The following is a 115,343-nucleotide window of genomic DNA, read 5'->3' as shown; positions in this document are numbered from 1 at the left end:
GGGGCCGGGGCCCCGGTCGTGCACGGCCACCACGATCCGGTCCGGCGCGCACCACAGGCGCATCCGCACCGGTGGGGTCCCGTGCCGCAGCGCGTTGCACACCACCTCGCTGACGGCCATCACCAGGTCGTCGACGCCGTCGGGCGGGAGCAGGCCGGCATCGGCGGCGCGGACCGCCTCGCGGGCCCGCGCCGGCGTCGGGTCGACCAGCTCGACCGCCGGCGCGGTGTGCTGGAGCGGATCGAGCGGGGCCGGCCGGCACTCGGCCAGATAGCTCGCCGGGTCGGTGTAGACGCCGGTCGGCTCGTGGGAGCCGTCCGGGCGGGCGATCCGGGGATGGGTCCGTGTCACGTCGGTCAGCACGTGCGGCGGCGTGACCCGCCGGTCGTAGGCGCACATGCTCCACAGCGGGAAGTCGTCGTAGGCGTGGTTTATCGCCGACTCGTAGCGGGCCCACCAGTCCCAGGTCGCACCGAACACCACCGGCGGCAGCTCGCCGACGATGCGGATCTGCGTCGCGCCCGCGGCCACGTGGCCGGTCAGCATCTCGCGGTAGGCGCGGATCGCCGCGGTGGGCCGGGAGTAGACGTCGGCGCCGGGCAGGAACGTGACCTCGGCGCCGGTGGGCAGCGCCCGGCGTACCAGCTCGGCGCCGCGCCCGCCGAGGCCCACCACGGTGGGCTCACCGGCCTCGACGCCGCCGAGCAGGAACGGCAGCACCACGGCCAGCAGATGGTCGTCGGAGTCGTACAGGATCGCCTCGTGGAAGTAGCCCACGTGGCCGGCGGCCGCGCCGGTCCTCATCGGACCACCTCCACCCGGATGTCGGTCAGGCCCAGCAGCTCGACCAGCCGGGCCGGGGCCGGGCGGTGGGTACGCAGCACCGCGATCGCGCCGTGGCGACGGGCGTACTCGCGCAGGAGCAGCAGCGAGCGGTGGTCGACGAAACGCAGGTTGGTGGCGTCGAAGACGAGCCGCCCGGCCACCGGGCGCGGCTCGGCCCGGTCCAGCGCGGCGGCGAAGAGGCGCTCGTCGGTCGGATCCAGCTCACCGGCGAGCGCCACCGCCGCGTCGTCGTCGCCTGCGTGCAGCCGGAACAACACGTCGGCGTTGGTCACCGGGTGCAGGCAGGCCAGCTCGGCGACCGCCGCGTCGCCGAGCACCCGGCGGTCGTAGGCGCAGACCGCCGCCATCGGATGGTGCCGGATCCAGTGGTCGACGCGGTGCTCGTAGCGGGCGAACGCGTCGCGCTGCGCGGGGGTGCGGACCAGGTCGGTCGCCTCGGCCAGCACCCGCAGACCGGTGTGACCGGCAGCCAGCGCCTCGGCGGTGGCCCGTACGTAGGCCCGGACCTGCGCGCCCGGGTCGACGACCTCGTCGCGCCGGTAGGCCTCGTCGACCCGGAACAGCCGCACCGCCCCGTGCCGTCGCGCGTCGGCGAACCCGGGCACCGCCGCCAGTCGTCGGGCCACCGCGTCCGGATCCTCCGGGCCGACCAGCCAGACCTGCTCACCCGCCGCGAGGCCGATGCCGACCTGCTCGACCGTCCGAGCGTGCAGCGCGGCCGGGTCGTCGTAGACCAGGCAGACATGGCCGTGGCCCGTCGCGTTCCCGCCGGTCACCGCCTCCGCCTCATCGGGCCATTCTAAGCTCAGCCGATCCGCGGACCGCGTCAGGAGGTGGCGGTGGCCGACCGCCCCCGGCGGGCCGCGCCCCGTCCGGGGGGACGATCACCACGCGGCGTCCGCCCGAAAGGCCGCGTCGAGGACCGACCGCGGCTCAGGGGAGGGGATGGGAGATGTCGCGGGCGTGGTCGGTGACGGCGGCGCCGACCACGGTGGCGGTCAGCGGCAGCACCTCCAGGCAGCGGCGCACCGCGGCGGCCATCAGCGGGTTCGGCACCCGCATGGAGAGCGTGCAGTGCGGCACCCAGCGCCCCGGTCGGTAGTGCTCCACCACGTCGATCCCGGCCCCGGCCAGCCGTTCGTGCACGGCGGCGTGGTGGGCGAGCAGCTCCGCCGTCGGCGCCGGCCCGAGCCAGAGCACCCGCCCGACGAACTGGCCGGCGTGCTGGAACTCCAGTCGCAGCGGCGCGGCCACCACCGTCGTCGCGAGGGCCTCGGCCACCCGCCGCGGGTCGAGGCGGGGCGCGACCGCCAGCGACACGTGCGGGCGGTGCCGCCGGTCCAGCAGCGACCGCAGGCTCGGCACCCCGCCGGACTCCAGCAGGTCCCACAACACCCGGATCCGCCGGGTGGCGTCGGTGTCGAGATACAGCTCCAGCGCCGCGACCACCCGCTCACCCTAGGCGGCAGGTTTGCCGGGCACGCTGGGCGGTACTGCCTCGGGGGACGACACGAGACGGTGGGGGAGTGAGGCGCACGTGGACGTGAACGATCTGCTGACCGAGGCGTACGGGCGGTTGCCGGACCTCGTCGCCGGGGCGCTCGACGGGCTCGACCCGGAGCGGTTGCGGCAGGCCCCGGCGGACGGGGCGAACCCGGTGGGTTGGCTGGTCTGGCACCTGACCCGGATCCAGGACCACCACGTCGCCGACCTGCTCGGCGCCGAGCAGCTCTGGGTGACCGGCGACTGGGCCGGGCGGTGCGGCCTGCGACCCGACCCGGACGACACCGGCTACGGCCACGGCCCCGAGCAGATCGCCGCCGTGCGACCGGAGGACGGCGGCGTGCTGCTCGACTACCACCGGGCGGTGGTCGAGCGGAGCCTGGCGTACCTGCGCGGGCTGGGCCCGGCCGACCTGGACCGGGTGGTGGACGACAGCTGGGACCCGCCGGTCACGCTCGGGGTGCGGCTGGTCAGCGTGCTCGACGACGACCTGCAGCACGTCGGGCAGGCGGCGTACGTGCGCGGGCTCGTCACGCGGGACTGACCGCCGCCCGGGCGCGGCGCAGCGCGGCCTGCCCGAGCAGGTGGCAGGCCTGCGCCTCGGGGGAGGTGCCCGGGCCGGCGAAGTCCGGTGCGCCGCTGACGCCGGTGACCCGCCCGTACCGGTCCACCCGCCGGCTCGCGGCGGCCAGCAGCTCGGCCCCGGTGTCGAGCCACGACGGCGGCAGCCAGCCGTCGGCCACCCCGGTCGATGCCGCGTAGCCGAGCAGTTGGGCGGTGTTGGCCTCGCGGAACGTGCCGGGGTCGTCGAGCACGTCGGGGAAGAGCCCGTCGTCGGTGCGGTGGCGCAGACAGGCGGTCAACACCTCCTCGGCGTGCCGGGCCAGCTCGGCGCGTAGCCCCGCCGGCCACTGCGGCGCCAGGCGTAACGCCCGGGCGATCCCGGCGACCACCCAGCCGTTGCCGGTGCCCCACGGCTGCGGCCGGTCCAGCTCGCCCCGATCCTCGTCCCAGCGTGCCGCGTACAGGCCGGTGCCCGGGTCGTACAGCCGGCGCCGGTGCCCGGCGACCTGGGCGGCGGCCAGCTCCGCCCGGCCGGTGAGCGCGAGCAGCGGCACCACCATGTACACCGTGTCCGCCCACACCTGGCGGCCGTCGAGCAGGTGGAACAGGGTGCCGTCGGCGGCGCGCGGCGCCCGGCGGGTCAGCCAGTCGAGCTGCGCGGCCAACGCGGTGGCGTACCTCGGTTCCCCGGTGGTGGACGCCGCGTGCCGGACCACCTCGCCGCAGGCGGCGCCGTTGACCGCGGCGATCGAGCCGGCCAGCTCGCCGAGCCGGCCGTCGGGCCGTTGCCGGGTCACCGCGGCGTCCGCGACCAGCGTCGCCGCCTCCGGCCGGCCGAGGTCCAGCAACGCCTGGCCGGTGAGGCCCTGCTCCCAGGACTCCCGCTGCATGGTCAGCAGCGCCAGCAGGATCCGGTCGGTGGCGGCGTCCCCGTAGGTCGACATGCCCCTCGGAGTACCCGGCGCCCCCAGCCGTCTCACCCGCATCGGGTGAGTTGGTCTCACCCGTCCGGCGGGAACGCTGCGGCACGGGCGACGGCGCGCGAGCCGGGCCGCCGCCACCTGGGGACAAGGGAGGCACGATGAGCACCTCGGCCGCGGAGCACCTGGCCCGGGCGGCGGCCGGCCGGCACCCGGAGCTGCCGGAGACCACGTCCGGCACGGTCCGCCTGGACATGCTGGAGGGCGGCCGGACCGAGCACTGGTATCTGACCATCGACCGGCAGGACGTCCGGGTGGAGCGCTCGGCCGAGGAGGCGGACCTGGTGGTCCGCGCCGACCGGGAGGTGTTCGACCGGATCGCCGCCGGACGCCTGCACCTGGCCGCGGCGCTGCTGCGCAACGACCTCGCCGGGCAGGGCAACCTGCGGCTGCTGATGACCCTGCGCCGGCTCTTCCCCGGCCCGCCGGACGCGCGGCACCCCCGGGACGTGGCCGGCCTCCCCTACCGGCCGGTGCCGCGATGAAGCAGGAACTCGTCTCCGTCCTGGCCGGCAACGCCTTCGCCATGGGCGACGCGCAGGGCGACATGGAAGCGCACCCGTGCGCCCCGATCGGCCTGTTCTCCTTCGACACCCGGTTCCTGTCCCACTGGGTGCTGACCGTCGACGGTGAGCGGTTGCAGTCGCTGTCGCGGGACGACCTGACCTACTTCGAGACCCGCTTCGTGCTGGTGCCCGGCGCGGCCAGCCACTACGTCGACGCCGACGTGTCGGTGATCCGGCACCGCTGCCTCGACGAGGGATTCCACGAGCAGCTCACGGTGCTGAACCACTCCGCCGAACCGGCCGACTTCACGGTGCGGATGGAGATCGGCAGCGACTTCGCCGACACCGCCGAGATCCGCCACCCCGGCCCGCGCCGCCCGACGGCCACCGCCGACCCGCAGCGCGGCGAGCTGCGGATCCGCCACCGGCGCGGGCGGTTCACCCGGGAGACGTGCGTCTCCAGCACCGCCCCGGTCGACGTCGACCAGCGGGGGATGACCTTCCGGATCCGGATCGAGCCGAACGGCGCCTGGCGCACCGACCTGCACGTCAGCATGGTCATCCAGGGCGCCGGGGAACGGGACCTGCGGGCCGACATCGACTCCCACCGTGAGCAGGTCCGGCGGACCATGCGCGACGACCTGGCCCGCTGGTGCGACCAGGCGCCGGAACTGGTCGCCGACCGTAAGCCCCTGGCGGCCGCGTACGGGCAGGCCCTGACCGACCTGGCCGCGCTGCGCTACACCCCGCTGGCGTACGCCGAGCCGGTGCCGGTCGGAGGCCTGCCGTGGGCCATGACGCTGTACGGCCGCGACGCGCTGTTCACCTGCCTGGAGACGCTGCCGTTCACCCCGGAGCTGACCCCGGCGACGCTGCGGATGCTCGCGCTGGCGCAGGGCGGCCAGCTCGACGACTACCACGACGAGGAGCCCGGAAAGATCCTCGGCGAGCTGCGGTACGGCGAGGCGGCGGCGTTCGACGACGAGCCCACCGCGCTCTACTACGGCGCGGCCGACACCACCCCGCTCTTCGTGGTCCTGCTCGACGAGTACGAACGCTGGACCGGCGACGCCGACCTGGTCCGGGAGCTGCGCCACCCGGCCCGGATGGCGCTGGACTGGATGACCGAGTACGGCGACCCGTACGGCGACGGCTACCTGCGCTACCAGCCGCGCAACACGACCAACGGGGTGGCCAACCAGACCTGGCGCAACTCGCCGGAGGCGATCGTGGACCGGCACGGCGTGGTGCCGGGCTACCCGCGGGCCACCTGCGAACTGCAGGGGTACGCGTACGACGCGCGGATCCGGGGCGCCCGGCTGGCCCGCGAGTTCTGGGACGACCCGGAGTACGCCGAGCGGTTGGAAGCCGACGCGGCGCGCCTGCGGGAACGGTTCAACCACGACTTCTGGCTGCCGCAGCGGGGCTACTACGCGCTGGCCGTCACCCCCGACGGGAAGCCGGTCGACGCGCTCACCTCCGCCGTCGGGCATCTGCTGTGGAGCGGCATCGTCGAACCCGAGCGGGCCGACTCGCTGGCCGCGCACCTCTGCGGGCCGGATCTCTTCACCGGCTGGGGGGTGCGCACGTACGCCGACGGGCAGCGGCCGTACAACCCGGTCGGCGCGCACCTCGGCGCGGTCTGGCCGTCGGACAACGCGTTCGTCGCCGCCGGCCTGCGCCGCTACGGCTACGACGACGAGGCGGCCCGGATCACCGCCGGCGTGTTCGCCATGGCGGAGACGCTCGGCGGGTCGGTCCCGGAGGTGATCGCCGGTTATCCGCGCCGGCTCACGAAGTATCCGGTGCAGCTACCGGCGGCCGGCCGTCCGCAGTCGTGGGCCTCGGGCGGCCTGCTGATGCTGCTCGCGACCATGCTCGGGCTGCGTCCGTGCGCGGACAACCTGCTGGTGAATCCGGTGATCCCGGCCGGTTACGGCCGGATCGAGCTGCTCGACGTGCCGGGCCGGTGGGGGCGGACCGACGCGTACGGCCGGGATCGGGACAGCGGCCGGCGGAAGCGCGGCGGCCAGGGGGAGGGCGCCCGCCGCGCCGCCTGACCGGGCCTGCTCACCGTTGAGAAGGGGCCCTTTCTCTACCGGAGGCGTCAAGCGGGGGCCCCTCCTTCAGGGTGGCCGGCGGCGCGGCCCGGGCGAGCAGCCGGTCGACGCCCACGAGGAGCAGGCCCAGCAGCCAGAACACGGTGGCGAACCCGAGCGCGCTGAGCCCGACACCGTCGTAGCCGAGCTGCCCGGCGTCGAGGAACGGGTACGGGTAGCGGTGCACGACGAGCCCGCGCACCAGCGCGAAGCCGAGGTAGGCCAGCGGGAACGCCAACCACCAGGCGGCGTACCGGGGGCGGAGCCGGCCGCGCCGGTCGAACAGCGCCCAGTCGGCGACCGCGAGCAGCGGCACCACGGTGTGCAGGAGCTGGTTGCCCCACCACTCGCCCGGCTCCCGGTGCGGCTGGGTCATCGCGAACGGGCTGGCGGGGTTGGCCAGCACCAGGTGGTAGACCGTGCCGGTGATGGTGATGTAGAGGGTCACCGCGCCCTTGAGCACGCTGGGTGGTTCCGGGCGGTCCCGCGCGGCGCACCAGGCGGCGTAGCCGGCGAGGACGCCGACGGCCACGTTGCTCTGGATGGTGAAGTAGGGCAGCAGGCCGGTCACCGTGGCCGGGCCGAGCGCGGTGAGCACGATGCCGGCCACCACGCCGAGCACCACTGCCGCGCGGAGGAGGATCGCCGGTCGGCGACGCCGGGGGGTCATCGGCGCAAGTTACCAGCCGGTCGTCAGCCGGTCGGCGGCCCGCCCGGGGTGGGTACGCCGTCCGTCGGTGGCCGCGCCGTGCCGGAACCGCGGCCGGCCGGCGTGCGGCGGGCGCCGGGCGTGGGTTCGCCTGGTGTCCGGGCGGCACCGGACGTGGGGGTGGCGGTGTCGGAGGGCGGTCCGCCGGTGCCCGGGTCGGGGACGCTCGGGGCCGGTGTCCCGGTGGGTGGGCCGGCCGGGTGGCCGGTCGGGCCCGAGCCGGAGGGCGGTCCGGCCGGCCCCGGGGAGCCGGAGCCGGCGAGCAGTCCGGTGCAGTAGCCGGGCACCCGGTCCGCGCCGCCCGCGGCGGCGACCAGGCCGGCGAAGGCCGGCGCCGCCAGGGCCCGGCCCCGCTCGGCCTCGCCGACAGCCCGGTAGGCGAGGCAGAGCCCGGCCGGTGTCGACAGGTCGGGCGCGCCGGCGGTCGGGCCGCCGGCCGGGCGGGTCGGGTGGGCCGTGGGCGCCGACCCGGTCGTGGACGGTGCGGCGGCGGTGCTGGTGGTGCGGTCGGACGGTGGCGCCTCGCCCCGGCCGGCCCCGGGCAGGTTGCCGGTCACCGCGGCCAGCGCGACGCCGCCGGTGAGCGTGGCGGCCAGGGTGGCGAGGGCGACCTTGACGCCGAGCAGGGTGGCGACCCGTCGGGCGGGGCGGTCGTCCGACCCACCACCGGCGCCCACGGCCGGTCGGCGCACCGGGACGACCGCCGGTTGCCGGCCGGCGAGCGACGCCCGGGCCGCCCGGAACTGCGCGACAGCGGCTGCCTCGCCGTCGAGTTCCCCGGACCGGGGCCCGGCGCGGACGGCGTCGAGGCACCGGACGAGCGTCGGTGGAGCAGTGTGCACGCCGCCGCGCGAACCGTCGAGCAGTCGCTCGACGGTTTCCTGGTCCAGGCGGGGTGCGTCCATCTCGTGACCCTCAGCGCCGCCACCTGCCCGAGCGTCACACGCCGAACCCCGCCGACCGCGTGAGACCGGTCACTGCGACCGGTCAACCCATGGTCTTCGACCCGTCGATCGACTCGCGGATGATGTCGGCGTGGCCGGCGTGCTGGGAGATTTCGGCGACCAGGTGCAGCAGCACCCGGCGGACCGTCCAGGCGGCGCCCGGGGTGAACCACGGCTCGTCCGGCAGCGGGTGTGCGGTGTCCAGGTCGAGCGTGGCGACCAGCGTGTCCGTCTCGGCGGCCACCCGGTCGAACTCGGCGAGCAGCCCGGCCAGGGTGTCGCCCTCGACCATCCGGAACTGGCCGGCCCAGTCGACCGGTTCGCCGCGCATCGCCTCGGCGCCGCCGACCGCGAACCGCGCCCAGCTCCGTTCGGTGCTCGCCACGTGCTTGACGATCCCGCCGAGACACAGCTCGCTGGCCGTGCTGCGGCGCGCCGCCTGCTCGTCGTCCAGCCCCGCCACGGTCTGGCGGAGGAAGCCGCGGTGCCGGCGCAGCGATTCGAGCAGGTCGGCCCGCTCGCCGGTGAGAACCTGGTCGGTGACGTCCATGTCGCTCGTTCCTCTCGATCGACGACCCGATGTCACGGTAGGACCCCGCACCGACATCCCGTGCGCTCCACACCGGAGCCTCCGGTTGCCGGTCCGTCCGGTTCGCGGTGAACTGAATGACATGGGTGTCATCAAGGTGGGCACGTCCTCGTGGGCCGATGCGATGCTGGTCCGTTCCGGCTGGTACCCCCGCGGGACCAACACCCCGGCGGGCCGGCTGGGCTGGTACGCCGAGCACTTCGGACTGGTCGAGGTGGACACCTCGTACTATGCGGTGCCGGCGGTGGAGACGACGACCGCCTGGGCGGACGCCACCCCGCCCGGTTTCACCTTCGACGTCAAGGCGTTCCGGCTGTTCACCGGCCACCACACCCCGGTCGAGGCGCTGCCGAAGGACCTGCGACCGGCCGGCGGGCCGAGCCGGATCCGGTGGCGCGACCTGCCCGCCGGGGCGTACGACGAGCTGTGGGACCGGTTCCACGCGGCGCTGGCGCCGCTCGCGGCGGCCGACCGGCTCGGCGCGGTGCTGTTGCAGTTTCCGCCCTGGCTGGCCCGCGGCGACGCGGCCCGGCGGCGGATCGTGGCCGCCGCGCAGCGGTGCCGTCCTCATCCGGTCACGGTCGAGCTGCGGCACTCCTCCTGGTTCACCGAGGACGCGGTGGTCGACACCGTGACGTTCCTGCGCGAGCACGGGCTCGGCTACGGCTGCGTGGACATGCCGCAGGGGCACGCCTCCTCGGTGCCGCCGATCCTGGTCGCCACCACCGACCTGGCCGTGGTCCGGTTCCACGGCCACAGCGAGGCCTGGGAGAGCGGCGACAAGCAGGAGCGGTTCCGCTACGCCTACGGCGACCGGGAGCTGCGGCACTGGTCGGTGCTGCTGCGCGAGCTGGCCGACCAGTGCGCCGAGCTGCACGTGCTGATGAACAACTGCTGCGGGGACCAGGCCCAGCGCGACGCCGCCCGCCTCGCCGACCTGCTCGGCGTGGTGCCCGCCGGCGCGCGGGCCTGAAGGTTTTCCCGTCGACCTCGCGGGTACCGGCCGGGAACGACAGCGAGGGGGGACACGTGGACGAGCGGCGGGACGAGACGGCCCCGGACGACCGGGATCCCCGGGCGACCCGGGACGCCGAGGAGGCGCACGGCGGCAGCATGGCACCGGGCCTGGTGGACGACACCGGGCACCCGGTGGCCGAGTCGCCGGTGCCGGCGAACGAGCAGGCCGCGCCGGGCCGCCCGGGTGAGGACGGCACCGGCTCCTGAGCGGGCACCGCGAGGCCGGTGACCCACCCCGATGTGGGTCACCGGCCGCGCGGTGGTCTCAGCGACCGGACGTGACCAGCTGCCGGCCGACCGCGCCCACGGCGGCCATCTTGCCGAGGTTCTTCGGCGTGGACATCACCCCGCCGGCCCGGCTGAGCATGCCGCGGAACACCTGCCCCGGCTTCTGCTGCTCACTCATGTACGCCGTCACCACGACCAGCGCGCCGGTCAGCGCCGGGATCGCCCACTGGAGCATCCGCATCTGCCGCTGACTGGCGGCGACGCTCGCCGGGGTGTGGTGGTTGGGTTCGGTGGTCCCGTCGACCGGGGGCCCGCCCGCCTTCTCCAGGCGCATGCCGACCAGCTTGCTGTAACCGGTGACCGCCAGCGCGCCGACGGTCAGCGCGGTCTTCACCGCGCTCGCCTTGCCCACGCCGGCCTGCCGGGCCATCCGCGGGCTCTCGGTGACCAGTTCGCCGACCGCGCCGGCCAGGTGGGCGCCGATCGCCGCCGCGTTCACCGGGGTCCACCGGGCCCAGCCGGCCGAGGCGATCGGCAGCCGCTGCGTGGTGTCGTCGATTCGTGCCGCCGCGCCGTTGACGCCGAGCGCCCCCATCAGTGAGCCGCCGAACCAGGCCGCCAGGCCCAGGTCGTGCATCGAGCGCAACGCGGTGTGCCGTTCGGACATCTGATCCCCCTCCGCCGTGTTCGGGCGGTGCGGCATACCCGTCCTCGGCCTGCTCACGCCCCCGGGATACGCGACGGCAGCGAGCCCGCGAACGCGGCCAGCCGGGCGGCCAGCGGTGCGGCGGCGCGGACCCAGGTGAAGTGGTCGAGCGGGGCGCCCGCCTCGGCGACGGTGTAGCGGTGCCGGGTCACCGGCGCGGCGGTCAGCTTGTCGCAGAGGTGGTCCAGCGTCTCGTGCGGCGTGTACTGGTCGTCGTCGACGCTGACCGCGAGCACCGGTGTCCGGATCCGCCGCACGGCGGCCTCGGTGTCCACCCCGTCGAGCGCCGGGAACCGCCCGGTGCGCGCGGTGTGCGCCCAGTCGCGGATCACGCCGCGCGCCTGCCGGCCGCCGAACCCCCAACCGGGCCAGACGCCGAGCACCCGGGCCGCCCCCGCGATGCCCTGGGTGTACGGCAGCACGCCCCAGCCGCGCCGTCCCGGGTACCGCCGCCACCAGGGCAGGCCCACGGCCACCAGGGCCAGCCCGTCGACCCGGCCGGCGTCGTGCAGCGCCTGGTGCAGCACGGCGACCTGGCCACCGAGGGAGTGCCCGAGCAGCACCCGGACGCGCCCGTCCAACCGGGGCTTGAGCGCGTCCAGCACCGTGCCGACGTCGCCGGCCAGCTCGGCGTAGCCGTACCGGCAGGCGCGGGACGGCGCGGGAGTGCTCTCCCCGGTGCCGCGCAGGTCCGCCACGATCACCGCGAAGCCGGCGTCGCGCAGCGCGGCGGCGAACGGCCGGTAGTAGCGGGCGCGGACGCCCATCGCCGGCCAGATCAGCACCACCGGCGCGCCGGGCGGCCCGTCCGGTTCCGGGTGGATCTGCACGCCGATCCGCGCGCCGTCGACGTCCACGTACTCCTGCGCGTACTCGCCACTCACCGGCCCAGCGTAGCTACCGGCGGGTAGCAAGCGGTGGGCGGACCCGCCGCGCCGCTCGCCGGTCAGCCGGGCAGCATCCCGGGCCCGAACACCTCGTAGGCGATCCGCCCGGCCGGCACCCCCCGGCGCACCAGGCTGCCGCGGACCAGGTTCATGAACGCGATCGGCCCGCACAGGTGCGCCGCCGTACCGGCGGTGACCGGGATCCGGTCCGGGTCGACCAGCCCGGCGGTGACGTGCGCCTTGAGCGGGGAGGGTTCGGCGCCGGCCGCGTCCTCGTACCAGAGGTGGACCGCGAGGTTCGGCAGCCGCTCCTGCAACGCCGGCAGCTCGTGCCGCAGGGCGTGCGTCGAGGCGGCCCGGTCGGCGTGCGCCAACGTCACCTCCCGGTCGGGGTCCTTCTCGGCCAGGTGGGCCAGTGCCGCCATCGCCGGGGTGAGACCGATGCCGGCGCTGACCAGCAGCAGCGGCCCACCGTCGCCGGTCGCGTCGACCTCGCCGAACGCCGGGCTCAGCCGGAGCGTGTCGCCGACGTCCACCCGATCGTGCAGGTGGCCGGAGACCAGACCGGGCGGCGCGCCGCCCTCGCCCCGGACCCGCTTCACGGTGATCCGCCACTCGTCCGCGCCGGGCCGGCCGGACAGGCTGTACTGCCGGATCTGCTGCCCCCGGCCCCGGCCCAGGTCGACCGCGACCGAGACGTACCGGCCGGGCACGAAGTCGCCGGGCGGTCCCCCGTCGGCCGGCGCGAGGGTGAACGACACCACGTCGGCGGTCTCCCGGACCCGGCCGGTCACCCGCCAGTCCCGCCACACCGGGCCGCCCTCCGGCACGCCCGCCCCGGCATACAGCCGCGCCTCGCGGGCGATGAGTTCGCAGGCCAGCAGCCAGTAGACCTCGTCCCAGGCGGCGGCCACCGGCGGGGTGACGGCGTCGCCGAGCACGTCGCCGACCGCGGCGAGCAGGTGCCGGCCGACGATCGGGTACTGGGTGGCGGTGATGCCGAGCGAGGCGTGCTTGTGCGCGATCCGGTCCAGGATCTGCCCCCACGGCGTGCCGGCGGTGTCGCCGGTCAGGTGTCCGGCGTACGCGACCACCGCGGCGGCCAGGGCCGCCTTCTGCTGCCCGGTGGCCTGGTTCCCGCGGTTGAAGAGGTCCAGCAGGTCCGGGTGGGCGTCGAACATCCGCCGGTAGAACCGGCCGGTGATCGCCTCGCCGTGTGACCGTACGGCGGGCAGCGTGGCGGACACCACGGCCGTGGAGGTTTCCGAGAGCACGATCGTCTCCTTCTGGGCGTCGAACGGGTCAGCGCCCAGAAAACAGGAATCCGAGATTCCGCTTCAGGGTCGAAAGTCCCGCGCGGGACGTGGCGGGTGTCACCGGGATCCGACCCGTGTCGCGATCGCCGTGGACTCGTTAGGGTCGGAGGCGTGAGGCTCAACCGGTCGACCGACATGGCCCTGCGGATCGCCATGCTGACCGCCGCGTCGCCGGTCCGCGCCACGGTCGACGAGCTCGCCACCCGGCTCGCGCTGCCCCGCAGCCACGTCGCCAAGGTGGTCCAACGGCTGCAGCGGCTCGGCGTCCTGGTGACCATCCGGGGCCGGTCCGGCGGGGTGGCCTTCGCCGAACACGCCGGCGAGCTGACCGTCGGGCAGGTGGTACGCGCGTTCGAGGGCGACGACGAGGTGGTCAACTGCGCCGCGCCGGCCTGCCCGCTGGTCGCCGGCTGCCGGTTGCGCGGCGAGCTGCGCCGGGCCCAGGCCGCCTTTCTGGCCGTGCTCGACGGGGTACGCCTCGGCGACCTGGTGGACGGGCCGGCCGGCCCGCTCCTGCTCAGTCTCGGCGTGGCCCCGGTGGCCCGCTGATGGGCGTCTCCCACCCGATCTTCGCCCGGCAGTTCGCCCGCGCCAGCGTCGCCCTGGACGCCGCCGGGATGGCCGCGCACCGGCGCCGCCTGGTGACCGGGCTGCGCGGCCGGGTGGTCGAGGTCGGCGCCGGCAACGGGCGCAACCTGCCGCACTACCCGCCGGCCGTCACCGGGGTGCTCGCCGTGGAGCCGGAGCCGCGGCTGCGTGCCCTCGCCCGCGCCGCCGCACCAGCGGCCCGGGTGCCGGTGACGGTGGCCGCCGGCCTGGGCGAGGCGCTGCCGGTCGCCGACGGCGCCGCCGACGCGGTGGTGTTCTCGCTGGTGCTCTGCTCGGTGCCGGACCAGTCGGTCGCGCTGGGCGAGGCGCGCCGGATCCTGCGGCCCGGCGGTGAGCTGCGCTTCTACGAGCACGTGGTGGCGGAGACGCCGGGCCTGCGCCGGGCCCAGCGCCTCGCCGACGCGACGCTCTGGCCGCTGTTCTGCGCCGGCTGCCACACCGCCCGCGACACCCTGGCCGCGATCCGGGCCGCCGGCTTCACCGTGACCGAGGTCGACCGGTTCCGCTTCCCCGAGGCCGGGATCCCGGTCCCCGCCTCGCCGCACGTCCTCGGTGCCGCCCTCCGGCCCTGACGGCCGGTCTTGGCCGGCGTCCCCGGGTGACGGGGGACGCCGGCCACGACGTCAGCCCACCGCGATCGTGCCGTCCGGCGCGCGCACGCACGACACCGTGCGGGCGGCGGCCACCGCCGCGCCGCTCAGGCACCGGCCGAGCACCTGGTGACCGGCCGCGCTCGGGTGCCACGACTCCTGGCAGGTCTGGAAGTAGGTGCCGCAGGCGTTCGCGATCCGCTGGATGTCGAGCTTGTCGTAGCCGGAGAGGCTGGTGACGAAGACGCCGCTCGGGCCGTCCATCAACCGGATCGGGGTGGCCAGGGCGTTGGCCGGGCTGCCCGCCGACTCGCAGAGCCGCGCGCCGTCGAACGCCCGTTGCACGTTCAGATACACCAGGTCGTCGGTCGGGAACTCGGCCGCCAGCGTGCTCCGCACCGAGCTGACCAGGGTGCCGAGGCCCTGCGAGAAGCGCTGCCCGGGCGCCAGGCTGGCCCGGTGGATCGGGCAGCCGGCCGCGTACCGCTCGGCGCCCAGGGCGCGGAACTTGTCCCGGGTGTCGTCGCGGCTGTCCTCACTCCAGTAACCCTGCTCCAGCTCGTACGGCAGGGGGTTGGTGTAGTCCTGGAACACCACCCGGTGCTGGCCGTCCGCGTCCACCTCGTCGAGCGTGGCGAGCAGCTGCCGCAGCGCCGCCGTGGTCTCCGCGGTGGCCGAGGCGAACTGCGCGGCGGTGCCCAGGTCGGCGTCGGTGCACGGCTTCTGCTCCACCGGCCCGCCCAGGTAGGCCCAGAACTCCCACCACCCGGTCCACGCGTCGGCGATGAACCGGTTGGCGCACTTCTCCGCCACGCTGCCGAACGTGAACGAGCTGTTGTTCGAGCCGAGCCCGACCAGCACCAGGTCGATGTCGTGGGTGCGGGCGACGGACCGGAGCTGGTCGAGCTGGGCGGCCACCTGACGGCCCTTGGCCCGGGTGGCCGACGCGTTGGCGATGTCGTACGGCTGCCCGCCCGAGCAGGCCAGGTTGAACCGCGCGGAGATGCCCGGCAGGTCGGCCCGGAACAGGGAGGCGTTCGGCGAGCGGTGGCAGAAGTAGGCGTTGGCGTTCGCGGCCGACCAGCCGGGGAAGCCCTGCGCCACGCCGTTGACGTCGACCACCGGGGCGTACGCGCCGGCGCCCTCGCCGCTGATGAAGCTGTCACCCAACGCCACCGCGGCGGTCGGCAGCGCCGCGACGGCGGGAGCGGCGGGCGCCACGGCGACCGGCAGCGCCACCGTGGCGAGCGCCAGCGCCGCCGCGAGCACGGAACGACGGAACACGGACATGCCCCACCTCACCCTCATCCATCGAAACGTGAAAGATTCTTTGGTGGGCGATCAGATCACGGGCGTGTGACGGGCGTCAATGGCCGGACACCGGGACGCGACAGCTGTTGACAATTCGGCCGGAGACGACGGGAAGACGACCGCGGGGTCCGGTCGTTGTCGTGCACGAACGCCTCCCCGCGCCCTCGGCCGCCCCGTCCGGGCCGGCCACCCGGCACAACCGGACAACGCACCGCACCGGGTGCGTCGGAGCTGTCGGAGCGCCGGGCTAGGCTCGCTGCGGCGCGCCGCGCCCGGCGATCGCCGTGGGGGCATCACACGGTGAACGGCACCACACCGCCGAGACCTGGGAGTACGACCAGTTGACCGCACAGCCTGAGACGCTCTACGGGGCCGACGACCTGACCCACCTGGAGGGCCTCGACGCCGTCCGCAAGCGCCCCGGCATGTACATCGGCTCGACCGACAGCCGTGGCGTGGGTCACCTCGTCAACGAGATCCTCGACAACTCCACCGACGAGGGTGTCGCGGGTCACGCCACCAAGGTCGACGTGATCCTGCACGCTGACGGCTCGGTGCAGGTCGACGACGACGGCCGGGGCATCCCCACCGACGTGCACGCCAAGTCCGGCATCTCCGGCGTCGAGCTGGTGCTCACCCGCCTGCACGCGGGCGGCAAGTTCGGCGGCTCGGGCTACAAGACGTCCGGCGGCCTGCACGGCGTGGGCGCCTCGGCGGTCAACGCGCTCTCCCGCCGCTTCGACGTCACCGTCCGCCGTGGCGGCAAGGTGCACGCCATGTCGTTCCGACACGGCGTGCCCGGTATCTTCGACGGCGACGGCCCCGAGGCGCCCTTCACCCCCGGCCCCGGCCTGCAGATCGTCGGCGCGATGAAGCGCGGCCAGCGCACCGGCACCTCGATCCGCTGGTGGCACGACCCCCGCTACTTCGAGACCGGCGCCGCGCTCGACACCGAGGTGGTCCGGCTCAAGCTGCGCAACACCGCCTTCCTGGTCCCCGGCGTGGCCTACCGGCTGCGTGACGAGACCGGCGAGCAGGCTGCCGAGGAGCGCTTCCACTTCCCGAACGGTCTGACCGACATGGTGGAGTTCCTAGCCCCGGCCGGCGACCGGCCGGTCTCCGGCACGCTGCTGGTCACCGGCGAGGGGACCTACCGCGAGAACGCCGCCGACGCCAACGGCGTGATGCAGTCCAACGTGCAGCGCCGCGCCGAGGTCGAGATCGCGTTCCGCTGGGGCACCGGCTACGACCGCACCGTCGAGTGCTTCACCAACACCATCCGCAACGCCCACGGCGGCACCCACCGCAAGGGTTTCGAGCGGGCCCTGGCCCGCACCCTCGCCGAGGCCGCCCGCAGCGCCCGTGGCCTGCTCAAGCCCAAGGAGGACGCGCCCACCCTGGACGACGTCCTGGAGGGCATGACAGCGGTGGTGCACGTCCGCATCCCGGAGCCGCAGTTCACCTCGCAGACCAAGGACGAGCTCTCCACCGCCGGCATCACCAAGGTGCTCCAGGGGCTGGTCGAGGCGCACCTGAAGAGCTGGCTGGACGACCGGCGCACCAAGGCCGAGGCCCGCACGGTGCTCCAGAAGATCGTCGACGCGGCCCGGGTCCGGCTCACCCAGAAGCAGCAGAAGGACGCGGCCCGCCGCAAGACCGCGCTGGAGGGCGCGGCCATGCCGGCCAAGCTGGTCGACTGCCGCGCGTCAGGCATCGACAGAAGTGAATTGTTCATCGTGGAGGGGGACAGCGCCCTCGGGACAGGGCGCCTCGCCCGCTCCTCCGAATACCAAGCGCTGCTGCCGATTCGCGGCAAGATCCTCAACGTGCAGAAGGCCAACCTCCAGCAGGTGCTGGACAATGCCGAGTGCGCGGCGATCGTGCAGGTGCTGGGTGCCGGCTCCGGTCGCACGTTCGACCTGTCCACCCTGCGTTACGGCCGGGTGCTGATCATGGCCGACGCGGACGTCGACGGCGCGCACATCCGGACGCTGCTGATCACGCTCTTCGCCCGCTACATGCGTCCGCTGATCGAGGCCGGCCGGCTCTACGCCGCGATGCCGCCCCTGCACAAGATCACGACGAAGGGGCGCAACCCGCAGGTCACCTACACCTACACCCAGGCCGAGATGGAGGCGACGGTCCGCAAGCTGGAGAAGGCCGGCAAGCAGATCGTCACCCCGATCCCGCGCTTCAAGGGTCTCGGTGAGATGGACGCCGACGAGCTGTGGGAAACCACCATGAACCCGGCCACCCGGGCGGTCCGCCGGATCACGCTCGACGACGTCGAGGCCGCCGAGCGGATCCTCGACCTGCTCATGGGCGAGAAGGTCGAGCCCCGCCGCAACTGGCTGATCGACTCCGCCGACCGCGTCGACCGCGACGCCATCGACGCCTGACCACCGCGTTCGTTTCGGAAGGAAGCTGCACCATGGCACGCCGCAAGGACGACCGCGCCAAGGCGGATCTCTCCGCCTTCGACCAGGCCGGCGCCCGGGTCTTCGACAACCCGCTGGTCACCGAGGTTTCCGACTCCTACCTGGAGTACGCGTTCTCGGTCATCCACTCCCGCGCCCTGCCGGACGCCCGGGACGGGCTCAAGCCGGTGCACCGACGCATCCTCTGGTCGATGTACGAGCAGGGCCACCGCCCCGACCGGGGGCACGTGAAGTCGGCCCGGATCGTCGGCGACGTCATGGGCAAATACCACCCGCACGGCGACACGGCGATCTACGACGCCATGGTGCGGCTGGCGCAGGACTTCTCGCTCAACGCCCCGCTCATCGACGGGCACGGCAACTTCGGGTCGCCGGACGACGGCCCGGCCGCCGCGCGCTACACCGAGGCCCGGATGTCCCGGGAGGCGATGCTGCTCGTCGGTGAGCTGGGTGAGGACACCGTCGACGTCGAGCCCAACTACGACGGCTCGCTGACCCAGCCCACCGTGCTGCCGGCGGCCTTCCCGAACCTGCTGGTCAACGGCGCGTCGGGCATCGCGGTCGGGATGGCGACCAACATGATCCCGCACAACCTCGGCGAGGTGGTGCAGGCCGCCCGTTGGCTGATCAACCACCCGGACGCCACGCTGGACCGGCTGATGGAGTTCGTGCCCGGCCCCGACCTGCCCACCGGCGGGCTGCTGCTGGGCCTGGACGAGGTGCGCCGGGCGTACGAGACCGGGCGTGGTGTGGTGCGGATGCGCGGCCGGGTGGAGATCGGCCCGCTGGAGGGCAGCCGGGGCCGGCAGGCCATCACGGTCACCGAGCTGCCCTACGGCGTCGGCGCCGAGAAGGTCATCGCGGCGATCACCAACGAGGTCAACAAGACCAAGCGGCTGACCGGCATCGCCGACGTCAAGGACCTCACCGACCGGGAGAACGGCACCCGCCTGGTCGTCGAGTGCAAGGTCGGGGTCAACCCGCAGGCGTTGCTGGCCGACCTCTACCGACTCACCCCGCTGGAGCAGTCGTTCGGCGTGAACAACCTGGTGCTGGTGGACGGCCAGCCGCGCACGCTCGGGCTCAAGGAGCTGCTCGAGGTGTTCCTGTCGCACCGCTACCAGGTGGTGACCCGGCGCAGCGCCCACCGCAGGCGCAAGCGGGAGGAGCGACTGCACCTGGTGGACGGCCTGCTGATCGCCCTGCTCGACATCGACCGGGTGGTCAAGCTGATCCGGGCCAGCGAGGACGCTCAGGCGGCCAAGGACGGCCTGATGCAGAAGTTCCGGCTCTCCGAGATCCAGGCGACCTACATCCTGGACACTCCGTTGCGCCGGCTGACGAAGTACGACCGGCTGGAGCTGGAGGCCGAGCAGGAGAAGCTGCGCAAGGAGATCGCCGAGCTGTCGAAGATCCTCGACGACCCGAAGGTGCTGCGGAAGCTGGTCTCGGACGAGCTGGCCGCGGTGGTGAAGCAGTTCCCCACCGAGCGGCGCACCACGCTCGTCGACGGCGACCTGAAGGAGGTCCTGGCGGCCTCGGTGCCGGCCGGTCCGCTGGAGGTCGCCGACGACCCGTGCCAGGTGATCCTCTCCGCGACCGGGCTGGTGGCGCGCACCGCGGCCGAGTCGGAGGAGGCCGCCGAGGCGCGGCGGCGCAGCGGCCGGGTCAAGCACGACGCGGTACGCGCCGTGGTGCACTCCACGGCCCGGGGGCGGGTGCTGCTGGTGACCAGCGCCGGCCGGGCGTTCAAGATCGACGTGTTGCCGTTGCCGGTGCTGCCGGAGCAGTCCGGCACGGTGTCGCTGCGCGGTGGCATGTCGGCCGCCGAGCTGGCGCCGTTGGCGCCGGGGGAGACGGTCGTGGGGCTGGCGCCGCTGGGCCCGCCCGCCGCCGGGTCGCCCGGTCTGGCGTTGGGCACGCGGCAGGGCGTGGTGAAGGTGTGCGCGCCGGACTGGCCGGTCCGCTCGGACGAGTTCGAGGTGATCTCGTTGCGCGACGGCGACGAGGTGGTCGGCGCGTCCTGGCTGACCGACGGCGCGGAGACGCTGTCGTTCGTCTCCTCGGAGGCGTCGCTGCTGCGCTTCGCCGCGTCCCTGGTCCGGCCGCAGGGCGTCAAGGGTGGCGGGATGGCCGGGATCAGCCTGCCCGCCGGGGCGCGGGTGGTGTTCTTCGGCGCGGTACGCCCCGACGACGCCCAGCACGGTGAGCCGATGGTGGTGACGTCCACCGGCGCGACGGTCAAGGTGACGCCACTGAAGGCGTACCCGGCGAAGGGTAGGGCGACCGGCGGCGTGCGCGCGCAGCGGCTCCTCAAGGGTGAGACGGACCTGGCCGTGGCCTGGATCGGCCCGCGCCCGGTGGGCGCGACGGCGACCGGCGACCCGGTGGACCTGCCACCGGCGGACCCGCGCCGCGACGGCTCCGGCTTCGCCGTCATGCTCGGCCCCACGGTCGTGGGGCACCACATCGACCGCGACTGACCCCGCCCCACCCCACCCCACCCCACCCCACCCCGATCTTGCAGTTTCGGCCCGGGCATCTCGGGCGAAGCCGGCAGACCCCGGGCCACAAGTGCAAGATCGACGTGGGGACGGGGGCGGGGGTCAGAGTTCGGGTTCGGGGGAGGGGCGGGACTCGGGGGTGGTGCCGCGGAGGCGGGCGATCAGGCGCATGCCGTGGTAGATGACCAGGGCGGCGGCGGTGCCCAGGGCGATGCCGTTGAAGGACAGGTCGCCGGCGGTCAGCGTGTAGTTGGCGGCGCCGACGATGACCGCGACCGCGGCGGTGAACAGGTTGACCGGGTCGTGGAAGTCGACCCGGTTCTCGATCCAGATCCGGGCGCCGAGCACGGCGATCAGCCCGTACAACGCGGTGGTGGCGCCGCCGAGCACGCCGGCCGGCACGGTCAGGATCAGCGCGCCGAACTTCGGGCAGAGGCCGAGCAGGATGGCGGTGCCGCCGGCCACCCAGTAGGCGGCCGTGGAGTAGACCCGGGTCGCCGCCATGACGCCGATGTTCTCCGCGTACGTGGTGGTGCCGGAGCCGCCGCCGGAGCCGGCCAGCACGGTGGCGAGGCCGTCGCCGAGGAACGCCCGACCCATGTGGCGGTCGAGGTTCCGGCCGGTCATCGCGGCCACCGCCTTGACGTGCCCGGCGTTCTCCGCGATCAGCACCAGGATCACCGGGATGACCAGGACGACGGCGCGCAGGCTGAAGCTGGGCGTGTGGAACTCCGGCAGCCCGACCCAGGCCGCCTGCCGCAACCCGGTGAGCGCCTGCTGGTCGAGTTGGCCGGTCACCGCGGCGACCAGCCAGCCGAACACGACGCCGAGCAGGATCGACAGTCGGGCCAGGAAGCCGCGAAACACCACTGTGGTGACCAGGATCGCGAGCAGGGTGAGCACGGCGATCAGCGGCTGGGCCTTGACCCCGGTGCCGGCGCCGCCGCCGTCCCAGGCCACCGGCGCCAGGTTGAGCCCGATCAGCGCGACGATCGCACCGGTCACCACCGGGGGCATCAGGGCGTCGATCCAGCGTGCGCCGGCCAGGTGCACCACGACGCCGACCAGCGCCAGCGCGGCGCCGGCGACCACGATGCCGCCGAGCGCCGCGCCGATGCCGCCGTCGGTCTTGGCGGCGATCACCGGGGCGATGAACGCGAACGACGACCCGAGGTACGACGGCAGCCGGTTGCCGGTGATCAGCAGGAACAGCAGCGTGCCCAGGCCGGAGAAGAAGAGCGTGGTGGCCGGCGGGAAGCCGGTGATCAGCGGGACGGTGAAGGTGGCGCCGAACATGGCGACCACGTGCTGCACGCCCACCCCGACCGTGCGCGGCCAGGAGAGCCGTTCGTCGGGGTGGACCACGTCGCCGGGGCGTACCGAGCGGCCGTCGCCGTGCCTGGTCCAGGTGGGGAACTGGGTCATCGCCTCGCCCTTTACCTCGGGTGACGGGGGCGGTGTCCGACCCTGGGAGTTGTTTCTAGCACGGGCGGAGATCGCGAGGTCAGGCCACCCCGGCGGGGCGGAACTGCACGCTGACCCGGGGCCCGACCGGTCGGGCGGTCTTCGGCACGGCGTGTTCCCAGGTGCGTTGGCAGGAGCCGCCCATCACCACGAGGTCGCCGTGGCCGAGCGGGAAGCGCAGGCTGGTGCCGCCACCGCCGCGTGGGCGCAGCAGCAACGCGCGGGGGGAGCCGAACGAGACGATCGCGACCAGGGTGTCGGTGTGCGCGGAGCGGCCCTGGGTGTCGCCGTGCCAGGCCACGCTGTCCCGCCCGTCGCGGTAGAGGCACAGGCCGGCGGTGACGAACGGCTCACCCAGCTCGGGCGCGTAGTGCCGGGTCAGCGTGTCGCGCGCGGCGGTGAGCACCGGGTGCGGCAACGGGCGGCCGGCGGCGTACCAGCAGAGCAGGCGGGGCACGTCGACCTTGGTGTCGTACATGGTGCGGCGCTCGGCCCGCCACGGCACATCGTGGCGCAGCGTGTCGAGCACGGCGTCGGAGCCGCGCACCCAGCCGGGCAGGTGGTCGACCCAGGCGCCGCGGCTCAGTTCGTGCCGGCGCACGGCGAGCGGGCCCAGGGTCGGGCCCTGCTCGGCCAGGTCGAGCATCGAGGGCTGGTACGCGATCTCGGACACGCCCGCGATCGTACAGGCGTACGACCCTTCAGCGCCGCAGCAGCCGGCGGACCGGGTCCGGGACGGCCTGCTTGATCCGCTCGCGCAGCCCCTGCGTGCGCAGCGTGCGGAGGGTGTCGGTGAGCTTGAGGTTCTCGTCGCGGAGCCGCTGGATGCGGGTCACCAGCTCGGCGGGCGGGGTGGCGGCGGCCGGCCGGACGCCGGGCGGGAACTCCGTCTCGCGGACCCGCCGGTCGAACGCGGCGGCGCTGTCGCCGTCGGCGAACGAGGTGCCGAGGTCGTGCTTGGCCAGGAACCTGGTGATCGTGTCGAAGCGGTCCTTGTGGCCGGCGTTGAGCGCGGTGTAGTCGGCCTCCGCGTAGAGCTCGGCGGCATCGACGTCGGCCGGCACGTCCCGCATGATCCGGTGCGGGATGTCGAAGTAGCGGGCCAGTTCCAGGGTGCGGGAGTCGTGCGCGAAGAGGTAGCCGGGGGTACCGGCGATCAGCGCCGTGATGGTGCCGTGGATCCGGGTGCCGAAGTTGAAGTCGAAACCGGACAGGTGCGTCATCCACGTCCACGGGTCGACGAACATCCGCACCTTGTCCTCGACGAACAGCGGGTGCGAGGTGTGCAGCGGCATCTCGCTGCTCTTGCCCCGGTGCTCGGGCGCGTCGCCGTAGAGCAGCGTGCCGAGGGTCCGCAGGTCCTGCGGGATGTAGCACAGGTTCGGGTAGCGCTCCCGGTGGTGGCGGACCACCTGGGCCATCGAGGCGACGTAGGGGGAGATGGTCAGCGCGATCCGGGCGTCGGTGGTCAGCTCGGGCCGGCCCTTCTCCAGCCGGAAGTTGTCGCCGTGCAGGAACATCGACGGGCAGCCGATCTGCTCCACCGCGGAGAAGCCGAGGGTACGCAGGTAGCTCTCGGTGATCTCGCCGCGTACCCCGATGCTGTGCGAGCGGTCGAGCACCGCCCGGCAGAACGCGCTGACCGCGTCGTCGATCGGGCGCAGGTACTCCCGGTCGCCGTCGACGTTCGTCTGCACCCCGACGCCGAGGACCACCACCGGGATCTTGAGCCGTTCGATCAGCCGGGTGAGCGGTTCGAGGCGGTGTGCGAAGCTGCGGCGGAAGGCGTTGGCCAGCGGGACGACGAAGACGTCGTGGCGCTCGTTGATCTCGTCGGCGTCGCGCGGGTCGGCGGGCTTGCGGGTCGCGGTGATCTCCGCCGTGGAGGTGGCCAGCAGCTTGTGCGCGGCATGGCTGAACACCAGGTTGCCGGTGTTGTCGCTGATCCAGTTGCGGCCGAAGGTCTCCTCCGGCGTCAGAACGTCGAACGGGCCCTTGCGGGCGCGGAGGAGGATCCTCTGGTGCATCCGGCTGCTCACCTTCCGATACGGCCCGACGGGCGCCGGCCGGGCGCCCGCAGGTGCGGGAACGGAAATCCTATCCGCCCCCCGCCGGTGACCGTCCGGACGCCGCCGCACCGGAGTCCGCCGCATACCACCCGGTAGGGTGCCCGGGATGACCAGTGCCCCGACCACCGCCCGCACGCCGCGGCTGCCGTCGCTGACCGGGCTGCGGTGGATCGCCGCCCTGCTGGTCTTCGGCTTCCACGCGGGCACCATGCGGATCATCGCCGAGCCGCAGTGGAAGGCGGTGATGGACAAGGCCTTCAGTCTCGGCCTGTCCGGCGTCGAGTTCTTCTTCATCCTCAGTGGATTCGTCCTGGTCTGGTCGTACCGCGACGGCGAGCGCGCGTGGACGTTCCTGCGCCGCCGGTTCGCCAAGATCTACCCGAACCACGTGGTGACGTTCCTGGCGGCGCTGGTGGTGGCGGCATGGTTCGCCGACCCGGTCCTGCCGTGGGCCGCGATCGGCAACCTCTTCCTGGTCCAGGCGTGGATCCCGCTCAACGGCTACTTCTACAGCGTCAACAACGTGAGCTGGTCACTCTCCTGCGAGCTGGCCTTCTACCTGTGCCTGCCGCTGGTGGTGCCGTGGCTGCGCCGGGCCGGCAGCGGCTGGCTGCGGGTGGTGCTGGTCGCCGCGCCGCTGCTGATCCTGGCGCTCTGGCCCGCCCAGCAGCTGGTGCCGGAGGACCAGCGGTGGTGGTTCACCCAGATCTTCCCGGTCACCCGGTCCTTCGAGTTCTGGATGGGCGCGGCGGCGGCCGAGCTGATGCGCCGCCGGCACTGGCGTGGCCCCGACCTCACCACGGCCAGCCTGACCTTCGTCGCCACCTGGGTGGTCGCCGCGCTGTGGATCCCGGCCGAGTTCTGGGCGGCGCTGCTCGCCGTGGCGTACCTGCTGGTCATCGCCGCCGCGGCGGACGCCGACGTGCGGGGCCGGCGGACCCCGTGGCGGTCGCGTCCGATGGTCTGGCTCGGCGAGGTCTCGTTCGCGTTCTACCTGGTCCACGTGCTGGTCATGGTGACCGTGCTGCGGCTCACCGGTGACTGGGGCACCGGCCTGCCCGGATGGCGGGGCCCGCTCGCGGTGCTCGGCTTCCTGTTGCTCACCCTGGCGCTCGCCGCCGCCCTGCACCGCTGGGTGGAGGTGCCGATGATGCGCCGCCTCGGCCCGCCGCGGCGGGCCCGCCGGGAGCCGGCCGCCGCCGTGCCGGCGCCGAGGCCGGCCGCCGACGACGCCTCCCGCTCCGTCGAGTACGCCGGGCGGCGCCGGCCGGACTGAGCCGTGCGGCCGCCCCGGCGTGACGGTGTCCCGGGCGGGTGCCGGCGCCGGTCGTCGGCGTCGTTCGTCGGGGTGTCGCGACACGCCGAGCGGCGGTGCGCGGTGGTGGGATCGGCGGTAATTTGTACCCGTGCTTCCGATCGCGCTCACCTGCCCCGTGTGGTGGGTGGCGCGCTGGGCCGCACGGATGCTGGCCAGCCTGGCCGTGGTGGTGGCCTTCTCGCTCGGCACCGCCACGTTGCCGGCCGGCGCCTCCGCGACCGCGCCGGCCCCGACCGGTCCGGCCGCCGGCCTGACGATCCGCACCGCCGCCGGCTCGCCGGCCGCCGCGCGAGCGGAGCGCGACGACACCGCCGCACGGCAGCGTGACCTCGCCGCCGCACGGCAGGACGCCTCCGTCGGCGTTGCGCGGCCGCAGCCGGAGGGCGTCGCCGCGCCGCCGACCGGCCGGCTCCCGCTCCCGGGCGGCCGACCGCCGGCTCCGGCCGGCCCGCGAGCGCCGCCCACCCGCTGACCCGCCACGGGCCTGGCCCGTGCCGCCGTCCACCGAACCTCACCCGCGCCCGCCCGTCGGCGGTCGGCGGCGGCCGAATCCCGGCCGCGCCCCGCCCCGACCGGCCCGTGCGGATCCTCCCGCCATCGTCTCCCGTGAGGTGCCGACCATGTCGCAGACCGTTCTCCTCAACTTCCTCACCGCGGTTCCCGAGGCCGCCGCCATCTGGTCGGCCCTGACCGTGCTCGCCCTCGTCCTGCTCGCCGTGCTGGTCGCCCGTCCCGAGCGCGACGGCGCCGCCGAGATCGAACCCGACCCGGTCGACGTCGAAGCCGCCCACCACGCCGACCTGGCCCGCTACGCCGACGAGGTGGCGGTGGCCGCCGCCGGTGCCGGGCAGACCGCCCGCCGCCGCCGCGAGCGGTGGCTGGCCGCGCAGAGCACCGCGGACCGGGCCTGGACCGCCTACGACGAGGCCGACGCCGCGACGCGCCGCCTGGCCGGCGCCGGCGCGCTGCCCGCCCCGCACACCCCGCACACCCCGGCGGAGTACGCGGCGCGGGAACGCTGGCTGCACCACGCCGCGATGGCGGCGCACTGGCGCGGTGACCTGACCGCCCGCCAGCTCGCCGACGTGCTGGCCCACCGCAACGGGTGGGACCCGCGCCGCCATCCGGCCGAGCAGGAGCTCGTGCTGGCCCGCACGGTCCGCGACGGGCGGCGGGCCGGCTGGGAGACGGCCGCCGAGCGGGAGCGCCTGGCCTGGCGGGACGCCGAGTTGGCCGCCGAGTCGGCCCGGACGCTCGCCGCCGAGGCGTACGCGGCAGCCGTGGCACTGCGGCCCGTTCCGCCGCCCCGGGCGGCGGCCGTGACCCGCGTCCCGGTCCCGGCGGCCGTGCGCAGCGCCCGCTGGCGGCCGGCCCGGGTGGGCTGAGCGGCCGGCGTCGACCGAATCGTTACCGAGTGTGGTGAGCCCGGTCACCGGCATGTCTCGGGAGCCGGTCGCCGGGGTCGATGACCGGTGCCGCGCCCGATGCCCGTTTTCCCGCCGTCCGGATGTCCCGCTTTCCGCCGGCCGGTGCCGTCGACGCCCCTTGTCCCATTGAGGGAAGTGGGTGACCGGCTGTTCCGAATCCGTAGGCACCACGGGCGTTTGCGCAGGTAGAGCCGCTTGGCAGGGCGTGTACCCACCGGTAGTGTCGGCGCGTCCGGTGCGGTTCTCGATCGCCGATGGCGACGCCGCGCCGACCCGCCTAATCGTGCACACACGAACCGGGGACCCACAGCAACACCGGGGTGAATCCGCGAGCCACGGCCGCGGTAGGGCGTACTTCCCGCCCGAATCCGTCAGCTAACCCGGTCGGCGGTCACGGAAGGAGTTCGCGCCTCGTGCCCACCACCCCCCGATCGTCCCCCCGCCTCCACGGCCACCGGGTGCCGACGCTCGCCTGACCGGCGACACGCACCCGACCCCTTGCCCGCCCGGTCGTCCGGGCGTCGCTTCCCGCGGCCCTGCCGCCCTTCAGCGCGTGTGAGTTCCTCCGCGCGCCGGGCCGGCGCGTGCCGCTCACCCCCGTGGAGGAACACCGTGAAGCACCACCTGAAGCGTCAGCTGCGGCGGCTCGCGACCGAGCGCCCGTACCAGATCATGGCCGGTTCGGCCGCCGCCCTCGTGCTGGCCGCCGGCGCCGGCGCCGCCCTCACCACCGACGACGCCCCGGCCCGGACGGAGAACACCGCCTCGGTGGCCGACCTCGGTTCCCGGCTCGGCGACACCGCCAGCCGCAGTGAGGCCCGGATCGCCGTCCCGTCGCCGAGCGCGTCACCCAGCGCCTCACCGAGCGCGTCGCCCCGGCCCAGCGCCAGCGCCTCACCCTCGGCGAAGGCCGCCGACCCGGACACCACCCGCAAGGCCAAGCCGAAGCCGCCGTCGCGCAAGGTGCTCGACTACGACTACCAGGCGCAGACCACCTACTACTACTGCGGCCCGGCCGCGGTCCGCAACGCGCTCAGCGCCACCGGCATCGAGCGCAGCCAGGACACCCTGGCCGTGGCCCTCGGCACCACCGAGATGGGCACCAACTCCGCCGAGGACACCACCCGGGTGCTCAACCAGCAGGTCAAGGGCGACCCGTACCGGACCCGCATGATCCCCGGCGCGGCCACCCGCGGGCAGATCGACCAGCTCCAGGCCGACGTCGTCCGGGCGGTCAACAACAACCGGGCCGTCGTGTCGAACATCGTCGGTGACGCCACCGACACCAATGGCGGCTGGCACTCGTTCCCGGGCGGCCACTACATCGCGGTGGTCGGGTACCAGAACGACGGCCGAACCGTGCGGATCGCCGACTCGGCCGACCCGTCGCTGCCGTCGTACTGGGTCAGCACCATCGACCTGGCGAACTGGATGGCCACGCGCGGTTACTCCGCCTGACCTCTTCTTCCCGGTACGCGTGAAGGCCGGCACCCGTCGTTCGGGTGCCGGCCTTCGCGCGTGTGCTTACTTGGTCCAGTGCTGGTTGACCAGGTCGGTGGCCTGCTTCTCCCACTGCGCGTAGGCGTCCGGGTAGGCCGACACCTGCACGGTCTGGGCGGCCTTGGTCAGGGGCATGTCCTGCCAGCCGTCGACCTGCTTGAGGCCCTTGAGGAAGGACAGGGTGGAGTACTCGGGGTCGGTGATCTGCTCCGGGGTGCCCCAACCGGAGGAGGGGCGCTGCTGGAACAGGCCCAGCGAGTCGTGGTCGTTCTTGTCGCCGAGGTGGCCGAGGTTCTCCAGCTTCGACTCCTGCAGGGCGGTGGCGATCGAGATGATCGCGGCGCGCTCGGGCAGGCCGGCCTTCTTCGTCGCGGCGATGATCGCCTTGACGTTGGCGGTCTGCTCGTCGTTGAGGGTGATGGTGGACTGCTCACCCTGCACACTCGCGGCGGCGACGGGCTTGCCAGCGGCGTGGGCGGGGGTGTCGGCGTGGGCGGCGATCGGACCGGCGAACACACCACCGGTGAAGGCCAGACCAGCAATACCGAGAATGCTCTTGCGCAGGATCGTGTTCATGGTGAGGGCTCCATTCGGGGGTCGACACACCGGGGGGTGTGTGGGCACCGTCAGGCGCTCAATGACTGGGGGGGGTCCGGCGTGCTCGCGGGGCCGGGGCCTCGTCGCGGGTGCCGGGAGTGTGTGTAACGACCGGGCGGCCACCGTCATTCCCGGGACCGTCACCACGGGGGATGCGGGCTTCGGGGTGCAGTGGGCGGCCTCGCGGGGATGCGGGTCGGCCCCACTCGGGGCTGGCGGCGCGATGCGCTCGCCTTGCTCGGTCGTTCACCCGTCTACAACGCCCCGCACCCCGCGACGATTCCATCGCCAGGGTGCCGCCCACCACCCCCGAACCGGACACCTCACCCCACCCGGAACACCCGGTGACAGACCACCGGCACCCCGCGAGCCGCCCGCTCCGTCACCCGACAACCCGCACGCCGCGGGCCACATCCCGGCCCCGCAGACACCCACCCCGTTCCACCCACCGCAATGTCGCCCCACGCCCGGAACGCCATGGGTGTCTGAAGGCCCCACGGACACCCATGGCGTTCCACCCCAGCCCCGCGCGCCCGGCGACTGGAACGTCATGGGTGTCTCGGGGTCGCGCAGGCGTCCGTGGCGTTCCACCCGCGCCTCACTGGCCCGGCGACTGGAACGTCCTGGGCGTCTCGAGGCCGCGCAGGCGTCCGTGGCGCACCCGTCCCGCCGCCGGCGTGGCGAGGGCTGCCAGTGCAACGTCGACCAGGGTGGGGCGGGTTCGGTCTCGCGTGGCGTGTCCGTCCGGTGGCAGACTGCGCCGTATGGGCGATACGGCGGCGACGGCGACCCGTCACCTGGTGCTTCTGCACGGCATGGGTGCCACCGGTGAAGTGTGGTTGCCGTGGGCGCCGCTGCTGGAGCGTCGCTGGCCCGGCCGCTGGCTCGCCCCCGACCTGGCCGGCCACGGCTGGTCGCCGCCGCTGACCGAGTATTCCTTCGCGGCCCTGGCGCAGCGTGCGGCGGACGGCCTCGGGTCGGTTCGGCTCGGCCCGAACGACCGGCTCGTGCTGCTCGGGCACTCGCTCGGTGGCGTGGTGGCGCTGGCGTTGGCCGCCCGGCAGCGCGGGCTGCCCGTCGACGCCGTGGTGGGGCTCGGCATCAAGGTGGCCTGGTCACCGGCCGAGCTGGCCAAGGCCGAGGAACTGGCCGCCCGGCCGGTGACCTGGTTCGCCACCCGGGACGAGGCGGCCCGTCGCTATCTGCGGGTCTCCGGGCTGGCCGGGCTGTTCGCCCCCGACCACCCGGTGGTCGACGCGGGGCTGCGCCGGGAGGACGGCCACGCCCAGCGCGGTGACGGTCGCTGGCGGCTGGCCATGGATCCGGCCGCGTTCGCGGTGGGGGAACCCCGGCTGCCCGCCCTGCTGGCCGCCGTCGACGTGCCGGTGCTGCTGGCGCGGGGCGAGCTGGATCCGATGGTGACCGATGCGCAGCTCAAGGAGTTGGGGGTGCCGGTGGCCACGCTGCCGGGGCTGGGCCACAACGCGCACGTCGAGGACCCTGCCGCGGTGCTCGCGCTGCTCGACGCGTACCTCTGAGGGGTCAGACGGCCGCGCGCGGCGACGGGACGGCGAAGTCCGGTTCCAGCTCGTGGCGGGCGGCGGCGAGGAACGCCTCGGCGTAGCGGTCGGCGGGGAAGTCGCCCAGGTAGCGGCTCCGGGCCGCCCAGCGCTCCGCGACCTTCGGGTCGGTGTCGAGCAGCGCGGTGAGCACCTCGTCCACGTTGGACATGTCTCGGCGCAGCACGTAGCCGGAGGACGCCAGCGGGAACCGGGCGACGAAGTGCTCGCCGTCCGCGCCGGTGTCGGTGACCGCGTACGGCTTGCCGGAGTAGAGCCAGTCGGAGATGACGCCGGAGACGTCGGAGACCAGCGCGTCGGCGCGGTTGACGCACTCGGTCAGCGTCAGGTCCCGGGCCGCCGCCGCACCCCACAGGTGCGGGCGGCCGGTCTTCGCCCGGTCGGCGGCGAGCAGTTCGGTGAGCCGGGCGAGCTGCCGGGCCGAGGCCGGGTTCCGGTCGGTGTAGGGGTGGGCGCGCAGGATCACCGCCGCCCCGCGGTCGATCAGCCGGCGGATCAGCGTCTCCGCCACCGGAAGCGAGCAGTAGTTGGCGTCGGCGTGGTGCCCGGTCCAGGTCGGCGTGTAGAGGACGGTCGGGTGCGCCGACGTGGGTGCGGGCTCCCGGCGTACCTCGATGGCCTCGACCTGGGGGCGGCCGACCACGACGAACTTCTCGGCGGGGATCTCCACGCCGGCCCGGGCGTACCTGTCGATCGCCGCCGGTCCGGCCACGAAGATCTTGTCGAAGATCGCGGACACCGGGTTGGCGCTGGGCGCCTTGTCGCTGTCGCCGTGGTGCAGCTGCACGTGGGTGAGCTGGTGGAACCGGATGCAGTGGGCGTTCTTCGCGCCGTGGTTGACGTAGAAGGCCACCCGCAGGCTGGGCACCAGCGCCTCGTCCAGGGCCTTCAGCGTCGGGCAGAGGACGACCGGCGCGCGGGTCGCGGCGGCCACCGTGGCGAGGAACTCCGGTTCGCGCAGCACCACCAGGAACGGCCGGCCGATCCGCTCCAGGTAGGGCAGCCACATCGTGACCTGGTATTCCGAGCCGGGCGGGGCGGAGAAGTGCAGCACGAACTCCGGCTGGTGCCGGCGCAGCGCCCGGCCGATCGGGCCGCCCCCGGCCGGCGGGCGGAACCGACGCCGGGCGAGGTCGAGCGCCACCGCGGCGCAGCCGGCGCCGACGAGCAGCGTGGCGGCCAGCGGCAACCAGGCGGGCAGGACGAGCGCGGCGGCGAGCGCCACCAGGGCGAGCAGCACCAGCAGGGCGTCGCCGAGTCGGGCGGCGACCGGCGGAGCCCAGGCGCGGACCGGCAGGTTGGCCGCCCGGATCTCCAGCGCGCCGGCCTGGCGCAGCGGGCCGACCAGCAGGACCAGGCCGAGCAGGACCAGCGCGGTGGCGGCGAGCGCCGGGTCGAAGCCGTCGTCGGCCCGGCGGGCGTAGCCGACCAGGATGCCGGCGGCCACCAGCACCGTCTCGACGAGCCCGTCGGCGTTGGGCCGGACCCGGCGCTCCCAGGCGGTGGCGGCCAGCGCGGCGACCGCCACGGCGAGCCCGGCGCCGGTGGCGCCGGTGAACGCCACGACGAGGAACGCCAGCACCGCCAGCCCGCTGGTCAGCACCCGGGCGGTCAGCTTCCGGACCAGGTCACCACGCATCTGGCTCGTCCCGTCGATCAGGCGTTCACGTCGGTGGGCAACTGCTCCACGGCGTGCGCGCCGGGCTGGGCGGGCACCGCCGCCACCGGTTCCCCGGGCGCCCGGCGGACGTCGACCACCTGGCCGGTCAGCTCGGAGATGAGGACGTCCAGGGAGGCCTGGGCGACCGCCTCGGAGGCGAGCAGCGTGTGCTCCGGCTCCTCGCCGAACGCCTTGGTGCGCATCGGGGTGGCGGTGCGCTCCGGATTGACGCAGTTGACCCGTACGCCGAACTCCGCCCACTCGTCGGCGAGCGCCTGGGTCAGGTTGACCAGCGCGGCCTTGGTGGCCGAGTAGAGCGCGTAGCGCGCCCGGCCCCGGGTGTAGGAGCTGGACGTGTAGAGCAGCAGCTGGCCCTTGGTCTGCTGGAGGTAGGGCAGCGACTGCCGGGCGATGGTGACCGGGCCGACGAAGTTGACGTGCAGGAGACGGTCCATCGTCTCGTCGTCCATCTCGGCGAGCGCGCCCTTCTCCAGGATCCCGGCGGTGACCACCACGTGGTCGATCCGGCCGGTCGCCTCGAACGCGGTCTTCAGCGCGGCGGCCACGTCCTCGGCACGCTCGACGTGGGTGCCGGTGGTGGAGCGGCTGAACGGGAAGACCTGGGCGCCGTAGCGGCGGGCCAGTTCGGTGAGGTCGTGGCCGATGCCGTAGCTGCCGCCGAAGACCACGATGGTCCGGCCGGTCAGCTCCTCGGCGTAGCTGCGGTGGTCGGTCAGCCGGGGCGCCTGGGCGGCGGCGAGCTGGAAGAGCTTGTCGGCCAGGTGCACGTCGACCGGGTGGGTGACCTTGATGTTCTCGTCCGAGCCGTCGATCACCTTGATCGGCGTGCCGGGCAGGTAGCGCAGCACCACGCCGCAGTCGTCGGTGGCGGCGAAGTCGCTGTCGCCCTCGGCCCGCCGGTAGGCCTCCCGGATGGTGCCGGAGCGGAACGCCTGCGGGGTCTGGCCGCGGCGCAGGCGGGACCGGACCGGGATGTCGGTGATGCACTCGTCCGCGTCGACCTGGATGATCGTGTCGGCGGAGGGGATGGCGACGTCGACCGCCGAGTAGCTCCAGAGCGCGTTCACGCACTCGCGCACGATCCGGGCGCTGACCAGCGGACGGACGGCGTCGTGGAAGAGGATGTTGACGTCACCCTCGCCGACCGCGTCGAGCGCGATGCGGGTGGTGTCGTTGCGGGTGTCGCCGCCCTCGATCACCTTGGTGACCTTGCGGAAGCCGGCGCCGGCGACGATCCGCTCGGCGTCCGGCACGTGGCCGGTGGCCATCAGCACGATGATCTCGTCGATCTCCGGCGCGGCCTCGAAGACGGCCAGGGTGTGCTCGATGATCGGCTTGCCGGCGATCTTCAGCAGCTGCTTCGGGATGCCCAGGCCGAGGCGGGTCCCGGTCCCTCCGGCGAGGATCACGGCCACCGTGCGCGCGGGTCGCCAGGGTGCCGGGCTCGCCGGCGCGGCGTCCGGTGCGGTGGTGTGGTCCTGCGTCATTGCCGTTCCTCACTCTGGGTGGAAGGGGATCGGTGCGTCGGTGACCGGTTGGTGAACTTTGACCGACGGACCAGAGAACCTTAACGCGGACGGCGGAGCGCACCGCTTCGGGCGGGAGCCCGGGCGGTGCGCTCCGCCGGGCTACTTCTGGTTCTCGTACGCGTCGCAGACCTCGGCGGTCGGGCCGTCCATCTTCAGCACGCCGCCCTCCAGCCAGATGGTCCGCTCGCAGGTGTCGCGGATGGTGCCGATCCCGTGGCTGACCAGGAAGACCGTGCCGGCGCTGGCGCGCAGTTCGCGGACCCGCTCCTCGCTGCGGGCCCGGAACTTCCGGTCACCGGTGGCCAGTGCCTCGTCGATGAGCAGCACGTCGTGCTTCTTCGCGGCGGCGATGGCGAACCGCAGCCGGGCGCCCATACCGGACGAGTAGGTGCGCATCGGCAGCGAGGCGAAGTCACCGCGCTCGTTGATGCCGGAGAACTCGATGATCTCCGGGGCGAGCCGCTTGACCTCCTCCGGGTGCATGCCCATGGCCAGGCAGCCGAGCACCACGTTGCGCTCGCCGGAGAGGTCGTTGAGCAGCGCGGCGTTCACCCCGAGCAGGGACGGCTGGCCCTGGGTGTAGACCGCGCCGCGGGCCGGCGGGAGCAGCCCGGCGATGGCCCGCAGCAGGGTCGACTTGCCGGAGCCGTTGCTGCCGATCAGGCCGATCGCCTCGCCCTGGTAGGCGGTGAAGCTCACGCCCTTGACGGCGTGCACCTCGCGGATGTTCGGCGCCTTGGTCCGGGAGGTGATCCGCTTGAGCGCGGAGACCGGGCTGGTGCCGCCGGTAGCGCCCTTGTGGATCCGGTAGATCACGTGCACGTCGTCCACCACCACGGTGGGGATGCGGCCCGAGTCGATCACCGGGCCGGCGTTCACCGGCAGGGTCTGCTCAGCCACGGCCGTACTCCTTCTCTCCGCGCCAGAAGTAGATGAAGCCGCCGATGCCCACCACCACGGCCCAGCCCACCGCGAGCAGCCAGAGCTTGGTGGGGGAGGAGACCAGGTTCTGCTGGTGGGAGTCGAGCAGCGCGTGCCGGGCCAGCTCGATGAAGACCAGCGGCGGGTTGCACTCCAGCAGGTTCGCCGCCCAGCCGGGCAGGTGCTGGCGGAACAGCGAGACCGGGTAGAGCACGCCGGAGGCGTACAGCCAGGTCCGCATCACGAACGGCATGATCTGCCGCAGGTCGGTGACCTTGGAGCCGATCCGGGCCATCACCATCGACAACCCGATGTTGAAGATCGTCTGGAGCAGCAGCATCGGCACGATGAACAGCCACCGGAAGGTGAGTGGCTCGCCGGTGAACAGCACGATGGCGGCCAGCACGATCATGGACATGAGCAGCTGCTGGAGCTGGACCAGGGTGACCGTGATCGGCAGCGCCGCCCGGGGGAACTGGAGCGCCCGGATCAGCCCGAGGTTGCTGGTGATCGCGCTGGTGCCGTTCGACACCGCGGTCTGGGTGAACATGAAGATGAACACGCCGGTGCAGAGGTACGCGATGAAGTTCGACACGTTCCGGTGCTGGGACAGGATCACGCCGAAGATCAGGTAGTAGACCGCCGCGTTGGTCAGCGGGGTCAGCACCTGCCAGAGCTGGCCGAGCTGGGTGTTGCTCAGCGAGGAGGCGACCTTCGCCCGCGAGTACGCGGTCATGAAGTGTCGGTAGGCCCACAGCCGGCGGGCGTACTCGGCCAGTGGTGGGCGCTCGCCGGCGACCCGAAGCCCGTACCGCTGGGCCAGTTGGGCCCGGGTCAGTCCGGATTCGGGATCGGCCACCGCGGTGTTGGCCATGATCAGGCGCTCCGATCTTTCGTGCTGATGGGGAGCAGTGCGGTGAAGACATCCAGCGTGGCCGGGCGGGGAGGAGCCGCCTCGCTGCTGCATGGAAGGTAGTCCACCGAACGTCGGGACGCAACCGTACCGTCGTTGCGCTACATTGTTCCACGTGACGACCGAGAAGAGGCGCGCCCCGGCCGGTGCGGCGGTGCTGCGCGGCGAGATCACCACCGCCATCCGCGCCGCCGTGATGCAGGAGCTGGCCGAGGTCGGCTACGGACGCCTGTCGATCGAGGCGGTGGCCCGGCGGGCCGGGGTGAGCAAGACCGCCATCTACCGGCGCTGGCGTTCCAAGCTCGACCTGGTGCTGGACATGGTCTCCGCGGTGGCCGGGCGCAACCTGCCCCTGCTGGACACCGGAAGCCTGCTCGGCGACCTGGAGATCCTGCTGCACGTGATGGCGCGTGCGTTGCGTCACCGGCTGGCCGCGCAGATCATCCCGGACCTGCTCGCCGAGGCGGCCCGCAACCCGCAGATCGGGGAGAAGCTCCAGGCCGCGCTGGACGACTACCAGCAGGCCGTCGGCCGGATCCTGATCGGCCGGGCGGTCGAGCGCGGCGAGCTGTCGCCGGACACCGACCGGCGGGCGGCGGTCGACCTGATCGTCGGGCCGATCTACTGGCGGATGGCCATCTCCCGGGCCCCGCTGAAGACCGCGGAGGTGCCCCGCATGGCCGCCGCGATCGTCGCGGCGCTGCGGGTAGCATGCGTGGGGCCCGTCCGCGACGAGGTGGAAGTGTGAAGCTCGACGAGGTCGCCGGCGCCCACGCGCCGATCATGAACAGTGCGCAACATCGGGTCGGACACTGAGCGCGAAATCAGCGCTTGCCACCCAGACCGTTACCATCCCCCGGAACGTCCCCCACAGTCACGTCGACAGGAGGAAGCCCCATGGTCGGGCCGCATCCAGAGTTCATTCCCCCAGCACGACCGATCATCGGCGAGGCCGAGATCGAGGCGGCTGTCCGGGTGCTGCGGAGCGGCCGGGTCGTGCAGGGCCCCGAGGTCGCGGCGTTCGAGGAGGAGTTCGGTGACCTGGTCGCCGGGCGGCACTGCGTCGCCGTCAACTCCGGCACCTCGGCGCTCCAGCTCACCCTGATGGCGCTCGGGTTCGGCCCGGGCGACGAGGTCATCGTCCCGTCGTTCTCGTTCGCGGCCAGCGGCAACGCGGTCCGGCTGGTCGGCGCCGAGCCGGTCTTCGTGGACATCGAGCCGGGCAGCTTCTGCGTCGACCCGGAGGCGATCGCCGCCGCGATCACGCCGAAGACCGTGGGCATCATGCCGGTGCACCTCTACGGCCACCCCGCCGCGATGGACCGGATCATGGAGATCGCGCAGCAGCACGGCCTGGCCGTCGTCGAGGACGCCGCGCAGGCCCACGGCGCCGAGCTGAACGGCACCCCGGTGGGCGCCTTCGGCACCGCCGGCTGCTTCAGCTTCTATCCCACCAAGAACATGCACTCGCTCGAGGGTGGCATGATCACCACCGCCGACGCCGAGCTGGCGCGCACCCTGCGGCTGCTGCGCAACCAGGGCATGGAGCAGCGGTACGCCAACGAGATCGTCGGCGCCAACATGCGGATGACCGACGTCGCCGCCGCGATCGGCCGGGTGCAGCTCACCCAGCTCGCCGACTGGACCGAGCAGCGCCGCGCCAACGCCAAGTTCCTCGACTCCGCCATCACCGGCATGGTCACCCCGCCGGTCGCCGACGGTGCCAAGCACGTCTACCACCAGTACACGGTGCGGGTACGGGGCGACCGCGACGCCGCCCAGGCCCGCCTCACCGAGCTGGGCATCGGCAACGCGGTCTACTACCCGACCCCGATCCACCGGCTCAAGCCCTACCTGACCCAGGACGGCACGCCCGGCCCGTGGGACCTGCCGGAGACCGAGCGGGCCGCCGCCGAGGTGGTCTCGCTGCCGGTGCACCCGTCGCTGACCCAGCCCGAGCTGGAGCGCATCGCCGAGGGCGCGAACCTCGCCGGGGGTGCCCGATGAGCAAGCTGCGAGCCGGCCTGATCGGCCTCGGCGCCATGGGACGCAACCACGCCCGGGTGCTGTCGAACCTGGACGGTGTCGAGCTGGTCGGCGTGGTCGATCCGGCCGGCGACGTGACCGGCACGCTGCGCGCCCCGGTGGTTCCCGAGGTGAGCGACCTCATCGCCCTGGGCGTCGACTACGCGGTGGTCGCCTGCCCGACCGCGCTGCACGAGAAGGTCGGCCTGGAACTGGCCGCCAACGGCGTCTGCGCGCTGATCGAGAAGCCGCTGGCCCAGTCCGTCGAGGCCGCCACCAAGCTGGTCGAGGCGTTCGAGGCCGCCGGTCTGGTGGCCGGGGTGGGGCACATCGAGCGCTACAACCCGGCCCTGCAGAGCCTGCGGACCCGGCTGGAGGCCGGCGAGCTGGGCGAGGTGTTCCAGGTCGTCACCCGCCGCCAGGGCCCGTTCCCGCACCGGATCGCCGACGTCGGCGTGGTGATGGACCTGGCCACCCACGACATCGACCTGACCGCCTGGGTCACCGGCCGGGAATACACCTCCGTGTCCGCGCACACCGTCTCGCGCAGCGGCCGGCTGCACGAGGACATGGTGGCCGTGGTCGGCCAGCTGAGCGACGGCACGATGGTCAACCACCTGGTCAACTGGCTGAGCCCGCTCAAGGAGCGGTCCACGGTGGTCACCGGCGACAAGGGCTGCTTCGTCGCCGACACGCTCACCGCGGACCTCACCTTCTACGCCAACGCCGCGATCGACACCGAGTGGGAGGCGCTGCGCGCGTTCCGGGGTGTCGCCGAGGGCGACATGGTCCGCTTCGCGATCCCCAAGCGGGAGCCGCTGCTGGTGGAGCACGAGCGGTTCCGCGACGCGGTCGAGGGCAAGGACAGCGACATCGTCACCCTCCGCCAGGGCCTGCGGACCGTCGACGTGGCCGGCGCGGTGCTGCGTTCCGCGGCCGAGCGCGCCACGGTGGCCATCCCGCCGGCGGCGCGGAGCTGACCGTGAAGGTTCTGATCGCTGGCGGAGCCGGCTTCATCGGCAGCACCATCGCCTCGGCCTGCCTGGACGCCGGCATCACCCCGGTGATCCTGGACAATCTCAGCACCGGGCGGGCGGAGTTCGTCGAGAACCGCATCTTCTACCGCGGTGACATCGCCGACTCGGCGCTGATCGACCGGATCTTCGCCGAGCATCCGGACATCGAGGCGGCGGTGCACTGCGCCGCGCTCATCGTCGTCCCGGACTCGGTCGCGCACCCGTTGCGCTACTACCGGGAGAACGTCGGCAAGACCGTCGAGTTCCTCGACGCGCTGGTGGCCAACGGGTGCGGCCGGTTCCTGTTCAGCTCCTCCGCGGCGATCTACCAGCCGGGGGACGACTTCGCGGTCGACGAGACCTCCCCGGTCGCGGCCACCAGCCCGTACGGGGAGAGCAAGGCGATGGTCGAGCGGGTGCTGGCGGACAGCGCCCGCGCGTACCCCCTGCGGGTGATCTCGCTGCGCTACTTCAATCCGGTCGGCGCCGACCCGAAGATGCGCACCGGCCTGCAGTTGCCGCGCCCGTCGCACGTGCTCGGCAAGATGATCGAGTCGGCCCGCACCGGCACCACGTTCCAGGTCACCGGCGCCGACTGGCCGACCCGGGACGGCTCCGGCATCCGCGACTACGTGCACGTGTGGGACCTCGCGCAGGCCCACGTCGAGGCGCTGCGCCGGTTCGACACGGTGCTCGCCGGCGACCGCCGGTACGAGGTGTTCAACCTCGGCACCGGCGACGGCACGACGGTGCGGGAGTTGCTGGACGCCTTCAACACCGTGCTCGGCCGGCCCATCCCCACGGTGGTGGCGCCGCGCCGGCCCGGTGACTCGGCCGGCACCTACACCCGCAGCGACCGGGCCCGCCGCCATCTCGGCTGGGCGCCGACGCTCTCCCTCGCCGAGGGGATCCAGCACTCGCTCCAGTGGGCCGAGCTGCGCGACGAGTTGCTCGGTCCGGCGGACGACGCGGCCGGGGCGGCACGCGTGCCCGCTCCCCGCTGAGCCACCAGCACGAGAAGGGGCCCCACCGGTTCGCCGGTGGGGCCCCTTCGTCGTCGTACGGTCAGGACTCCAGCAGGAGCCGGTCGAAGTGGTGCTGCACGACCGACCAGTCCCACTCGCGCAGCGCGTACGCCGACGCGTCGCGACCGGCGGCCCGCCAGGCCTCCTCGGTGCCGGTGGTCGCCAGGATCCGCTCCACCGCCTCCTCCGGACTGCCGATGACCCAGCCGTCCGGGTAGAGCGTGCGGGCGCTGTTCGGCCGCCCGGCGAAGAACGGCCAGTCGCGCACCACCGGGACGGCGCCGCTCGCCGCGCCCTCCATCAGGCCGCAGTGGCAGCCCTCGCGCACTGACGAGCTGATGATGACGCCGATGTCGCTGAGCATCTTCGGCACCTCGTTGGTCGGCCCGAGCCGGCGCACCGCGCCGTCCGCCTCGAACTCCCGCACGTCGCGGTTGAACGCCTCCAGGTAGTCCCGGCTGGCCACGCTCACGTTGGGGTTCATGTCGCCGCCCACCAGCAGCAGCCGGTAACGCTCGTCGCGCTTGCGCAGCAGCCGCAGCACCTCGATCGCCCAGCGCGGGTCCTTGGCGACCTGGCTGATGCCCACCATGCCGAGCTGGAAGCGGGCCTCCGCCGGCTTGTCGATCTGGAACCCGCGCAGGTCCATCGCGTTGTCCAGCACGTGCATGCGCGGCCCGTCCGGACCCTTGAGGTAGGGCACCAGGGTGGTGGTGAGGTCCCGGATGTGGTCGGCCACGAAGACCAGGTCGTCGATCCGGGAGAAGTCCACCATGTAGGGCCAGCGCGACAACGCCTCGTAGCTGTGCAGGCGGACGATGATCCGGGTGGTGCCCGGGTCCACCATGGTGAACAACGCCGCCGGCGCCACGCACCAGTCCACGAAGACGGTGTCCGCCCAGTCGAGGTACGGGCGCAGCCGCTCCTCGGCCTTGTCGCCGTAGGCCGTGGAGTCGGCCGACAGGCGGTGCTCCAGCATCGGCTTCGACGCCCAGGTCACGCTCTTGAGCGCGGCGTTCGCCGCCAGGTCGACGAAGCGGACCTCCACGCCCGGGTGGGCGTCGTAGTAGGACCGGATCAGCTTCAGGAAGTTGTCGTTGGCGCTGGTGGCGATCAGCAGCCGCAGCGGCCGGTCGGTCGGCGGCGGCGCCGCCGGCTGGAGCCGGCCCCGCGGACTCGCCACCGTGGTCGCCGCCAGCGAGCGGCGGAACGGCGCGATGAAGCCCTCCGGGTCCTCGGCCAGGGGCGAGGTGAGCTGATCGATGTGCAGCACCCGGTCGAAGGCCAGCGTCATGGCCCGGTTCAGCAGGTCCGCGGCGGCGACGTTCTCGTCCGCGCGGTGCCGCTGGTCCGCCACCTTCAGCAGGGCCTCGACCGCGCCGTCCAGGTCGCGCGGCGGCACGCCGGCCTTGAGCTCCCGGCTCGCCGCCTCGCCGAGCATCCGGGCCCGCGCGGCCGGCTTGCGGAGCTTGCTCGCCGTGGCGGTGAGGACCATGGCCTCACCGTCGGGCCGGTCCGCCCAGGCCATGCCCTTGGCGACCTGCCGGGCGACCTTGGTGCGCACCGAATCCGGCATCTTCGGCGCCTTCAGGGCGGTCAGCCAGAGCTGGGTGCCGGCCTTGCTGCGCATGATCGGCCGGGCGGTGACCGCGTTCACCGCGGCCCGCGGCGCGCCGCTGATCAGCCGGTTGACGCTCTGCCGCACCAGCGCGGTGGAGGGGATGCCGTTGGCCAGGCGCTGGAGCGGGCCGGCGCCGTGGCGGGCCTTGCGGTCGGTCAGCGCCTGCACCGCGGCCTGGATGCCGTAGCGGGCGTCGGCGGACCGGTTGCGCTGGGCGAACCGCCACACCGTGTAGACCGCGTGCGCGTCGAGGGCGACCAGGACGTCAGCCGTGCGGGCCTGCTCCCGCGCCCAGGGCTCGCGCCGGATCCGGCTCCACACCCGTTCCCCGGGGACCTGCCGGGCCAGGGCGCGCGTCGGCGAGTCCTTCGCGATGTCCGTCGGCAGCGCGCACACCCCGTCGAGGCGGAGGTCCTCCGCCATCTCGTCCTGGTTGAGGGCACCGACCAGGTAGACCTGTGCGCCGGTCTCGCGCAGCCGCTGCACCGCCGTGCTGAGAATTCCCGCCTGCGGGGACACCCCCGTCACCAGCAACACGTTGCTCATGCGCGCACCCCACCGGATCGTTCGTCCTGCTCCATCGTCGAGCTTGCCGCCGAGGGCTGCACCACCGCGCCGTTGACCGGCAGGTCGTGCGGTTCCGCCAGGGCGTGCGCCGCCAACTGCGCGACCGCGTTCCGCATCAGGATCTCCCGGGTGAACGGGTCGGCGTGGTGCCGGACCCCGTCGCGCTGCTCCTCGGTGGCCTCCACGACCATCCGGGCGGCCGCCCGGAAGCTCTCCACCAGGCGCAGCTCGTCCAGGCCGCAGGCGCCGGTCCACAGCGGGTGGCCGTCGAGAACGCGGGAGGCGTCGTGGTCGACCTCGTGCACCGAGACGATCGGCAGGCCGGTGGCCATGTACTCGTACACCTTGCCGGAGGTGACGTACCGGCCGCCGATGAGGATCAGCACGAGGGCGTCCCAGCCGCCGTACGTCTCGGCGACCTCCGCCTTGCGCACCGGGCCGCCGAAGGAGACGCCGTCGGCCGCCGCCTCGCGGATCAGCTCGGTCAGCCCGTTCGCCTCCCGGTTCGCGCCGGCGCCGATGTGCCCGCGGATCTCGAACCGGGCGTTGCGCAGCAGTGGCTCCTGCTTGCGCGCCTCGCGCCACGCGTCGAGCACCACGCCGAGCTGGTGGGTGGTGTAGTTGACGGTGCCCAGGTAGCCGAAGGTCAGACCGGCCTCCGGGTCGGGCTCGCGCGGACGGATCGCCGGGACACTGTCCCGGTCGTAGCCGTTGCGGACCACGTGCACCCGGTCCGCCACGTGCGGGTAACGCGCCCGGTAGTGGTCGGCGATCGGGTCGTTGACCACCCAGAGCGACTGGCAGTGGTCGAGGATCCGGCGCTCCCAGAGCCCCGCCTCGGAGTCGGGGGTGAAGGCCTGACCGCCGTTGACCACGTCGATCGACCAGCCGTCGCGGAAGTCCACCGCGTACGGCACGCCGTGCAGCTCCCACAGCTTCCAGGCCGCGGCCAGGTTCACGTAGGGCACGCAGCTGGCCAGCAGCAGGTCGGCCGGGTGCTGGCGGTGCACGTCGAGGACCGCCCGCTCCAGCGCGCCGCGCCAGCTGCCGAAGACCGGCTCCGGGAAGATCCGCTTCTCCCGCTTGCGCAGGTTGGTCAGCCACTTGGCCGGGCGCAGCGCGCGCTCCTCGCTGAACTGGCGGATGTCCGTCTCGAGGTCTTCGCGGGCCAGCGGCAGCTCGACCACCTTGATCTCGGGGTCGACCTGGTCCAGGAGGCTGTAGTCGAGGCCGGAGTCCCGCTCCCAGGAGGCGGCCGTGATCGTCACCACCGTGACGTCCCAGCCGATGCGGCGGAACTGGTTGGCCGTCTCGCGCATCCGGTAGGCGCAGCTCTTGGCCGCCGGCGGGAAGCCGATGGCCAGGTAGATGAGGTGCGGACGACGACCGCGGCCGGCCGCGGGGCGGCCGTTCGCGGCGGAGTGCGACGTGTCTAGGGATGGCGTCATGGTCGGGCGAACACCCCGGGTCTCTCGGTCGGCGGGCAGGGTCACTTCGCGGCGAGGGTCTCGACGACCCGCTGGGCCGCCCGGCCGTCGCCGTACGGCGTGCCCTGGGCGGCGGTGGGCGCCGGTCGGGTGGCGATGTCGATCCATTCGGCGCGGGAGTGGGCGGACGGATCCGGCACCAGGCGGTTCCAGTCGTCGGCCAGGGTCTCGACCCACTCGGTCTCCGGCCGCAGCGTGGTGCACGGCCGGGAGAGGAGGTAGGCCTCCTTCTGCAGACCGCCGGAGTCGGTCACCACACCGGCCGACCCGAGCACCGCGGCCACCATGCCGGCGTACGGCAGCGGGCGGCCGACGTGCACGGCGCCGCGGCCCAGCTTCAGCCCGTGCTCCTCGGCCTTGGCGACCAGCCGCGGGTGCGCCAGCAGCGCCACCGGCACGGGCAGGTCGGCCAGGCCGTCGAGCAGGGCGGCCAGCCGCGCGCGGGAGTCGGTGTTCTCCGCCCGGTGCAGCGTGGCCAGGAGGTACGGCTCGTCGGCGCGGATCCCCTCCGGCAGTGCCGGCGCGGGGTGCCGGCCGGCCAGGACGGCGTCCCGGACACCGAGGCACACGTCGACCATCACGTCGCCGACCATGACGGACCGGGCGGCGAGCCCTTCGGCGGACAGGTGTCGCATCGCCTCGTCGGAGGGCGCGAGCAGCAGGTCCGCCGCGTGGTCGGTGAGGATGCGGTTGTGCCCCTCCGGCATCATCCGGTTGAACGAGCGCAGGCCCGCCTCCAGGTGGGCGACCGGCAGGTGCAGCTTGACCGCGGAGACCGCGCCGGCGAGCGTCGAGTTGGTGTCGCCGTAGACCAGCACCCAGTCGGGCTTCTCGGCCTCGAAGACCGGGTCCAGCGCGGCGAGGGCCTTGCCCGTCTGTACGCCGTGCGAGCCGGAGCCGATACCGAGGTGGATGTCCGGGTCGGGGATGCCGAGACCGGAGAAGAACACGTCGGAGAGGTCCGCGTCGTAGTGCTGGCCGGTGTGCACGATCCGGTGCTCGTGCTCGGTGGCGGCGAACGCGGCGGCGATGGGAGCGAGCTTGATCAGCTGAGGGCGTGCCCCGACGACGCTGATGACCTTCACCTGTAGAACTCCTCGTGTGATCTCGTGAAAGGCAGCTGCGCGTCGGCAGGCGCTGTCCCTTGAGTCAGAGACGAATTCTGCCTCAGCCGGACGTGACCGCCAAATTCCCGCACCGTGCGCGAGGCAACCGTCAACCACATGTCGCCTGGCCGTCACCTTCGCGCCGTCCGCCCGGTGTCGCGCCGTCCGCCGCCGGTCGACCCGTAGGATTCGCCGGTGTGACGACGGCGCATCCCACCGGCAAGCCCACGAGCAGCCCGCCCGCCGACCCGCCGGAGGCCGTGGTCGGGAGCGGCGACGCATCGAGCGTACCGCCGGCCCCGCAGGTCCCGCGGACCCCGGCGGTCACCGCGGACCCGCGGACCACCGCCGCCCCGGGCCGCCGATGGTCCGGGCGCCGCCTGGTCGACCTGATCGTCGGCGTGGCGTTCCTGGCGGGCGCCCTCTGGGTCACCGGGCGGGGCTGGCTCGACGTCGACGGGCGGCTGCTCGGCAGCCGGCCGGACGACCAGGGGTTCAACGAGTGGATGCTGGCGTACGCCGCGCACGCGGTGACCAACCTGGAGAACCCGTTCTTCACCACCCTGCAGAACGCGCCGGACGGCGTGAACCTCATGTCGAACGTGGGCATGCAGCTGCCGGGCATCCTGTTGACCCCGGTCACCCTGCTCGGCGGCGCGCCGCTGTCCTACCTCCTGCTGATCACGCTGAACCTGGCCGGCACCGCCTTCGCCTGGTACTGGGTGCTCGACCGGCACCTGACCGGCAACCGGGCCGCCGCCGTGGTCGGCGGACTGTTCTGCGGGTTCGCCCCGGCGATGGTGACCCACTCCAACGGGCATCCGCACATCACCGCGCAGTGGCTGGTGCCGTTCCTGGTGTGGCGGATCGTCCGGATGACCCGGTCGGTCGCGCCGGTGCGGGACGGCCTGATCCTGGGGGCGCTGGTCGCGGCCCAGTTCTTCATCTCCGTCGAGATCCTCTTCCTGGTCGCGCTCGGCGCGCTGATGGCCACGGTGGCGCACCTGGCGCTGCGGCCGAGGGAGACCGTCCGGCTGGCCCCGCGGGCGCTCGGCGCGCTGGCGGTGGCCGGTGGGCTGGTGCTGCTGGTCACCGCCTACCCGCTGTGGATGCAGTTCGCCGGCCCGCAGCACCGGATCGGGCACCCGGGTGACCCGGACGTCTACACGCTGCGGGTGCGTTCGTTCGTGGCCTACGCGACGGAGTCGATCGGTGGAGGGCCGGAGAGCGCGCAGGGACTGGCGCCGAACACCACCGAGCAGGCCAGCTTCTTCGGTTGGCCGGTGGTCGTGCTGGTGGCGGCGGCGGTCCTCGGGCTCCGCCGGGAGTTGGCCGTCCGGGTACTGGCCCTGGTGGCGCTGGTCTCCGGCGTGTTCTCGCTCGGCTCGACGCTGAGCTGGGGGCCGGAGAAGAGCGACGTGCCCGCGCCGTTCGCGCTCCTGCACGACCTGCCGATCGTGGACGCCATGGTGATCGCCCGGTTCGCGCTGATCACCACCGTCGCGCTCGGCTTGCTGCTGGCCCTCGCCGTGGCCCGGCTCGACGGCCTGGCGGCGCGGACCCCCCGGGTGGCCGCGCCGCTGCGGCTGCTGACCGCGGCGGCGCTCGTCGGCGCGCTGCTGCCGATGCTGCCGACGCCGTTGCCGGCGAAGGGCCGGGTGCCGGTGCCCGCGTTCGTCACGTCCGGCGAGTGGCGTGGGTACGTCGCCGACGGGCGGACGCTGGTCCCCGTGCCGGTGCACAACATGACCTCGATCAACTGGGGCTCCGCGGCGCTGACCGGCTTCGCCGTGCCGCAGGGCTACTTCCTCGGCCCGACCTCGCCGACCGACGACACCGGTCGCTGGGGCACCCCGCCCCGCCCGACCGCGCTGCTGCTCACCGCGATCGGCGCGGGCACCCGGCCGCCGACGGTCAGCGCCGCGGAGCGCGACCAGGCGCTGGCGGACGTGCGCTGGTGGCGGGCGGACGCGGTGGTGCTGCCCCGGCACGCGCACGAGGCCGAGCTGAAGGCGTTCCTGGACGCCTGCTTCGGGCCGGGGCGGCGGGTGCGCGACGTGTGGCTGTGGGACGTGCGGCCGGTCACCCGCTGAGCGGCGGCGCCGGTCAGGGCGAGGACGGCCAGACCAGCAGCAGGTAGCCACCGAAGTAGGCCGAGGCGGTGATCATCCCGACCAGGATGATCACCGCCCGCGCGGTGCGGGCGGTGGCGATCGCCCGGGCCACGGGCAGCAGCAGCGCGAACGCCGGCACCAGGAAGCGGGCCTTGGAGTTGAAGTACCCGGAGGCGCCGATCGTGGTGATCAGCAACAGTCCGTTGTACGCCAGCAGCGGCCACGGCTGCCGGTCGACGACGCTCAGCGCCATCAGGACCAGGCTGGTCGCGAGCACCGCGACGATCAGGTAGAACTGGAGCTTGGCCGGCTGGTCCAGCGTCGTCCCGGTGAACTCCAGAGTCCCCGCGCCGCCGTCGAAGGTCGAGTGCCAGCCCTCCGTCTGGATCTGGAACCAGCCGTCCACCCGCCCGGTGCGCCAGCCCACCCAGCCGACATAGCCGAGCCAGCCCAGCGGCGCCAGCAGCAGGGCGACCGCCGGACGCCACGTGCCCTGCCGCCGCACCAGCGCGATCAGGGCGGCCAGCATCACCACCGGGATGAGCGCGGTCGCGGTCGGCCGGGTGGCGCCGGCGACCAGGCAGAGCGCCCCGGCGGTGAGCCAGCGGCCGGTCAGCACGGCGTACAGCGACCAGGCGGCCAGGGCCGTGAAGAGCGCCTCGGTGTACGCCATCGACTCGACGATCGCGTGCGGCAGCAGGCCCCAGACCACCGCGAGCAGCACCCCGGTGCGCCGGTCGTGCAGGTGGTTGCCGACCGCGAACAGCCCCCAGGCGGCAGCCAGCGAGGCCAGCCAGGCCAGCGCGATCGCCGTGCCGCGGAACTGGAACGGCGACAGCGGTTCGGCGAACCGGATCAGCAGCGGATAGAACGGGAAGAACGCCAGGTTGCTCTGGAGGGTCTCGGCCCGGTCGTACCCGTGCTCGGCGATGGCGAGGTACCAGCTGGCGTCGGCCCGGTTGCCGATCTGCTTGGGGAACGACGCGTCCCGGGCGTGTCCCCAGATCGCCAGCGTGACCAGCCCGACGGCGCGGACGGCGGCGTAGCCCACGAGCGCCGGCCAGGCGGCGAGCAGCGCACGCGTGAGCCGTCGCGCCCGGGTGCCGCCGCCCGGCGACCCGGTCGCCCGCGCGTCGTGCCCCCCGGATCCGGCCCCGTCGGTGGCCCCGTCCCTACCGATTGCCGATTCCGTCACCAACGTGCGCCCCTCGCAGGTGTTCCAGCCCGGGTGACACTAGCAAGCAGGCCGGTCGTGCCCGCGCCCGCGCACGCACGCCGACCGGCCACTTCCGGCTCGCCGGGGCGCCCGCCGGATGCCCCCGGGCGTCCACCGTCGTGCCGTACACTCGCGGAGGTTCCGTCCGGTGCCGCGGCCGTGCGGCGCGGACGGCGCAGGCGAGGTCGCTCTCAGCGCGTCGAGGATCGTCGACGCGTGCGCCCGTTGCCGGCGGCGGATCCCCGCCCCCCAGCGAACACGGCGATGGAGAAGGATCAGATGAGCACGCCGGACGTCAGCGTCATCGTCGCCGTCTACAACACGATGCCCTACCTGACCGCCTGCCTGGACTCGCTGGTCGGTCAGAGCATCGGTCGGGACCGGCTGGAGGTGGTCGCCGTCGACGACGGCTCCACCGACGGCAGCGGCGCCGAGCTGGACCGCTACGCCGAGCGCTACCCGGGCACGGTCCGGGTGCTGCACCAGGCCAATTCCGGCGGTCCCGCCGCGCCGAGCAACGTGGCGCTGGACCACGCCCGCGGTCGCTACGTCTTCTTCATCGGCTCGGACGACCACCTCGGGCCGGAGGCCCTGGCGCGCCTCGTCGACGCGGCCGACCGGTGGGACTCCGACGTGGTGCTCGGCCGGATGGTCGGCACCAACAAGCGGTACGTGCACCAGGCCGTCTACGCCACCACCCAGGAGCGGCTCGACCTGTTCGACAGCGCGCTGCCGTGGTCGCTGTCGAACACCAAGCTGTTCCGGCGGGACCTGATCGAGCGGCACGGCCTGCGCTTCCGCACCGACATGCCGATGGGCAGCGACCAGCCGTTCACGCTGGAGGCCTGCTTCCGGGCGAAGAAGGTCTCGGTCCTCGGCGACTACGACTACTACTTCGCGGTCAAGCGGGAGAACGCCCAGAACATCACCTACGCCAGCCGGTTCGAGGAGCGGCTGCGCTGCGCCGAGGAACTCGTCGGGTTCGTCGCCGGCCTGATCGAGCCGGGGCCCCGCCGGGACGCGGTGCTGGTCCGCCACTTCACCTGGGAGGTGGCGAAGCTGCTGCGGGCGGAGTTCCTCGCCCTCGCGCCCGACGTGCAGCAGCACGTCCACGACCGGGTCCGCAAGCTGGCGGAGGCGTACCTGACCGAGGGTGTGCTCGCCCGGATGGCGCCCGCGGAGCGGCTGCGGCTGGCGGTGGCGCGCGACGGCGGGCTCGACGCGGTGCGCGAGCTGATCGGGCAGCAGGCGGACAAGACGCTCCCCGAGGTCACGATCGCCGACGGCCGCTGGTACGCCCACCACGTCGGCTTCCGTGATCCCGCCTTCGGCTACCCGGACGACTGGTACGACGTCACCGACCGGGCCGCGACCCTGCTGGCCAAGCTGACCGCGACCGGGCTGGCCTGGGGGCGGGACGGCGCCGGCGCCCGTGCCCTGGTGATCACCGCGCAGAGCCGCCGGGCCGAGCTGGCCGAGCTGAGCGCCGAGGCCCTGCGGGTCAGCGTGGGCGACCTGACGGGAGTCACGTCGATGACGCCGGGCGGTCCCGGTACCGTCGTACGAACGGACTTCGCGGTGGACCGGCTGCTGGCGGTCGTGGCGCCGAACGGGGAGCGGCGTACCGTGCGTGCCGAGGTGTCGACCCTGGGCGGGATCGGTTCGGCGCCGCTGCGCACCGACCGTCCGGTCGCCGCGCCCCGGCGGCTGGCCCGGCGTGGCGTCCGGCTGCACCTCGTCACGCCCACCACGAACCACAAGGGCCAGGTGATCGTCGCGATCACGCCGGTGACCCCCGGTCGGTTCCTTGCCCGCCTGCGCCGAATCTGGCCCTCTGGAGGAAAGTAGTTCATGAACATCTGCGTCGTCGCGCTCGGAAAGATCGGCCTGCCGCTCGCCGTGCAGTTCGCCTCGAAGGGGCACCGGGTGCTCGGTGCCGACGTCTCCGAGCGGGTCGTCCAGCTGGTCAACGACGGTGCCGTGCCCTTCCCGGGCGAGGCCGACCTGGACGTCAAGCTGAAGGAGGCGGTGGCCGCCGGGCTGCTGTCGGCCACCACCGACACCGCCGCCGCGGTCGCCGAGTCGGAGGCCGTCGTCGTCGTCGTGCCGCTGTTCGTGGACGCCGAGGGCGTGCCGGACTTCGGCTGGATGGACGACGCCACCCGGGCCATCGCCCGTGGCCTCAAGCCGGGCACCCTGGTCAGCTACGAGACCACGCTGCCGGTCGGCACCACCCGCAGCCGCTGGGCGTCGATGCTGTCCGAGGGCTCCGGTCTCACCGCGGGCACCGACTTCCACCTGGTGTTCAGCCCTGAGCGGGTGCTCACCGGCCGGGTCTTCGCCGACCTGCGCCGCTACCCGAAGCTGGTCGGCGGCATCGACGAGGCGTCCGCCGCGCACGGCGTGCGGTTCTACGAGGCGGTGCTCGACTTCGACGAGCGGCCCGACCTGGACCGGCCCAACGGCGTGTGGGACCTCGGCTCGGCGGAGGCGTCCGAGCTGGCCAAGCTCGCCGAGACGACCTACCGGGACGTCAACATCGGCCTGGCGAACCAGTTCGCCCGCTTCGCCGACACCGTCGGCGTCGACGTCACCAAGGTCATCGAGGCGTGCAACACCCAGCCGTACAGCCACATCCACTCGCCGGGCATCGCGGTCGGCGGACACTGCATCCCGATCTACCCGCGGATGTACCTGTGGAACGACCCGGCGGCTACCGTGGTCCGCTCGGCCCGTGAGGCCAACGCGGCGATGCCGGACTACGCGGTCGACCTGCTCGCCGCCGCGTACGGCGACCTGACCGGCGTGGGCGTGCTGGTTCTGGGTGCCGCCTACCGGGGTGGCGTCAAGGAGACCGCCTTCTCGGGTGTCTTCCCGACCGTCGAGGCGCTGCGCCGGCGGGGCGCCACACCGTACGTCTCCGACCCGATGTACTCCAACGAGGAACTGGCCGCGCACGGCCTGCCCGGCTACGACGGCGAGCCGCTCGGCGCCGCGGTGATCCAGGCCGACCACGCGGAATACCGCAACCTGACCCCGGCTGACCTGCCGGGCGTGACGGTGCTGGTCGACGGCCGGCGGGTCACCGACCCGGCCCGCTGGGCGGGCGTTCGCCGGGTGGTCATCGGCGGCTGAGTCCGGTACGCCCGGTGGGCCCCGGCCGTCTCGGCCGGGGCCCACCGCGCGTTGTGCCGGGGGACGAAGGCCGTCGTCTGTTGTTCACCCACCGGACACCCCGGTAATACTTGCGTCACTTGGCCCGTTTAGGGTCGCAGCCGTCCGGATCGGGCCTCTCCGACACCGGCGGGCAGACAGGGAGCGTGTCGTTGTTCAGCAGAGTACGCAGCCAGCAGGGCCTCGCCGCGGTCGCCGCGACGTTCCTCGGGTACGGCGTCATGATCCTCGCCGGGGCCTTCGGCCTGGTGATCCCGTACGCGATCGCCGCGGTCGTCGTCCTCGGCGGTGAACTGGCACTGGCCACCCGGTACGCCGCCACCGCCGAGCTCGTCGCCAAGGCCGGTGTCGGCCTGACGTTCCGGCGGCTGGTCCGGGACCTGTCGGTGGCGCTGCTGGTGATCGCCGCGGTCCGTCCCGGCGTGCTCGGCACGGTCGCGGTGCTGCTGCTGCCCGCCGCGCTCTGGACCGTGGCCGTCGGCACCACCGCGGTCACCAAGTCGATCGAGGGCCGGGTCGACCCGCCGGCGTACACCCGCAACATCGACCTCGGCGCGCTGCGCCGGGTCCCGGCCCCGCCGGTGTGGGCGCGGCGGCTGGCCGGGCTGCGGCTGCCGCTGCTCAACGTGCTGCTGGTGCCGGCGGCCGTGGTGGCCGCCGCGGTGGACCGGGTCGCCCCGGTGGTGGTCACCGGCGCGGTGACACTGGTCGCCGGCCTGGCCACCGCCGCGGTGCTGGCCCTCGCCCTGCTGCGCGGCCGGGGTGCGACCCCCGGCGTGCTGCCCGCCGTGCACGACTGGCTGGCCCGGGAGAAGCCCGAGGTGGCCCTCTACTTCGCCGGCCCGGCCAAGGACGTCTACCAGGCCAACATGTGGCTGGCGCCGATGGAGGCGACCGGCCGGCGCGCGGTGGTCCTGGTGCGGGCCGCGGACGCGTTCCACCAGCTGGCCGACACCCGGCTGCCGGTGATCTGCGTGCCGGCCGGGGTCGACTTCATGAACCTCGACCTCGGCTCGCTGCGGGTCGCCCTCTACGCGGCGAACGTCGGCGCCAACATCCACCTGCTGCGCGAGCCGGGCGTGAAGCACGTCTTCGTCGGGCACGGCGACAGCGACAAGGCCGCCAGCGTCAACCCCTACAGCAAGGTGTACGACGAGGTGTGGGTGGCCGGTCCGGCCGGCCGGGAGCGGTACGCCCGGGCCGGGGTCGGGGTGCTGGACCGGGACATCGTGGAGGTGGGCCGCCCGCAGCTCGCCGGCGTGCACACCTTCGGCTCGGGTGCCGCCGACCACCTGTTCACCGTGCTCTACGCCCCCACCTGGGAGGGCTGGCTGGACGACGACCCCTACCACACCTCGCTGACGCTGATGGGGGAGCGGATCGTGTCCGGGCTGCTGTCCGCCGGGAACCTGCGGGTGATCTACAAGCCGCACCCGCTGACCGGCACCCGCTCGCCGAAGGCGAAGGCGGCGCACGAGCGCGTCGTGGCCCGCATCCGCGCGGCCGGCGGCGACACCGACCCCGGCTCGCTCGACGGCACCGCGCACCTGGTCGTCACCGGCCGCACGCCGTCGCTGTTCGACTGCTTCAACGTCACCGACCTGCTGGTCAGCGACGTGTCCAGCGTGGTCTCCGACTTCGTGCAGAGCGAGCGGCCGTACGTGGTGGCCAACCCGGCCGGGCTGCCCGAGGACGAGTTCCGCCGGCAGTTCCCGACGGCCCGCGCGGCGTACCTGCTCTCCGCGGACGGCGGCGAGCTGGCCAAGATCCTCGCGGTGGCCCGGGCCGGGGACGACCCGATGGCCGAGGCGCGGCGGGAGCTGAAGGAATACCTGCTCGGCCCGGCCGGGTCCAACCCGATGGACCGGTTCCGCGACGAGATCGGCCGGCTCTGCGGCTGACCGGCACGCCGACGTGCAACGGGGGTGACGACCGGACCGGTCGTCACCCCCTCGCGTCGTTCAGCCCTGGTGCGGCGGGTTGTCGACGTCCCGGGAGACGACCTCACCCTTCTCGTCGACCCAGCCCTTCGGCCGGGCCGGGTTGCCGGCCACCAGCTGGTAGGGCTTGACGTCCCGGGTCACCACCGAGCCGGCGGCGATCATCGCGTACTCGCCGACCTCGATACCGCACACCAGCGTGGCGTTGGCGCCGATCGAGGCGCCCCGGCGGACCAGGGTCGGGGTGATCGTCCAGTCCGGATTCTGCGCGCGCGGCCGGAAGTCGTTGGTGAACACCGCGCACGGGCCGACGAAGACCTCGTCCTCGATGGTCACGCCCTGGTAGACCGAGACGTTGTTCTGGATCTTCACGAGGTCGCCCACGGTGACGCCGGCGTCGACGTAGACGTTGCGGCCGATCACGCAGCCGGTGCCGACCTGGGCGCTCGACCGGATGTGCGCCAGGTGCCAGACCTTGGTGCCGTCGCCTACCTGGGCGCCGGACTCCACGTCGGCCGTCGGGTGGACGAAGACGGAGGCGGACCGGTCGTTGCTGTCAGTCATCTCAACTCGCATCGTGGCGGGGCGCGTCGCGCCGTCGGGCGGGGCTCGACGCAGCATAACGAGCACCTCAGGCGAGCAGTTCGGCCACCGCGTCGGCGGCCGGCCGGTCCGCCGGCAGCGGATGCGCCGCGACCACCGCGTCGACGGGCAGCGCGTCGTACAGGTGCGGGAAGAGCGCCCCGCCACGGGACTCCTCCCAGCGCAGCGCGTCGCCGACGCGCGTCTCGTCCACGGCGAGCAGGGTCAGGCCGGTGACCCCGGCGAAGTGCCGGCGCGCGGTCTCCACCACCTGGTCGGCGGCGGAGAGATGCAGGTAGCCGTCCTGCCGGTCCAGCGCGGAGCCGGCGAACCGCCCGTCCGCCCGGGCCTGCCGCCACTCGTCGTCGGCCAGAATCTTGTAGATCACCACCGCAGCCTAGAGCGGCCTCGCGTCCCGGCGGCGCGTCTGCCACCATTCCCAGGGCAACGGGTCGAGTGGACGGAGGCACGGGTGCGGATCCTCCTGGTCGAGGACGACCGTCGGGTCGCCGCGGCGCTGTCGTCCGCGCTGACCCGCCGTGGCTACGAGGTGGAGCACGCCGCCACCGTCGCGGCCGCGCTCTCCGCCGCTCCCTGCGACCTGGTGCTGCTCGACCTGACCCTGCCCGACGGCGACGGCACCGACCTGTGCCGGGAACTGCGCCGGCGCAGCAGCCAACTCGGCATCATCGCGGTGACCGCCCGTGGCGAGGAACGTGACCGGGTGCTCGGCCTGCGGCTGGGCGCCGACGACTACGTGGTCAAGCCGTTCTCGATGGTGGAGTTGCAGGCCCGGATCGAGGCGGTGCTGCGTCGCGCGTCGCACACCGTCCCGGAACGCCACCTGATCGAGGCGGGCCCGGTCCGCATCGACGTGGGCGGCCGGACGGTCAGCGTGGCCGGCCGGGCGGTGACCCTGACCCGCAAGGAGTTCGACATCCTGCTCTCCCTGGCCCGCCAGCCGGGGGTGGCGGTGCCGCGGGACCGGATCCTGCTCGACGTCTGGGGCACCGTCTGGGCCGACCGGCACACCGTCGAGGTGCACGTCGGCTCGCTGCGCGGCAAGCTCGGCGACCCCACGCTGGTGGAGACCGTACGCGGGGTCGGCTACCGGCTCCGCGGCGCGTGAGGAGGCCCGGGTGCGCCGCCGGCTGGTGATCAGCTACCTGCTGCTGATGGTGCTCGTGCTGTTCGCGCTGGAAACCCCGCTGGCGGTCACGCTTGCCTCCCGGGAGACCGACCGGGTCCGCGCCGACCGGCTCGCCGACGCCACCCGCTTCGCCTCACTGGCCGGCCCGGCGCTGCGTGGCGGCAGCCCCGGCCCGCTGGGCGGGGAGCTGGCCGCCTACGACGACCTCTACCGCATCGGCGCGGCCGTGGTGGACCGCGACCGCCGCACGGTGGCCGCCTCGGCCCGGTGGGACGCGGGCGGGGGCACCGGGCCGGCGGTCGACACCGCGCTGTCCGGGCAGCAGTTCAGCGGCCCGGAGTCGGTCTGGCCCTGGGCGGACGGGCCGCTGGTGACCGCGGTGCCGATCAACGACGGCGGCGAGGTGCTCGGCGCGGTGGTCACCACCACGCCGGCCGGCCCGGTGCGCCGCACCGTCACCCTGTGGTGGCTGATGCTGGCCGGCATCGGCCTGCTCGCGGTGCTGGCCTGCGTCTCCACCGCGTTCGGGCTGGCCGGCTGGGTGCTGCGCCCGGTCACCGAGCTGGACGCGGCGACCCACGAGATCGCCGAGGGGCGCCGCACCGCCCGGGTCCGGCCCCGGCTCGGCCCGCCCGAGCTGCGCCGGCTGGCGACCAGCTTCAACGACATGGTCGACGCGGTCTCCGACGTGATGGACCGGCAGCGGGCCTTCGTCGCGCACGCCAGCCACCAGCTCCGCAACCCGTTGACCGCGCTGCGGCTGCGGGTGGAGGAGCTGGGGCCCAGCCTCACCGACCCGGACGGCCGGGCCGAGCACCGGCTGGCGCTGGAGGAGACCGACCGGCTGGCCCTCGTGCTCGACGCGCTGCTCACCCTGGCCCGGGCCGAACGGGAGGAGAACCAGCGGGTCACCGTGGACGCCGGCGCGGCGGCCGCGTCCCGGGTCGCGGCCTGGCTGCCGCTGGCCCGGCACCGGGCGGTCACGCTCCGGCTCGACGCGGGCGACGCGCCGGCGTACGCGCGGACCGTGCCGACCGCGATCGACCAGGCGCTCGACGCCCTGATCGACAACGCGGTCAAGTTCAGCGGCGCCGGGGGCGAGGTGACGGTGACCGTACGCCCCGACGACGGCGGGACGGAGCTGACCGTGCGGGACACCGGCCCCGGCATGACGGCCAGCCAGCTCGACCAGGCCACCGAGCGGTTCTGGCGGGCCCCGGACGCGCAGAACGTGGACGGCGCGGGGCTGGGGCTGACCATCGCCGCGGTGCTCGTCGACGCGTCCGACGGCCGGCTCACCATGCGCCAGGGCGAGCCGCGCGGGCTGGTCGCCGAGCTGTGGTTCCCGGCGCCGCCCGAGGAGCCGGCCGACCCGGCCGACCCGGCCGACCGGCCGGCCACGCCGGAGCGCCGCGACGAGCCGGTCGGCCGCTGACCCCGCTCAGGGCTTGGTGTCGCGGTACCACTGCGCCGCGCCCGGATGCAGCGGCAGCGGGGTGGTCACGATCGCCGACCGGGGGCTCATCCGACCGGCCGCCGGATGCGCCGCGGCCAGCTCCTCCCGCCGGTCCATCAGCAGCCGGGTCACGTCCCGCACCAGCGCGGTGGGCAGGTCGGCGTTGACGATCAGGTAGTTCGGGTTCGCCACCGTGCTCACCGGATCCGCCCGGTAGACCGAACGGGGAATGTCGCGGGTCACGTAGACCTGCCCGTACGCGCGCCGCAGCGGCTCGGTCCAGTCGCCCAGCTCGACCATCCGCACGGAGGTCCGCTGGGCCAGGTCCGCGACGCCCCGCACCGGCAGGCCACCCGAGAAGAAGAACGCGTCGATCCGGCCCTCGCGCAGGGCGGTCACCGAGTCGTCCAACCCCAGGTGCACCTGGCGGACCCGGGCACCGCCGAGCTGCGCCACCTCGAGCAGCCGGGTGGCGGTGACCTCGGTGCCGGAGCCGTCGGCGCCCACCGAGACCCGCCGGCCCCGCAGGTCGGCGAGCGTGCGCACCGGGCCGCCGGCGGTGGTCACCAGGTGCAGCAGGTCGTCGTAGACGCGGGCCACGGCGAGCACCCTCGGGTGCTCCGGCTCGCGGGGCGGAAGCACGTCGGCCTGGGTGAACCCCAGCTCCGCGTCCCCGCCGCCGACCAGCCGGACGTTCTGCGCGGACGCGGCGGTGACCAGCACCTCGGCCCGCACCCCGGGCAGCTCCCGGTTGAGCAGCGCGGCCAGCGACTGGCCGAAGGCGTGGTAGACGGCGGTCGGGCTGCCGGTGGCGATCCGGATCCGCACCGGCTCGGTGGGCTCGTCCCGGCAGCCGGCCACGCCGGTGACGAGCAGCAGCAGCAACACCAGCGGGGCCGCGGTCCGGCGCCGGCCGCGTGCAGACCAGGGTCGGCTCACGGGCTGCACTCTGCGCCGCGCACCTGCCGTTGCGCAAGCCCGCCCGCCGGGACGGCGGTCAGCCCAGCCGGGCGCTCTCGGTGATCCGGGCCCGGTGCTCGCCGTTGGAGACGCTCACCAGGAAGCAGCCCGACCCCGGCCGCAGCACCGCCGGCACCTCCAGCAGCGCCGCGCCGCGCACCAGCACCGCCGCCAGGTCACGGTCGGCCAACCGGATACCCAGGCAGTGCCGGCGTACGTGCCGGCCGCCGGCGAGCAGCGCCGCCCGCCAGGCCGAGGCCGCCAGCCGGGGGCGCCACAACCGGCGGGCCGTCGAGGCGCCGGGCACCGGCCCACCGAGCAACTCCCGGCGGCCCTGCCGCCAGCTGGCGGCCAGCAGATTCGCGTACGCGGAGCGGTGCTCCCGGGGCACCGACAGCCGGTGCAGCTCGTAGCGGCGGCGCAGGCCACCCATGGTCAGCTCGTGCTCCACCGGCACGTCGAGCCGGCGCAGCAGCTGCCGCATCCGGTGCGCCGCGTCCTCCCGGTTGAACTCGGCGATCCCGCCCCGGTACGGGCCGACGTCGAGCCGGCGGCCCTCGGCGGCCGGCGGCGGCGTGCACCGCACCAGGCAGGCGACCTCGAACGCGTCGGCCAGGGTCAGCCAGTCCAGCGGCGGGGCCGGCGACAGCGGGCGGGGCCGGTCGAGCAGCGTGGTGGGCTCGGAGAGCATCGGCACAGCTCCTAGGTCGGCGTGGTGGTGCCTCTACCGTGGCCTGCCACGCCGGGCCGGGGAACCGCTGCGCCCGAGCCTTGAGCAAAACTTGCGCTCAGAGGTCGGCGACCACCACGTCGACCTGCCGGGGCCGGCCCGCCGCCCGGGGTGCCTCCTCGACCGTGTACTTCAACTCGCGCAGCGCCCCCACCAGGGCGTCGGCGGTGCGCGGCCGGGTGCCGGCGAGGAGCAGGTCGCGCACCAGCCGGCCCTTGGTCGCCTTGTTGAAGTGGCTCACCACCGACCGCACCGGCGCCCCGTCGACCGTCCGCTCGTGCAGCACCCGCACCGTCACCGTGCGCTCGGCGACCGCCCCGCGCGGCGCCCACGTGGCCGCGTACGCGCCGGAGCGCAGGTCCAGCATCGGACCGCTGCCGGCCGCCGTGGTCATCGCCGGCCCCAGCGCCGCACGCCAGTACGTCGACAGCGCGCCGACGCCCGGCAGCCGTGCCCCGATCGGGCAGCGGTACGGCGGGACCCGGTCGGTGAGCCGCACCGCGCCCCACAGGCCGGAGCTGATCAGCACCGACCGCCGGGCGGCCCGCTCCGCCGCCGGAGGCAGCGTGGCCAGGTCGAGCGCCTCGTAGAGCACGCCGGTGTAGAGCCGCCCGGCCGGCGCGGTGGCCGCCGCCCGCAGCCGCGCGTTGCGCCGCAGCTCGCCGCGCTGCCCCTCGCTCAGGCCCAGCGCCTCGCGGGCCGCCGCCTCGTCCGGGCCGGCGCAGAGATCCACGAGCGCGGCCAGCACCGCCTCCCGGGCCGGGTTCAGCTCCGACAGCGACAGCCGGGACAGGTCCAGCCGCCGGCCGGTGCCGGCCTCGGCCTTGCCCTCGGACGGGGGCAGCAGGATGAGCACCGGCACAGCGTACGGGCCGGGTTCAGCGCCACGGCCGCACGGCACGCTCCGGGTGGTACACGCGACTCCCGCCGACCTCGGCCACCACCGTCGCGTCGGCCCGGTCGCCCAGCAGCCGGCGCAGCACGCGTTCCGCCGGCGACCCGGCCGCCACCACGTACCCGGGCCGCGCCGCCCGTCCCACCCGCCGCCAGTACGCCGGATAGCGGTTCTGCCCGGGGGTCAGGTTGCCGTCCAGCACTCCGCAGGCCACCGCCTCGCCGGTGTTGAAGATCAGCCGGTTGCAGGTCCAGTAGTCCCCGTACACCTCGTGCAGGCCGGCCCGCAGCACCGCGTCGGCGAGCCGGCGGGCGGACCGCTCCTCGGCGCGTACCCCCGGCACGCCGGCCAGGAACGCCAGCGTGCCGGCCAGCGCGGCGGCGGCGAGCCCGGCCAGCACGGTGCCGGCCACGACGCCGCGCAGCCGGGCCGCACCGGACGCGGTCGCCCGCAGCGCGGCGGTGACGGCCAGCCAGAGCGGCCAGAGCACCGCCGGCAGCGAGATCTGCAACACCGACAGGTAACGGGCGTTGCCCAGCGGGTCGGTCGCGGCGAGCGGGCTGCGCACGTACGCCAGCAGTGTCACCGCCGCGCCGGCGACCAGGGCGAGGATGGCCACGGCCCGGACCCGCGCGGCCGGGTCCACGGCCCGGCGGTACGCGACCACGGCGAGCCCGGCGGCGGCCACCAGCAGCACCGGGTAGAGCACCCCGAACCAGCGCGCCCAGCCCGCGCAGCCGTCCATCGGGCACAGCCCGGAGGCGAGCGGCACCCCCTCCAGCAGCCCGCCGTGCAGCCGCTCGGCCACCGACGGCGCCACCCCGTCCTTCGTGCTGATCTCCCGGAACACCGACAGCGAGTCCTGCCCGGGCGGCGCGACGACGTTGTCCTTCACCACCGGTGCGATCCCGACCGCGAAACCGGCCACGAGCAGCACGCCCGGCCAGCCGACCAGGTCCCGCGGGGCGGCCAGCACCAGTGCCACGACGGCCACCAGCAGATAGGGCGCGATCAGCCAGTCCGACCAGAGCGCCAGGCCGGCGAGCAGCCCGAACGCGCCGGTGGCGAGCCAGCGGTGCCGCACCCGGCCCGCGCCGAGCGCGACCGCGATCAGCAGCAGGGCCAGCACCGCGGGCTTGACCTCGGGTCGCCCGCCGACCACGGTGAGCTGGTCGCGGACCACCCGCTCGGACCCCAGCGCCAGCAGGCCCACCACGACCACGGCCAGCCACGGGGAGAAGAGGCGCCGGGTCAGCCGGTACGCCAGCCACAGGAAGATCGCGTACAACGCGAGCAGCGGCAGCCGCAGCAGCGGCCAACTCGTCCCGCCCACGCCCACCAGCGGCGCGGCCAGGTACGACTCCAGCACGCCCATGTAGCGCTGCCCGTAGAGGAAGACCGGCCGCTCGTGGCCGCCGGCGATGTGCAGGGCGGCCAGGCCGAACGTGGCCTCGTCACTGTTCGAGGCGGGCACCGTGAGCACTGTCAGCACCAGCCGGTAGCCGACCCCGGCCGCGCCCAGCAGCAGCGCCGCCAGCGCCGGGCGGTCCGGGATGCGCCTCGCTGTCGACACGAACCCACGCCCCCGTCGTCGCCTGCGAACGCAGTGTGACACGCCCGTCACCGGGCCTCGGGGCGGATCGGTCCAGATCACTCGCGTGGCCGGGCCCTCCAGGTTGTGGCAGTGTTGCTACGTGCCACCCACACCACCGGACCAGCTCGCCGTGCCCCAACTGCACCGGGCCGCGCGCATCGAGGACGCACTGCACGGCCTGGTGGAACGCCGGCTGCGGCGCACCGGATGGCAGCCCAACATCATCGCGTACGCCGGGTACGGCGCTCCCGGCTGGGCGCGGGTGCTCTGCCGGGTGCTGCTGGGCCGCCCCGACACCCGGCGCGGCCGGCTGGAGAAGGTACGCGGCTGGCGCAGCTTCGCCACCCTCCCGGCCAAGCACGCCCAGGTCACCATCGAGGTCAACGGCGTGCGCCAGGAGGTGACCGCGGACCGCAGCGGCTTCGTGGACACCGTCGTCAAGGGCGACTTCACCCCCGGCTGGGGCTGCGTACGCCTCGCCGTCGCCGACGCCGAACCGGTGGAGGCTCTGGTCCGCATCCTCGACCCGACCGTTCGCTTCGGCGTCCTCTCCGACATCGACGACACGGTCATGGTGACCGCGCTGCCCCGGCCGATGCTCGCCGCGTGGAACACGTTCGTCCTCGACGAGCACGCCCGCACCGCGGTGCCCGGCATGGCGGTGCTCTACGAGCGCCTGGCCACCGCCCACCCGGGCGCGCCGGTCTTCTACCTCTCCACCGGCGCCTGGAACGTCGCGCCGACGCTGACCCGGTTCCTGTCTCGGCACCTCTATCCGGCCGGGCCGCTGCTGCTCACCGACTGGGGGCCGACCGCCGATCGCTGGTTCCGCAGCGGCCGCGAGCACAAGCGGGCCACGCTGGCCCGGCTGGCCCGGGAGTTCCCCGAGGTGCGCTGGCTGCTCATCGGCGACGACGGGCAGCACGACCCGGAGATCTACCGGGAGTTCGCCGCCGCCCACCCGGACAATGTGGCCGGCGTGGCGATCCGGCGGCTGTCGCCGACCCAGTCGGTGCTCGCCGGCAGCCTGCCCGCGCCGGCGGAGCGTTCCTCGTCCGGCCCGGTGGGGCAGAAGTGGCTGAGCGCCCCCGACGGCGCCGGCCTCTGGAAGCTCCTCCGCGAAGCCGACCTGGTCTGACCGAGCCGCCCCGGAAGGGCCGCTCCGTACCAAGATCCCGCCCCGCCCGGATCGATCATGAGGTTGACGGCCTTGTGGATCTCCGGCGGTGCCGTCAACCTCATGATCGACTCGGTGGTCGGTGGTCGGTGGTCGGTGGGGGGTCAGGGGGTGGCGGGGGCACAGCCGGGCGTGCGGGGGTCGGCCACCTGGTACACCTGGCCCTGGTCCGCGCCCTGGTCCTGGCCTGCGCCCTGGTCGCCGGCGGCCTGACGGGCGGCGCGAATCTGCTGGATGAGGGCGCGTAGCTGCTGGATCCGCGCCCTGATCTGCTGGATGCGCTGCGCCACCCGGTTCCCGGCGTCATCGGCCTGGTCGCCGGCACCTGCTTCGCCCTGCTGCTCGTCCGCGCCGGCTCGGTTTTCCGCACCAGCCTGGTTGCCCGGGCCGCCCTGCCCCGCGGCCTGCTGTTCTGCCTGCCGGGCGGCCCGAGCGGCCTGCACGATCCCGGCGATCTGCCCGATCAGGCCACCGACGGCGTTGATGATGCCCACCGCCCGTCCAGCCCCGCCTGCGGCTCCGGCCCCGGCGTCCGCGGCTCCGGCGTTCCCGGCATCCGCAGCCCCGGCGGTTCCGGTGCCGTCAGCGGTTCCGGGAGCGGCGTTCCCGGTGCCGGCCTGGACCCTTTGGGCGCCCTGCGCGATGCCTCGGATGCCACCGACGATGCCGCCCAGTCGCGTGACGCGGGTCTGGGTCAGCTGTGGGTCGACCAACTGGCCGGAGCGCTCACCGGACATCTGCTCGGTGACCGCCCACGCCCGGTCCAGTTCGACCGCCATCGCCTGGTCCCACGGCACGTTCGGGCAGGCGGCGGCCACGTCGACCGTACCGGTGCAGCCCGCCGCGGATCGGTGCTGCCGGATCTGGTCGACCACAGCCGTGCGGTCGGCGATCCGGTCGGCCGACCCGGCGGCCGGGTCGCGGCGCTGCTCCGCGACCGCGGTCAGGTTGGCCCGCAACGCGTTGTCCAGGCCGGCGCAGTTCTCCGCGGCCTGACCGGTGCCGGTGGCCACCGCGAACGCCGCCCCCGCGGCGACCGCCAGTGCCACCCCGCCGGCGATCTTCCGGTTCCGGGAGTGGGCCACCGCCCCGCGCCTCCTGGTTGTGCTCCTGCTCGACCTCATCGAACTCCTCCGCCTCGTCGCGACACGGCTGCCCGGCATCCGCGCAGGAGTACGGGGAGCCGCCCGTCGCCGGTTCACGCAGGCAGCCGGTGCTGCCGGAGGGTGAGCGAAGAGGCAATCAGCGTGACGCTGTGTTACGGCGGAGGGGAAGGGTTCCCTCAATAGCGGTATACCTGTGAGTCATATTTATGCCTCGCAGGTATACCGACCAAAAGTGATGTGCCGCCGGCAGAGACTACGGAGCGTGTCAGTCCTGGCGGAGCCAGAGCACGCCCAGCGGTGGCACCCGAAGCGCCACCGACGCCGGCATCCCGTGCCACGGCACGTTCTCCGCGTGCACCGCGCCGAGGTTGCCCACCCCCGACCCGCCGTAGTGGTGGGCGTCGGTGTTCAGCGCCTCGGTCCACGTCCCGCCGGCCGGCAGGCCGATCCGGTAGTCCTCCAGCGGCGCCGCGGAGAAGTTCGCCATACAGACCAGCGTCCGGCCGTCCGGGGCGATCCGGATGAACGACACCGCGTTGTGGGCGACGTCGTCCCCGGCGATCCAGCGGAAGCCCGCCGGGTCGGTGTCCTGCGCCCACAGCGCCGGCGTGTCCCGGTAGACGCGGTTCAGGTCGGCGACCAGACGTTGCACGCCGGCCCGGGCCGGGTCGTGGGTGAGGTACCAGTCGAGGCCGCGTTCCTCGCTCCACTCGCGGTCGTCGGCCAGCTCGCAGCCCATGAAGAGCAACTGCTTGCCCGGGTGCGCCCACATGTACGCCAGCAGCGCCCGCACGTTCGCCAGCCGCTGCCAGGTGTCGCCGGGCATCTTGCCGGCGAGGGACCCCTTGCCGTGCACCACCTCGTCGTGGCTGATCGGCAGCACGTAGTTCTCGCTCCAGGCGTACGCCAGGGAGAACGTCAGCTGATGGTGGTGGTGCTGCCGGTAGATCGGGTCCTTCGAGGTGTAGAGCAGGGTGTCGTGCATCCAGCCCATGTTCCACTTGAAACCGAAGCCGAGCCCGCCGTCGGACGTCGGGCGGGTGACCCCCGGCCAGGCGGTGGACTCCTCGGCGACCATCACCACGCCCGGATGGTGCCGGTAGGCGGTGGCGTTGACCTCCTGGAGCAGCGCGAGGGCCTCCAGGTTCTCCCGGCCGCCGTGCACGTTCGGGGCCCACTGCCCCTCGGAGCGGGAGTAGTCGAGGTAGAGCATCGAGGCGACCGCGTCGACCCGCAGCCCGTCGACGTGGAACTCGTCGAGCCAGTAGAGCGCGTTCGCGACCAGGAAGTTGCGCACCTCGTTGCGGCCGAAGTCGAAGACGTACGTGCCCCAGTCGGGGTGCTCGCCGCGACGCGGGTCGGGGTGCTCGTAGAGCGGGGTGCCGTCGAAGCGCGCGAGCGCCCACTCGTCCTTGGGGAAGTGCGCCGGCACCCAGTCGAGGATCACGCCGATGCCGGCGGCGTGCAGCCGGTCGACCAGGTGGCGGAAGTCGTCCGGGTCGCCGAAGCGGGCGGTGGGCGCGTAGTAGCCGGTGACCTGGTAGCCCCACGAGCCGCCGAACGGGTGCTCCATCACCGGCAGGAACTCCACGTGGGTGAAGCCCATCTCGGTGACGTACGCGGTCAGTTGCTCGGCCAGCTCGCGGTAGCCGAGGCCGGGACGCCACGAACCCAGGTGCACCTCGTAGACGCTCATCGGCTCCTCGTGCGGCTGCCGCGCCGCACGGCGCTCCAGCCAGTCCGCGTCGCCCCACTCGTACCGGGAGTCGTGCACCACCGACGCGGTGGCCGGCGGCACCTCGGTGCGGGTGGCCATCGGGTCGGCCTTGTCCCGCCACCGCCCGTCGGCGCCGAGGATGCGGTACTTGTAGCGGCTGCCGGCCGGCACGCCGGGCACGAAGATCTCCCACACCCCGCTGGAGCCGAGCGAGCGCATCGGCCAGCCGTCGTCCGGCCCCCAGCCGGTGGCGTCGCCGACCACCCGGACGCCGCGCGCGTTGGGCGCCCACACGGTGAACGCCACGCCCTCGTCGAAGACCCGGGCGCCGAGCGCCGCCCAGAGCCGCTCGTGCCGCCCCTCGCCGATCAGGTGCAGGTCCAGCTCGCCGAGCGTGGGCGGATAACGGTACGGGTCGTCGAGCGTCGCGCCGTCCACCTCGACCCGGTAGTCGCGTACCTCGCCCGGGAGCACCGCCTCGAACACGCCGGCGTCGTGCACCCGCTTCGTCGGGTGCCGCTCGCCGTCGACCAGCAGCGTCACCTCGCCCGCGCCCCGACGCAGGGTCCGGATCGTGGTGCTCCCGTCGGCCGGGTGCGCGCCGAGCACGGCGTGCGGGTCGTACGCCTCACCGGCGATCAACTGGTCCATCGTGCGTCGTCCTTCTCGGCCGGTGCGGTCGGTGCGGTGCCGCCGGACAGCTCGGCGGGTACGTCCTCCACGGTCAGGTCGGGCGCGGCCGGGTGCGCCGGCTCGTCGGCGGTCGGCGGCGCCGGGCGGCGCACCGTGAGCACGTGCGCCGGTTGCAGGTACGGGTCGAGGCGCACCGCGTTGCGCTGCCCCCAGTCGTACTCGGCGCCGGTCAGCTCGTCGCGCACGGTGAACCGTTCGTGCCAGTCGAAGCCGAGCGCCGGCATGTCCAGCGTGGTGTTGCCCCACTGCATGGCGCGGGAGTCGAACGAGCAGACCACGAGCACCGTGTTGCCGGTCTGCGGGTCGTGCTTCGACCAGCACAGCAGCGCCGGGTTGTCGATGTCGTGGAAGCGCAGGTTGCGCAGCTGGTGCAGGGCCGGGTTGTCGTGCCGGACCCGGTTCAGCGTGGCGATGAACGGCGCCAGCGACCGTCCGCGCGCCAGCGCGGCGTCCCAGTCCCGGGGGCGCAGCTCGTACTTCTCGTTGTCCAGGTACTCCTCGGCGCCGGGGCGGGCGACGTGCTCGAACAGCTCGAAGCCCGCGTACATGCCCCAGGAGGGGGAGAGCAGCGCCGCCAGCACCGCCCGGATCTTGAACATCGGCGGCCCGCCGTGCTGCAACGACGAGTGCAGGATGTCGGGCGTGTTGGGCCAGAAGTTCGGTCGCATCCAGTCGGCGGACGCGACCAGCTCCTCGCAGTATTCCCGCATCTCGGCCGCCGTCGTGCGCCAGGTGAAATAGGTGTACGACTGGGTGAAGCCGATCTTGCCGAGCCCGTGCATGATCGCCGGGCGGGTGAACGCCTCGGCGAGGAACAGCACGTCCGGGTCGATGCTCTTGACCTCGGCGATCAGCCAGTGCCAGAAGTCGAACGGCTTGGTGTGCGGGTTGTCGACCCGGAAGATCTTCACGCCCTCGCCGACCCAGTGCAGCACCACCCGCAGCACCTCGGCGCGGATCCCCGCCGGATCGTTGTCGAAGTTCAGCGGATAGATGTCCTGGTATTTCTTCGGCGGGTTCTCCGCGTACGCGATGCTGCCGTCGGCCCGGGTGGTGAACCACTCCGGGTGCTCGGTCACCCACGGGTGGTCCGGCGCGCACTGCAACGCCAGGTCCATCGCCACCTCCAGGCCCTGCTCGGCGGCGGCCGCGACGAAGTCGCGGAAGTCCTCCGGCGTACCCAGGTCGGGGTGGATGGCGTCGTGGCCGCCCTCGTCCGCGCCGATCGCCCACGGCGAGCCGACGTCGTCCGGCCCGGCGGTGAGCGCGTTGTTGCGGCCCTTGCGGTTGACCCGGCCGATCGGATGGATCGGCGGCAGGTAGAGCACGTCGAAGCCCATCGCGGCGACGCCGGGCAGGCGGTCCAGCGCGGTGGTGAACGTGCCGGAGCGGGCCGGCGCGTCGACGGTCGCCGCGATCGCGCCCTCGGAGCGGGGAAAGAACTCGTACCAGGCGGAGAAGAGCGCCCGCGGCCGGTCCACCCACAGGATGCGCTCGTCGCCGGTGGTGACCAGCTCGCGCACCGGGTGCTCCCAGAGCAGGTCAGCCAGGTCGAGCGCCGCGCTGACCCGGCGCGGCAGGCTCTCGGTGTCGTCGGTCAACGCCCGCGCGGCCTCGCGTACCCGGTCGCGGTCGGCCCTCGGCACCAGGTCGAGCGCGGCGGTCAGCACCCGCGCGCCCTCGGCCAGGTCGTTCGCCAGCTCGGCCGGGCCCTGGCCGGCGGCGAGCTTCTTGGTCACCGCGTTCTGCCAGGTGAGGTAGGGATCCTGGAACGCCTCGACGGTGAACCGCCACTCGCCGACCGCGTCCGGGCTGATGGTGGCGTGCCAGCGGTCCTGGCCCGGCTCGCCCTGACGCATCCGGGTGAACGGGCGGGCCGCGCCGTCCGGGCCGAGCCAGACCACGTTGCAGCCGAGCGCGTCGTGGCCCTCGCGGTAGGCCCGGGCCGACACCGGTACGACCTCGCCGACCACCGCCTTGGCCGGGTAGCGACCGCAGGCGACGACGGGGGAGACGTCTTCGATCGGGAACCGTCCAGTCACCCGCTCAACCTACTGCGCGAGATCCTCTCGCGCTCGACAGCGCCCTCCGATGCACCGGATCGCGCCGCCGGTCAGGGCGACAGTTGGGCGACGAACACGAACTCCCGTCCGGGACGGTCGGGCGCCTGGCGCACGTCGAGCACCCGGTAGCCGGCGGCGACCAGGCTCGACTCGATCTCGTCGCGGTCGCGGAACCGCAGCGTCGAGTCCGAGCTGAGCACCGCTCCGTCGGCGAGGAACCGGTACGTCTGATGGAAGGAGACGAGCGGCAGGTCGACCGAGGTGACCTGGGTACGCCGTTCCACCCGACCGACGCCGGGGACGTCCCGGGTCTCCGGGCCGGGCTCCGTCGCCCACTCCTCCCAGGCGCGACGCTCGGGACGCCGGGTCTCGAAGACGAGGTGGCCGCCCGGGCGCAGCGCGGCGTGGATGCCCCGGAGCGTCCGGGTCCAGTCGGCGTCGGTCCGGAAGACCTGCGCCACGTTCCCGGTCATGGTGGCCAAGTCGGCGTCGAGCGCCGGCAGCGCCGTGGCGTCGCCGTGGAGCCAGCGGACCCGGTCGGCCCCGTCCTTGGCCCGGGCGACGTCGAGGGACGCCTCGGCCGGGTCGACGCCGACGACCGTGCGGCCGTGCCGGGCGAGCAGGACCGCCAGGGAGCCTGTCCCGCAGCCCACGTCCAGCACCGTGCGCGCGCCCAGTTCGTCCGCGATCGCCTGATAGGCGGCCAGGTCGCTGCGGTCGTCGTCGAACGCGTCGTAGATCGCGGCGAGGCGCGGATGGGCGAAGATCGCATCAGGCATCCGGCGACCATACTCACCACGGCGATCCGGTCGACACCTGTCAACAAGGGGCCCCGCGTCTACCGGAAGCGTTAAGCGGGGGCCCCTCCTTGCACCGAGTCGTAGACGGCGAGCGTCTGCTCGGCGATCGCCGACCACGAGAAGTGCTCCACCGCGCGGCGGCGGCCGGCCGCGCCGAACGCCGCGATCCGCGCCGGGTCGGCCAGCAGCTCGTTCATCCGGGCGGCCAGGTCGGCCACGAAGCGTTCCGGGTCCAGCGGCGTGCCGGAGCCGTCGCCGGCCTGCTCGATCGGCACCAGCAGGCCGGTCTCGCCGTCCGCGACCACCTCGGGGATGCCGCCGGTGGCGGTGGCCACCACCGCCGTCTCGCAGGCCATCGCCTCCAGGTTGACGATGCCCATCGGCTCGTAGACGGACGGGCAGACGAAGATCGTGGCGTGCGTGAGCACCTGGATCACCTCGTGCTTGGGCAGCATCGCCGCCACCCAGACCACCCCGGAGCGCGTCGCCCGCAGCTCGGCGGCCAGCTCCTCCACCTCGGCGCCGATCTCGGGGGTGTCCGGCGCGCCGGCCAGCAGCACCAGCTGGGTGTCGGCGGGCAGTTCGCGGGCCGCCCGCAGCAGGTAGGGCAGCCCCTTCTGCCGGGTGATCCGCCCGACGTAGACCACGCTGGGCCGGGTCGGGTCGATGCCGAGCCGGTCGAGCACGTCGGTGCCCGGGTCCGGGGCGTACTGCGCGGTGTCGATGCCGTTGTAGACCACCCGGACCCGGTCCGGGTTCACCTGCGGGTACGCGGTGAGCACGTCGCGGCGCATCCCCGCGCTCACCGCGATGATCGCGTCGGCGGCCTCGAACGCGGTCCGCTCGCACCAGGACGAGAGCGCGTAGCCGCCGCCGAGCTGCTCGGCCTTCCACGGGCGCAGCGGCTCCAGGCTGTGCGCGCTCACCACGTGCGGCACCCCGTGCAGCAGCTTCGCGGTGTGCCCGGCCAGGTTCGCGTACCAGGTGTGGCTGTGCACCAGGTCGGTGCCGGCGGTGCCGGCGGCCATCTCCAGGTCGACGCCCATGACGCGCAGCGCGGCGTTCGCGCCGGCCAGCGCGGCCGGTTCGGCGTACGCCGTCACGCCCGGGGAGTCGCGCGGCGCGCCGAAGCAGTGCACCCGCACCTCGGCGAGCCGGCGCAGCTCCCGGGCCAGGTATTCCACGTGCACCCCGGCGCCGCCGTAGACCTCCGGCGGGTATTCACGGGTGAGCAGGTCGACGCGCAACGGTGCCATGCCCGCACCCTAGTGCAGAGCGCGGGATCGCACCGGGCGCGCAACTGCGCCGTCCGAGTGGTGAAGTCGCTTCGAGGTGGATAGCGTCTGACCATGGCTGCCAAGGTGCTCGCGATCGTCCTGGCCGGCGGGGAGGGCAAGCGCCTCATGCCCCTGACCACCGACCGGGCGAAGCCGGCCGTCCCCTTCGGCGGGATGTACCGCATGGTCGACTTCGTCCTCTCCAACCTGGCGAACGCCGGCTTTCTCAAGATCGTCGTGCTGACCCAGTACAAGTCCCACTCCCTGGACCGTCACATCACCAAGACCTGGCGGATGTCGACGCTCCTCGGCAACTACGTCACGCCGGTGCCGGCGCAGCAGCGCCGTGGCCCGTGGTGGTTCGCCGGCTCGGCCGACGCGATCTACCAGAGCTTCAACCTGATCAACGACGAGCAACCCGACCACGTGATCGTCTTCGGTGCCGACCACATCTACCGGATGGACCCCCGGCAGATGGTGGAGGACCACATCGCCTCCGGCGCCGGGGTGACGGTGGCCGGCATCCGCCAGCCGCTGTCGATGGCCGACCAGTTCGGCGTGATCGAGGTTGGCGAGGACGGCAAGCGAATCCGGGCGTTCCGGGAGAAGCCCACCGACGCGGTGGGACTGCCCGACGCCCCCGACCAGATCTACGCGTCGATGGGCAACTACGTGTTCAGCACCCGGGCGCTCTGCGAGGCGGTCGAGCGCGACGCGGAGGACAAGACCAGCAAGCACGACATGGGCGGCAGCATCATCCCGATGCTTGTCGAGCGCGGCGAGGCCAACGTCTACGACTTCAAGGACAACGAGGTGCCGGGCAGCACCGACCGCGACCGCGGCTACTGGCGCGACGTGGGGACGCTCGACTCGTTCTACGACGCGCACATGGATCTGATCAACGTGCACCCGGTGTTCAACCTCTACAACTTCGACTGGCCGATCTACACCGAGCAGCCGCCGTACCCGCCGGCCAAGTTCGTGCACGCCTGGGGCGAGCGGGTCGGCCGGGCGGTCAGCTCGATGGTCTCGCCCGGCTCGGTGATCTCCGGCTCACTGGTGGAGAACTCGATCGTCTCGCCCAAGGTCAAGGTGCACTCCTGGGCGCACGTCGACGGCGCCGTGCTGATGGAGGGTGTCGAGATCGGCCGGCACGCGGTCGTCCGGCGGGCGATCCTGGACAAGAACGTCTACGTTCCGGAAGGCGCCGAGATCGGCGTCGACCTGGAGAAGGACCGCCAGCGCTACACCGTCTCCGACAACGGCATCGTCGTCATCGGCAAGGGTCAGCGCGTCGAGCCCTGACCGGCCCCACCCATCTTTCGAGGAGGATCCCGCAGTGGCCCACCCCCGTGCCGGGCAGCCCGCCGAGCCCGCCGACCTGGTCGACGTGCCCCGGCTGGTCACCGCCTACTACGCCGAGCACCCGGACCCGAGCGACCCGGCGCAGCAGGTCTCCTTCGGCACCTCCGGGCACCGCGGGTCGAGCCTGCGCAACGCCTTCAACTCCGACCACATCCTCGCGGTGACCCAGGCGCTCTGCGACTACCGGCGGGAACAGGGCCTGGACGGGCCGCTGTTCCTCGCCCGGGACACCCACGCGCTCTCCGCGCCCGCCGAGGCCGACGCGCTGGAGGTGCTCGCCGCCAACGACGTCACCGTGCTGCGCGACAGCCGCGACGGCTACACCCCCACCCCGGCCCTGTCGCACGCCATCCTCACCCACAACCGGGGCCGCACCTCGGGGCTCGCCGACGGCATCGTGATCACGCCGTCGCACAACCCGCCGTCCGACGGCGGGTTCAAGTACAACCCGACCAACGGCGGCCCCGCCGACACCGACGTCACGAAGTGGATCCAGGACCGGGCGAACGCCATCCTCGCCGCCGGGCTCAAGGAGGTGAAGCGCATCCCGTACGCGCGGGCGCGCGCCGCGGACACCACCGGGGAGTACGACTTCCTCGCCCACTACGTCGACGATCTGCCCGCCGCGCTGGACATCGACGCGATCCGGGACGCCGGGGTGCGCATCGGCGCCGACCCGATGGGCGGGGCGAGCGTGGCGTACTGGGGGGAGATCGCCGAGCGGCACCGTCTCGACCTCACGGTGATCAACCCCGAGGTGGACCCCACCTGGCGGTTCATGACCCTCGACGGCGACGGCAAGATCCGGATGGACTGCTCCTCGCCGAACGCGATGGCGTCGCTGATCGCCGCCCGCGACAGGTTCCAGGTGTCCACCGGCAACGACGCCGACGCCGACCGGCACGGCATCGTCACCCCGGACGGCGGGCTGATGAACCCCAACCACTACCTGGCGGTGGCGATCGGCCACCTGTTCCGTACCCGGGAGCGGTGGAGCCCGGCCGCGGCGGTGGGCAAGACGCTCGTCTCCTCCTCGATGATCGACCGGGTCGCGGCCGACCTGGGCCGAACGCTGCTGGAGGTGCCGGTCGGGTTCAAGTGGTTCGTGCCCGGCCTGCTGGACGGCTCGGTGGGCTTCGGCGGCGAGGAGAGCGCCGGCGCGTCCTTCCTGCGTCGCGACGGCAGCACCTGGACCACCGACAAGGACGGCATCCTGCTCTGCCTGCTCGCCGCCGAGATCATCGCGGTGACCGGGCGTACCCCCAGCGAGCACTGGGCCGAGCTGGCCGACCGGTTCGGCGCGCCGGCCTACGCGCGGATCGACGCCCCCGCCACCCGCGAGCAGAAGGCCGTCCTCGGCAAGCTCTCGGCGGAGCAGGTGACCGCGACCGAGCTGGCCGGCGAGCCGATCACGGCCACGCTGACCAGCGCGCCGGGCAACGGCGCCGCGATCGGCGGGCTCAAGGTCACCACCGAGTCGGGCTGGTTCGCCGCCCGGCCGTCCGGCACCGAGGACGTCTACAAGATCTACGCCGAGTCGTTCCAGGGCCCGGACCACCTGGCTCGTATCCAGGAGGAGGCCAAGTCGCTGGTCGACGGCGTGCTCGGCGGTTGATGGCCACCGGGGCGGGGTTTCCTCGCCCCGGTCCGCTCTTCCGTCCGAAATCCACCTTTGGGGGATGTGGGCACCCTATGGTGTGACTCATGTCGGTTGTCCCGCGTCTCGCCCCGCGGTCCGAGTCGGTGCCGTCCGCCGGACCTACCCCGGGCCTCCGGATCCGCCCGGCCGTGGCCGCCGACGCGGCGTGGTTGGCCGACGTCAGCCGGGTGTCGTTCGCGCCCCACCTGCACGACTACCTGACCTCGGCGCAACCGGGAGCCGGCCGGTTCTGGGAGGTCGTGCTGGCGTACCCGGCGTCGTTCCCCGGCCGTTGCTGTCTCGTGGCCGAGGCCGACGACGGGGATCGGTTGGGCTTCGTCGACCTGACCCTCGTCGACCCGGGCCTGGCCCACCTCTCCTACGTCTGCGTGGTGCGTCCCGCCCGCGGACGGGGCGTCGCCCGCGCCTTGTTGCGGGCGTACCTCGACCGCCATCCCGACGTACGTGCCGTGCGGCTGGACGTCTTCGCCGACAACGCCCCCGCCCGGGCGCTCTACGACCGGCTCGGATTCACCACCGAGTCCACCAGCACGTGGTGGGTCGCCGACGTCACACCCGACTGGTCCGCGTCGTCCGCCGCCGCCCGTCTCGACGGGCTGCACGCCGCCCGCGCCTGGCTCCACACCTACGGCTTCGGTGAGCTCACGGTCGCCATCGGGGACACCGTCGTGCGGTTGGGCCGTCCGAGTGCACGCGTGCTGCGTTGCTTCGAGCCTGCGGCCCTGCGGCAGCCGGCCGTCGTCGGCGCCGTGCTCCGGGAGTTCCCGGAGATCGATCGCGTCCTGGTCATGGCCGAGGGCGACGACGCGCCGCCGAGCGCCGTCGGCGAACTGCGCGCCGTCAACCGCTCGCTCAGGATGTCCGCACCCGAGATCCGCACCCGACTGGAGCTCACGTGACGAAGACGATAGCCAAGACGGCCACCGACCCGGGCGTCTTCCGTACCCCGAGCCTGTTCTACGGCGCGGCCCGGGAGGGGATGCGGGACCTGCTCGCGCAGCCCGAGGTGTGGCGGGACGAGCGGCGCGGCATTCTGTTGCCGTCGTTCATCGGCTGGTCCGCGCACGAGGGCAGTGGCGTCTTCGACCCGGTGACCGAACTCGGCCTCGACCCCGGTTTCTACGAGCTGACCCCGGATCTCGCGGTGGACGTGTCGTCGCTGCAGGCCCGGCTCGCCGAGCGCCGGTACGACGTGGTGGTGGTCATCCACTACTTCGGCCGCACCGAGCGGGCGATCGATCGGATCCGCACGCTGACCGACCGGCACGGGGCGCTGCTGCTGGAGGACCTCGCGCACGCCTGGTTCACCCACGCGCTCGGCGGTCCGGCCGGCCGGACCGGCGAGGTGTCGCTCTACTCCCTGCACAAGATGCTGCCGATGCCCGGCGCGCGCGGCGGGATGGTCACCTACCGCAACCCCGACCGGCTCACCGGTCAGCGGGAGACCGCACCGGAGATGGCACGGCACGTGCTCGACCACGACACCGTGGGCATCGCGCGGCGCCGTCGGGAGAACTTCCGTGCTCTCACCGGCCTGCTCGCCGCGCTACCGGAGTCGGGTGACGCCTTCGAGCTGATGTGGCCCGAGTTGGACGCGGACGACGCACCGCAGACGTTGCCGGTGCGGATCCTCGGGACCGGGCGGGAGAACCGCGACCATGTCTACACCGAGATGAACCGTGCGGGCTTCGGCATGGTCAGCCTCTACCACACGCTGGTCGAGCACCTGCGCGAACAGCCGACGATGGCGCACCTCGCGCGGCACGTCATCAACTTCCCGGTGCACCAGGACGTCGCACCGGCCGACTACCCCGCTCTGGTCGACGGCTTCCGTCGGGCGCTGCGCACCCGGCCGGACAGCCGGCGCGCCTCGATGCCGCCCCCGACCGGCGGTGGTCAGCCGGCCGTCAGCGCGGCGGGGGCAGCCCACGGCGGTTGAGCTGTTCCCGCAGCCCGTCCGGCAGCAGCTCGCGGAGCTGCTCGGGCAGCAGCGGCAGATCCAGCAGGCTCAGCTTGAGCTGGTTGCGTTCCTGGTGGCGGCGCGGGTCGAGGCGGACCACCTGGCCGGCGTCGCGGACGTACCGGACGTGCACCGAGCCCTCGGTCGCGGCCTGGCGGATCAGCAGCCCGTCCATCTCCACCGCCACCGGCGCCGAGTCGGGGCGCAGCTCCAGGTGGACGCTCTCGTGCGGGGACAGCAGCACGGACCGGGAGATCCCGGCCATCGGTGCCGACGGCGTCACCACCACCGCCTCGGTCGCCGGTGAGATCAACGGGCCACCGGCGGCGTAGCTGTACGCGGTGGAGCCGGTGGGCGTGCTCACCACCAGCGCGTCGCACCGGTAGTAGCCGTACCGCTGGCCGTCCACCGCCAGCGTGGCGGTGACGAAGCCGGCCCCGGGGTGCCGCACCAGCGCGATGTCGTTGAACGCCACCACGTCGTCCCCGCAGACGTCGCAGGCCAGACAGGCGTGCGACTCGACAGTGAAGTCGTGGGCGACGAGGCGTTCCAGCGCCCGGGGGAGGTCCGGTGGTTCCACCTCGACCAGGAAGCCCACGCGGCCCAGGTGCACGCCGAGCACCGGCTTGGGGTTCCGCACCGCCATCCGCAACGCGCCCAGCATGGTGCCGTCGCCGCCGATGCTGATCAGCGCGTCGCAGTGGGCGGCCAACTCGTTCGAAGGCACCGGCTCCACCGACGGCGGCACACGGTGCCGATCCTCGGCGCGGATCGCCAGGGTCTTGCCGTGCCGGGCGGCCCAGCCCGTGACGGTCTCCACCACCTCGGAGACGTCCCGGGTGGGGTGCAGCACCAACCCGAACACATAGCCCGCCACCCGTACAGCTCACCACACCGGCCGGCGAGCCGTCCGCCGTACCGGGCCAGGCGAAATGGCGTGAAAACCGCAAAAGCCCTATCCCGTACCCTGCCGGGTCGTTGCGTCGTTGGACGCAGGGTGAGACGGGGACGAGCGGAGAGTCGATGCATGCCGTGATCATGGCCGGGGGCGCCGGAGTGCGGCTGCGTCCCTACACCTCGACCCTGCCCAAGCCCCTCGTGCCCATCGGGGACAGCTACGCGATCCTCGAGATCGTGCTGCGCCAGCTCGCCGCCTGCGGGTTCACCGACGTGACGCTGGCGATCAACCACCTCGGCGCGCTGATCCGGGCGTTCGTCGGCGACGGTTCGCGTTTCGGCCTGACTGTCGACTACGTCGAGGAGGACCGGCCGCTGTCGACCATCGGTCCGCTCTTCGGCATCCGGGACCGGCTGCCCGACCACTTCCTGGTGATGAACGGCGACGTGCTCACCGACCTCGACTACGTCGGCCTGCTGACCACCCACCAACACTCGGGCGCGCCGCTGACGATCGCCACCTACCGGCGAACGGTCAAGATCGATTTCGGGGTTCTCGAGCTGGCCGGCGACAAGGTCACCTCGTTCACCGAGAAGCCGATCCTGCACTACCGGGTCAGTATGGGCGTCTACGGCCTTTCCCGGAGCACCATCGCCCGCTACCCGGTGGGCCGCCCCTTCGGCTTCGACCAACTCGTGCTCGACCTCCTGGACCGGGGGGAGCCGCCGGCCAGCTACGAGTGTGACGGCTACTGGCTCGACATCGGCCGCCCGGAGGACTACGACGAGGCCAACCGGTGCTTCGCCGACGTCCGGCACGCGCTGCTGCCCACAGGCACGCCGGAGATGGTCCAGACACGGTGAGCCGACCAACTGGCCCGCCCCGGCAATGAGGAGGAAGGCGTCATGACGACACACTCGTCCGGCGACCCGGTGGTCGTGACCGGAGCCGGCGGCTTCATCGGTTCGCACCTGGTCGAAGCTCTCGTCGGCGCGGGTCACCAGGTACGCGCGTTCGTGCACTACAACGGCGCCGGCACGCACGGCTGGCTGGACACCCTCGGCCCGGACCAGTTGGCGGGCGTCGACGTGCTGGCCGGCGACATCCGCGACCGGGGGATGGTGCAGCGACTCGTCGACGGGGCCTCCGTCGTCTACCACCTGGCCGCGCTTGGTGGCATCCCGTACTCCTACCTCGCGCCGCAGTCCTACGTCGAGACCAACGTCACCGGCACACTCAACGTCCTGGAGAGTGCCCGGTCGGCCTCGGTCGACCGCGTCGTGATCACCTCCACCAGCGAGGTGTACGGGACGGCCACCACGGTGCCGATGACCGAGGAGCACCGGTTGCGCGGGCAGTCGCCGTACTCGGCGTCGAAGATCGGCGCCGACAAGCTGGCGGAGAGCTACCACCTCAGCTTCGGCTTGCCGGTCGTCACGCTCCGGCCGTTCAACACGTACGGTCCACGGCAGTCGACGCGGGCTGTCATTCCCACCATCATCAGCCAATTGGCGCAGGACGGCGCCACCGTCCGGCTGGGCGCGTTGGGGACGACCCGTGACCTGCTCTACGTGGCCGACACCGTGGCGGCGTTCCAAGCCGTCGGCACCGCGCCCGCCGACGCCGTGGTGGGTGGGGTGTTCCAGGCCGCGACCGGTCGCGAGACGTCGATCGGTGACCTGGTTCGGAAGATCGCCGCCATCTTCGGGGCCCGGCCGGAACTCGTCGTCAGCGAGTCCCGGCTACGGCCGGCGGAATCCGAGGTGGAGCGTCTGGTCGGCGACCCCGGCCTGCTCCGGTCGCGGACCGGTTGGCAGTCGGCCACCGACATCGACGAGGGGTTGAAGGCGACGGTCGAGTGGTTCCTGGACCCGGCGAACCTCGCCCGCTACCGCGCGGACCGAGCGGTCTGACCTGCCCGGTGCTGCCCGAGAGGACCAGGTGTGATGGTGGCGTATGACCGAGCCCGCCTGCCCATTGTGGTTGGCGGGCCACCCGACAGTTCGTTCGGTGCACGGCGGTGGGCCCAGGAGGACGGGCAGATCTCCAGGGTGCTGCGTGCCGCCGCGGTGGTGATGCTGCTCAACTTCGACGTGTTCCCGCGCCTGATCGGCCGGAGTCTCCTGGTCGTCGCGGTGGTCCTGGCGACTCCGCTGGTCCTGCACGGGATCCTTCGCGCTTCCTCGCGCGCGCGGGTGGTGGTCTTCTGGACCCTGGTCACCTTCGGCGTGCTGGCGTGGCCCGGCATCCTCGCGCCCCCGCAGACCGAGTACGGCCAGCAGAAGTTCCTGTTCCTGGTGACCCTGACGATGGCCGCCGCGCTGGCGGTCGCGGTGTTGCGTGGGCGGCGAGACGTCGAGATGTTCGCCGTCATGTTCACGCTGTGCGGCCTCGTGCTGGCGGTAGCCGCCCTGACGGGCGACTCGGAGGACGGCCGGGCCAGCGGTTTCGGTTCCAATCCGATCTGGCTGGCACGGGCCATCAGTGGAGGAATTCTGGCCCTGAGCTGGCTGTGCCTGCGCAAGCGCATCACGGCGCGCTGGGCCACCGGTCCGATGGTGTTGCTCTTCCTCGGCCTGTTCGCCACCGGATCCCGAGGTCCCCTGCTGGCCACCGTCCTCGCTCTCATCGTTCTCGTCCTGGCCGGACTCCGGATGCATCGGAGTCGTCGCGCATGGGGCGCACTCGCCGTGATGGGAGTCCTGGCGATGACCGTGGTCGCCATGCCCTCGTTGATGCCGCCCCGGATGTACGAACTGGTGGTCGATCCCAGCGACGAACTGTTCGACAGCACTCGGGCGGCGATGCGAGAGGCCACGGTGCCGATCATCGCCGCGCATCCCGGCGGTGTCGGCTACGGCAACTGGGGTGTCCATGCCGGGATGGAGCTCCACAAATATCCGCACAACCTGTGGTTGGAGTTACCCGTTGAGGCCGGCTGGTGGGTGGCCGGCGTGTTCGGGCTCGGCGTAGTGACCGTGGCGATCGGACTGTGGCGGGCGGCCCGGCGCGATCCGACCGCCGGGTTCGTCCTGACCCTGCTGGCGTTCGACGTGGTGGCGGTGTCGACGTCCGGCGACATCAACGGGGACCGTCCACTGTTCACCACGCTCGCGCTCGGGGTGCTCGTGATGTCCGGGGCCACGATGCCTAGGGCTCCGCGTGGCTCACGAGCGGACCGGACGCGAGCAGATGGTATTGCTGCCCGGTCCCCCGTCGGCCCGCGGCGCTACGCGAGGTTGGGCGGACCGGCCGGCCCGATCCGGGTTGTCGAGTGAGATGGCGAACAGCCCTGCGTCCCACACTGTCGGAAGGCCGACGGGGGGTGTTGAGCATCGCCGCCGGCTCGGCCGGAGGGCAACTGCTCGCTTTGGCGGCTGCTCCGCTGCTGGCCCGGATCTACCGCCCTGCTGACTTCGGTCATTTCACGGTCGTCGCGGCGCTGGCGGTCACCCTCGGTACGGTGGCCGCGCTGCGATTCGAGATGGCGATTCCGCTGCCCGAGCGGGAGGGCGACGCCCGGGCGCTGGTGGTCCTCGGTCTCGTCGCGTCCGGTGGGACCGGCGGTGTCGGAGCAGTCCTGGTCCTGGTGGCGGGCGACGAGGTGGCCCGGTGGTTCGGTCAGCCCGAGCTGGCGTCATGGCTGTGGGTAACCCCGCCCTGTGCCGCGGCGTTGGGGGCGGTCCTCGTGCTCAACCAGTTCGCCGTGCGGCACCGGCGATACGGCATGATCGGCCGGCGCAACCTTTTCCAGTCCCTGGCCGTGGTGGTCACGCAGGTAACGGCCGGTGTCGCGGGACTCCGGACCGGTGGCCTGCTGTTCGGGTTCGGATTCGGACAGGTGGTGGCTGCCGCGGTCCTGATGCGGGACGCGCGGGGCCGTGTCTGGGGCGGGAGGGCCGATCGTGAACCTCGACGCCTGCTGGCGGTGGCCCGCCGCTATCGTCGTTTCCCGCTGCTGATGGCACCTTCCGGGCTGCTCAACGTACTCGGCACGCAGTTGCCGGTCCTGCTCATCGCCTACTGGTACGGCAGCACGGTGGCGGGCTGGTTGGGCCTGACTCAGCGCGTGATCGCGATGCCCGTCGCCCTGGTGGCATCCGCGGTCGCCCAGGTCTATCTGGCCGAGATCGCTGGTGCCGCACGGCAGCAGCCGGCGGCTGGCCGGCGCATCTTCCTCGCCGCGAGTCGGAGGCTGTCCCTCGTAGCGGCGCCGAGCGCCGTCGCCGTCCTGGTCGCCGCGCCGACATTGTTCTCGCTGGTCTTCGGTTCACAGTGGCGCAGCAGCGGCGGTTACGCCCAGGCCATGGCCGTCTTCATGGCGGCTCAGTTCGTGGCGTCACCGCTGTCGCAGACGCTCGTCGTGTTCGAACGCCAGGGACGGCAACTCGCCTGGGACGTCAGCCGCGTCCTGGTGGTCGGGGGCGCCGTCTCGGTGGTGGCGTTGCTCGGCGGATCGCCGCTGACCGCTGTCTGGACGTTCGGTGTCGCCGGCGCGCTCTCGTACGGCGCTGGCTGGCTGATGTCACTGCGGGTGGTCACTGCGGCCAGTCGGATCGGCGGTCGGGCCGGCTCGGACCGGCAACTCGTCTCACCTCGCTGATCCAAACCTAGCTTTCCTTCTTCTTTCGGCGTTTCTTTGTCGTTTTCTACACGTTGTTCCCTGTATCAGATTTGGAAGGAGTGTGCGGGGATGCCGCCCACGACGGACCACCAGCGGGATCCCGCGTCCGCACCGCGACTGCTCGTCGTCTCGTACCACCTCCCGTCGGCCGAGACGGTTGCCGCCAGCCGCCCGGCGGCTCTGGCGGCATTCGCCGTCGAGCAGGGCTGGGACGTCCGGATCCTGACCGCCTCGAACCAGAGCGCGGATGCGGCCGGGGTACCGCCCGGCCGCGTGATCCAGGCCGCGCCGTCACCGCAGCTTCCCCGTCCCGGCCGTCGCGCGGAGGTATCCCGCGTCGGCGATCCGGTGCGGCGGGCGTCATCGCTGGCCAGGCTCAGGGCGGGCGCCAACCGCTCGCTCACCAGGGCCGGCCTGGAACTGCTCGTACCCGACCCGCAGGTCAACTGGATCCGCCCGGCCCTGCGCGCCTTTCGTGCCGCGGACGGCGACTGGCGTCCGGACGTCGTCCTGGCCTCGGCGCCGCCGTTCTCCGGCTTCCTGGTGGCAGCCGCGATCGCCCGCCGGCTGGGCGTGCCGTGGGTCGCCGACTACCGCGATCTCTGGTCCGTCGGCAACGACTACTGGGTTCGCTCCTCGCTGCGCCGGGCAGTCGACGAGAAGCTGGAGCGTCGGGTGCTCCGATCGGTGACGGCCTGCGTCACCGTCTCCTCACCGCTGGCGGAGACGCTGCGGCGGACGTTCGGCGTGGATGCCCGCGTGGTCATGAACGGAATCGACCGCCGGCGTGTGACCCCGCGCTCGGCGGACGCGCGTCCGGTTCCCGGCGGACCGGGTGGGGTGACACTGACGCTGGCGTACACCGGGCACCTCTACGGGGGCAGGCGCGATCCAGGCCCCCTGCTCGCCGCGCTCGCCCTGCTGGGGCAGGACGCCGGCCGGGTGCATGTGGTCTTCGCCGGTGAGGACAACGGCGTCGTCCGTGCCGCCGCCGACCGCGCCGGCGTGAGCGACTGTGTCACCGTCCTCGGCTACGTCAGCCCGGAGAAGTCGTGGCAGATCCAGGCGGACGCCGACGTCCTGGTCCAGCTCATGTGGAACGACCCGCGGGACGCGGGCACGGTCACCGGCAAGATGTTCGACTATCTCCAGGCACGTCGTCCGATCCTCCTGTTGGGATACGAGGACGGGGTGGCGGCGAGGTTGGTGCGGGATCGCGGCGCGGGAGTGGTCAGCAACGAGCCGGCCGCGATCGCGGCCCAGCTGCTCGAGTGGCTCGCGGTCAAGCAGCGGACCGGTGCGTTGCCGGCCGTACCGGCGAGCGCGCTGGACGGCCTGCTCCGCGAGGACCAGTTCAAGCCGTACCTTCAGCTCCTCCGCGAGGCCGCCGACGGATCGGTCCGGGCCGCTCGCGACTGAGCTCGACCGACGCTCCCCGTACCGTGGCGGGTGCGGGGAGCGTCCGACTCACCGGACGTAGGTGAGGCGCCTCTCCTCGTCGAGATCGAGCATCTGCGACGACGGGTCGACGGCCACCCCGGAGGCCCGCAGGACCTTTCCGACCGTCTGGGCGATGATCCGCAGGTCGAGCCAGAGGGACCAGCCGAGGACGTACCGGACGTCCAGCTCCAGGCGGTCGCTCCAGCCCAGGCCGTTGCGTCCGTTCACCTGGGCGAGCCCGGTGATCCCCGGCTGGACGGCGAAGCGCAGGCGCTCCCGCTCGGTGTACCAGGGGTCGTAGCGCAACAGCAGCGGTCGCGGACCGACCAGGCTGAGGTCACCGCGGAGCACGTTCACCAGTTGCGGCAGCTCGTCGATGCTCAACCGGCGCAGCGTACGACCGATGCCCCGGCAGCGGACCCCGTCGGGCAGCAACTGGCCCTGCGCGTCGCGTTCGTCGGACATCGTCCGCAGCTTGAGGACCCGGATCCGGCGTTCGTGGCGGCCGGTGCGTTCCTGCCGGAAGAACACCGGAGAGCCGAACTGAGCCAGCACGAGCAGGACGGCGACCGCCAGGACCGGCGCGGTCAGCACGAGGACGAGCAGGGCGACGGTGACATCGATGATCCGCTTGACCCGCCGCTCGGTCGTCAGGCGGTGATGGCCGGTCACCGGGAGAACACCTTTCCGGTGACCGGCGGGGCGTACTCCGGTGGCGGCCCGCCGACGCCCGCGGCGTGTTCGACGATCTGGGCCATTCGCACCGCCGACACCCGGTTGTCGAAGTGCCGGTGCGACCGATCACGGGCCTGCAGCCCGCGTGCGGCGAGATCGCCCGACCGGAACTCGGTGTACGCGTGCGCGAGGGCTCTGGCCAGCGTGGCCGCGTCGTCGCGGGGCACCACCCAGCCGCACGTCTCGTCCACCGTCTCCGGCAGCCCGCCGGCGTCGCTGACGATGCTGGGCACGTCCAGCAGGGCCGCCTCAGGCGGCGCGCCGTGGCCTTCGCTGAGGGACGGGCTGACGCTCAGGTCCGCCGCCCGGTAGTAGGGCCGTACGTCGTCGGCCGTGTCCACCCAGCGTACGGACGGGTCGTCGCCGACGCCGAAACGCCGCATCAGGTCCTGTCGGTGTGCCTCACCGGCCTGGTCCGAGCCGCCGCCGACCAACATCAGCACCGCGTCGGGGTGCTCGGACCGGAACGCCTGCCAGGCGGTGAGCAGGACGTCGTGGCCCTTGAACGCGCGATTGCGGTGGGCGGCGAGCTTTCGGGGTGGGTACACGTACGCCACCATGATCACCGCGAACTGGTCGGGGGTCAGCCCGAGGTCCGCCCGGGCCTTCGCCCGCGCCTCCGCTCGTGTCGCCGCCGTGTCGTCGGGCAGGTCGGCGGTCGCCCAGGCCAGATTGAGCCCACTGGTCACGGCCGGTCGACGGGGTGCCGGCACGCCCAGTTCACCGTAGCGGCGGGAGGTGTACCGGGTGCCGCAGACGATTGCGCGGTCCATGCGCCAGAGCAGGCGCTCGACCACACGGACCGCCCGCGACTCCAGGAAGGCGGGGCCGGCGACGAACTGCACCCGCACCATCGGCATGCCGACGGTGGCCAGCCGCGCGGCCAGGGTGGCCGCGTACAGATGGTGGTAGAGCACCTGCACGCGGAGGCGGTGGACGAGCCGGCGGAGCTGCCAGAGCTGTATCAGCGTGGTCGGCGTGGGCCGGAAGCGGAACGAGAACGGCGACGCGACCGTGCGGATGCCCGCCTCGGTGAGCCGGGCGTTCAGGCGTCCGCCGGGCGGGCAGATGACGACGACGTCATGGCCGCGGTCGCGCAGCGCGCACGCCTGCGGGACGGTCCACAGACCGCCATAGTTGGTCTTGATGATCAACGCGACACGCAACCCTCGGCGACCTGTTGCGTCGTCCGCGGGGGAGGACGGAGGGACACGCTTCACCGGACTGCCTCCGAGCGTTCGGGACCAGGATGAGCCTGTTGTATCAGCATTTGATGCTTATCTCCCAAGCTTCGGCCAAGGAGGGCATTCGCCCGATCGGTGCCTTTGGGGGGAGCTACGCCAATAGAACGAGATAAGAAGGCTTTAGTAACTAATGCCGGAAAACCTCGTTGGCCCTGCCGAGGGCGGCCTCGGTGGACGGCCGACGTCATCCGATCGACCGGCCGGTCCCATCGGCTCCAACCCGGTGCCGGCCCGGCAGGAAACGGCCGCGCCGCGTGAACGGGGAGATGCTGTGGCAACGGTGCTCGTCTTCGGTGCCGACGGCTTCGTGGGCCGGCACGTGCGCGTCGCGCTCGCCGGCGAGTACGCCGTCGTCTGTCCGCCCCGCGCCCGGTGTGACCTGGCCGTCGCCCCGGTGGCCGAGCTGGTCGAACTGATCCGGGCCCATCGACCCGTCGCAGTGGTGAACTGCGCGGGCCGACTGGGCGGGAGCGACCACGATCTGGTCACCGCGCACACGCTGGTGACCGCCAAGCTCGTCGAGGCCGTGGCGACCGCCGCGCCCCGTGCCCGGCTGGTCCGGGTCGGCTCCGCCGGTGAGTACGGCGTGGTTCCCACCGGTGTCGCCGTGCCGGAGACCTGGCCCGCCGAACCCGTGAGCGGATACGGGGTGAGTCATCTGGCCGCCACCCGGCTGATGGGCCTCGCCGTCACGGCGGGCCGCCTCGACGGCGTCGTGCTGCGCGTGTTCAATCCGATCGGGCCGGGCCTGTCCCCGGAGAACGTGCTGGGTCGGGCGGCGGGCCTGCTCCGATCCGCGTCGATGCGCGGCGAGTCGGAGATCACGCTGGGGCCGCTCGACGCGTACCGGGACTTCGTGGACGTGCGGGACGTCGCGAGTGCGGTGGCCGCGGTCGTGGCCGCGCCGGCCGTGCCGCAGCCCGTGCTCAACGTCGGCGCCGGCCGGGCGACGCGGGTGCGCGCGGTGGTCCGGACACTCGCCGGAGTCGCCGGCTTCACCGGCGCGGTCCGGGAGGCCGCGCCGAGCGGCGGCGGGCGCCGCTCGGCGGGAGTGCCCTGGATGCGCGCCGACATCTCCGCCGTCCGGCGGCTCGGCTGGAGCCCCAGCCACGACCTGAACGACACGGTGAAGGCGATCTGGGCGGAGGCGGCCGGCGGCTCCTGACCAGCCCCGGTGGTGGTTCTCAGGCCGGTCGGTCCGAGTGCCGCACGGGCTCCCGGGCGGCGGCGGGCCGGGGTAGCGACCGGTCGCCGGCCATCAGCCGCCGGGCCGCCCGGTAGAACTCCGTGCGCCGCGGCGCCAGCCGGTCCACGGCGAAGTCACGGGCGACGTCCAGGTTGCGGCGTGACGCGGCAGCCAGGCACTCCGGGTCGGCCAGGACCCGGCGCAGGACAGCGGCCAGGTCGTCCGGGTCACCGGGGGTGAACAGCATCTGCGGGGGGAGCAGTTCCGGGATGCCGCCGACGTCTGAGGCGACAGCCGGCAGCCCGCGGGCCATCGCCTCGATCAGCGCGCGGGGGAGACCTTCCGTCCGGGAGGGCATGACCAGCAGGTCGGCGGCGTCGAGGTGAGCGCGTAGTCCCTCGACGGTGGGGATCCAGCCGGCGAAGGTGACCCGGTCGCGTACTCCCAGCCGGGTGGCGAGTCTCTCCAGCACCGGTTGGTAGCGGCCGGGACCGATGTGGACGTGCCGGACCGACCTGTCCAACAGTGGTAGCGCCTCGATCAGCGTGTCGATGCCCTTGTAGAGCTGCTCCAGCGATCCGACCGACACGAGCGTCACCGGCCCCTCCGGCGGACGCGGCTCACGGGGCTGCGACACGTACGCCTCGGGTGGCAGGTTCACCGAGCTGATGCCGGTGCCGAGCGCGCCGGGTCGGGTCGGATAGCGGGCCTGCAGGGTGCGGCTCGTCTCGTAGGACACGGCCACCGCGGACAAGCACTGCCGCCGCAGGTTGCGGGTGCTCCACACCCGCAGGAAGGGCCGCAGCGGATGCTCGACCACCCCCGGGGCGAAGACGGCGTACGGGTCGCCGATGACCTCCATGGCGTACGGGAGAGCGCGTCGAGCGATGTGCCGATGCATCAGCGTGGCGATGGTCGACGGCGCTCGCAACAGCACCGCCTCCGCGTCGGCGGCGATCCCCCGCACGGTTCGCTCGATCCGAGGCAACTGCCGCAGGTACTGCTGGGGTCCCTGGTAGTAGGGCAGGGGTGCCACCGTGACCCGGTCGCCGTCCACGCGCAGGGCGTTCGGCGGGACCTCGCCGACATCCCGGGCCCGGGCCACCACCCGGACCTCGTCGAAGGCGGCGAGGTAACGCGACCAGAGTGCGTAGTCGGTGCCGAAGGTGACCCAGAACCGGTTGTCGGGGGTGCGGACGAACCGGCACTCCTCGGTGATGGTCAGGCGCACAGCAGCATCCTTCCGACGGGGAGCCCGGGCGGCTCCGCCGATCACAGGTTGAGCAGGAACTCACTGACGGCGTCGTCGACCAGTTGGGCCTCGGCCGCGGTGAGGCCGGAGCCGCTGGGCAGTGCGAGGCCCCGGTCGAAGAGCCGCTCGGCGGCGCCGGTGGTGACGTGCCGGGCGTCCCGGAACGCCGGCTGCAGGTGCATCGGCTTCCAGACCGGACGGGTCTCGATCCCGTGCCCCGCCAGATGCGCGGCGAGGTCGGACGCGTGCCAGCCGGCCTGGTCCGGGTCGACCAGGATGACGGTGAGCCAACAGTTGGCCCCCGGATCGGCGTCGTTGAGCAGGCGTGCACCGGGGCTGGCGGCGAAGAGTTTGGCGTACCGTTCCCGGGTCTCCCGCCGCCGCGCGATCATCTGGTCCAGCCGACGCAGTTGGGCGCGGCCCAGCGCGGCCAGGAGGTTGCTGAGCCGGTAGTTGTAGCCGACCTCGGTGTGCTCGTAGTGCGCCGCCGGCTGCCGCGCCTGAGTCGCGAGGTACCGGCAGCGCGCGATGAGCTCCTGGTCGTCCGAGACGAGCATGCCGCCGCCGGACGTGGTGAGGATCTTGTTGCCGTTGAACGAGAAGGCGGCGATCCGGCCGAACGACCCGGCCGGCCGGCCCGCGTGGGTGGCGCCCAGCGACTCGGCGGCGTCCGCGACCACCGGCACGCCCGCTGCCGCGCACACCGGAAGGAGGGCCGAGTAGTCGGCGCAGGCCCCGAAGAGGTCGACGGGCACCACCGCGGCGACCTGGGCACCCTCGGCGCGCAGCCGATCCAGGGTCTCGCCCAGCAGCGGGACGTCGATGTTGCCGGTGCTCGGATCGCAGTCCACGAAGACCGGCTCCGCGCCTGTGTAGATCACCGCGTTCGCGGTCGCGGCGAAGGTCAGGGTCGGAACCACGACCACGGTGCCCGCCCGGGCGCCGACGGCGAGCAGCGCGAGGTGCAGAGCCGCCGTGCCGGAGCTCACCGCGACCGCGTGCCGCCGACCCGCACGTCGTGCGATCTCCTGCTCGAAGGCGTCCAGGTCCGGCCCGACCGGCGCCACCCAGCCGGAACGCAGCGCCGACAACAGATACGACTCCTCCAGCGGGCCGATGTCCGGCGGGGACAGGAATACGTGAACGCCCATGACGCTCCAATGCGATGTCGAGGTCGCCACCATTGTTTACCGGAGAGGGGCCCGCCCGGTTACTGTTCGGCGCCTTCGGATAAATGTCTCCGGTGCCGTCACCAAATCGCAGTTCTTTCGTTGGCGGGCGCATTTGCCACGGCATTCGGAAATGCTTTTCTGGTTCCGACGCGGGCGGGCCCCGCCCCGAGGTCGCGTCTCGGGTAGCATCCGCCGGTGCTGCACTTGCGATTGATCGCCCCGACCGACCGCTCGGCGGCGGTGTCGGACTTCCTCACGGCGGATCCCGGCGTCACCCACCTGGTGGTCCTGCCGGGCGCCGCCCGACAACCGGCAGGCGACCTGATCCTCTGCGACGTGGTGCGGGAGAGCGCCGACGGCGTGCTGCACGCGCTCCGGGAACTGGGTATCGAGGAGCACGGCGGCGTGTCCGCCGAGGACGTGGAGATGAGCCTCTCGGCCGCGGCCGACCGGGCCGCCGACGCAGTGCCGGGCAGTGGCGTCGACGCGGTGATCTGGGACGAGATCGCCGCGCAGACCGGTGAGCAGACCGAACTCTCCGGTACCTATCTCGCTCTGATCATCGTCGCCACGGTGATCGCCGGCATCGGTGTTCTCCTGGACCAGCCGATTCTGGTGGTCGGTGCGATGGTGGTCGGCCCGGAATTCGGTCCGCTGGCCGCGCTGTGCGTGGCCCTGATGCGCCGCGACGGCCGGATCGTGCGCTCCTCGCTGCGCGCGTTGGCCGTCGGTTTCCTGGCCGCGATGGTGGTCACCGTCGTCAGCACCTGGGTACTGACCGCCGCCGGCCTGGTGAGTCGGGAGATGCTGCTCGCCGAGCGGCCCCTGACCGACTTCATCTGGCGTCCGGACGCGCTCTCCTGGCTGGTCGGCATGCTGGCCGGCGTCGCGGGCATGCTCTCGCTCACCTCGAAGAAATCCGGGTCCCTGGTCGGTGTTCTGATCTCCGTCACCACAGTGCCCGCGGCGGCCAACGTCGCGGTGGCGGGCGCGTACGGGGTGTGGCACGAGGCGGCGGGCTCGGCCCTCCAGCTCGTGATCAACATCGCCGCCATCGTGCTGGCCGGACTGCTCACCCTGATGGTCCAGCGGTCCTGGTGGGGGCGGCCCCACCGGCGGCCGGTGGAGCGGTTGGTCCCGCGCCGCCGACGACCGCCGGCCGTCGACGGCGCGGATGCGCCGGCGGAGGGCCGTCGGCGCGCGGCGCCGTGACCGGTCAGTGGGCGCCGGGCAGCGCGCACCGGTATTCGGGGAAGAAGTCCGGCGAGGCCGACCACGCCGGGTCCCGCCTGACACCCTCCTCCCGGTGAGCGGCACACAGCCGCTGGTAGACCGGCTCGTCGAGCACCCGGGTGCCGAGGTGGAACGGGACCAGGCCCCGGGGGGCGAAGGCGCGCTTGTAGCGGAAGATGCCGTCGTCCGGCGCGTAGCCGCCACCCAGGACGAACCGGGCCCGGCCCTGGGCCCGCCCCCACCGGCAGATCTCGAACTTGAGCAGGTCGTTCGGTCGCAGGTCGAACGCGTCCCGATCGGTGCCACCGAGATAGGAATAGAGGCTGAGCGCGGACAGCAGCACCAGTTCGGTGGAGACGACACGCCCCTCGTGCAGCGCGTGGAAGAACGCGAACTGTCCCGGCATCTCACGGACGATCGTGGTGAAGAACTCGCGCGGGAAGTAGTAGCCGCTGGCCGCCGCGCGCCGGTCCATGGTGCTCGCGTAGATCCGCAGGAAACTGTCGAGCCGCGCGCCGTCGAGATCGACCTCGACCGTCACCCCGCTGCGGCGCGCCTTGTTCACGTTCTTCCGCACCTTGTGGTCGAACTCGCGCCACATCTCCTCGTCGCCGATGTCGAGGTCACGCACCACGTTGGTGAGCTTCTGCCGGGTCGGCCCGGGCGGGGACAGCCGCTCCTGCTCGAACAGGGCGAGCCGGGTGACCTCGCTGACCACCCGACGGCGGAGGCAGAACTCGTCGAACGCCACCCAGAACTCCTTCGCCTCCAGCTCACCGACCCCCTCCTGGAAGGCGCCGCCGTAGCCGTACGGGCTGGTGAGGTCGTGATAGCGGCCGGGCGGCACGCCGAGGTGCGGCGCGTCGACCGGGCGGAGCAGGAACGGGTAGAGGACGAAGCCGTTCCCGGTGCGGGCGTACGCGGCCAGCGGCTCGTCCGCCGGCCCCGCGAAGAGCCGGAGGTAAGCCGGGTGGGCGAAGACCTCCCGCCGAGGCCATACCCGGTGGAGGCCGGCCCAGCGTTCGCTGTCCGACGTGCTGCGGGCGTCCAAGATCTCAAGTCGCATCGTCGGCGTTCTCCCGCCACCGGAACGCGGCCGCCCGGGCTGGCGACTGACACGCGTCGTCACTGCTGGTCAACGAGGGCGGGTCGGGGAGGTGTCGGCGGTGGTCGAACCGGCCCGCCGCCGAACTATCCCCAGTCGTCCCCCGCCTCGAGCCGTCGGCGCAGCGCGTCACGCAGCGGCATCGACTCGCCGTCCCGGCCACCCCGGCCCAGCACCAGCGGCGGCGGGTCCGGCTGCGGATCCGCCCCGAGGAGCCGGGAGCGAAGGCTCGCCGGGACGGTCAGCAGGTGGAAACGGCCGGCCCGGTCCACCGCCCGCGTGCACGCTCGATCCACGTACCAGCCGGTGAGCCGGGTGCGGTACCGGGCCTGCCCGTCGTAGGACCGGGCGGTGAGCCGGGTGGGACGCAGCCCTCGGCGGGCGGCCTCGGCGGCGAATGACGCCACCAGTGCCGTGGCCTCGGCCTGCTCCGCAGCGCGTTGTCGCGCCTCAGCATCGGCGTGCGCACGCACTGCGCGGCGTTGCCGCTCCTGCCACCCGAGACCCTCGTCCGCCATGCCGTCACGCTACGCCCGAGGTTCAGGCCAGACCGGCGCGGCGCAACGCCTCCGCCATGGCGTCGTTGGCGGGTGCCGCGGCGCCGCCGCCGCGTCCCGACCGTTGTGCCGGGCCGCCGCGCTGGCCGCCCCGGTCGCCGCGCTGGCCGCCCCGGTCGCCGTGCTGGCCGCCGCGCTGGCCGCCCTGGCCACCGCGCGGACCGCCGCCCGTCGCCCGTTCCCGCCGCCCGTCGCCGCCGGCCGGCCGGCCACCGCCCGGCGGGGCCTCGTCGTCCAGCCGCAGCGTCAACGAGATGCGCTTGCGCGGCACGTCCACGTCGAGCACCCGGACCTTCACCACGTCGCCGGACTTCACCACGTCGCGCGGGTCCTTCACGAAGGTGTGCGACAGCGCCGAGACGTGCACCAGCCCGTCCTGGTGCACGCCGACGTCGACGAACGCGCCGAACGCGGCCACGTTGGTGACCACGCCCTCCAGCACCATGCCCGGCGTCAGGTCACCGATCTTCTCGACGCCCTCGACGAACGTCGCGGTGCGGAACTCCGGCCGCGGGTCACGGCCCGGCTTCTCCAGCTCGGCCAGGATGTCGGTGACGGTGGGCAGGCCGAACCTGTCGTCGACGAAGTCGGTGGCCCGCAGACCGCGCAGGATCGCCGACCGGCCGATCACCGCGCGCAGGTCCTGACCGGTGGTGGCGAGGATGCGGCGCACCACCGGGTACGCCTCGGGGTGCACGCTCGACGAGTCGAGCGGGTCGTCGCCGCCGGGGATGCGCAGGAAGCCGGCGCACTGCTCGAACGCCTTCGGCCCGAGCCGCGCCACCTTCTTCAACTCGCCCCGGGTGCGGAACGGCCCGTTGGCGTCGCGGTGCAGCACGATGTTCTCGGCCAGGCCGGCGCCGATGCCGGAGACCCGGGTGAGCAGCGGCGCGGAGGCGGTGTTGACGTCCACGCCGACCGCGTTCACGCAGTCCTCGACGACGGCGTCGAGGGAGCGGGACAGCTTCACCTCGGACAGGTCGTGCTGGTACTGCCCGACGCCGATGGACCGCGGGTCGATCTTCACCAACTCGGCGAGCGGGTCCTGGAGGCGGCGGGCGATCGAGACCGCGCCACGCAGCGAGACGTCGAGGCCGGGCAGTTCCTGCGAGGCGTACGCGGACGCGGAGTAGACCGACGCGCCGGCCTCGGAGACCACCACCTTGGTCAGCTTCAGCTCGGGATGCTGCTTGATCAGGTCACCGGTCAGCTTGTCGGTCTCCCGGCTGGCGGTGCCGTTGCCGATAGCGACCAGCTCGACGCCGTGCGCCGCGGCCAGCGTGGCGAGGGTGTGCAGCGACGCGTCCCACTGCCGGCGCGGCTCGTGCGGATAGATGGTGTCGGTGGCGACCACCTTGCCGGTGGCGTCGACCACCGCCACCTTGACCCCGGTCCGCAGGCCGGGGTCGAGGCCCATGGTGGGCCGCGCGCCGGCGGGCGCGGCGAGCAGCAGGTCGCGCAGGTTGGTGGCGAAGACCCGCACCGCCTCCTCCTCGGCCGCCTGCCAGAGCCGCATCCGCAGGTCCGCGCCGAGGTGGATGAGGATCCGGGTACGCCAGGCCCAGCGCACGGTGTCGGCCAGCCACCGGTCGCCCGCCCGCCCCTGGTCGCTGACGCCGAACCGGCCGGCCACGACGGCCTCGTAGCGGCTGGGCCCGGCGGCCGCGTCGGCGTCGTCGTCGGCCTCCGGGGACATGGTCAGCTCCAGCACGCCTTCCTTCTCGCCCCGGAGCATGGCGAGGATCCGGTGCGAGGGGAGCTTCGGGTACGGCTCGGCGAAGTCGAAGTAGTCGGCGAACTTGGCGCCGGCGGACTCCTGGCCCTCGCGTACCCGGGAGACCAGCCGGCCCCGCGACCACATCTGCTCGCGCAGCGTGCCGATCAGGTCGGCGTCCTCGGCGAAGCGCTCGATCAGGATGGCCCGCGCGCCGTCCAGCGCGGCGGCCGCGTCGGCCACGCCCTTGTCGGGGTCGACGAAGCCGGCGGCGGTGGCCCGGGGGTCCTGCGCCGGGTCGGCGAGCAGCGTGTCGGCGAGCGGCTCCAGCCCGGCCTCGCGGGCGATCTGCGCGCGGGTCCGCCGCTTCGGCTTGTAGGGCAGGTAGATGTCCTCCAGGCGGGACTTCGAGTCGGCGGCGAGGATCTGTGCCTCCAGCGCCTCGTCGAGCTTGCCCTGGCCCCGGATCGACTCCAGCACCGCGGCGCGCCGCTCGTCCAGCTCCCGCAGGTAACGCAGCCGCTCCTCCAGCGTGCGCAGCTGCGCGTCGTCGAGGGTGCCGGTGGCCTCCTTGCGGTAGCGGGCGATGAACGGCACGGTGGCGCCGCCGTCGAGCAGTTCCACGGCCGCGCGGACCTGACGCTCGGCGACGCCGAGCTCCTCGGCGATCCGCTGGTGCACAGACTGAGTCACGATCTTGATCCGCCTTCTCCGGTGGGTTCCGCCCTGCATTGTGCCGCCCCCCGCCGAGCGCCGTCTCGCTGCCCAGCCTCTCGCGGGGGCAGTGGCCCGCGCGTCGGCTCAGACAGCGGATATCACTTCTCTTTCACATTCACGGGTTTGTTGAGCAAATTGCGTAACGAGGGTGGGAAACACGGCTTGCGATTGCTGGAATGCACGGGAAAGGTCTCGACGCTAGGAGGTCGCATGCGAATTCGGACGCGTTGGCTCCCGTGGCTGGCGGTGTTGCCGGCCCTGATTCTGGTGGAGACCCCGACGGTGGGCGCCGCCGCCGGGTCCCCGGTCGAGCGTGCTGTGACGATCAGCGGCTACGCCCGGGACGGGTACCTCCCGCGGCTGTTGCCCGGCAGGGTGTCGCCGACCTGGCGACCGACGACGGTGCCGAGGACCGACCCGCAGCCGCACGACACGAGCGGCGTGCGGCTGTACGAATGGCAGGGCTCCCTGTACGACCATCCGGTGGTGCAGGCTGACTGGGGGCTCGACAACCTCAACGCGTATCAGCTCACCGGCGACCGCTTCTTTCTCGACCGAGCCATCGCCCAGGCGCAGCGGAACCTGGACCGGAAGGTCGAGTCCCGTGGCGCCTGGTGGTACTCCTATCCGTTCGACCTGCCCAGATGCACCGGCCAACTGCTCAAGAGCCCCTGGTACAGCGCGATGGGTCAAGGGGAGTTGCTCAGTCTCTTCGTCCGGTTGTACGAGGTCACCGGCCTGGCGAAGTGGCGTTGGGCGGCCGACCGGACCTTTCTGAGCCTGACCCTGGAGCCCCAACTGGGCCTGCCCTGGGTGAGCTGGACGGACGCGAACGGATACCTGTGGCTGGAGGAGTACCCGGACAGCCCGGGAGTGCAGGGGGAACGGGTGCTCAACGGCATGATCTACGCCTTCTACGGGGTCTACGACTACTGGCGGATAACGCGGGACAGCCGTCCGCTGAGCATCATGGACGGTGCGGCGACGACGGTGCGCCGGTACGTGCCGGCCGCTCTGCGCGTGCCGCAATGGGCCAGCCGGTACTCAATCGGGTGCATGCGGTCCTACCCGAGCTACCACCGGGTCCACACCCTGCAGATGCTGTCGCTGCACCAGCTGACCTACGCCGGGGTGTTCGCCGCGTACGCCGACATGCTGCGAGCGGACTACCCGTACCCGGTGGTGAACGGCATTGTCCGGTTCGAGCCCGGTACGCACGTCGCCTACCGGTTCGACGCGTTGGGGCAGATCGTCGCCGAGAAGTCGATCAGGCTGGTCAACATGTCCACGGCCAGTGCGGATCAGCGGATTCGACTGAACGGCCGGGGCATCTACTACCACATGACCAACGGAGTCTTCGCCGACATGTTCGTTCCCGAGGAGGCCGAGCACCGGTGGCTCACCGGGAAGGTGGTGGAGCACACATACACGCCCACCCGTCCGCTCACGGTCCAACCCGGCACGTACACCGGTTACGCCTACGACACTCGATGGAACGTGGTCGGGCACAAGACCGTCACCTTCCCGCGTGCCTCGGCTGCGCCACTCGGAGCCAGCGCCTGGATCAACGGCGTCCTGAACTACCAGGTCACCGCCGGGACCTACCTCGGCTACTGGCTGCCCGCCGTGCCCGGCTTGGTGCTCGCCGACGCGGCCTCGGTGACCTAGGGTCCGCTCAGCGGCGGGTTGCCCTCCGTCACCACATGCCGGAACCGGCTGCGCTAGCGTGGCGATCATGGAGGTACCTGCGGATCCGCGGGCCCGGCGGCTCTTCGGGGGCAGCGCCCGGGCGCTCGGCGACCTGGCCGCCGGCCCGTTCCGGGCCGACCGGGACCGGATCGTCTCGTCGCCGTTCTTCGCCCGGCTCAACGGCGTCACCCAGGTGATCAGCCCGGGCGGCTCGGGGCTGCTGGTGCACAACCGGCTCACCCACAGCCTGAAGGTGGCCCAGGTGGCCCGCGCGATCGCCGAGCGGCTGACCGCCGACCCGGCCCACCGGGACCTGCTGGAGAAGCTGGGCGGCTGCAACCCGGACGTGGTGGAGGCCGCCGCGCTCGCCCACGACCTCGGGCATCCGCCCTTCGGGCACCTGGGGGAGCGGGTTCTCGACCGGCTGGCCCGGCAGCGGCTCGGGCTGCCGGACGGCTTCGAGGGCAACGCGCAGTCGTACCGGATCGTCACCAGCACCGAGATCCGCGGCGCGGCGACCACCGGGCTCGACCTGACCGCCGCGGTCCGGGCGGCGATGCTGAAGTACCCGTGGACCCGGCTGGACCACCCCGACCCGCACCCGCGGCATCTCGACCCGGCGCCGCGGGGCGCGGCGGCGCCGCCGGACGACCCGGAGAGCGGGTCGGTGAAGTTCGGCGCCTACCGGACCGAGGTGGACGACCTGCGGCAGGCCCGGGAGCCGTTCGCCGGGCGGATCCCGGACTGGCAGCAGACGCCGGAGGCGTCCGTGATGGACACCGCCGACGACATCGCGTACGCCATCCACGACGTGGAGGACTTCTATCGCGTCGGGGTGCTCCAGCAGGGCGCGGTGGCGGCCGAGCTGATGGCCTGGCAACGCGAGAGCGGCCACCTGCGGTCCATCACCGCCTCGGCGCTGGACACGGCGGGTCGACGCCCCGGTGCGGCGATCGAGCGACTGCGCCGCCAGTTGCACCGCAAGGACGGCTGGATCGCCGACGACGAGGCGTTCGCCGCGGCGGTCGAGCACGTCCGCGAGGAGTTGGTGGAGGGGCTGCTGGCGCTGCCCTTCGACGGCTCGATCGAGGCGGAGCAGTACGTCGCCCGGTTCTCCGCCCGCTGGTCCACCCGCTTCGTGGACGCCATCACGGTGACCCCGGAGCCGGACGTGCGTTCCGGGTACGTGCTGCTCGGCAAGGCGCAGTGGCACGAGGTGCAGGTGCTCAAGTTCGTCCACCACCGGTTCGTGCTGGCCCGCCCCGATCTGGCCCTGCACCAGCGCGGCCAGGCCCGGCTGCTGGACACCCTGGTCGAGGCGCTCTGGGAGTGGCTGCTGGATCCGGAGGAGGAGTCCCGGCTGCCCCGCCGGCTGCACGACCTGGTCGAGCTGGCCGAGGCGGAGTTGCACCCGCGTACCCCGGACCGGATCGGTCGGGCCCGGGGGCGGGCCATCGTCGACTTCGTCGCGCAGCTCACCGACGGTCAGGCGGTGGCGATGCTGGACGCCCTGTCCGGTCGTTCGGGCGCGCTGTGGACGGACGCGTTCGTGCTCTGACGCCGTTCAGGCGATCGCCTGCCACCAGCCGTCCACCGCCGGTGGCTCGTTGACCACCACCCGTTCCCCGGGCCGGGGCACGGCCAGCCGGACGTCGCGGGCCTTGGCCTCGGCCCAGAGCCGGTCCACCGGCTCCGACCAGTCGTGCAGGGCCAGGTTGAAGGTGCCCCAGTGCACCGGCACCAGCAGTTCGCCGCGGACGTCGAGGTGGGCGGCGACCGCCTCCTCCGGGAACATGTGGATGTTCGGCCAGGCCCGGTCGTACGCGCCGATCTGCATGAGCGTGACGTCGAACGGGCCGTGCTCGGCGCCGATGCCGGCGTAGCCGTCGAAGTAGCCGGAGTCGCCCGTGTAGAAGACCTTGCGCGTCGCGCCGGCCACCACCCAGGAACTCCAGAGCGTGCCGTCGCGGCGCAGCCCGCGCCCGGAGAAGTGCTGCGCGGCGGTGGCGGTGAGGGTCAACCCGCCGACCCGGTGGCTCTCCGACCAGTCCAGTTCCACGATGCGGTCCGCCGGGACCCCCCACCGTTCGAGGTGGGCGCCGACGCCGAGCGGCACCACGAACGGCGCGGACTGGTGCGTGCGGAGCCCGCGGACGGTCGCCATGTCCAGGTGGTCGTAGTGGTCGTGCGAGATGAGGACGGCGTCGAGGCGGGGCAGCTCGTCCAGGCGGACCGGCGGCTCGTGGATGCGTCGCGGGCCGACCAGCGCCGACGGCGAGCACCTGTCGCTCCACACCGGGTCGAGCAGCACCCGGCGTCCCTCGATCTCCACGAGCGTGGAGGCGTGGCCGTACCAGACCACGTTCAGCTCGCGGGTCGGATCGGCCGGCGCGCTGTCGGCCGGGCACAGCAGCGGCACCGCGCTGCCCGGTCGCCGCTTCTGCTTGCCGAAGATCAGCTCTCGGACCAGGTTGCGACCCGGGTCGGCGACCATCGTGGCGTTCCTGCCGGTCGGGTTGTGGAACGTGCCGTCGCGGAACCGCGGCGACCGGGCCGCCCGCTCCGCCCGCGCGCCGCTGAGCCGCCCGCCGAGCTGGGCCGGTACGTCGCGCGCCGCCCACGCCAGCCCGGCGACGGCGGCCAGACCGGCGATCCGCCACCCCCGCCCGCCGCCCGCCCGTTCGACGTCCCGCTCCACCGGTTCCCGCATCGCTTCCGCCCTCCGCCGTGTCCCGCGCTCTACACGGTAGTCACGCATCCCACCGCCCGCCCACGCGAATCCCGCCGTCGCCGCTTGTCGGGAATCGCGTGGGCGGGAAGGTCACTTCCCGGCCGACCCGGATCGGGCCGCCGGGAGCGATCGTCGAAGCCCGCGTCGCAGGGTCGAGCCCGCCGAGTCGCCGATCGACCGGGCCAGCCCGACCAGGTCGGGCAGCCACCCGCCCCGCACCGCCTCGCCGGCCGGGTTCGGCTCGAACACGACCCCCGGGTTCGGCGGCGTCGGCCGGTTCGTCAACCCGCCGGCCCGCATCAACGGCCCCACCAGCACGTCGTAGACCGCCGGTAGCGCGGTGAAGCCGACCCGCATGACGAGGTTGACCCGCCCCACCGAGATCTCCCGGCGGGGCTTGTCGGCGCAGTGCGCGATGGCCCGGGCCACCCGCTCCGGGGTGGTGATCGGCAGCGGCGGCCGGCCGATCCTTCCGAGGTAGTTCGCCGCCTGCTGGTAGACCGGGGTGTCCACGCTGCCGGGCGTGACCAGGCAGACGTGCACCCCGCGCAGGTCCCGCGACTCCTGCTGCAACGCCCGCGCCAGGCCGTGCAGCCCCCACTTGCTGGTCACGTATCCGCTCATGTAGGGCGCGGTGATGTGGCCCAGCACCGATCCGGTGAGGATGAGCGTGCCGCCGCCGGCTGCCCGGAAGCGCCGCAGCGCCACCCGCGCGACCCCGGCGGCGGCCAGCAGGTCGGTGCGCACCACCTGGTCGAAGACCTCCGCCGGGATCTCCTCGAAGCGCCCGTACGCCATCACCGCCGCGGTGTGCACCCAGACGTCGAGCCCGCCGAACTCGGCGACCGCGACGGCCGCCAGCGCGTCCAGGGCGTCCGGCGCGGTGACGTCGGTGGGCACGGTGCGGACGTCCGCCGCGCCGGCGTCGGCGCACTCCCGGCGCACCTGGGCCAGCGTCTCGGGGGAGCGGGCCGCGAGGACCAGCCGGTCCCCGCGGCCCGCGAACTCCCGGGCCGCCGCCCGGCCGATCCCGCTGGTCGCGCCGGTGACGACCACCGTCCGGGTCACGGTGCGAGCACGACCTTGACGCAGCCGTCCTCCTTCTTCTGGAACATTTCGTACGCCTGCGGCGCCTGCGCCAGCGGCAGCCGGTGGGTCCGCAGGTCCTCGACGCCCAGCGGGTCGTCGTCGCCCTCCAGCAGCGGGATGATCTCGTCGACCCAGCGCCGCACGTGGCACTGCCCCATCCGCAGCTGGATGCCCCGGTCGAACATCTCCATCAGCGGCATCGGGTCCTGCTCGCCGCCGTACACCCCGGAGATCGACACGGTGCCGCCACGCCGGACCGCCTTGAGCGCGGCATGCAGCACCACCAGCCGGTCCACGCCGGCCGCGTCGATCATCGGCTGGGCCAGCTTGTCCGGGAGCAGACCCGCGGCGGCCTGGGCGATCTTGCCGACCGGCGCGCCGTGCGCCTCCATGCCGACCGCGTCGATCACGGCGTCCGGGCCGCGCCCGTCCACCAGGTCGATGAGCGCGCCGGGCACGTCGTCGAGCTGGCTCACGTCGAGCACCTCGATGCCGTGCCGGCGGGCCATCTCCAGACGCTCCGGCACCAGGTCCAGACCGATCACCCGGCCGGCGCCGAGGTGCCGGCCGATCCGGGCGCAGAACTGCCCGACCGGGCCGAGCCCGAACACGGCGAGCGTGCCGCCGGGCGGGGTGTCCGCGTACTTCACCGCCTGCCAGGCGGTGGGCAGGATGTCGGAGAGGTAGAGCCAGCGCTCGTCCGCTCCGGTCTGCGGGATCTTGATCGGCCCGAACTGGGCCTGTGGGACGCGCAGGTACTCGGCCTGGCCGCCCGGAACCGAGCCGTAGAGCGAGGTGTAGCCGAACAGCGACGCGCCCTTGCCCTCGGCGGTGACCTGCGTGGTCTCGCACTGCGCGTAGAGCTGCCGCTCGCACATCCAGCAGTGCCCGCAGGAGATGTTGAACGGGACGACCACCCGGTCGCCCTTCTTGAGCCGGGTCACCCCCGACCCGACCTCCTCGACGATGCCCATCGGCTCGTGCCCGAGCACGTCGCCGGGCTTCAGGTACGGCCCGAGCACCTCGTACAGGTGCAGGTCGGAGCCGCAGATGGCGGTCGAGGTGATCCGGACGATCGCGTCGGTCGGCTCCTCGATCCGGGGATCCGGGACGTCCTCGACCCGGACGTCACGCTTGCCTTGCCAGGTCAGTGCCTTCATGCCTGAATGTCCTCCCTCGGTGCCGTCCATGGGACTGCTACCCGCGAGAAGTCACTTGAACCGGCGGCGCCCGCCGTCACCCATCGCCGCCGCCTCGCAGCCATCCCGCGCGGGCCCGGCGCGCTGGTGCGGGCCGGCCCGGCGGGTGCCTGGAGAGTGCCGGGAAACTTGATGACGAATGTGGTTCAGCCCTCGGCTAGCCGCGCCGTGTCGGCGGCGTAACCGGCCCCGAGGCTGAGCCGTTCTCGTCATCAAGCTTGTAGCGGACGGACGCGTCGTCACCCGGTGTGGGTGCACCAGATTGACCGCTGTTCGCGGCACGCGGAGATCTTGGAAGGAATCGGCCCCTGGAGGGGCCATGAGCTTCCAAGATCTCGGGAGCCGGGAGCCGGGAGCCGGGAGCCGGGAGCCGGGAGCCGGGAGCCGGGAGCCGGGAGCCGGGAGCCGGGAGCCGGGAGCCGGGAGCCGGGAGCCGGGAGCCGGGAGCCGGGAGCCGGGAGCCGGGAGCCGGGAGCCGGGAGCCGGGAGCCGGGAGCCGGGAGCCGGGAGCCGGGAGCCGGGAGCCGGGAGCCGGGAGCCGGGAGCCGGGAGCCGGGAGCCGGGTGGGGGCTGCGTACCCCGGAAACGGGCCGACCGCCGCGACCCTGGCTTGCGGGGCGCGGCGGTCGGGTGGATCCGACGGCGAAGGTCAGGAGCCGGGGGTGCCGGCGCGCTTCGTCGTCGCCTTGAGGTAGTCGCGGTTGAGCCGGCCGATGGTGTTCAGCGGGATGCCCTTCGGGCAGGCCGAGGTGCACTCGCCGATGTTGGTGCAGCCGCCGAAGCCGGCCTCGTCGTGCGCGTCCACCATGCCGATCACCCGGGTGTAGCGCTCGGGCTGCCCCTGGGGGAGCAGCGAGAGCTGGGTGACCTTGGCGGCGGTGAACAGCATGCCGGAGCCGTTCGGGCAGGCCGCCACGCAGGCGCCGCAGCCGATGCAGGCGGCCGCGGAGAAGGCGGCGTCCGCGTCCTCCTTGGCCACCGGGGTGGAGTGCGCCTCCGGGGCGCTGCCGGTCGGCGCGGTGACGTAGCCGCCGGCGGCGATGATCTTGTCGAAGGCGTTCCGGTTCACCACCAGGTCCTTGACGACCGGGAAGGCGCGGGCCCGCCAGGGCTCGATGTCGATCGTCTCGCCGTCGGAGAACTGCCGCATGTGCAGCTGGCAGGCGGTGGTGCCACGCTGCGGGCCGTGCGCCTCACCGTTGATCATCAGGCTGCACGCGCCGCAGATGCCCTCGCGGCAGTCGTGGTCGAAGGCGACCGGCTCCTCGCCGTCGAGGATCAGCCGCTCGTTCAGAACGTCGAGCATCTCCAGGAAGGACATGTCCGGGGACACGTCCGGCACCGGGTAGGTCACCATCCGACCCTTGTCCTCGGGGCCGGTCTGCCGCCAGATGCGCAGGGTCAGGTTCACTTGTAGCTCCGCTGCGAGGGGTGGACGTATTCGAAAACGAGGTCTTCCTTGTGCAGCACCGGGGTGCCGGCGTCGGCGGCGTACTCCCATGCGGCGACGTAGGCGAACCGGTCGTCGTCGCGCTCCGCCTCGCCGTCCGGGGTCTGGTGCTCGGCCCGGAAGTGGCCGCCGCAGGACTCCTCGCGGTGCAGCGCGTCGATGCACATGAGCTCGGCCAGCTCGAAGAAGTCGGCCACCCGGCCGGCCTTCTCCAGCGACTGGTTGAGCCCCTCGCCGTCACCGGGGACGCGGGCCCGCTGCCAGAACTGCTCACGCAGGGCGCGGATCTCGTCGATCGCCTTGCGCAGCCCGGCCTCGGAGCGCTCCATGCCGCAGTGCTCCCACATGATCTGGCCCAGCTCCCGGTGGAACGAGTCCACCGTGCGGTCGCCGTTGATCGCGAGCAGCCGGCGCAGCCGCTCCTCGACCTCGGTGCGCGCCGCGACCGCCTCCGGGTGGCTGGCCTCGACCTTCTCCAGCGGGTTGGCGGCCAGGTAGTTCGCCAGCGTGCTCGGCAGCACGAAGTAGCCGTCGGCCAGGCCCTGCATCAGCGCCGAGGCGCCGAGCCGGTTCGCGCCGTGGTCGGAGAAGTTGGCCTCACCGATCACGAACAGGCCCGGGATGGTCGACTGGAGGTCGTAGTCGACCCAGAGGCCGCCCATCGTGTAGTGCACGGCGGGGTAGATCCGCATCGGCACCTCGTACGGGTCCTCGCCGGTGATCCGCTCGTACATCTCGAAGAGGTTGCCGTACTTGGCCTCGATGGCCTTGCGGCCGAGACGGCCGATGGCGTCGGCGAAGTCCAGGTAGACGCCGAGGCCGGTCGGGCCGACGCCGCGCCCCTCGTCGCACACGTTCTTCGCCGCGCGGGAGGCGATGTCGCGCGGGACCAGGTTGCCGAAGGAGGGGTAGATCCGCTCCAGGTAGTAGTCCCGCTCGTCCTCGGGAATGTCGCGAGGGCTGCGGTCGTCGCCCTTGACCTTCGGCACCCACACCCGGCCGTCGTTCCGCAGCGACTCGCTCATCAGGGTCAGCTTCGACTGGTGGTCGCCGGAGACCGGGATGCAGGTCGGGTGGATCTGGGTGTAGCAGGGGTTGGCGAAGTACGCGCCCTTGCGGTGCGCCCGCCAGGACGCGGTGACGTTGCAGCCCTTGGCGTTGGTGGAGAGGTAGAAGACGTTGCCGTAGCCGCCGGAGGCGAGCACCACCGCGTCGGCCATCTCGGTGCTGATCTCGCCGGTGACCATGTCGCGGACCACGATGCCGCGGGCCCGGCCGTCGACGACCACCAGTTCCAGCATCTCGTGGCGGGCGTTCATCTCCACGTTGCCCAGGCCGATCTGCCGCTCCAGCGCCTGGTACGCGCCGAGCAGCAGCTGCTGACCCGTCTGGCCCCGGGCGTAGAAGGTGCGCTGCACCTGGGCGCCGCCGAAGGAGCGGGTGTCGAGCAGGCCGCCGTACTCGCGGGCGAACGGGACGCCCTGGGCGACGCACTGGTCGATGATGTTGACCGAGACCTCGGCCAGCCGGTGCACGTTCGACTCCCGGGACCGGAAGTCACCGCCCTTGACCGTGTCGTAGAAGAGCCGGTGCACCGAGTCGCCGTCGTTGCGGTAGTTCTTGGCGGCGTTGATGCCGCCCTGCGCGGCGATCGAGTGGGCCCGGCGCGGGCTGTCCTGGTAGCAGTAGGACTTCACGTGGTAGCCCTGCTCGCCCAGCGTCGCCGCGGCGGAGCCGCCGGCCAGGCCGGTGCCGACCACGATCACCGTCAGCTTCCGGCGGTTGGCCGGGTTGACCAGCTTCATGTCGAAGCGGTGGCGGTCCCATCGGGTCTCGACGGGGCCGTCCGGGGCCCGGGTGTCGGCGATCGGGTCGCCCTCGGTGTACAGATCCATGTCAGGCCACCAATCCGGTCAGTACGGCGAACGGGACCACCAGGTAGCCGGCGCAGAGCACGACGGCGAAGACGAGCGCGGCGGCACGGGCCCGGCGCTCACCCTTCGGCGTCTGCTGGCCGAGGCTGCGGAACGCGCTGAAGGCGCCGTGCCGTAGGTGGAAGCCGAGGGTCACGATGGCGAGCGTGTAGAAGAGGGTGACGTACCAGCGCCCCGGGGCGAAGTCGGCGACCACGTTGCCGTACGGGTTGGCCGCGTCGCCCTGCGGGTTGAGGTGACCGGTGGTCAGATCCAGGATGTGGTAGATCACGAACAGCAGGATGATCACACCACCCCAGCGCATGGTGCGGGCCGCGTAGTTCACGTGGATCTTCCGGCGGTGCGCGTACGCCACCGGGCGGGCGGCCCGGGCGCGCACGGCCAGCACGGTGGCCGCGCCGATGTGGGCCAGCACCGCCACGGTGAGCACGGTTCGCTGGATCCACAGGTACCAGGTGGTCGGCAGCAGTGGCGTGCCGAGGTCCCGGAGCCAGTGCGCGTAATGGTCGAACGAGGTCTCGCCCGTGAAGATCTTCAGGTTCCCGAGCATGTGCACGATCAGGAACAGCACCAGAAGGATGCCCGTCGCCGCCATGACGGCCTTGAGGCCGACGTTCGAGCGGATGGGCGACCGAGTTTTCGTGATTACCACATGACCGACGCTAGGAGCACTTCGATCAGGCGTCCAATGCATCGAAATCACAGTCTTGATAGCCGTAGGCTATAGAGATGCAGCTCCATCAGCTCCGGTACTTCGTCGCGGTCGCAGAAGTACGACATTTCACCCAGGCGGCCGATGTCGTCGGCATAACCCAGCCCTCGTTGAGTAAGCAAATTCACGCGCTGGAGGCCGACCTCGGGGCCCCGCTCTTCGAGCGGGTAAGGGGCAACATCGCACTCACCGCGGCCGGCGAGGTGCTGCTGCCGCTGGCCAAACGGATCCTCGCCGACGTGGACACCGCGACCCGTGAGGTGCAGGAGCTGGTCGGGCTGCGCCGCGGGCGGGTCCGGCTCGGGGCCACGCCCAGCCTGGCCACCTCGCTCGCGCCGCCGGTGCTGCGCCGGTTCCGCGACGCGCATCCCACCGTCGACCTGCGGGTCGAGGAGGGCGGCTCCCAGGACCTGGTCCGCGACCTGCTCCGCGGCGACCTCGACCTGGCGCTGGTCATCATGCCGTCCGGGGGCGCCGACCCCGGGCTGCGCGTCGACCCGATCCTGCGCGAGAGCCTGGTGGTCGCCTCGGTGGACCCGCTGCCGGGCGCCTCCGCCGACGGCGAGCTGCGCATCACCGACCTGCGCGACCAGCCGCTGGTGATGTTCCGGGAGGGCTACGACCTGCGCGACGCCACCCTCCAGGCGTGCCGGGCGGCCGGCTTCGAGCCGAGCCTGTCGGTGGACGGCGGGGAGATGGACGCCGTGCTCAGCTTCGTCGAGGCCGGTCTCGGCGTCGCGCTGGTGCCCGGCATCGTGGTGGCCCGCCGCCCGGGCATCCGGGTCACCCGCCTGGTCCCGCCCGGCGTGCGCCGGACCATCGCGGTGGCCCGCCGCCGCGACGTGGTCCCCACCCACGCCGGCCGGGAGCTGCGCCGCATCCTCCTGGAGTACGTGCACGACGCCACCGCCGCCGACCAGCTCCCGGCCGGCGTGGAGCCGCTTGCCTAGGTCGCGTCGGCCGTGGGCCAGTTGCGCAGCAGGGCGTCGACGGCGTCCAGGACCCGCTCCCAGCTCTCCGGCGGTGCCGGCGGGCTGTGGTCGAACCCGCCCCCCAGCTCCAGGCCGACGAAACCCTGGAAGACGCTGCCGAGCAGCCGGACGGCGTGCGTCTGGTCCGGCTCGGGCAGGTGGTAGCCGCGCAGGATCGCCCGCATCATCGCCGAGTGCCGGAAGCCGGCGCTGCCGGCGGCGGTCTGCGGATCGAGCCGCAGCTGGGCGGCGGTCCAGCGGCCCGGGTGCCGGTGGGCGTAGTCGCGGTAGACGTCGGCGAAGGCGGTCAACGCCTCCTTGCCGGCCCGTCCGGCGAGCGCGTCGGCGGCCCGGTCGGCGAGTTCGCCGAGCGCGAGCAGCGCGATCCCGGTCCGCAGATCCTGGGAGTTGCGCACGTGGGAGTAGAGGCTGGCGACCGTGACGCCGAACCGCCTGGCCAGCGCCGAGACGGTCACCTGGTCGAAGCCCACCTCGTCGGCCAGCTCGGCCCCGGCCTGGATCAGGCGTTCCCGGTTGAGTCCCGCACGGGTCATGAGTCTCCTCTCACCTAATCCCATTATGCCTTTGCCTAATACCTTTAGGCAAATTACCCTCGGCACTATGACCCCGTTGACCGAACCCCAGATCCGTGCCGCCTTCGTCAACTGCACCAAGGGCGAGGCGAAGCGCATGCACGTCCCGCGCGACCTCGGCGCCCGCCCCTGGGACGACCTCGACTTCCTCGGCTGGCGTGATCCGCAGGCGCCCGACCGGGCCTACCTCGTCGCCGTCCTGGACGGCCGCCCGACCGGCCTCGCGCTACGCCGCCCCAGCCCCGGGCCCGGTCAGCAACGCCGCAACATGTGCTCGGTATGCCTGACCAACCCGGCCGGCGGCGTCAGCCTGATGGTCGCGCGCAAGGCGGGCAAGGCCGGGCAGCAGGGCAACTCGGTCGGCATCTACCTCTGCGACGACCTGGCCTGCTCCCTCTACGTGCGGGGCCGCAAGGACGCCGGCCCCGGCGCGCGCCTCCCCGAGTCGCTGACCCTGGACGAGAAGATCGACCGCACCGTGTCGCACCTCACCGCCTTCGTCACCCGCGTCACCACCTGACAGCGTCGCCGGACGACCCGGTCAGCGGCCCTCGGCGTCGTCCATGGCGCGGTAGATGCGCTGTTCGGAGACCGGGTAGGGGGTGCCGAGGGCCTGGGCGAAGACATTCACCCGCAGTTCCTCGATCATCCAGCGGATCTGCCGGGCCGCCGGTGCCGCGCGTCGGGCCGGGGGCAGCGCCGCGAGCATGTCCTGGTATTCCTTCTGCACCACGGCGATCCGGTCCTGTTGCTGTTTGTCGCGCTGCGGGTTGCCGGGCAACCGGTCCAGCCGGCGCTCGATCGCGGTCAGGTAGCGCAGCAGGTCGGGCAGGCGGGCGTAGCCGGCCTCGGTGACGAAGCCGGCGTGCACCAGGCCACCGAGTTGGGCTCGGACGTCGGCCAGGGCGGCCACCACGGCCAGGTCCCGGGTCGCGCCGAGTCGCTGCTCCACCGCGTACGCGGCAGCGAGGACCTGCCGCACCCGGCCCATCACCTCGACCACGGTGTCGACCAGGTCGGCGCGGACCCGCTCCCGTAGCGCCGCGAACCCGTCGGCGTCCCAGGCCGGGCCGCCCGCGTCCGCCATCAGTTTGTCGATGGCGGCGCCGGTGGCGTCCTCGATAAGCGCCGGCACCCCGCCGTGCGGGTTTCGCGACAGCGCGAGCTTCGCCTCGTTGCTCAGCCGGCCCTGGAGGAACTTCGCCGGTGACGGCAGGGTCAGCCGGAGCAGCCGACGGGTGCCCGCCCAGTGCGCGGCCTCCTGCTCGGCGGCGGAGTCGAACACCTTCACCCCGACGGTGGCGCCCTCGTCCACCAGCGCCGGGTAGGCGGTCACCGCGAAGCCGGCCCGGACCTGCTCGATGGTGCGCGGCAGCGTGCCGATCGACCAGCCGGTCAGCCCGCTGCGGGCCACGTCCGGCGCGGCGGCGGCGACGACCTGGCGTACCTCCTGGCGCAGCTCGCGTTGCAGCGCCGGCAGGTCCTTGCCCTCGGCGACCGGCTTGTCGTCGTCGCCGAGCACCCGGAAGGTGACCCGCAGGTGCGGCGGCAGCTTGCCCGGCTCCCACGCGTCCGGCGGCACGGTCACGCCGGTCATCCGCCGCAGCTGCCGGGTCAGCGCGGCCAGCAGCGGCTCCTCGCCCGGCGTGATCGCGGCCAGTGCCGCGCGCGCGTAGTCGGGCACCGGGACGAAGTTGCGCCGGAAGGGCTTGGGCAGCGACCGGATCAGCGCGATGACCAGGTCCTCGCGCAGCCCCGGCACCTGCCAGTCGAAGCTCTCCGCCGGCACCTGGTTGAGCAGTGGCAGCGGGATGTCCACGGTGACGCCGTCGGTGGGCGCGGTCGGGTCGAACGTGTAGGTCAGCGGGAGCGTGACGCCGTCGGCCCGCCACTCGTCCGGGTAGTCCTCCTCGGTCACGCCGCCGCGGCCGGCGTTGACCAGCAGCTCGCGGGTGAAGGTGAGCAGGTCCGGCTGCTCCCGGCGGGTCTTCTTCCACCAGGTGTCGAAGTGCCGGCCGGAGACCACGTCGGCGGGGATCCGCTGGTCGTAGAAGGCGAAGATGGTCTCGTCGTCGACCAGGATGTCGCGCCGCCGGACGCGGTTCTCCAGCTCCTCGACCTCGGTCAGGAGCTTCTGGTTGTCGCGCCAGAACTGGTGGTGGGTCTGCCAGTCGCCCTCCACCAGGGCGTGCCTGATGAACAGCTCCCGGCTCAGCGCCGGGTCGATCCGCCCGAAGTTGACCTTTCGGGACGTGACCAGCGGGATGCCGTAGAGCGTCACCTTCTCGTAGGCCATCACCGCGGCCTGCTTCTTCTCCCAGTGCGGCTCGCTGTAGCTGCGCTTGACCAGGTGCTGGGCCAGCGGCTCGACCCACTCCGGCTCGACCCGCCCGGCGACCCGGCCGAACAGCCGCGACGTCTCCACCAGCTCGGCCGCCATCACCCAGCGCGGCGGCTTCCGGAACAGCGCCGAACCGGGGAAGATCACGAACTTCGCGCCCCGCGCGCCCAGGTATTCGTGCTTCTGCGCGTCCTTGAGGCCGAGGTGCGACAGCAGGCCGGGCAGCAGGGACTGGTGCACCTTCGGGGTGTCGATCTCCTCCGGCAGGTCGGCGCCGGCGCCGCGCCGGCCCTCACCCTTGTCGGAGGTACGCAGCACCTGGCGCAACTGGCTGACGATGTCCTGCCACTCGCGTACCCGGAGGTAGTTGAGGTGTTCGGCCTTGCACATCCGGCGGAACGCGCTGGAGGACAGCTCCCGCTGCTTCTCCCGCAGGTGCCGCCAGAGATTGAGGAACGCGACGAAGTCCGACTCCTTGTCGGCGAACCGGGCGTGCGCCTGGTCGGCCTGCGCCTGCCTGTCGGCCGGGCGTTCGCGCGGGTCCTGGATGGAGAGCGCCGCGGCGATCACCACCACCTCGGTGGCGCAGCCGTTGCGCTCGCCTTCGAGGACCATCCGGGCCAGCCGGGGGTCGACCGGGAGCTGGGCCAGCCGCCGGCCCAGCGCGGTGAGTCGCTTCGCCGGGTCGGTCTCGGCCGGGTCGAGCGCGCCCAGCTCGTGCAGCAGGTTGACGCCGTCGGTGACGTTGCGCCGGTCCGGCGGGTCGATGAACGGGAACGCGGCGACGTCGCCGAGCCCGATCGCCGTCATCTGGAGGATGACCGAGGCCAGGTTGGTGCGCAGGATCTCCGGGTCGGTGAACTCCGGCCGGGAGTCGAAGTCCGCCTCGTCGTAGAGCCGGACGCAGATGCCGTCCGAGGTGCGCCCGCAGCGGCCCTTGCGCTGGTTGGCGCTGGCCTGGGAGACCGGCTCGATCGGCAGCCGCTGCACCTTGAGCCGGCTGGAGTAGCGGGAGATGCGGGCGGTGCCCGGGTCCACCACGTACTTGATGCCGGGCACGGTCAGCGAGGTCTCCGCGACGTTGGTGGCGAGCACCACCCGGCGGTTGCTGTGCGCGGCGAAGACCCGGTGCTGCTCGGCGCTGGAGAGCCGGGCATAGAGCGGCAGGATCTCGGTGCCGAGCAGCGACCGCTTGTTCTGCACCAGCTTGCCCAGCGCGTCGGCGGTGTCCCGGATCTCCCGCTCGCCGCTGAGGAAGACCAGGATGTCGCCGGGGCCCTCGGCGGCCAGTTCCTCGACCGCGTCGCCGATCGCCTGGATCTGGTCCCGGACGTTCTCCTCGTCGGCCTCGTCCTCCGCCTCGCCCTCGGTCACCTCGACCAACGGCCGGTAGCGGACCTCCACCGGGTAGGTGCGGCCGGAGACCTCGACCACCGGGGCCGGGTTGCCCTCGGCGTCGGCGAAGTGCTTCGCGAACCGGTCGGTCTCGATGGTCGCCGAGGTGATGATCACCTTGAGGTCGGGCCGGCGGGGGAGCAGCTGTCGCAGGTAGCCGAGGATGAAGTCGATGTTCAGGCTACGCTCGTGCGCCTCGTCGATGATCAACGTGTCGTACTGCCGCAGCATCCGGTCGGTCTGCAGCTCGGCCAGCAGGATGCCGTCGGTCATCAGCTTGACCAGGCTGGTGTCGCCCACCTGGTCGCTGAAGCGCACCTTGTAGCCGACCACGCCGCCCAGTTCGGTGCCGAGTTCCTCGGCGATCCGGTCGGCGACCGTGCGGGCGGCCAGCCGCCGGGGCTGGGTGTGCCCGATCAGACCGGTGACGCCGCGGCCCAGCTCCAGGCAGATCTTGGGTAGCTGGGTGGTCTTGCCGGAGCCGGTCTCGCCGGCCACGATCACCACCTGGTGGTCGCGGATCGCCGCGGCGATGTCGTCCTTGCGCTCGCTGACCGGCAGCTGCGCCGGGTAGGTGACGGTCGGCACCGCGGCCCGCCGGGCCGCCAGGCGCGCCTCGGCGCGGGCCACCTCGGTCGCGATCTCGGCCAGCGCCGCGTCCCGCCGTTGCGGGTCCCGCAGCCTCCGCACGCCGTCGAGCCGCCGCTGCAGGCGGCGCTGGTCGCGGAACATCAGGGCGTCGAGGCGGCGGTGCAGGTCGCGGGCGGTCTCGGGTGCGGCGGGTACGGCTGGATTCTGCATGTCGTCGCCAAGGATAGGCAGCCGCGCTGCGGACCGCCCCCGGGTTACCGCCCGTTGGCGTGCCGTCGCCGGTCGGGGCGTCCGGCCCGGATAAAGTTGCCGCCGACGAGGTCGACGAGGACGGGGATGATCATGCGGGACACCGACAGGGCGCTCGTGCAGGCCGCCACCGCCGTCGCCAAGCTTCGCTGCCGCAGTGAGAACCACACCGTCGCGGCGGCCGTGCGCAGCACCGACGGGCGGGTGTTCAGCGGCGTGAACGTCTACCACTTCACCGGTGGCCCGTGCGCCGAGGTGGTGGCCGTCGGTGCCGCCGCCACCCAGGGCGCCGGCGAGCTGGAGTCGATCGTCGCGGTGGGGGACCGGGGTCGGGGCGTCATCCCGCCCTGCGGCCGCTGCCGGCAGGTGCTGCTCGACTACTTCCCCTCGATCCGGGTGATCGTCGGGCCGCCGGACGGGCTGCGCGCCGTGCCGGTGGCCGACCTGCTGCCCGAGACGTACGTCTGGTCGGACCACCAGGTCGAGGTGCCGGCCGGCCCGCGCACCGGGGTGTGGCCGCTGCCCGTGGTGCCCGGGAGCCGCCAGTCCGCGGAGGACTGACGCCAGGCCTTGCGGCCGCTTTCCAACGTTGTAATACTCGGGTCCCGTACTCAGGAGGCCCGATGACTCCCTACCCCGCGCCGGACGACGAGACCCCGGTCGAGGCCCTCGGGGACCTCTACCGCGACGGCATCACCGCCTGCCGGGCCGCCTTCGACGTGGACTGGGTCGCGCGGGTCGGCGAGGACGTCGACGCGGCGTTCCGGGAGGCCCGCTCCCGCCCCGACGGGGCGGTCGGCCGCGGTCCCGAGCGGTGGTACGTCGAGATCCACCCCGAGCAGCTGCGCGGCTTCGTCGACCTGGTCACCCATCCCTGGGTGGTGTCGGTGTGCCGGGCCGTGCTCGGCCCCGACTACGAGATCGTCGAGCTGGGCTTCGACATCCCGTTCCCCGGCGCGGCCATGCAGCCGTGGCACCGGGACTTCCCGATGCCCGAGGAGACCCGGCTGCGGCGCCGGCTCACCTCGCTGGCGTTCAACCTCACCACCGTCGACACGGTCGAGGAGATGGGCCCGTTCGAGATCGCCCCGGGCACCCAGTGGGACGACGGGCGCGGCTTCGACCACGAGATGTTCCCACCGAAGGACCGGTACCCCCGTTACCAGGACCGCGCCGTGCGCAAGTATCCGAAGCGCGGCGACATCTCGGCCCGTTCCGCGCTCACCGTCCACCGGGGCACCCCGAACGTCAGCGACCGGGCCCGGCCGGTGCTGGTGCTCGGCGTGGACGCGCCGGGCGCGGGCAACGCGGCGCACCACGACCTGGCGGTGACCCGCCCCTACCGGGACGCCCTGCCGGATCTGGCCCGCGACCACCTGCGCTGCCCGGTGGTGGACACGCTGGTGCCGATCCGGCAGAAGCACACCATCGAGGGCCTGGTGATGGGCGCGGAGTGACCCGCCGCGTCAGCCCGCCGGTCGGGCGCGCAACGCGCGGATCGCCCAGTCCAGCACCGGCGCGAGGCTCTCGGCCGGCGGCCACCCGTTCACCACGGCGAGCAGGTTCTCGTACCGCTCCCGCCGGGGATCGTGCGCGGCCGCCAGCCGGTCGAGCAGGCGTCCACGAAGGGCGGCGTCGTCCGGCCGGCCGCACAGAGCGGCGTAGCGGGCCGCGGCCCGGGCCAGGACCGGATCGGCGCGGGGCGAGGCCGGGTCGACGCCGGCGGCCAGCGCCGGGGCCACCTCCTCCCGGACCACGGCGACCGCGTCCCGGCGTACGCCCTCGACGCCCGCCCGGTCGGCCGCGTGCAGCTCGGCGAGCCGGCGCAGGCCGGCCCGGAAGGCCGGGTCCAGGGTCAGCTCGGCCAGCTCCACCCACGCCTCGACCTGCCGGTCGTCGGCGTCGTCGGGCAGCTCCGGGGTGAGCGACCGGCGGATGCCCGCGAACCCTTGGTCGGCCAGGCCGGTGAAGGCCTCGTCGAGGAACGCGTCGACCAGCCGCCGGCGCTCCCGCGCGGCCAGTCCGGCCAACCGGTGCAGCAGCTCGGCCTCGGCCGGGGCGGACCGGCGCCGGGCGATCACGGTCAGCACCGCGCGGCGCGAGCGCAGCACCCGGATCTGGGCGGCCAGCGCGTCCGCGTGCGCGGCGGCGACCTCCGGCAGCGTGACCTCCCGAGTCAGCACCCGGCGCACCGTCGCCAGGTCCACCCCCAGCTCGCGCAGCGTGCGCACCAGATCGACGCGAGCTACCGCGTCCGGGGTCCAGCGACGGTGGCCGCTCGGGCCTCGGTCGGTCGGCGGCACGATCCCCCGGTCGGACCAGAACCGGATGGTCTTCACCGGCACGCCGGTCCGCCGGGCCAGCTCACCGATCTCGTAGCGCTCCGCACCGTCCATGCCGCCCACCCTCCCGCCTCCCCCTGATGGAGGCGCAAGCGCATCGACATCGCCGAGTTAGGCGTGCCTTACCTGTTCAGCTAAGGTAAGGCGAACCTAATCGGAAGGCGAACACCCCCGTGACCACCGTCGCCGTCCGGCCCGCCCGGGCCGACGCCCCCGCCCGCAGCGGCGCCCCCCGCCGCGTGGCGGTCACCGCGGCGGCGGCGCTCCTGCTCGTGCTGGCGTTGCTCGCCAGCCTCGCGTTGGGCAGCCGCCACCTTCCGGTCGACCAGGTCTGGCACGCTCTCGTCGCGCCGGACGCCGGCGACGCCACCACCGTGGTCCGGGAGCTGCGGGTGCCGCGTACCGCCCTCGGGCTGGTCGTCGGTCTCGCGCTCGCGCTGGCCGGGGTGCTGTTCCAGGCGGTCACCCGCAACCCGCTGGCCGAGCCGCGCATCCTCGGCGTCAGCGCCGGCGCGTCGTTCGGCGTGGTGCTGGCCATCGCCGTCTTCGGCGTGAGCACGCTCGCCGGGTACGTCTGGTTCGGCATCGCCGGTGCGCTCTTCGCCGGAATGCTGGCCTTCGCCGTGGCCAACCGCACCCGCGAGGGCGCCAGCCCGGTCACCCTCGCGCTGGTCGGCGCCGCCCTCGACGCCGGTCTCGGTGCCATCGTGTACGCGCTGCTCAGCATCGACGCCCGCACGTTCGAGGAGTATCGCTTCTGGGTGGTCGGCGGGCTCACCGGCCGGGACGTGGGCGTGGCCGGACAGGTGCTCCCGTTCGTGCTGGCCGGGGTGCTGCTGGCCGCGCTCGCCGCCCGAGGGCTGGACGCGCTCGCCCTCGGCGACGACGTCGCCCGCGGCCTGGGGCACCGGGTCGCGCTGGTCCGGCTGGCCGCCGGGGGCGGGGGCGTGCTGCTCACCGGCGCCGCGGTGGCCGCCGCCGGCCCGATCGCGTTCGTCGGGCTGGCCGTGCCGCACCTGGCCCGGGCGCTGGTCGGCGCCGACCATCGCTGGGCGCTCCTGGTCGCCGCGCTGCTCGGCCCCACCCTGGTGCTGGCCGCCGACGTCGCCGGTCGCCTGGTCGCCCCGCCCGGCGAGATCCCCGCCGGCATCGTCACCGCCCTGCTCGGCGCCCCCCTGCTCGCCCTCCTGGTCCGCCGAGCCAAGGTCGTCACCGCATGACCACCCCCACCCCCACCTCCCGCGATCTTGCAGTTGCTGCCCCGGCGAACCGGGCAAATGCCCCGTTGGAAGGGCCACAAGTGCAAGATCGCCGCAGCGGGGGGCGGGGCGGGGCGCTCGCCGGGAAGGCGCTGCTGCGGGTGGGGGCGGTGGCGGTGCCGTTCCGGTGGCGGCCGGTCGTGGTGGCGGGGGTGCTGCTGGTGCTGCTGCTCGCGGCGGTGGTGGTCAGCCTGTCGCTGGGGACGCCGTACGTGGCGCCGGTCGACGTGCTGCGGTCGCTCTCCGGTGCCGGCACCCCGTACGACCTGGTGGTGCGCGACCTGCGGCTGCCCCGCGCGGTGCTGGCGGCGCTGGCCGGCGCGGCGTTCGGCGTGGCCGGCACGCTGATCCAGAGCGTGGCCCGCAACCCGCTGGCCAGCCCCGACGTCATCGGGGTCACCCAGGGCGCCGGGCTGGCCGCCACCATCGCGCTGACCAGCGGCGCGGCGGCGGTGCTGGTGGCGCCGGCGGCGCTGCTCGGCGGTCTGGCCGCGGCCGTCCTGGTGTTCGCACTCGGCGCCCGGCACGGGCTGGCCGCGCAGCGGTTCGTGCTGGCCGGCGTGGCGGTGGCGTTCGCGTTCCGGGCGCTGATCGAGGTGGTCATGCTCACCGCCGACCCGATCGACGGCCTGCGCGCCCAGCTCTGGCTGATCGGCACGCTCGCCGGCAAGGGGTGGACCGAGGCGGCCTGGATCGCCGGCACGCTCGCCGTGCTGCTGCCGGTGCTGCTCTGGGCCGGCTGGGCGCTGCGCGGCTCCGCCCTGGACGACGACACCGCGCGCGGGATCGGGCTGCGCCCGGTGGCCCGGCGGATCGGGCTGGCCGGCACCGGCGTGCTGGCCGCCGCCGCGGTCACCGCCCAGGTCGGCGCCGTGGACTTCGTGGCGCTGGTCGCCCCGCAGGTGGCCCGCCGGCTGGTTCGGGCCGAGCGCCCGCCGATGCTGTGCGCCGCGCTGCTGGGCGCGCTGCTGCTGGTGCTCGCCGACCTGGCCGGCCGCCGGCTGTTCGCGCCCACCCAGCTGCCGGCCGGCGTGCTGACCGCGGCCATCGGCGGCCCGTACCTGATCTTCGTGCTGCTGCGCACCCGAGGGAGGCGGTCGTGACCGCGCTGCTGTCCACCCGCGACCTGGTCGTCGGCTACGAGGGCCGGACCGTGCTGGACGGGTTGGAACTCGACCTGCCGGCCGACGCGTTCACCGTGATCGTCGGCCCGAACGCCTGCGGTAAGTCGACACTGCTGCGCACCATGGCCCGGCTGCTCACCCCGCGCCGCGGCGCGGTGCTGCTCGACGGCGCGCAGATCCGCGACCTGCCCACCCGGGACGTGGCCCGGCGGCTCGGCGTGCTGCCGCAGAGCCCGCTGGTGCCCGAGGGGATCACCGTGGCCGACCTGGTCGGGCGCGGTCGGCAGCCCTACCAGCGGTGGTGGCGGCAGTGGTCGACGGAGGACGGCCGGGCCGTCGACGAGGCGATGCGGCTGGCCGACGTGACCGGGCTGGCCGACCGCGCGGTGGACACGCTCTCCGGCGGGCAGCGCCAGCGGGTGTGGATCGCCATGACCCTCGCCCAGGACACCGACGCGCTGCTGCTCGACGAGCCGACCACCTTCCTCGACCTGGCCCACCAGGTGGAGGTGCTGGACCTGCTGCACCGGCTGCGCGCCGAGCGGGGCCGGACCGTGGTGGCCGTGCTGCACGACCTCAACCAGGCCGCCCGGTACGCCGACCACCTGGTCGCCATGCGCGACGGCGCGGTGGTCGCGGCCGGTCCGCCGCGCGAGATCCTCGACGCCGGCCTGGTCCGCGACGTCTTCGGGCTCGACTGCGTGGTCGTGCCCTGCCCGGTCACCGGCGCCCCGCTGGTGGTGCCCGCCCGCACCCAGACCCCGGCCCCGGCCGGCAAGACCCCGACCTCGGCCGCTCCGGCCGGCACGCCGGCCCCGGCCGGCGCCCCCGTCGGCGACGCCTGAGCGCGCCGGCTGACACCCCGCACCACGGAAAGGAACCTGATGCGTCGCCTCGCCGCCGTACTCACCACCGCCCTCGCCCTCGGCGTCGGCCTCACCGCCTGCGGGGAGAGCGACCCGGTCGCCGACGCCGGCGCCGGGGAGACCCGGGAGATCACCCACGCCATGGGCGCCACCAAGGTGCCCGCGGAGCCCAAGCGCGTGGTGGTGCTCGACACCGACAAGATCGACACCGCGTTGTCGCTGGGCGTCACCCCGGTCGGCGCGGCCACCGCCGGCGAAGCGAAGAGCTGGCCCACCTACTTCGGCGCGGACAAGCTCACCGGCATCACCGAGGTCGGCGTGCTCACCGAGCCCGACCTGGAGGCGATCAACGCGCTCAAGCCGGACCTGATCCTGGGCAGCAAGTTCCGCCAGGAGAAGTTCTACGACGAGCTGTCGGCCATCGCGCCGACCGTGTTCACCGAGAAGGTCGGCGTCACCTGGAAGGAGAACTTCCTCCTCGACGGCGCCGCGCTCGGCAAGGAGCAGCAGGCCAAGGACCTGCTGGCCGCGTACGAGAAGCGGGCGAAGGACTTCGGCGCGAAGCTCGGCGACGCGGACGCCCGGAAGATCTCGATCGTGCGCTTCATCCCGGGCAACATCCGGGTGTACGGCCCGGACTCGTTCTCCGGCATCGTGGTCGGCGACACCGGCCTGGGCCGCCCGGAGCGGCAGCGCCTGGAGGGCAAGGAGGACAAGCGCTTCGACCTGGTCAGCGCCGAGCGGGTCAACGAGGTCGACGGCGACGTGGTGTTCGTGACCGCGTACGGCGAGAAGGCCGCCGCCGAGCAGGCGAAGGTCACCACCGGCAGCCTCTGGAAGGGCCTGTCCGCGGTCAAGGCGGGCAAGGCGCACGTGGTCTCCGACGAGGTGTGGATGACCGGCATCGGCGTCGGGGCCGCCAACAAGATCCTCGACGACCTGGCGAAGTACCTGGCCGCCTGAGCCGTCGCGCTGTCGCCGCGCCCGCCCGGTCTCCCCGACCGGGCGGGCGCGGCCGTGTTCAGGCCACCAGTTGCCAGAGCAGGAACGCGTTGAGCGCGACCACGAGGCCGGCGACCGCCACTGCGGCGGCGGTGGTGGCCCGATGGT

At 73.2% G+C, this 115,343-nt stretch carries 98 protein-coding genes and 1 riboswitch (2 of these 99 running past the window's edge); of the genes, 46 read left to right on the top strand and 52 right to left on the bottom strand.

The window, feature by feature from the left end:
• The 3 genes from O7598_RS19735 to O7598_RS19725 all read right to left on the bottom strand — a co-directional run.
• Window positions 1-804, bottom strand: the 5' portion of a protein-coding gene (locus O7598_RS19735) for a sensor histidine kinase (RefSeq protein WP_269692800.1). The gene continues 159 nt to the left of window position 1, outside the view; only the first 804 of its 963 coding nucleotides appear in the window; the start codon lies at window positions 802-804; the stop codon falls past the left edge of the window.
• Entirely contained in the window at window positions 801-1,622 is an 822-nt protein-coding gene (locus O7598_RS19730; protein WP_269692799.1) for an MEDS domain-containing protein, read from the bottom strand. Before O7598_RS19730 ends, O7598_RS19735 begins: the two co-directional genes overlap by 4 nt.
• Before the next feature lie 157 nt (window positions 1,623-1,779).
• A complete protein-coding gene (locus tag O7598_RS19725; protein ID WP_269692798.1) occupies window positions 1,780-2,295 on the bottom strand; it encodes a 2'-5' RNA ligase family protein in 516 nt (171 codons plus the stop codon).
• Window positions 2,296-2,383: 88 nt separating this feature from the next.
• Here O7598_RS19725 and O7598_RS19720 point away from each other — a divergent pair, with 88 nt between their 5' ends.
• Window positions 2,384-2,893 carry a mycothiol transferase gene (locus tag O7598_RS19720; protein ID WP_091071499.1) on the top strand — a complete coding sequence of 170 codons (510 nt, stop codon included), beginning with the start codon at window positions 2,384-2,386 and terminating at the stop codon, window positions 2,891-2,893.
• On the opposite strand, the gene O7598_RS19715 is transcribed toward O7598_RS19720, so the two are convergent.
• A complete protein-coding gene (locus tag O7598_RS19715) occupies window positions 2,880-3,857 on the bottom strand; it encodes a glycoside hydrolase family 88 protein (RefSeq protein ID WP_269692797.1) in 978 nt (325 codons plus the stop codon). The genes O7598_RS19720 and O7598_RS19715 overlap by 14 nt on opposite strands.
• 137 nt (window positions 3,858-3,994) lie before the next feature.
• On the opposite strand from O7598_RS19715, the gene O7598_RS19710 reads away from it, so the two are divergent.
• Window positions 3,995-4,378, top strand: a complete 384-nt coding sequence (locus O7598_RS19710) for an SCP2 sterol-binding domain-containing protein (RefSeq protein WP_269692796.1) — start codon at window positions 3,995-3,997, stop codon at window positions 4,376-4,378.
• The gene (locus O7598_RS19705; protein ID WP_269692795.1) at window positions 4,375-6,459 is read left to right on the top strand and encodes an amylo-alpha-1,6-glucosidase; all 2,085 of its coding nucleotides are present in this window, start codon (window positions 4,375-4,377) and stop codon (window positions 6,457-6,459) included. The genes O7598_RS19710 and O7598_RS19705 overlap by 4 nt, the downstream gene beginning before the upstream one ends.
• Before the next feature lie 10 nt (window positions 6,460-6,469).
• On the opposite strand, the gene O7598_RS19700 is transcribed toward O7598_RS19705, so the two are convergent.
• From O7598_RS19700 to O7598_RS19690, 3 genes are all read right to left on the bottom strand, one after another.
• Window positions 6,470-7,168, bottom strand: coding sequence for a Pr6Pr family membrane protein (locus O7598_RS19700; protein WP_269692794.1), 699 nt, complete (start codon window positions 7,166-7,168; stop codon window positions 6,470-6,472).
• A 23-nt stretch (window positions 7,169-7,191) separates the two neighbouring features.
• Complete coding sequence (locus tag O7598_RS19695) at window positions 7,192-8,112, bottom strand: hypothetical protein (RefSeq protein WP_269692793.1); 921 nt, start codon at window positions 8,110-8,112, stop codon at window positions 7,192-7,194.
• Between the two features lie 82 nt (window positions 8,113-8,194).
• A complete protein-coding gene (locus O7598_RS19690) occupies window positions 8,195-8,701 on the bottom strand; it encodes a DinB family protein (protein WP_269692792.1) in 507 nt (168 codons plus the stop codon).
• Window positions 8,702-8,822: 121 nt separating this feature from the next.
• Here O7598_RS19690 and O7598_RS19685 point away from each other — a divergent pair, with 121 nt between their 5' ends.
• Both O7598_RS19685 and O7598_RS19680 read left to right on the top strand, forming a co-directional pair.
• Complete coding sequence (locus O7598_RS19685; RefSeq protein WP_269692791.1) at window positions 8,823-9,713, top strand: DUF72 domain-containing protein; 891 nt, start codon at window positions 8,823-8,825, stop codon at window positions 9,711-9,713.
• A gap of 56 nt (window positions 9,714-9,769) precedes the next feature.
• The gene (locus O7598_RS19680; protein ID WP_269692790.1) at window positions 9,770-9,964 is read left to right on the top strand and encodes a GTPase activator; all 195 of its coding nucleotides are present in this window, start codon (window positions 9,770-9,772) and stop codon (window positions 9,962-9,964) included.
• Between the two features lie 58 nt (window positions 9,965-10,022).
• Here O7598_RS19680 and O7598_RS19675 read toward each other — a convergent pair whose 3' ends face one another.
• The 3 genes from O7598_RS19675 to O7598_RS19665 form a co-directional block, all read right to left on the bottom strand.
• The gene (locus O7598_RS19675) at window positions 10,023-10,652 is read right to left on the bottom strand and encodes a hypothetical protein (protein WP_269692789.1); all 630 of its coding nucleotides are present in this window, start codon (window positions 10,650-10,652) and stop codon (window positions 10,023-10,025) included.
• A 53-nt stretch (window positions 10,653-10,705) separates the two neighbouring features.
• Window positions 10,706-11,575: an alpha/beta hydrolase family protein gene (locus O7598_RS19670; RefSeq protein WP_269692788.1), complete on the bottom strand. Its 870-nt coding sequence runs from the start codon at window positions 11,573-11,575 to the stop codon at window positions 10,706-10,708.
• 62 nt (window positions 11,576-11,637) lie between these two features.
• A complete protein-coding gene (locus tag O7598_RS19665; protein ID WP_332367409.1) occupies window positions 11,638-12,891 on the bottom strand; it encodes a globin domain-containing protein in 1,254 nt (417 codons plus the stop codon).
• A 114-nt stretch (window positions 12,892-13,005) separates the two neighbouring features.
• Between O7598_RS19665 and O7598_RS19660 the strand changes: the two genes are divergently transcribed.
• Entirely contained in the window at window positions 13,006-13,443 is a 438-nt protein-coding gene (locus O7598_RS19660; RefSeq protein WP_269692786.1) for an RrF2 family transcriptional regulator, read from the top strand.
• Entirely contained in the window at window positions 13,443-14,075 is a 633-nt protein-coding gene (locus O7598_RS19655) for a class I SAM-dependent methyltransferase (protein WP_269692785.1), read from the top strand. Before O7598_RS19660 ends, O7598_RS19655 begins: the two co-directional genes overlap by 1 nt.
• Before the next feature lie 51 nt (window positions 14,076-14,126).
• On the opposite strand, the gene O7598_RS19650 is transcribed toward O7598_RS19655, so the two are convergent.
• Entirely contained in the window at window positions 14,127-15,383 is a 1,257-nt protein-coding gene (locus O7598_RS19650) for a hypothetical protein (protein WP_269692784.1), read from the bottom strand.
• A 362-nt stretch (window positions 15,384-15,745) separates the two neighbouring features.
• Here O7598_RS19650 and O7598_RS19645 point away from each other — a divergent pair, with 362 nt between their 5' ends.
• Complete coding sequence (locus tag O7598_RS19645; protein WP_269692783.1) at window positions 15,746-17,803, top strand: DNA gyrase/topoisomerase IV subunit B; 2,058 nt, start codon at window positions 15,746-15,748, stop codon at window positions 17,801-17,803.
• 32 nt (window positions 17,804-17,835) lie between these two features.
• Window positions 17,836-20,325, top strand: coding sequence for a DNA gyrase/topoisomerase IV subunit A (locus tag O7598_RS19640; protein WP_269692782.1), 2,490 nt, complete (start codon window positions 17,836-17,838; stop codon window positions 20,323-20,325).
• 123 nt (window positions 20,326-20,448) lie between these two features.
• Here O7598_RS19640 and O7598_RS19635 read toward each other — a convergent pair whose 3' ends face one another.
• From O7598_RS19635 to O7598_RS19625, 3 genes are all read right to left on the bottom strand, one after another.
• Window positions 20,449-21,771, bottom strand: coding sequence for a uracil-xanthine permease family protein (locus O7598_RS19635; protein ID WP_269692781.1), 1,323 nt, complete (start codon window positions 21,769-21,771; stop codon window positions 20,449-20,451).
• Window positions 21,772-21,850: 79 nt separating this feature from the next.
• Window positions 21,851-22,456, bottom strand: a complete 606-nt coding sequence (locus tag O7598_RS19630; RefSeq protein WP_269694911.1) for an alpha-ketoglutarate-dependent dioxygenase AlkB — start codon at window positions 22,454-22,456, stop codon at window positions 21,851-21,853.
• Window positions 22,457-22,511: 55 nt separating this feature from the next.
• Window positions 22,512-23,837 (bottom strand): polysaccharide pyruvyl transferase family protein, encoded by a 1,326-nt coding sequence (locus O7598_RS19625; RefSeq protein ID WP_091071564.1) that lies wholly within the window; start codon window positions 23,835-23,837, stop codon window positions 22,512-22,514.
• 148 nt (window positions 23,838-23,985) lie between these two features.
• Here O7598_RS19625 and O7598_RS19620 point away from each other — a divergent pair, with 148 nt between their 5' ends.
• From O7598_RS19620 to O7598_RS19605, 4 genes are all read left to right on the top strand, one after another.
• Entirely contained in the window at window positions 23,986-25,155 is a 1,170-nt protein-coding gene (locus O7598_RS19620; protein ID WP_269692780.1) for an acyltransferase family protein, read from the top strand.
• 130 nt (window positions 25,156-25,285) lie between these two features.
• Entirely contained in the window at window positions 25,286-25,669 is a 384-nt protein-coding gene (locus O7598_RS19615; RefSeq protein WP_269692779.1) for a hypothetical protein, read from the top strand.
• 148 nt (window positions 25,670-25,817) lie between these two features.
• Window positions 25,818-26,582 carry a hypothetical protein gene (locus tag O7598_RS19610; RefSeq protein ID WP_269692778.1) on the top strand — a complete coding sequence of 255 codons (765 nt, stop codon included), beginning with the start codon at window positions 25,818-25,820 and terminating at the stop codon, window positions 26,580-26,582.
• 306 nt (window positions 26,583-26,888) lie between these two features.
• Window positions 26,889-27,029: riboswitch (cyclic di-AMP (ydaO/yuaA leader) on the top strand.
• Between the two features lie 207 nt (window positions 27,030-27,236).
• Window positions 27,237-28,082, top strand: coding sequence for a C39 family peptidase (locus O7598_RS19605; protein WP_269692777.1), 846 nt, complete (start codon window positions 27,237-27,239; stop codon window positions 28,080-28,082).
• 66 nt (window positions 28,083-28,148) lie between these two features.
• On the opposite strand, the gene O7598_RS19600 is transcribed toward O7598_RS19605, so the two are convergent.
• Complete coding sequence (locus O7598_RS19600) at window positions 28,149-28,700, bottom strand: hypothetical protein (RefSeq protein WP_269692776.1); 552 nt, start codon at window positions 28,698-28,700, stop codon at window positions 28,149-28,151.
• Window positions 28,701-29,485: 785 nt separating this feature from the next.
• Between O7598_RS19600 and O7598_RS19595 the strand changes: the two genes are divergently transcribed.
• A complete protein-coding gene (locus O7598_RS19595; protein WP_269692775.1) occupies window positions 29,486-30,259 on the top strand; it encodes an alpha/beta fold hydrolase in 774 nt (257 codons plus the stop codon).
• Window positions 30,260-30,263: 4 nt separating this feature from the next.
• On the opposite strand, the gene O7598_RS19590 is transcribed toward O7598_RS19595, so the two are convergent.
• The 4 genes from O7598_RS19590 to O7598_RS19575 form a co-directional block, all read right to left on the bottom strand.
• The gene (locus O7598_RS19590; RefSeq protein ID WP_269692774.1) at window positions 30,264-31,940 is read right to left on the bottom strand and encodes a CDP-glycerol glycerophosphotransferase family protein; all 1,677 of its coding nucleotides are present in this window, start codon (window positions 31,938-31,940) and stop codon (window positions 30,264-30,266) included.
• Between the two features lie 17 nt (window positions 31,941-31,957).
• Window positions 31,958-33,469: a bifunctional cytidylyltransferase/SDR family oxidoreductase gene (locus tag O7598_RS19585; protein ID WP_269692773.1), complete on the bottom strand. Its 1,512-nt coding sequence runs from the start codon at window positions 33,467-33,469 to the stop codon at window positions 31,958-31,960.
• A gap of 141 nt (window positions 33,470-33,610) precedes the next feature.
• Window positions 33,611-34,411: an ABC transporter ATP-binding protein gene (locus O7598_RS19580; RefSeq protein ID WP_269692772.1), complete on the bottom strand. Its 801-nt coding sequence runs from the start codon at window positions 34,409-34,411 to the stop codon at window positions 33,611-33,613.
• On the bottom strand, window positions 34,404-35,306 hold the full coding sequence (locus tag O7598_RS19575) for an ABC transporter permease (protein ID WP_269692771.1): 903 nt from the start codon (window positions 35,304-35,306) through the stop codon (window positions 34,404-34,406). Before O7598_RS19575 ends, O7598_RS19580 begins: the two co-directional genes overlap by 8 nt.
• A gap of 154 nt (window positions 35,307-35,460) precedes the next feature.
• On the opposite strand from O7598_RS19575, the gene O7598_RS19570 reads away from it, so the two are divergent.
• The 4 genes from O7598_RS19570 to galE all read left to right on the top strand — a co-directional run bounded on the left by O7598_RS19570 (window position 35,461) and on the right by galE (window position 39,390).
• Window positions 35,461-36,093 carry a TetR/AcrR family transcriptional regulator gene (locus O7598_RS19570; protein ID WP_269692770.1) on the top strand — a complete coding sequence of 211 codons (633 nt, stop codon included), beginning with the start codon at window positions 35,461-35,463 and terminating at the stop codon, window positions 36,091-36,093.
• A 149-nt stretch (window positions 36,094-36,242) separates the two neighbouring features.
• Window positions 36,243-37,352 carry a DegT/DnrJ/EryC1/StrS family aminotransferase gene (locus O7598_RS19565; RefSeq protein WP_269692769.1) on the top strand — a complete coding sequence of 370 codons (1,110 nt, stop codon included), beginning with the start codon at window positions 36,243-36,245 and terminating at the stop codon, window positions 37,350-37,352.
• Window positions 37,349-38,350 (top strand): Gfo/Idh/MocA family protein, encoded by a 1,002-nt coding sequence (locus O7598_RS19560; RefSeq protein ID WP_269692768.1) that lies wholly within the window; start codon window positions 37,349-37,351, stop codon window positions 38,348-38,350. The genes O7598_RS19565 and O7598_RS19560 overlap by 4 nt, the downstream gene beginning before the upstream one ends.
• A gap of 2 nt (window positions 38,351-38,352) precedes the next feature.
• On the top strand, window positions 38,353-39,390 hold the full coding sequence (galE, locus tag O7598_RS19555) for a UDP-glucose 4-epimerase GalE (protein WP_269692767.1): 1,038 nt from the start codon (window positions 38,353-38,355) through the stop codon (window positions 39,388-39,390).
• Window positions 39,391-39,451: 61 nt separating this feature from the next.
• Here the strand turns inward: galE and O7598_RS19550 are convergent, their stop codons facing one another.
• From O7598_RS19550 to wecB, 3 genes are read right to left on the bottom strand one after another with little or no spacing between them, the layout of a single operon-like run.
• Window positions 39,452-41,578: a glycosyltransferase gene (locus O7598_RS19550; RefSeq protein WP_269692766.1), complete on the bottom strand. Its 2,127-nt coding sequence runs from the start codon at window positions 41,576-41,578 to the stop codon at window positions 39,452-39,454.
• Window positions 41,575-43,047, bottom strand: coding sequence for a glycosyltransferase (locus O7598_RS19545; RefSeq protein ID WP_269692765.1), 1,473 nt, complete (start codon window positions 43,045-43,047; stop codon window positions 41,575-41,577). The genes O7598_RS19550 and O7598_RS19545 overlap by 4 nt, the downstream gene beginning before the upstream one ends.
• 41 nt (window positions 43,048-43,088) lie before the next feature.
• Window positions 43,089-44,171 carry a non-hydrolyzing UDP-N-acetylglucosamine 2-epimerase gene (gene wecB / locus O7598_RS19540; protein ID WP_269692764.1) on the bottom strand — a complete coding sequence of 361 codons (1,083 nt, stop codon included), beginning with the start codon at window positions 44,169-44,171 and terminating at the stop codon, window positions 43,089-43,091.
• 218 nt (window positions 44,172-44,389) lie between these two features.
• Here wecB and O7598_RS19535 point away from each other — a divergent pair, with 218 nt between their 5' ends.
• Window positions 44,390-46,285, top strand: a complete 1,896-nt coding sequence (locus tag O7598_RS19535; protein WP_269692763.1) for a hypothetical protein — start codon at window positions 44,390-44,392, stop codon at window positions 46,283-46,285.
• Window positions 46,286-46,298: 13 nt separating this feature from the next.
• Here O7598_RS19535 and O7598_RS19530 read toward each other — a convergent pair whose 3' ends face one another.
• Entirely contained in the window at window positions 46,299-47,501 is a 1,203-nt protein-coding gene (locus O7598_RS19530; protein WP_269692762.1) for a hypothetical protein, read from the bottom strand.
• Between the two features lie 300 nt (window positions 47,502-47,801).
• On the opposite strand from O7598_RS19530, the gene O7598_RS19525 reads away from it, so the two are divergent.
• The 3 genes from O7598_RS19525 to O7598_RS19515 all read left to right on the top strand — a co-directional run bounded on the left by O7598_RS19525 (window position 47,802) and on the right by O7598_RS19515 (window position 52,597).
• Window positions 47,802-49,370 carry a glycosyltransferase gene (locus tag O7598_RS19525; protein ID WP_269692761.1) on the top strand — a complete coding sequence of 523 codons (1,569 nt, stop codon included), beginning with the start codon at window positions 47,802-47,804 and terminating at the stop codon, window positions 49,368-49,370.
• 3 nt (window positions 49,371-49,373) lie between these two features.
• A complete protein-coding gene (locus O7598_RS19520; RefSeq protein ID WP_091071699.1) occupies window positions 49,374-50,657 on the top strand; it encodes a nucleotide sugar dehydrogenase in 1,284 nt (427 codons plus the stop codon).
• Window positions 50,658-50,848: 191 nt separating this feature from the next.
• Window positions 50,849-52,597: a CDP-glycerol glycerophosphotransferase family protein gene (locus O7598_RS19515; RefSeq protein WP_269692760.1), complete on the top strand. Its 1,749-nt coding sequence runs from the start codon at window positions 50,849-50,851 to the stop codon at window positions 52,595-52,597.
• A gap of 60 nt (window positions 52,598-52,657) precedes the next feature.
• Here O7598_RS19515 and O7598_RS19510 read toward each other — a convergent pair whose 3' ends face one another.
• Both O7598_RS19510 and O7598_RS19505 read right to left on the bottom strand, forming a co-directional pair.
• The gene (locus O7598_RS19510) at window positions 52,658-53,200 is read right to left on the bottom strand and encodes an acyltransferase (RefSeq protein WP_269692759.1); all 543 of its coding nucleotides are present in this window, start codon (window positions 53,198-53,200) and stop codon (window positions 52,658-52,660) included.
• A gap of 67 nt (window positions 53,201-53,267) precedes the next feature.
• On the bottom strand, window positions 53,268-53,606 hold the full coding sequence (locus tag O7598_RS19505; protein WP_269692758.1) for a DUF952 domain-containing protein: 339 nt from the start codon (window positions 53,604-53,606) through the stop codon (window positions 53,268-53,270).
• An 84-nt stretch (window positions 53,607-53,690) separates the two neighbouring features.
• On the opposite strand from O7598_RS19505, the gene O7598_RS19500 reads away from it, so the two are divergent.
• Together O7598_RS19500 and O7598_RS19495 are read left to right on the top strand one after the other, a co-directional pair.
• On the top strand, window positions 53,691-54,347 hold the full coding sequence (locus O7598_RS19500; protein WP_269692757.1) for a response regulator transcription factor: 657 nt from the start codon (window positions 53,691-53,693) through the stop codon (window positions 54,345-54,347).
• Between the two features lie 10 nt (window positions 54,348-54,357).
• Window positions 54,358-55,803: a sensor histidine kinase gene (locus O7598_RS19495; RefSeq protein ID WP_269692756.1), complete on the top strand. Its 1,446-nt coding sequence runs from the start codon at window positions 54,358-54,360 to the stop codon at window positions 55,801-55,803.
• Window positions 55,804-55,809: 6 nt separating this feature from the next.
• Here the strand turns inward: O7598_RS19495 and O7598_RS19490 are convergent, their stop codons facing one another.
• The 4 genes from O7598_RS19490 to O7598_RS19475 form a co-directional block, all read right to left on the bottom strand.
• Entirely contained in the window at window positions 55,810-56,763 is a 954-nt protein-coding gene (locus tag O7598_RS19490; RefSeq protein WP_269692755.1) for a TAXI family TRAP transporter solute-binding subunit, read from the bottom strand.
• 58 nt (window positions 56,764-56,821) lie between these two features.
• The gene (locus O7598_RS19485) at window positions 56,822-57,475 is read right to left on the bottom strand and encodes a hypothetical protein (RefSeq protein WP_269692754.1); all 654 of its coding nucleotides are present in this window, start codon (window positions 57,473-57,475) and stop codon (window positions 56,822-56,824) included.
• A gap of 97 nt (window positions 57,476-57,572) precedes the next feature.
• Window positions 57,573-58,376: a peroxide stress protein YaaA gene (gene yaaA / locus O7598_RS19480; RefSeq protein WP_269692753.1), complete on the bottom strand. Its 804-nt coding sequence runs from the start codon at window positions 58,374-58,376 to the stop codon at window positions 57,573-57,575.
• A gap of 16 nt (window positions 58,377-58,392) precedes the next feature.
• Entirely contained in the window at window positions 58,393-59,982 is a 1,590-nt protein-coding gene (locus O7598_RS19475) for a hypothetical protein (RefSeq protein WP_269692752.1), read from the bottom strand.
• Window positions 59,983-60,067: 85 nt separating this feature from the next.
• Between O7598_RS19475 and O7598_RS19470 the strand changes: the two genes are divergently transcribed.
• Window positions 60,068-61,141 carry an App1 family protein gene (locus O7598_RS19470; RefSeq protein ID WP_442929872.1) on the top strand — a complete coding sequence of 358 codons (1,074 nt, stop codon included), beginning with the start codon at window positions 60,068-60,070 and terminating at the stop codon, window positions 61,139-61,141.
• Window positions 61,142-61,284: 143 nt separating this feature from the next.
• Here O7598_RS19470 and O7598_RS19465 read toward each other — a convergent pair whose 3' ends face one another.
• The 5 genes from O7598_RS19465 to glgA form a co-directional block, all read right to left on the bottom strand.
• Window positions 61,285-62,265: a hypothetical protein gene (locus tag O7598_RS19465; RefSeq protein WP_269692750.1), complete on the bottom strand. Its 981-nt coding sequence runs from the start codon at window positions 62,263-62,265 to the stop codon at window positions 61,285-61,287.
• A gap of 286 nt (window positions 62,266-62,551) precedes the next feature.
• Window positions 62,552-64,654, bottom strand: coding sequence for a 1,4-alpha-glucan branching protein GlgB (gene glgB, locus O7598_RS19460; protein WP_269692749.1), 2,103 nt, complete (start codon window positions 64,652-64,654; stop codon window positions 62,552-62,554).
• Entirely contained in the window at window positions 64,642-66,738 is a 2,097-nt protein-coding gene (locus O7598_RS19455) for an alpha-1,4-glucan--maltose-1-phosphate maltosyltransferase (RefSeq protein WP_269692748.1), read from the bottom strand. The genes glgB and O7598_RS19455 overlap by 13 nt, the downstream gene beginning before the upstream one ends.
• A 71-nt stretch (window positions 66,739-66,809) precedes the next feature.
• Window positions 66,810-67,538, bottom strand: a complete 729-nt coding sequence (locus O7598_RS19450; RefSeq protein ID WP_269692747.1) for a class I SAM-dependent methyltransferase — start codon at window positions 67,536-67,538, stop codon at window positions 66,810-66,812.
• A gap of 71 nt (window positions 67,539-67,609) precedes the next feature.
• On the bottom strand, window positions 67,610-68,815 hold the full coding sequence (glgA, locus tag O7598_RS19445) for a glycogen synthase (protein ID WP_269692746.1): 1,206 nt from the start codon (window positions 68,813-68,815) through the stop codon (window positions 67,610-67,612).
• Window positions 68,816-68,908: 93 nt separating this feature from the next.
• Between glgA and glgC the strand changes: the two genes are divergently transcribed.
• The 4 genes from glgC (at window position 68,909) to O7598_RS19425 (ending at window position 73,800) form a co-directional block, all read left to right on the top strand.
• Window positions 68,909-70,141 (top strand): glucose-1-phosphate adenylyltransferase, encoded by a 1,233-nt coding sequence (gene glgC / locus O7598_RS19440; RefSeq protein WP_269692745.1) that lies wholly within the window; start codon window positions 68,909-68,911, stop codon window positions 70,139-70,141.
• A gap of 34 nt (window positions 70,142-70,175) precedes the next feature.
• The gene (gene pgm, locus O7598_RS19435; RefSeq protein ID WP_269692744.1) at window positions 70,176-71,816 is read left to right on the top strand and encodes a phosphoglucomutase (alpha-D-glucose-1,6-bisphosphate-dependent); all 1,641 of its coding nucleotides are present in this window, start codon (window positions 70,176-70,178) and stop codon (window positions 71,814-71,816) included.
• Between the two features lie 89 nt (window positions 71,817-71,905).
• Window positions 71,906-72,760, top strand: a complete 855-nt coding sequence (locus O7598_RS19430) for a GNAT family N-acetyltransferase (RefSeq protein WP_269692743.1) — start codon at window positions 71,906-71,908, stop codon at window positions 72,758-72,760.
• Window positions 72,757-73,800: a DegT/DnrJ/EryC1/StrS family aminotransferase gene (locus O7598_RS19425; RefSeq protein WP_269692742.1), complete on the top strand. Its 1,044-nt coding sequence runs from the start codon at window positions 72,757-72,759 to the stop codon at window positions 73,798-73,800. Before O7598_RS19430 ends, O7598_RS19425 begins: the two co-directional genes overlap by 4 nt.
• Here O7598_RS19425 and O7598_RS19420 read toward each other — a convergent pair.
• Entirely contained in the window at window positions 73,769-74,698 is a 930-nt protein-coding gene (locus O7598_RS19420) for an NAD(+)/NADH kinase (RefSeq protein ID WP_269692741.1), read from the bottom strand. The genes O7598_RS19425 and O7598_RS19420 overlap by 32 nt on opposite strands.
• 146 nt (window positions 74,699-74,844) lie before the next feature.
• Between O7598_RS19420 and O7598_RS19415 the strand changes: the two genes are divergently transcribed.
• The 5 genes from O7598_RS19415 to O7598_RS19395 all read left to right on the top strand — a co-directional run bounded on the left by O7598_RS19415 (window position 74,845) and on the right by O7598_RS19395 (window position 80,762).
• Window positions 74,845-75,582: a sugar phosphate nucleotidyltransferase gene (locus O7598_RS19415; protein ID WP_269692740.1), complete on the top strand. Its 738-nt coding sequence runs from the start codon at window positions 74,845-74,847 to the stop codon at window positions 75,580-75,582.
• 42 nt (window positions 75,583-75,624) lie between these two features.
• Window positions 75,625-76,632 carry an SDR family NAD(P)-dependent oxidoreductase gene (locus tag O7598_RS19410; RefSeq protein ID WP_269692739.1) on the top strand — a complete coding sequence of 336 codons (1,008 nt, stop codon included), beginning with the start codon at window positions 75,625-75,627 and terminating at the stop codon, window positions 76,630-76,632.
• Between the two features lie 33 nt (window positions 76,633-76,665).
• Window positions 76,666-77,997: an O-antigen ligase family protein gene (locus tag O7598_RS19405; RefSeq protein ID WP_269692738.1), complete on the top strand. Its 1,332-nt coding sequence runs from the start codon at window positions 76,666-76,668 to the stop codon at window positions 77,995-77,997.
• 47 nt (window positions 77,998-78,044) lie between these two features.
• Window positions 78,045-79,322 carry a lipopolysaccharide biosynthesis protein gene (locus O7598_RS19400; protein ID WP_269692737.1) on the top strand — a complete coding sequence of 426 codons (1,278 nt, stop codon included), beginning with the start codon at window positions 78,045-78,047 and terminating at the stop codon, window positions 79,320-79,322.
• A 90-nt stretch (window positions 79,323-79,412) separates the two neighbouring features.
• Entirely contained in the window at window positions 79,413-80,762 is a 1,350-nt protein-coding gene (locus O7598_RS19395) for a glycosyltransferase (protein ID WP_269692736.1), read from the top strand.
• 48 nt (window positions 80,763-80,810) lie between these two features.
• Here the strand turns inward: O7598_RS19395 and O7598_RS19390 are convergent, their stop codons facing one another.
• Both O7598_RS19390 and O7598_RS19385 read right to left on the bottom strand, forming a co-directional pair.
• The gene (locus O7598_RS19390) at window positions 80,811-81,455 is read right to left on the bottom strand and encodes a sugar transferase (protein WP_269692735.1); all 645 of its coding nucleotides are present in this window, start codon (window positions 81,453-81,455) and stop codon (window positions 80,811-80,813) included.
• A complete protein-coding gene (locus tag O7598_RS19385) occupies window positions 81,452-82,684 on the bottom strand; it encodes a glycosyltransferase family 4 protein (protein WP_269692734.1) in 1,233 nt (410 codons plus the stop codon). Before O7598_RS19385 ends, O7598_RS19390 begins: the two co-directional genes overlap by 4 nt.
• Before the next feature lie 349 nt (window positions 82,685-83,033).
• Between O7598_RS19385 and O7598_RS19380 the strand changes: the two genes are divergently transcribed.
• Window positions 83,034-83,927, top strand: a complete 894-nt coding sequence (locus O7598_RS19380; RefSeq protein WP_269692733.1) for an NAD-dependent epimerase/dehydratase family protein — start codon at window positions 83,034-83,036, stop codon at window positions 83,925-83,927.
• Window positions 83,928-83,946: 19 nt separating this feature from the next.
• Here O7598_RS19380 and O7598_RS19375 read toward each other — a convergent pair whose 3' ends face one another.
• Window positions 83,947-85,179: a glycosyltransferase gene (locus O7598_RS19375; RefSeq protein WP_269692732.1), complete on the bottom strand. Its 1,233-nt coding sequence runs from the start codon at window positions 85,177-85,179 to the stop codon at window positions 83,947-83,949.
• Window positions 85,180-85,220: 41 nt separating this feature from the next.
• Window positions 85,221-86,351: an aminotransferase class I/II-fold pyridoxal phosphate-dependent enzyme gene (locus tag O7598_RS19370; protein ID WP_269692731.1), complete on the bottom strand. Its 1,131-nt coding sequence runs from the start codon at window positions 86,349-86,351 to the stop codon at window positions 85,221-85,223.
• 216 nt (window positions 86,352-86,567) lie between these two features.
• On the opposite strand from O7598_RS19370, the gene O7598_RS19365 reads away from it, so the two are divergent.
• The gene (locus tag O7598_RS19365) at window positions 86,568-87,584 is read left to right on the top strand and encodes a DUF389 domain-containing protein (protein WP_269692730.1); all 1,017 of its coding nucleotides are present in this window, start codon (window positions 86,568-86,570) and stop codon (window positions 87,582-87,584) included.
• A 4-nt stretch (window positions 87,585-87,588) separates the two neighbouring features.
• Here O7598_RS19365 and O7598_RS19360 read toward each other — a convergent pair whose 3' ends face one another.
• The 3 genes from O7598_RS19360 to O7598_RS19350 all read right to left on the bottom strand — a co-directional run bounded on the left by O7598_RS19360 (window position 87,589) and on the right by O7598_RS19350 (window position 91,713).
• On the bottom strand, window positions 87,589-88,671 hold the full coding sequence (locus O7598_RS19360) for a GNAT family N-acetyltransferase (RefSeq protein ID WP_269692729.1): 1,083 nt from the start codon (window positions 88,669-88,671) through the stop codon (window positions 87,589-87,591).
• Between the two features lie 125 nt (window positions 88,672-88,796).
• Window positions 88,797-89,228, bottom strand: a complete 432-nt coding sequence (locus tag O7598_RS19355; protein ID WP_269692728.1) for a hypothetical protein — start codon at window positions 89,226-89,228, stop codon at window positions 88,797-88,799.
• Between the two features lie 22 nt (window positions 89,229-89,250).
• Window positions 89,251-91,713 carry a Tex family protein gene (locus O7598_RS19350; RefSeq protein WP_269692727.1) on the bottom strand — a complete coding sequence of 821 codons (2,463 nt, stop codon included), beginning with the start codon at window positions 91,711-91,713 and terminating at the stop codon, window positions 89,251-89,253.
• A gap of 195 nt (window positions 91,714-91,908) precedes the next feature.
• On the opposite strand from O7598_RS19350, the gene O7598_RS19345 reads away from it, so the two are divergent.
• Both O7598_RS19345 and O7598_RS19340 read left to right on the top strand, forming a co-directional pair.
• Window positions 91,909-93,366 (top strand): D-glucuronyl C5-epimerase family protein, encoded by a 1,458-nt coding sequence (locus tag O7598_RS19345; protein WP_269692726.1) that lies wholly within the window; start codon window positions 91,909-91,911, stop codon window positions 93,364-93,366.
• A gap of 67 nt (window positions 93,367-93,433) precedes the next feature.
• The gene (locus tag O7598_RS19340) at window positions 93,434-94,945 is read left to right on the top strand and encodes a deoxyguanosinetriphosphate triphosphohydrolase family protein (RefSeq protein WP_269692725.1); all 1,512 of its coding nucleotides are present in this window, start codon (window positions 93,434-93,436) and stop codon (window positions 94,943-94,945) included.
• 6 nt (window positions 94,946-94,951) lie between these two features.
• Here O7598_RS19340 and O7598_RS19335 read toward each other — a convergent pair whose 3' ends face one another.
• From O7598_RS19335 to O7598_RS19310, 6 genes are all read right to left on the bottom strand, one after another.
• Entirely contained in the window at window positions 94,952-96,097 is a 1,146-nt protein-coding gene (locus O7598_RS19335; RefSeq protein ID WP_269692724.1) for an MBL fold metallo-hydrolase, read from the bottom strand.
• A gap of 111 nt (window positions 96,098-96,208) precedes the next feature.
• Window positions 96,209-97,186, bottom strand: a complete 978-nt coding sequence (locus O7598_RS19330) for an SDR family NAD(P)-dependent oxidoreductase (protein ID WP_269692723.1) — start codon at window positions 97,184-97,186, stop codon at window positions 96,209-96,211.
• On the bottom strand, window positions 97,183-98,367 hold the full coding sequence (locus O7598_RS19325) for a zinc-dependent alcohol dehydrogenase (RefSeq protein WP_269692722.1): 1,185 nt from the start codon (window positions 98,365-98,367) through the stop codon (window positions 97,183-97,185). Before O7598_RS19325 ends, O7598_RS19330 begins: the two co-directional genes overlap by 4 nt.
• Before the next feature lie 688 nt (window positions 98,368-99,055).
• Window positions 99,056-99,817 carry a succinate dehydrogenase/fumarate reductase iron-sulfur subunit gene (locus O7598_RS19320; protein ID WP_269692721.1) on the bottom strand — a complete coding sequence of 254 codons (762 nt, stop codon included), beginning with the start codon at window positions 99,815-99,817 and terminating at the stop codon, window positions 99,056-99,058.
• Window positions 99,814-101,751 carry a fumarate reductase/succinate dehydrogenase flavoprotein subunit gene (locus O7598_RS19315; protein ID WP_269692720.1) on the bottom strand — a complete coding sequence of 646 codons (1,938 nt, stop codon included), beginning with the start codon at window positions 101,749-101,751 and terminating at the stop codon, window positions 99,814-99,816. The genes O7598_RS19320 and O7598_RS19315 overlap by 4 nt, the downstream gene beginning before the upstream one ends.
• A 1-nt stretch (window position 101,752) precedes the next feature.
• Entirely contained in the window at window positions 101,753-102,484 is a 732-nt protein-coding gene (locus O7598_RS19310) for a succinate dehydrogenase cytochrome b subunit (protein ID WP_269692719.1), read from the bottom strand.
• Between the two features lie 29 nt (window positions 102,485-102,513).
• On the opposite strand from O7598_RS19310, the gene O7598_RS19305 reads away from it, so the two are divergent.
• Window positions 102,514-103,452, top strand: a complete 939-nt coding sequence (locus O7598_RS19305; protein ID WP_269694910.1) for a LysR family transcriptional regulator — start codon at window positions 102,514-102,516, stop codon at window positions 103,450-103,452.
• Here O7598_RS19305 and O7598_RS19300 read toward each other — a convergent pair.
• On the bottom strand, window positions 103,449-104,027 hold the full coding sequence (locus O7598_RS19300) for a TetR/AcrR family transcriptional regulator (RefSeq protein ID WP_269692718.1): 579 nt from the start codon (window positions 104,025-104,027) through the stop codon (window positions 103,449-103,451). The two genes, O7598_RS19305 and O7598_RS19300, sit on opposite strands and share 4 nt — an antisense overlap.
• Window positions 104,028-104,094: 67 nt before the next feature.
• Here O7598_RS19300 and O7598_RS19295 point away from each other — a divergent pair, with 67 nt between their 5' ends.
• Complete coding sequence (locus tag O7598_RS19295; protein WP_269692717.1) at window positions 104,095-104,586, top strand: FBP domain-containing protein; 492 nt, start codon at window positions 104,095-104,097, stop codon at window positions 104,584-104,586.
• Between the two features lie 21 nt (window positions 104,587-104,607).
• On the opposite strand, the gene hrpA is transcribed toward O7598_RS19295, so the two are convergent.
• The gene (gene hrpA, locus O7598_RS19290; RefSeq protein ID WP_269692716.1) at window positions 104,608-108,603 is read right to left on the bottom strand and encodes an ATP-dependent RNA helicase HrpA; all 3,996 of its coding nucleotides are present in this window, start codon (window positions 108,601-108,603) and stop codon (window positions 104,608-104,610) included.
• A 132-nt stretch (window positions 108,604-108,735) separates the two neighbouring features.
• On the opposite strand from hrpA, the gene O7598_RS19285 reads away from it, so the two are divergent.
• Window positions 108,736-109,203 carry a cytidine deaminase gene (locus O7598_RS19285; RefSeq protein WP_269692715.1) on the top strand — a complete coding sequence of 156 codons (468 nt, stop codon included), beginning with the start codon at window positions 108,736-108,738 and terminating at the stop codon, window positions 109,201-109,203.
• A gap of 62 nt (window positions 109,204-109,265) precedes the next feature.
• On the top strand, window positions 109,266-110,099 hold the full coding sequence (locus O7598_RS19280; protein WP_269692714.1) for a phytanoyl-CoA dioxygenase family protein: 834 nt from the start codon (window positions 109,266-109,268) through the stop codon (window positions 110,097-110,099).
• 9 nt (window positions 110,100-110,108) lie between these two features.
• On the opposite strand, the gene O7598_RS19275 is transcribed toward O7598_RS19280, so the two are convergent.
• Complete coding sequence (locus O7598_RS19275; RefSeq protein WP_269692713.1) at window positions 110,109-111,038, bottom strand: MerR family transcriptional regulator; 930 nt, start codon at window positions 111,036-111,038, stop codon at window positions 110,109-110,111.
• Window positions 111,039-111,157: 119 nt separating this feature from the next.
• Here O7598_RS19275 and O7598_RS19270 point away from each other — a divergent pair, with 119 nt between their 5' ends.
• The 4 genes from O7598_RS19270 (at window position 111,158) to O7598_RS19255 (ending at window position 115,196) form a co-directional block, all read left to right on the top strand.
• The gene (locus tag O7598_RS19270; protein WP_269692712.1) at window positions 111,158-112,204 is read left to right on the top strand and encodes a FecCD family ABC transporter permease; all 1,047 of its coding nucleotides are present in this window, start codon (window positions 111,158-111,160) and stop codon (window positions 112,202-112,204) included.
• Window positions 112,205-112,284: 80 nt separating this feature from the next.
• Window positions 112,285-113,346 (top strand): FecCD family ABC transporter permease, encoded by a 1,062-nt coding sequence (locus tag O7598_RS19265; RefSeq protein WP_269692711.1) that lies wholly within the window; start codon window positions 112,285-112,287, stop codon window positions 113,344-113,346.
• On the top strand, window positions 113,343-114,212 hold the full coding sequence (locus O7598_RS19260) for an ABC transporter ATP-binding protein (protein ID WP_269692710.1): 870 nt from the start codon (window positions 113,343-113,345) through the stop codon (window positions 114,210-114,212). Before O7598_RS19265 ends, O7598_RS19260 begins: the two co-directional genes overlap by 4 nt.
• Window positions 114,213-114,251: 39 nt before the next feature.
• Window positions 114,252-115,196, top strand: coding sequence for an ABC transporter substrate-binding protein (locus tag O7598_RS19255; protein ID WP_269692709.1), 945 nt, complete (start codon window positions 114,252-114,254; stop codon window positions 115,194-115,196).
• Window positions 115,197-115,254: 58 nt separating this feature from the next.
• Here O7598_RS19255 and O7598_RS19250 read toward each other — a convergent pair whose 3' ends face one another.
• Window positions 115,255-115,343 carry the final stretch of an Nramp family divalent metal transporter gene (locus O7598_RS19250; RefSeq protein WP_269692708.1) on the bottom strand. It continues 1,159 nt past the right edge of the window, so only the last 89 of its 1,248 coding nucleotides appear in the window; its start codon lies off the right edge, out of view — the gene reads right to left on this strand; the stop codon is at window positions 115,255-115,257.

This window comes from Micromonospora sp. WMMC241, assembly GCF_027460165.1.
Classification (GTDB): domain Bacteria; phylum Actinomycetota; class Actinomycetes; order Mycobacteriales; family Micromonosporaceae; genus Micromonospora; species Micromonospora humi.
This window is presented reverse-complemented; position numbering and strand designations above follow the sequence as displayed.

Coding starts and splice junctions, on each gene's coding strand:
- O7598_RS19715 (WP_269692797.1), bottom strand. CDS start 3,857: ATGTCGACCTACGGGGACGCCGCCACCGACCGGATCCTGCTGGCGCTG.
- O7598_RS19710 (WP_269692796.1), top strand. CDS start 3,995: ATGAGCACCTCGGCCGCGGAGCACCTGGCCCGGGCGGCGGCCGGCCGG.
- O7598_RS19705 (WP_269692795.1), top strand. CDS start 4,375: ATGAAGCAGGAACTCGTCTCCGTCCTGGCCGGCAACGCCTTCGCCATG.
- O7598_RS19700 (WP_269692794.1), bottom strand. CDS start 7,168: ATGACCCCCCGGCGTCGCCGACCGGCGATCCTCCTCCGCGCGGCAGTG.
- O7598_RS19695 (WP_269692793.1), bottom strand. CDS start 8,112: ATGGACGCACCCCGCCTGGACCAGGAAACCGTCGAGCGACTGCTCGAC.
- O7598_RS19690 (WP_269692792.1), bottom strand. CDS start 8,701: ATGGACGTCACCGACCAGGTTCTCACCGGCGAGCGGGCCGACCTGCTC.
- O7598_RS19685 (WP_269692791.1), top strand. CDS start 8,823: ATGGGTGTCATCAAGGTGGGCACGTCCTCGTGGGCCGATGCGATGCTG.
- O7598_RS19675 (WP_269692789.1), bottom strand. CDS start 10,652: ATGTCCGAACGGCACACCGCGTTGCGCTCGATGCACGACCTGGGCCTG.
- O7598_RS19655 (WP_269692785.1), top strand. CDS start 13,443: ATGGGCGTCTCCCACCCGATCTTCGCCCGGCAGTTCGCCCGCGCCAGC.
- O7598_RS19650 (WP_269692784.1), bottom strand. CDS start 15,383: ATGTCCGTGTTCCGTCGTTCCGTGCTCGCGGCGGCGCTGGCGCTCGCC.
- O7598_RS19640 (WP_269692782.1), top strand. CDS start 17,836: ATGGCACGCCGCAAGGACGACCGCGCCAAGGCGGATCTCTCCGCCTTC.
- O7598_RS19635 (WP_269692781.1), bottom strand. CDS start 21,771: ATGACCCAGTTCCCCACCTGGACCAGGCACGGCGACGGCCGCTCGGTA.
- O7598_RS19630 (WP_269694911.1), bottom strand. CDS start 22,456: ATGCTCGACCTGGCCGAGCAGGGCCCGACCCTGGGCCCGCTCGCCGTG.
- O7598_RS19625 (WP_091071564.1), bottom strand. CDS start 23,837: ATGCACCAGAGGATCCTCCTCCGCGCCCGCAAGGGCCCGTTCGACGTT.
- O7598_RS19620 (WP_269692780.1), top strand. CDS start 23,986: ATGACCAGTGCCCCGACCACCGCCCGCACGCCGCGGCTGCCGTCGCTG.
- O7598_RS19610 (WP_269692778.1), top strand. CDS start 25,818: ATGTCGCAGACCGTTCTCCTCAACTTCCTCACCGCGGTTCCCGAGGCC.
- O7598_RS19600 (WP_269692776.1), bottom strand. CDS start 28,700: ATGAACACGATCCTGCGCAAGAGCATTCTCGGTATTGCTGGTCTGGCC.
- O7598_RS19595 (WP_269692775.1), top strand. CDS start 29,486: ATGGGCGATACGGCGGCGACGGCGACCCGTCACCTGGTGCTTCTGCAC.
- O7598_RS19590 (WP_269692774.1), bottom strand. CDS start 31,940: ATGCGTGGTGACCTGGTCCGGAAGCTGACCGCCCGGGTGCTGACCAGC.
- O7598_RS19585 (WP_269692773.1), bottom strand. CDS start 33,469: ATGACGCAGGACCACACCACCGCACCGGACGCCGCGCCGGCGAGCCCG.
- O7598_RS19575 (WP_269692771.1), bottom strand. CDS start 35,306: ATGGCCAACACCGCGGTGGCCGATCCCGAATCCGGACTGACCCGGGCC.
- O7598_RS19565 (WP_269692769.1), top strand. CDS start 36,243: ATGGTCGGGCCGCATCCAGAGTTCATTCCCCCAGCACGACCGATCATC.
- O7598_RS19560 (WP_269692768.1), top strand. CDS start 37,349: ATGAGCAAGCTGCGAGCCGGCCTGATCGGCCTCGGCGCCATGGGACGC.
- O7598_RS19550 (WP_269692766.1), bottom strand. CDS start 41,578: ATGAGCAACGTGTTGCTGGTGACGGGGGTGTCCCCGCAGGCGGGAATT.
- O7598_RS19545 (WP_269692765.1), bottom strand. CDS start 43,047: ATGACGCCATCCCTAGACACGTCGCACTCCGCCGCGAACGGCCGCCCC.
- O7598_RS19525 (WP_269692761.1), top strand. CDS start 47,802: ATGAGCACGCCGGACGTCAGCGTCATCGTCGCCGTCTACAACACGATG.
- O7598_RS19520 (WP_091071699.1), top strand. CDS start 49,374: ATGAACATCTGCGTCGTCGCGCTCGGAAAGATCGGCCTGCCGCTCGCC.
- O7598_RS19510 (WP_269692759.1), bottom strand. CDS start 53,200: ATGACTGACAGCAACGACCGGTCCGCCTCCGTCTTCGTCCACCCGACG.
- O7598_RS19485 (WP_269692754.1), bottom strand. CDS start 57,475: ATGCTCTCCGAGCCCACCACGCTGCTCGACCGGCCCCGCCCGCTGTCG.
- glgB (WP_269692749.1), bottom strand. CDS start 64,654: ATGGACCAGTTGATCGCCGGTGAGGCGTACGACCCGCACGCCGTGCTC.
- O7598_RS19450 (WP_269692747.1), bottom strand. CDS start 67,538: ATGCCTGATGCGATCTTCGCCCATCCGCGCCTCGCCGCGATCTACGAC.
- glgA (WP_269692746.1), bottom strand. CDS start 68,815: ATGGCACCGTTGCGCGTCGACCTGCTCACCCGTGAATACCCGCCGGAG.
- glgC (WP_269692745.1), top strand. CDS start 68,909: ATGGCTGCCAAGGTGCTCGCGATCGTCCTGGCCGGCGGGGAGGGCAAG.
- O7598_RS19430 (WP_269692743.1), top strand. CDS start 71,906: ATGTCGGTTGTCCCGCGTCTCGCCCCGCGGTCCGAGTCGGTGCCGTCC.
- O7598_RS19415 (WP_269692740.1), top strand. CDS start 74,845: ATGCATGCCGTGATCATGGCCGGGGGCGCCGGAGTGCGGCTGCGTCCC.
- O7598_RS19410 (WP_269692739.1), top strand. CDS start 75,625: ATGACGACACACTCGTCCGGCGACCCGGTGGTCGTGACCGGAGCCGGC.
- O7598_RS19405 (WP_269692738.1), top strand. CDS start 76,666: ATGGTGGCGTATGACCGAGCCCGCCTGCCCATTGTGGTTGGCGGGCCA.
- O7598_RS19395 (WP_269692736.1), top strand. CDS start 79,413: ATGCCGCCCACGACGGACCACCAGCGGGATCCCGCGTCCGCACCGCGA.
- O7598_RS19370 (WP_269692731.1), bottom strand. CDS start 86,351: ATGGGCGTTCACGTATTCCTGTCCCCGCCGGACATCGGCCCGCTGGAG.
- O7598_RS19360 (WP_269692729.1), bottom strand. CDS start 88,671: ATGCGACTTGAGATCTTGGACGCCCGCAGCACGTCGGACAGCGAACGC.
- O7598_RS19355 (WP_269692728.1), bottom strand. CDS start 89,228: ATGGCGGACGAGGGTCTCGGGTGGCAGGAGCGGCAACGCCGCGCAGTG.
- O7598_RS19350 (WP_269692727.1), bottom strand. CDS start 91,713: ATGCAGGGCGGAACCCACCGGAGAAGGCGGATCAAGATCGTGACTCAG.
- O7598_RS19345 (WP_269692726.1), top strand. CDS start 91,909: ATGCGAATTCGGACGCGTTGGCTCCCGTGGCTGGCGGTGTTGCCGGCC.
- O7598_RS19340 (WP_269692725.1), top strand. CDS start 93,434: ATGGAGGTACCTGCGGATCCGCGGGCCCGGCGGCTCTTCGGGGGCAGC.
- O7598_RS19335 (WP_269692724.1), bottom strand. CDS start 96,097: ATGCGGGAACCGGTGGAGCGGGACGTCGAACGGGCGGGCGGCGGGCGG.
- O7598_RS19325 (WP_269692722.1), bottom strand. CDS start 98,367: ATGAAGGCACTGACCTGGCAAGGCAAGCGTGACGTCCGGGTCGAGGAC.
- O7598_RS19315 (WP_269692720.1), bottom strand. CDS start 101,751: ATGGATCTGTACACCGAGGGCGACCCGATCGCCGACACCCGGGCCCCG.
- O7598_RS19310 (WP_269692719.1), bottom strand. CDS start 102,484: ATGCATTGGACGCCTGATCGAAGTGCTCCTAGCGTCGGTCATGTGGTA.
- O7598_RS19300 (WP_269692718.1), bottom strand. CDS start 104,027: ATGACCCGTGCGGGACTCAACCGGGAACGCCTGATCCAGGCCGGGGCC.
- O7598_RS19295 (WP_269692717.1), top strand. CDS start 104,095: ATGACCCCGTTGACCGAACCCCAGATCCGTGCCGCCTTCGTCAACTGC.
- hrpA (WP_269692716.1), bottom strand. CDS start 108,603: ATGCAGAATCCAGCCGTACCCGCCGCACCCGAGACCGCCCGCGACCTG.
- O7598_RS19285 (WP_269692715.1), top strand. CDS start 108,736: ATGCGGGACACCGACAGGGCGCTCGTGCAGGCCGCCACCGCCGTCGCC.
- O7598_RS19280 (WP_269692714.1), top strand. CDS start 109,266: ATGACTCCCTACCCCGCGCCGGACGACGAGACCCCGGTCGAGGCCCTC.
- O7598_RS19275 (WP_269692713.1), bottom strand. CDS start 111,038: ATGGACGGTGCGGAGCGCTACGAGATCGGTGAGCTGGCCCGGCGGACC.
- O7598_RS19255 (WP_269692709.1), top strand. CDS start 114,252: ATGCGTCGCCTCGCCGCCGTACTCACCACCGCCCTCGCCCTCGGCGTC.